We start from the raw sequence: 114,455 nt of genomic DNA on the forward strand, positions 1-114,455 counted from the left end.
GACGACTTCCACGCCCAGCACAAGGACGACTGAGCGAGCGGCGCGGCCGGGCAAGGCCGCGCCGGGCCCGCATCTGGAGACGGCCTGCCGCGCGGCAGGCCGTCGCATTTCGTCACGCCAGCGCCCCTCGGCGAGCCCCGCCCGATCGGCGCCGAGGCCCGCCGGGCCGGGCCGCCGAGGCGGCGCGCGAGGGCCGCGCCAGTCGCCGCGCAAGGCGTTTCCGGCGGACGAAACGGCTGGCCGTTTGGTGTATGCTCAGGCGATTCCGTTCCACGCCGCCAACATGAAATCCTCCCGCTCCCACAAGTCCCGCAAGCCTGACCAGGCCGCCGCCCCGAGCGCGCCGCGCGTATCGCTGTTCGACGCCCGCGGCAAGGTCAAGTCGGTCGAGACGCAAGGCCTGCGCATCGATTTTCCCGATGGCCGCGCGCTGATGTTCGACCTGTCGGGCGCCTCGGGCGAAGCCTCGATCGCGATCGTCGCGCAGCATGCCGATGCCGGCCAGCGCGTCACCCTGACCCTGCGCCCGGAGCACTACGACAGCCTGACGCTGTCGGTCGGCGCCGAGCCCTCGCCCGAGGTCGGCACCGCGCCGGCCGCCGAGCCGGCCGCCGGCTCCGACGCGGAGCCCGCCGGCGAGCCCGAGCTCGAGCTGGTGGTGCAATACGGCGACGAGATCGCCGCCTCGCAGCGCAAGAAGCTGCCCAAGCCCAAGCTGATCGCCGAATGGCTGTCCACCGCGCTGTTCTCCGATGCGCAACTGACGGTGCGCTTCGTCGGCGAGAAGGAAGGTCGCGAGCTGAACGGCGGCTATCGCAAGAAGGACTACCCCACCAACGTGCTGACCTTCGCCTACGACCAGGCGCCCGACGGCACCACCATCGGCGATCTCGTTCTGTGCTGCCCGGTGGTCGAGAAGGAGGCCGGCGAGCAGGACAAGTCGCTGGTGGCCCACTACGCGCACCTGCTGGTGCACGGCGCGCTGCACGCGCAGGGGTATGATCACGAGCGCGGCGAGGAAGACGCCGCCGAGATGGAGGCGCTCGAGATCGACATCCTCGCCAAGCTCGGTTTCCCGAACCCCTATCTGTAAGGCCCGGGTCCGTCGCGTCATCCGTTCCTTCCCCGATCAACCCGAGCCGCCTGCGGCCGCCAGGATTCCGTGAGCACCCCGATTCCCGCCTCCAACGCCTACCCGCCCCCGATCGGCAGCGGCCGGCTGCTCAGCGAGGACGAACTCGCCAGCTCGCTGGACGCGAGCCTCGCCGACTGGGATCGCCGCGCCGATCTCTGGCTGTTCGGTTATGGCTCGCTGATCTGGAACCCGGGGCTGCCGACCGTCGAGAAGGTCCATGGCCGCGTGCACGGCTACCATCGCGGGCTCTACCTGTGGTCGCGCGTGAACCGCGGCACGCCGGAACGGCCGGGCCTGGTGCTGGCGCTCGATCGCGGCGGCTCCTGCAGCGGCGTGGCGTTCCGGATCGCCGGCTCCAGCGCGATGCCGCATCTCGAAACGCTCTGGAAGCGCGAGATGCCGATGGGTTCGTACCGGCCCGCCTGGCTGCCCTGCACGCTGAGCACCGGCCAGCGCGTGCGGGCGCTGGCCTTCGTGATGCGCCGCGAGGCGCCCACCTATACCGGCAAGCTGTCCGACGAGGTGTTCCGCGCCGTGTTCGGCTCCGCCGAGGGCCGCTACGGCACCACCCTCGACTACGTGACGCGCACCGTCGCCGCGCTGCGCGAGAGCGGGATCCCCGATCGCGCGCTGGAAGCGCTGCTAGCGCGCTGCGCCTGAACCCGACCGGCCGCGCCGCCGCGCCGTTCATTTCGTTCGCGGCGCCCGCGAAGCGCGATTTTTGGCCCGCCTTGGGCCCGCGCCGATTCCGGGTTAGGATGGGCCCAGCGCCGCCGGGCCGGCCGCCGCGTCCGCCATCCGGCCGACACGGCAGCGCCACGCCCTTGGTGTATCCTTCCCAACTCCGTGACAACGCGCCTGCGCACCTGCCGGGCGCACCACCATGAACGATTCGTATCCCAGTCGAAAGTCCACCGACAAACCTCCCGAAAAGCGCTCGCTGCTCGAACGCCTGACCGACTTCATCTCGCCCGAGCCCGAATCGCGCGGCGAGCTGCTCGAAATCCTGCAAGACGCGCACGAGCGCAACCTGATCGACGCCGATTCGCTCTCGATGATCGAGGGCGTGTTCCAGGTTTCCGACCTCTGCGCGCGCGACATCATGGTGCCCCGCGCCCAGATGGACGCGATCAACATCGCCGACAAGCCCGAGGATTTCATCCCCTTCGTGCTCGAGAAGGCCCACTCGCGCTACCCCGTCTACGAAGAGAACCGCGACAACGTGATCGGCGTGCTGCTCGCGAAGGACCTGCTGCGCTTCTACGCCGAAGACGAATTCGATGTGCGCGGCATGCTGCGCCCGGCCGTGTTCATCCCGGAGTCGAAGCGCCTGAACGTGCTGCTGCACGACTTCCGCGTGAACCGCAACCACCTCGCGATCGTGGTGGACGAATACGGCGGCGTGGCCGGCCTGATCACCATCGAGGACGTGCTGGAGCAGATCGTCGGCGACATCGAGGACGAATACGACTTCGACGAGGAAGCCGGCAATATCATCTCGGCGCCGGACGGCCGCTACCGCGTGCGCGCGCTCACCGAGATCACCCAGTTCAACGAGACGTTCGGCACCGATTTCCCCGACGACGAGGTCGATACCATCGGCGGGCTGATCACCCACCATTTCGGCCGGGTCCCGCATCGCGGCGAGAAGCTGCGGCTGGGCAAGCTGATCTTCGAGATCCAGCGCGGCGACGCGCGTCAGATCCACGTGCTGCTGGTGCGCCGCGACCCGCTCGCCGGCCGCCGCGGCGAATCGGCCGGCGACGACTGATCGTCCGGCCTCCCTCAACGCTCCACCCTTCGACCACATGGCCGAATCGTTCCCGACCCGCGCGCGGCGCGGCGCCACCTTCGCCTCGGGCGGCTCCGGCGGCCGCGCGCTGCCCGGCTGGCATTTCCCCGCCGCGCTGCTCGCCGGCGCGGCCAATACCCTCAGCTTCGCCCCCACTCCACACGGCGGCTGGCTCCAGTTGCTGGTGTTCGTCTGGTTCTTCGCCCAGCTCGCGCGCTGCGGCACGCGCTGGCAGGCCACGCTGACCGGCGCCGCCTTCGGCTTCGGCAATTTCCTATCCGGCATCTGGTGGCTGTACATCAGCATGCACGTGTATGGCGAGATGGCCGCCTGGATCGCGGGCGGCGCGCTGGCGCTGTTCTGCCTGTACCTGGCGGTTTATCCGGCGCTGTCCGCGCTGGCCTGGGCGCTGGCTTCGGGCAAGCGCGCCGGGCGCGCGTTCGCGCCGAGCTGGCACGGCGCCTTGGCGTTCGCGAGCGCCTGGGCGATCGGCGAATGGGCGCGCGGCACGGTGTTTACCGGCTTCCCGTGGCTGGCCAGCGGTTATCCGCAGGTGGACGGGCCGTTCGCCGGCTATGCGCCGCTCGTCGGTGTCTATGGAATCGGCTGGGTGCTGGCGCTGTTCGCGGCGCTGGTGGTCAATGCGGTGGTGCGTGCCCGTGAAGGACGTGGCGGTGCGCTCGCGCCGGCCACGCTGGCCGCCGCGCTGGTGGCCGCCGGCCTGCTGCTGCCGCGGGTGCCCTGGACCCAGCCCGAGAACCAGCCGCTGCGGGTGCGCCTGCTGCAGGGCAACGTCAAGCAGGACGTCAAGTTCGAGCAGGCCGGCATCGACGCGGCGATCAAGATGTACACGACGATGATCACCGAGAAGCCGGCCGACCTGGTGGTCACGCCCGAGACGGCGATCGCGGTGATGATCCAGGACATTCCGCTGCCCTTCGCCAAGGCGGTGCGCAGCTTCGTCGACAAGACCGGCACCTCGGTGCTGTTCGGCGCGGTGGGCGACAAGGTGCTGCCCGACGGCAGCCTGACCGACTACACCAACAGCCTGTATGGCGTGACGCCGGGCTCGACCGACATCTATCACTACGACAAGCACCACCTGGTGCCCTTCGGCGAGTTCATCCCCTGGGGCTTCCACTGGTTCGTCAGGCTGATGAAGATGCCGCTGGGCGATTTCGCGCGCGGCGCGCCGGTGCAGGCACCGTTCCTGGTGCACAACCAGCCGGTGATGGCCGACATCTGCTACGAGGACATCTTCGGCGAGGAGATCGCCGCCACGGTGCGCGACAACACGCCTTCGCCGGGCATCCTGGTCAATGTCACCAACCTCGCCTGGTTCGGCGACACCATCGCGCTCGACCAGCATCTGCAGATCGCGCGCATGCGCTCGCTCGAAACCGGCCGGCCGATGCTGCGCGCCACCAATACCGGCATGACCGCCGCGATCGACGCGCACGGCCGCGTGATCGGTCGCCTCAAGCCCTTCACGCTGGGCTCGCTCGACGTGACCGTCGAGGGCACCCAGGGCATCACGCCCTTCGTCGCCAGCGGCAATGCGATCGTGCTCGCGCTCGCCCTGGTGCTGCTCGGCTTCGCGCTGCTGGCCGGCCCGCGCCTGCGCCGGCGCGGCTGAGCGCGGGATCGATCGGCGCCGCTCGCGCGGCGCCGGTTCGCTTACCGGTCCTGATTCGCTGATCGGCCCGGCCCCGGCCTCCTCGTCTCCCCTCGCCTTCCCTCGTCTCCCCTCGCTTTCCTGCCCGCCCCGGTGCGCGCAGTGCGCCTTACCAGGCGCCGCCCGCGCCGGCCAAGGCTCGCAGGTCCCGCGCGACCGCCTCGAGCACCGGCGTCCATTGCATGAAGGCCGCTTGACGGTACAGCGTCGCCGAGGGATAGAGCGGGCTGTCGCGGCGCTCGTGTTGCCAGACCCAATGCGGATTGACGTCGAGCAGCACCCAGCTCGCCTGGCCCAGCGCGCCGCTCAGATGGGCGATCGAGGTGCAGACCGTGATCACCAGGTCCAGCGCACCGAGATAGGCGGCGGTGTCGTCGAAGCTGCGCCATTCGGCCGAATGATCGACGATCGGCAGGCCGGCGGCGCGCGCGGCCTCGACCTCGGCACCGAGCCCCGGCTGCAGCGAATGGAAGCTCACGCCCTCGATGCCGGCGAAGGCCGCCGCGTAGCGATCGAGGCCCACGCGCCGGAACGGATTGCGCTGATGGCCGGCGCTGCCGGTCCAGGCCAGCCCGACCCGCAGGCGCTCGCCGGGCCGCGCCTCGGCCGCGAAGCGCGCACGCCAGGCGTCGCACGCGGCCGCGTCGGCGCGCAGGTAGGGCACGCTCGCGCCGCTGGCCGCGTCGGGCAGGCCGAGCTGCCAGGGCACGCTGCCGATCGGCAGTTGGTAGTCGGCGGCGGGCAGGCGATCGAGCGAGACGTCGCTCGAATAGAGATCGACATGCGCGCCGAGGCTGCGCGACAGCAGCTCACCCATTTGCGGGAAGGAATTCCAGGCCAGCCGGCCGCCCTCGCGGTGCACGTGCTCGGCCAGCAGCGGAATCGCGCGGCAAAACTGCAGCAGGTCGCCCATGCCCTGCTCGCCCCACACCAGCAAGGTCTTGCCGGCCAGCGGCTCGCCGCGCCAGCGCGGCGCGTTCAGCGCGGGATGGCCGCCGCGCAGCTCGCTCGAGCCCTGCCAGCGCGCCTCGTGGCCAAGCCAGCCGTCGGCGAAGTTGCCGCGCGCGAGTTCGATGATGGCCAGGTTGAAACGGAACGAGGCGTCGTCGGGCGACAGCGCCAGCGCGCGGCGCGCGCAGCGCTCCGCCTCGTCCCAGCGCTGCGCCTCCTTGTAGGCGCAGGAGGCATTGTTCTGCGCCAGCGCGCTGTCGGGGGCCAGCGCCAGCGCGCGCTCGGCCGCCGCGATCGAGCGCGCCAGATCGTAGCGGGCCCGGTAGGCGACCACCAGGTTGATCCAGGCCTGCTCGTCGCGCGCATTGGCGGCCACCGCCTGCTCCAGCAGCGCCAGTTCCTCGGCCGGGTCGCCGCCCGAGATCCGCACCGCGATCGCCAGGTTGTTGCGCAGCGAAGGCCAATCGGGCGCGAGTTCCAGCGCGCGCCGATACGGCGCGATCGCCTCGGCATGGCGGCCGCCCATCTGCAACGCGTAACCGCAGTTGAAGGCGAGCGCCGCCACCTCGGGCTCGACGCGCCACAGGCAGCTCGCGAATTCAGCCGCGTCGCCGTAGCGCTGGTGTTCGAGCAGGGTCACGGTGAGCCGCGCGAGCGCCTCGTAGTCGAGCGAATGCAGCCGCGAGGCCGCGTCGAGCCATGTCGCGCGCGCCTCGGCGCGGCCGGCCTCGCCGGCGGCGGCGGCCTCGCGCAGGAATTCGAGCAGCGGCGGGTAGAAGGGGAACTGCGGGTCGACGGGCGTTCTGAACATGAGCGGCGGCGGTCCGTGGGTCGGCTGGGCGGATGCGGCATCTTACCGTGCGCCTCGCGATTCGCACGCCGCGCGGGCGGTACGTGCAGGCGTGGCAGGTACCGCGCATGTGGCGCTCGATACGGGCCACGACGAAGAGCGGCGCCCTCTCCCGGGCGCGCGGCCGCTGCCTCTCGACGCCACCGCGAAGCCGGCGCGCGACGCGTCGAACGCGCCATCGAATCCACCGCCGCCGGCCCGCAATCGGCGCGCCCGCCACCGCGCGCGGGCGTTCCGGCCGCAGTGTCGCGCCGATCCGGTAAAATTACGCGTTTTACGCCCAGCCAAGCCGCGCGCCGGACTGGCGCGCCGGTCGAGCCCGCTCGCGCCAGCGCCCGATTCGCAGCCCGCAGCGCCCACGAAGGCCCCTCATGCTCACGTTTCAGCAAATCATCCTGACGCTCCAGTCCTACTGGGACAAGCAGGGCTGTGCCCTGCTCCAGCCGATCGACATGGAAGTCGGCGCAGGCACCTCGCACGTCCACACCTTCCTGCGCGCGATCGGCCCCGAGCCGTGGCGCGCGGCCTACGTGCAGCCCTCGCGCCGCCCGAAGGACGGCCGGTACGGCGAGAACCCGAACCGCCTGCAGCACTACTACCAGTACCAGGTGGTGATGAAGCCGGCGCCGGAGAACATCCTCGACCTGTACCTCGGCTCGCTGGAAGCACTCGGCTTCGACCTCAAGCAGAACGACGTGCGCTTCGTCGAGGACGATTGGGAAAACCCGACGCTGGGCGCCTGGGGCCTGGGCTGGGAAGTCTGGCTCAACGGCATGGAAGTCACCCAGTTCACCTACTTCCAGCAGGCCGGCGGCCTGGACTGCAAGCCGGTGCTGGGCGAGATCACCTACGGGCTGGAACGGCTGGCGATGTACCTGCAGAAGGTCGAGAACGTCTACGACCTGGTCTGGACCGAATGGGAGGAACTGGGCCCGAACGGCCCGGAGATCCGCCGCCTCAGCTACGGCGACGTCTACCACCAGAACGAGGTCGAGCAGTCGACCTACAACTTCGAGCACGCCAACGTCGAGCTGCTGTTCGGCTTCTTCAACAGCTACGAGTCGGAAGCGAAGCGCATGATCGAGGCGAAGCTCGCCCTGCCCGCCTACGAACTGGTGCTGAAGGCCGGCCACACCTTCAACCTGCTCGATGCGCGCGGCGCGATCTCGGTCACCGAGCGCGCGGCCTACATCGGCCGGATTCGCGCGCTGTCGCGCCTGGTCGCGCAGTCCTACTACGAATCGCGCGAGGCGCTCGGCTTCCCGATGATCGGCAACCCGGTGCGCGGCGTGCCGGGCCTCACCACCGACGCGCAGGACGCGGCCCAGCCCGGCTGGGTGCCGCCCCTCAAGGCCGAACGCAAGATCGATCAGGACTGACGAGATTCCCCCCATCATGACGCACACCCATACCGCTCCCCTGCTGGTCGAACTGCTGACCGAGGAACTGCCGCCCAAGGCGCTCGCGCGTCTCGGCGACGCCTTCGCCGAAGGCCTGGCCCAGCGCCTCGCCGCGCGCGACCTGATCGACGGCGAAGCCGTGTTCGAACGCTTCGCCACGCCGCGCCGCCTGGCGGTGCTGATCCTCAACGTGCGCGCCGTCGCGCCGGAGCGCCAGGTCCGCGAGAAAGTGCTGCCGGTGTCGGTCGCGCTCGACGCGAACGGCAACCCGACGCCGCCGCTGGCCAAGAAGCTGGCCGCGCTCGGCCGCCCCGAGCTGGGCATCGCCGATCTCGAGCGCGCCCAGGACGGCAAGGCCGAGGCCTTCTTCCTGAACTACTCGGCGCCGGGCGTCACGCTCGCCGACGGCCTGCAGACCGCGCTCAAGGAAACGCTCGACAAGCTGCCGATTCCCAAGGTGATGACCTACCAGCGCCCCGACGGCAGCGACGTGCAGTTCGTGCGCCCGGTGCATCGCCTCACGGTGCTGCACGACACGGACGTGGTGCCGGTCTCCGCGTTCGGCATCGATGCCGGCGACACCACGCTCGGCCACCGCTTCCTGTCGAGCGGCGCGGTCGCGATCGGCTCGGCCGCCGGCTACGCCGAGACGCTGCGCGAACGCGGCCGCGTGATCGCGCATTTCGTCGACCGCAAGGAACAGATCCGCACCGCGCTGGCCGAGCAGGCCGGCGGCGACACGGTGGTGATGCCCGAGGCCCTGCTCGACGAGGTCGCCTCGCTGGTCGAATGGCCGGTGGTCTATGCCTGCCGCTTCGAGGACGAGTTCCTGCAGGTGCCGCAGGAATGCCTGATCCTGACCATGCAGACCAACCAGAAGTACTTCGCGCTGACCGACGCGGCCGGCAAGCTGCGCTCGCGCTTCCTGATCGTCTCGAACATCGAGACGGCCACGCCGGTGGAGATCGTCGAGGGCAACGAGCGCGTGGTGCGCCCGCGCCTGGCCGATGCCAAGTTCTTCTTCGAGACCGACAAGAAGACGCGCCTGGCCGATCGCGTGCCGCGCCTGGCCAACGTGGTCTATCACAACAAGCTGGGCTCGCAGCTCGCGCGCGTCGAGCGCATCGAGGCGATCGCGGCCGGCATCGCGCCGGCGATCGGCGCCGACCCGGCGCTGGCGCAACGCGCCGCGCGCCTGGCCAAGGCCGACCTGCTGACCGACATGGTCGGCGAGTTCCCCGAGCTGCAGGGCACCATGGGCACCTACTACGCGCGCCACGACGGCGAGCCGGAAGAGGTGGCCGTTGCCTGCACCGAGCACTACCAGCCGCGCTTCTCGGGCGACACGCTGCCCGAGGCCGCCGTCAGCACCGCGGTGGCGCTGGCCGACAAGCTCGAGACCCTGGTCGGTATCTGGGGCATCGGCCTCGCGCCGACCGGCGAAAAGGACCCGTTCGCGCTGCGCCGTCACGCGCTGGGCGTGCTGCGCCTGCTGCTCGAGAAGCAGCTGCCGCTCGATATCGTCGAGCTGCTGCGCGCCGCCCAGGCGAGCTTCGCCGGCATCGCCGGGGTGGCCGATTCGACCGACGCGATCTTCGCCTTCTTCCTCGATCGACTGCGCGGCCTGCTGCGCGAGCGCGGCTACAGCGCCGGCGAGATCGACGCGGTGCTGGGCCTCGAGCCGACCCGCATCGACGAGCTGATCGCGCGCCTGGACGCGGTGCGCGAGTTCACGCGCCTGGCCGAAGCCGAGGCGCTGGCGGCCGCCAACAAGCGGATCTCGAACATTCTGAAGAAGTCGGAAGGCGCCGCGCCCGGCGCGATCCAGCCGGCGCTGCTGGCCGAGCCGGCCGAGCAGGCGCTGGCCGCGCAGCTGGCCGAGGTCGCGCCGCGCGTGCAGTCGCAGCTCGCCGCGCGCGACTACACCGGCGCGCTGTCGGCGCTGGCCGCGCTGCGCGCGCCGGTCGACACCTTCTTCAACGACGTGATGGTCAATGCCGAGGATCCGGCGCTGCGTGCCAACCGGCTCGCCTTGCTGTCGGCGCTGCACCAGCAGATGAACTGCGTCGCCGACATCTCGAAGCTGGCCGCCTGAGCGGCCCATCGTCACGCCACGCGCTGCCAGGAGATACGCCATGCCGACGGGTGCCAACCGCAAGCTCGTCGTCCTCGATCGGGACGGCGTCATCAACGTCGATTCGGACGCCTTCATCAAGACGCCCGACGAATGGATCGCGCTGCCCGGCAGCCTCGAGGCGATCGCGCGGCTCAACCACGCGGGCTACCGCGTGGTGGTCGCGACCAACCAGTCGGGGATCGGGCGCGGCCTGTTCGACATGGCCGCGCTCAACGCCATGCACCTGAAGATGCACAAGGCGGCCGCCGCGGTCGGCGCGCGCATCGACGCGGTGTTCTACTGCCCGCACACGGCCAGCGACAACTGCGATTGCCGCAAGCCGAAGCCGGGCATGATGACCATGATCACGCAGCGCTTCGAGATCGAGCCGGACCAGACGCCGATCGTCGGCGACGCGCTGCGCGACCTGCAGGCCGGCGTCGCGGTGGGCTTTCGCCCGCACCTGGTGCTCACCGGCAAGGGCCGCAAGACGCTCGCGGCCGGCAAGCTGCCCGAAGGCACGCGCGTGCACGACGACCTGCGCGCCTTCGCGCTCGATTTTCTGTCCCAGCCACAGGACTGACGCCGCCCTCGCCGCGCGCGCCTTCCGTCAACGCCCGAGCCCACGCCGATGCTTTTCCTCCGTTCGCTGCTGCTACTCGTCTATTTCGTGCTCTACACGGTGCCCTACGCGACCGCCTGCTTCATCGCGTTCCCGTTCATGCGCCCGCATGCGCGCTACTGGATGGCGGCCGGCTGGTGCCGCTCGACGCTCGCCGTGGTCCGCGTGCTCAACGGCATCGACTACCGCATCGAGGGCATGGAGAACCTGCCCGACGGCCCCGCCGTGCTGCTCTCCAAGCACCAGTCGGCCTGGGAGACGCTGGCCTTCCCGGCCCTGATGCCGCGTCCGCTCTGCTACGTGTTCAAGCGCGAGCTGCTCTACGTGCCCTTCTTCGGCTGGGCGCTGGGCCTGCTGCACATGGTCAACATCAATCGCAAGGAAGGGAAGAACGCCTTCGACTCGGTGATCCGCCAGGGCAAGAGCCGCCTCGCCGACGGCGCCTGGGTGATCATGTTCCCCGAGGGCACGCGCACCCCGACCGGGCGCCAGGGCAAGTACAAGACGGGCGGCGCGCGCTTCGCGGTGGGCACCGGCGTGCCGGTGGTGCCGATCGCCCATAACGCGGGCCGCGTCTGGCCGCGCAATTCGTTCAACAAGTATCCGGGTATAGTCACGGTGTCGATCGGCAAGCCGATCGATTCGCGCGGCCTCACGCCGGACGAGCTGAACCTTCGCGTCGAGCAGTGGATCGAAACGGAAATGCGCCGCATCGATCCGGATGCCTACCGCCACGAAAGCGGCGACGCGAACGGCGACGCCCGATCGGCCGGCGCCGCACGACTCTGATCCAAGGTTTCATTCATATTGCGCAACGCCCAACGAAGCGATCTGATGCCCAAGCGTCCCAGGCCACGGCCCGCCGTCGTCGCACTCGATCACCACCAGCTCGATCTGCCGCTGTTCGACGGACCGCTCGCGCCCGCGCCTCCCGCTTCACCCTCGCCCGAGCGCGACCGCTCGCTGCGCAAGCTGACGCTAGACGGGCGCGTGCTCGAATACCGGCTCAAGCGCTCGGCGCGGCGCACCATCGGCTTCGCGATCGACGGCAGCGGCCTGTCGATCACGGCGCCGCGCTGGGTCACGCTCACCGACATCGAGGCGGCGATCGCCGAGAAGCGGCGCTGGATCTTCGCCAAGCTGGCCGAGTGGCAAACCCGCATCGAGCAGCGCGCGCTGCCGCAGATCGACTGGAGGGACGGCGCGCAGATTCCCTATCTCGGCAAGCCGGTGGCGATCACCATCGCCTCGGCCGACGGCACGCTGGCCTATGACGCCGAGCGCGCCGTGCTGGCGCTGGGTCTGCCCGCGCATGCCGACGCCCAGCAGATCAAGGATCGCGTGCAGGGCTGGCTGCAGGGCGAAGCCAAGCGTATCTTCGGCGAGCGCCTGCCGGTTTATGCACAGAAGCTCGGCGTGAGCTACCGTGCCTACGCGCTGTCCTCGGCCTCGACGCGCTGGGGTAGTTGCTCCAGCGACGGCAAGATCCGCCTGAACTGGCGCCTGGTGCACTTCCCGATGTCGATCGTCGACTACGTGGTCGCGCACGAGCTCGCGCACCTGCGCGAGATGAACCACAGCCCCGCGTTCTGGCAGACCGTCGAATCGATCTTTCCCGAATTCCGCGAGGCGCGGCACACGCTCAAGCATCATCCGCCCGAGCTGCTGCCGACGCTCTGAACGCGCCCTGCCCGTTTTCCGGTGCCATGCAAAACGGCGCTCCGCATGAAGCGGAGCGCCGTTTTTTCATGGCCTTTCAAGGCCGGCGGCAGCGGGCGCGAGGCGCCCGCCCGATGGTTCAGTGCTGCGTCTTGCGCTGGATGAACTCGATCTTGTAGCCGTCCGGATCCTCGACGAAGGCGATCACGGTGGTGCCGTGCTTCATCGGGCCGGCCTCGCGCGTGACCTTGCCGCCCTGGGCCTTGATCCGGTCGCAGGCCGCGTAGGCATCGTCGACCTCGATCGCGAGGTGGCCGAAACCGTTGCCGAGTTCGTAGGACGGCGTATCCCAGTTGTGGGTCAGCTCGATCACCGTGCCCGCGCTTTCTTCCTCGTAACCGACGAAGGCGAGCGTGAACTTGCCTTCCGGGTAGTCGTCGCGGCGCAGCAGCTTCATCCCGAGCAGCTCGGTGTAGAACTGGATCGAGCGGTCGAGATCGCCGACGCGCAGCATCGTGTGCAGCATTCGCATGGGGGGACTCCGTGGGGAACAGTCTTCTGGGAACGGTCGAATTTACCAGACGCGGCGAATTTTCGCCGGGCGCAAATCGAACGGCTTACAGGCGCCCTTCGGCCGCGCCCGCCGTCGGCAAGGCTCAGCCGGCCGGGCGCGCGGCCGATACCGCCTGGGCCAGGCCCACGTATTCGTCGACCCCGACATCCTCGGCGCGGCGCGCCAGGTCGAAGCCGAGCGCATCGAAATCGATCGCGTCGCGATAGGCGCCGAGCGTGTTGCGCAGCATCTTGCGGCGCTGCGAGAAGGCGGCCGTGACCACCTCGCCGAGCACCGCGACATCGACCGCGGCCAGCTCGTGCGGCGCGTAGGGAATCATCCGCACGATCGCCGAATCGACCTTCGGCGGCGGCTGAAACGATTCGGGCGGCACGTCGATCAGCTTGTCCATCACGTAGCGGTACTGCAGCATCACCGACAGGCGGCTGAAGGCCTTGCTGCCCGGCTCGGCCACCATTCGCTCGACCACCTCGTTCTGCAGCATGAAGTGCTGGTCGACCACGCGCTCGGCGAAGTCCATCAGGTGGAACAGCAGCGGGCTGGAGATGTTGTAGGGCAGGTTGCCGATGATGCGCAGCGAGGGCTTGTCGCCGGGCAGCGCCAGCGAGCCGAAGTCGAAGGCGAGCGCGTCGCCCGCGTGCAGTTCGAGCCGCTCGCCGAAGCGCTGCTTGAGGCGACCGATCAGGTCGCGGTCGAGCTCGACCGCGTGCAGCGGCGATTCCGACGTGGCCAGGCGCTCGATCACGGGGCCCGTCAACGCGCCGAGGCCCGGCCCGATCTCGACCATGCGCTCGCCGCGCTCGGGGCGAATCGCATTGACGATCGAATCGATCACGCCGAGATCGACGAGAAAATTCTGCCCGAAGCGCTTGCGCGCGAAGTGTCCCTGGTGCTGTCTGCTGTTCGACATCGAATCCGGAAAAACGAAAAAAGGCGGACCGGGAATTCAGTCCGCGCGTGCCTGGAGGCGGTGGCGCGCCATCGCGACGGCGGTATCGAGCGCCGCGATCATGCTGCCGCAATCGGCGCGGCCGGAACCGGCCAGGTCGAGCGCCGTGCCATGGTCGACCGAGGTGCGCACGATCGGCAGGCCGAGCGTGACATTGATGCCCTCGCCGAAGGTGGCGTACTTGAGGACCGGCAGGCCCTGGTCATGGAACATCGCGAGCACGCAGTCGGCCTGCTCGAGATAACGCGGCTGGAACAGCGTGTCGGCCGGATAGGGGCCGCGCGCATCGATGCCGGCCTGCTGCGCGCGCGCCAGCGCCGGCGAGATCACGTCGATTTCCTCGCGGCCCAGGTAGCCGTTCTCGCCCGCGTGCGGATTGAGCCCGGTGACCAGGATGCGCGGCGCGGCAAGGCCGAAATGGCGGCGCAGGTCGCCGTCGATGATGCTCAGCGTCTCGACCAGCCCCTCGATCGAGAGCGCGGCCGACACGTCCTTGAGCGGCAGGTGCGTGGTGGCCAGCGCGACGCGCAGGGGCCGCTCGCCGGTGCCCGCCAGCATCATCACCACGCGCGGCGTGGCGGTGCGCTCGGCCAGGTATTCGGTATGGCCGGTGAAGGGCACGCCGGCGTCGTTGATGGTGCTCTTCTGCAGCGGCGCGGTGACGATCGCGTCGTAGTCGCCCGCCAGCGCGCCGTCGATCGCCGCATCGAGCAGGCCCAGCACGTAAAGACCGTTGGCGGCATCCAGCCGGCCCGCCTGCGAAGGCACCGCGAGCGGCCGATGCGCGAGTCTCACGCGGCCATCGGCGCCGAGCCGTTCGGCATCCACGCCGACCGCCGCCGCGCGCTCGGCGAACAGCGCCGCGTCGCACAACACCTCGAAGCGCGCGTCCGGCCAGCGCTCGCCCGCCTCGGCCAGCGCGCGCGCGCTCAGCTCCGGGCCGACCCCGGCCGGCTCGCCGGTCGTGATCGCGATGCGCAGGGGCTGGGCGGCTCGCATGACGGCGGGGCTCAGGGTTGCGGCTGGCCGATCTTGATCTGCACGTAGGACGAATCGCGCAGCTCGCGCAACCAGTCGGCATAGGCCTGCTCGGCCTTGCGCTGGCCGATCGCCTGGCGGGCGATGTCCATCTGCTTCTGCACCGAGCCTTCCGCGTCGCGGCGGCCCAGCACCTGGATCAGGTGGTAGCCGTATTCGGTGCGCACCGGCTGGCTGATCTGGCCGTCCTGCAGCTGGCTCATGGCGCGCTCGAATTCCGGCACCGTCTCGCCCGGGCTGATCCAGCCGAGATCGCCGCCCTGCGAGGCCGAACCGTCCTGCGAATAGGTGCGCGCGAAGTTGGCGAAATCGCCGCCCGCCTCGATCTGGTTGCGGATGTCGATCAGTTGCTGGCGCGCCTGCGATTCGGACTTGCCCTCGCCCACGCGCAGCAGGATGTGGCGCACGTGGGTCTGCACGATCTTGGGCGAGGCACCCACGGTACCCGAGGCCGGGCGGCGATCGACCAGGCGCACGATCTCGAAGCCGTCCGGCACGCGAATCAGGTTCGGGCTGACCTGGCCGGGGCGCAGTTGCGAAACCGCCTGCACCACGTCGGCCGGCAGCGAGCCCGGCGCCTTGAAGCCGAGATCGCCGCCGGTCTTGGCGTCCTTCGCCTCGGAGGAAGTCCTGGCGAGCTTCTCGAAGTCGGCGCCGGAAGCCAGCGCCTGCTTGAGCAGGCCGTCGGCCTTCTTCTGCGCGATGTCGATCTGGTCCTGCGGCGCGTTCTGCGGCGCGGCCACGAAGATGTGCTCGAGCCGCACGTCCTGCTGCGAACCCGAGTTCGGGCCGCGCTGGCTGGCGATGTAGCTGGCCACCTCGGCGTCGGTCACGGTGATCTTGCTGTCGACTTCCTTCTCGCGCAGGCGCGAGAGGATCAGCTCGTTGCGCGCGTCGCCGGAGAAGGTGCTCCAGGGCACGCCGAGCGCCTCGAGCTGGGCGCGGTACTGGTCGACCGTCATGCCGTTGGCGGCGGCCAGGCGCTGCAGCGTGCTCTGCACGGTGGCGTCGCTGACCTCGATTCCATCGTCCTTGGCCTTCTGCAGCTGGATCCGCTCGACCACCATCTGGTTGAGCACCTGCGAGCGCAGTTCGTCGGGCGGCGGCACCGGCACCTTCTGCTGCTGCAGCCGGCGCGAGATCAGGCCGACCCGCTGGTCGAGCTCGCGTGCCGTGATCACGCCGTTGTTGACGACCGCCACGACCTCGTCGGCCAGCGTCGCGCCGCTCGAACCGAGCGCCTGCGCGGCCGCCGGCGTGACGGACAGCAGCGACATGACGGCCGCGAGGCCCGACACGATTGCTGCGAAGCGAAGGGATTTCTTCATTGCCACAAAGACTCCATTGAAAGCTGGCTGGGCCGGCGCCGCGTCAGGGCGAAAGTTAGTCATAGTTGCTGAATCGGGCCTGCGGCGGCGGGGCCGGCGGCAGCGGCGTGTAGCCGGGGACACCGCCCTTGAAGGCGGCCACCAGGCCATTGTCGATGTTCGACAGTCCCTTCAGGGTCAGCTGCGCCATGAAGCGCGTGGCCGAGCTCTGCTGACCGGAAAGGTTCACGCCGTTGGCGGTGCGCTGCACGCCCACGCCCACTGCCCAGCAGTCGGCATCGTACTGGAAGCCGAGTAGACCGTCGACCACGCGCTTGCCGGCCAGGTCGTAGTTGAAGCGGCCGACCGCGTAGAGGTGCTGGGTCAGCGGCCACTGGCCGGAAACCAGGATCTGGTTGATCGGCTCGTTGACCAGGGTCGAGGAATTGGCCCGCGTGTAGCGATAGGCGACATTGAGCACGCGCCGCTCGCCCGGGCTGTAGCCGAAGCCGATGCTCGACTTCACCAGCTGGTTGTTGTCGGCGTTGTACTGGAAGGCCGTCTCCGACGCGAAGCCGGCGCCGAGCTTGAGCGAGGCGCCGACGATCAGGTCCGAGTGCCGCGCCTGGGTCGGCGCCTGGGTCGGGTCGAGCGTGACGCGCTGGTCGGTGAAGTAGTACTGCTGCGCGATCACGAAGCGCGCGCGCTCGTCGCCGGTGGCGGCGTCCAGGAAACGCGTGGTGAGCGCCGCGGTCAGGCGGTTCTCGTCCGAGATCCGGTCGTTGCCGACGAAGGTATTGGTGGTGAAGATCTCGGCCAGCCCGAAATCCGATTCGGCCGTGTCGAACAGCGGCGCGTCGAGCTGGTTGCGGTACGGCGTGTAGACGTAGTAGAGCCTCGGCTCCAGCGTCTGGATGAAGTCCTGCCCGAACAGGCGCACCGAGCGGTCGAACACCAGCCCGGTGTCGAACGACAGCGTCGGGATCGAGTAGGTGAAGCGCTTCGGCTGGCCCGGGACACCGCCCGTGGTGTTGGTCAGATCGTACGAGGCGAGGTGCAGTTGCGCCTTCGGCACGATGAAGTAGCCGGGACCGTAGACGCCGTACGAGACGTACGGGTTGAACATCACGCGATCGCCTTCGGGCTGGTCCGCCGTGGTGATCTTGAAGCGCGTGTAGTCGGCCTCGGCGCCGAAGTCGAAGCCGCCGACGTTGTACTTCGCGTATTTCACGTTCAACTGCGGCTCGCGGCCGTAAGGCGCGACCGACGGCTGCAGCGTCTGCCAGTGCTGGTAGCGCGTGAGGATCGACCAGGGACCGTTGTTGTAGGTCAGGCCGGCTTCCTGCTGGTACAGCGTCTGGGTGCCGTTGGCGAACTGGTTGGTCGACCCGAGATCGCCCGGGTAGGCCTGGTCCGACACCTTGTTGTAGTAGACGTAGCCGGCCAGGCCGGGAGCCAGCGTCTGCTGGTGCTGCACATAGATCGCATAGCGATTGCGATGCGCGACCCGGTCGTCCGGCAGGAACTCGCCGGTGATGCCGCCCGAGTAGGTCGGCGACAGGTAGCGATACTCGGCCCGCGTGAACACGCCGCGCTTGGAGATGAGCTCCGGCGTCAGCGTCAGGTCGCGGTTCGGCGCGATGTTGAAGTAGTACGGCACCGCCAGTTCGAAACCATTGGTCGAACTCAGCGAGAAGGTCGGCGGCAGGAAGCCGCTGCGCCGCTCGCCCGACAGCGGGAAGGTCAGCCAGGGGCTCGCGAAGATCGGCACGCCCTGGAAGAACAGCGTGCCGTTGCGCGCCACGCCCTCGTCCGCGCCGGTGTCGAACTCGAAGCGGCTGCCCTTGATGTACCAGGCCGGGTTCGCGCACTGGCAGGCCGAGTAGGTCGCATCGGTCATCACCGAGCGCTCGCTGTCGAGCAGCTCCGCCTGTTGCGCGCTGCCCGAACCGCCGGTGGCCGTGAAGCGGTACTTCGGCGTGGCCATCGTGCCCTGGTTCGCCTCGACCTTCAGGTGCGCTTCCGGGCCGTAGAAGGTCGAGCCGTTGCCCGATACCGTGACCTTGCCATAGGCATCGGCCATGTCGGTGTCCTGATCGTAGTGCAGCGCATCGGCCTTGACGACGGTGGTGCCGCGTCGCAACTCCGCCGAGCCCTTGGCGGCCAGGTCCTGATCGGTGGTGCCGCTGGTGTGGTCGGCCAGCACGAAACCGGCCGGCTTCGAGCCGGGACGCAGCGGATGCTCCTCGAGCTGGGGCGCCAGACGCAGGTCCCACGGCGACGCTCCGAGCGGCTGCGGATCCGCGGCCGCGCCCGCGAGCTGCGCCTGGGCGACCGCGGGCACGAAGCCGGGGACGGCGAGCAGGGCGACCGCGAGGCGCCGCTTGCGCATCGCGGGCTCGCGGGATACGAGCGGGAAAATCAGTTTAGGCGGCATCGATATCGGGCGAATCGGCCCCGTCAGGCCCCGGCGTTCGCGCATCGCGGACCACGCGATCGAGCCGTGACGGCGACGGGGCGCACACGAGCCAAGGCGATCGGCGGGGGCAACGAGGGGCCGCAGGCGCGCTGCGAACCCGCGACCGGCGGGGATTGACACGGGACGCGTCAAAAAAGTCGTGGGGTATTATATGGCAAGACGTTCCCCCCTCCCCCGAGTTTCCGTTTCGATGACGCCCCCTTCGCCCGCCCAGTCTCCCGCTCCCGCCGCCGACAGCCGCCTCGATCAACTGCGCGCCTGGCTGGCGACGCACGCGGACCGCCACGCGCTGGCGCTCGACACGCTCGCCCCGGCCTCGGCCGACGCCAGCTTCCGGCGCTATTTCCGGCTCGCGAGCGGCACCGAGCCCGGCGGCACGGCGATCGCGGTGGATGCGCCGCCGCCCGAGAAATGCCGCGAGTTCGTGCAGATCGCCGGGCTGCTCGCGGCCGCCGGCCTGCATGCGCCGCGGGTGCTCGAAGTCGACCTGGAAGCGGGCTTCATGCTGGTTTCCGACCTCGGTACCGCCACCTACATCGGCGCGCTCGACCCGGCCGACACCGCCGCCGCGAAGCCCTTGCTGCGAGCCGCCATCGATGCGCTGGTGCGCTGGCAGCTCAGCTCGCGCGAAGGCGTGCTGCCCGTCTTCGACGAGGCCTTCCTGCGCCGCGAGATGGAGCTGATGCCCGAGTGGTACGTCGGCCGCCACCTGGGCAGGACACTCGACGAGCGCCAGCGCGGCGTGCTCGACCGGACCTTCGCCCTGCTGGTGGCGAATTCGCTGTCGCAGCCCCATGGCTATATGCTGCGTGACTTCATGCCGCGCAACCTGATGATCTGCGAGCCGAATCCCGGCGTGCTGGACTTCCAGGACGCGGTCTGGGGGCCGCTAGCCTACGATGTCGTCTCGCTGCTGCGCGATGCCTTCATCAGTTGGGACGAGGAGTTCGAACTCGACTGCTTCGTCTATTACTGGGAGCAGGCCAGGAAGGCCGGCCTGCCGGTCGACGCCGACTTCGGCGAATTCTACCGCCAGCTCGAATGGACCGGCCTGCAGCGCCATATCAAGGTGCTCGGGCTGTTCCCGCGCATCCACTACCGGGACGGCAAGCCGCGTTACCTCGACGACCTGCCGCGCTTCCTCGCCTACGCGCGCAAGGTGGCGCAGCGCTACCGGCCGCTCGCGCCGTTCGCGAACCTGCTCGACGAGCTCGAGGGACAGTCGTCCGTCGAGGTCGGCTACACGTTCTGAACGCGGAATCGCCTGCCGCCGCGCCCGACAAGCCTTACCTCGCCCTACCCGTCGTTACCCGACCTTATCCGCCCTTGCCCGACATGACCGCCGTGCTCGATACCGCGATGATCTTTGCCGCCGGACGCGGCGAACGGATGCGCCCGCTCACCGACCTGCGGCCCAAACCCCTGCTCGAGGTCGGCGGCAAGCCGCTGATCGTCTGGCAGATCGAAAGGCTGGCGGCGGCCGGCTTCGAGCGCATCGTGATCAACCATGCCTGGCTGGGCGAGCAGATCGAGGCCGCGCTCGGCGACGGTTCGCGCTGGGGCGTGCAGTTGCGCTACTCACCCGAGGGCGAGGCGCTGGAGACGGCCGGCGGCATCGCCCAGGCGCTGCCGCTGCTGGCCGGCGAGGAGGACCACGGCGGCGCCCGCTCGCCGGTGTTCGTGGCGGTCAGCGGCGACGTGTTCTGCGAATTCGACTACGCCTCGCTGCGCGAGCGCGCCGCCGCGATGGCCGCGCAAGCGACACCCGGCATGCACCTGGTGATGGTGCCGAACCCGCCCTTCCATCCCGCCGGCGATTTCGCGCTGGAAGACGACGGGCGGCTCGCGCTCGACGGCGCCGAGGCGCGTTTCACCTTCGGCAATATCGGCCTGTACGACCTGCGCATGTTCACCGACCTGCCGCGCGGCACGCGCCGCGCGCTGACGCCCTACTACCGCGACACGATCGCGGCGGGGCATGCCAGCGGCGAGCTGTACGAGGGCATCTGGGAGAACGTCGGCACGCCGGCCCAGCTCGGCGCGCTCGACGCCAGGCTGCGCGGCCGCCGGTAGGCACCAGCGGCGCCGGGCGCCCCGGCCTGGCGGCCGGCAGTTGGCCGGTGCCCCGCGCGAACGCGGATGCTGCCACCAACCCGCGTCAGGCGTCGTCGATCGCCGGCGGCAAGGATTGCCCCGCGTCGGGCGCCACCTCGGCCGGTGCCTGCGCGGCTGCCTCGCGCTGCTGCTGTTGCAGCGCCCACATCTGCGCATAGTGACCGCCCGCGCGCACCAGCTCCTGGTGCGTGCCGCGTTCGACGATCCGCCCGCGATCCATCACGATGATCTGCGCCGCATGCACGACGGTGGACAGCCGATGCGCGATCACCAGCGTGGTGCGATGCCGGGCGATCTGCTCCAGCTCCTGCTGGATCGCCCGCTCCGAGCGCGAATCGAGCGCCGAGGTGGCCTCGTCGAACACCAGGATCGGCGGATTCTTCAGGATGGTCCGCGCGATCGCGACACGCTGCTTCTCGCCGCCCGACAGCTTCAGCCCGCGCTCGCCGACGGTGGTGTCGTAACCCATCGGCAGGCTCTCGACGAAGGCGTGGATATGGGCCGCGCGCGCGGCCGCGATCACTTCCTCGCGGGTGGCGCTGGGACGGCCGTAGGCGATGTTGTAGTGGATCGAGTCGTTGAACAGCACAGTGTCCTGCGGCACGATGCCGATCGCCGCGCGCAGCGAATCCTGGCTGACATCGCGCAGGTCCTGGCCGTCGATCAGGATCGCGCCGCCACCGTCGCGGTCGAGATCGTAGAAGCGGAACAGCAGGCGCGAGAGCGTCGACTTGCCCGAACCGCTGTGGCCGACCACCGCCGTGGTGGTGCCCGCCTCGATCGTGAAGCTCACGTCGTGCAGGATCTGCCGCGCCGGCTCGTAGGAGAAATCCACGTGCTCGAATCGCACCTGCGCGCCGCGCACCGCCAGCGCCGGCGCGCCGGGCGCATCGGCCACCTCCTGCGGCGCCGACAGCAGCACGAACATGCGGTCCATGTCGGTCAGGCTCTGCTTGAGCTCGCGATAGACGATGCCGAGGAAGTTCAGCGGGATGTAGAGCTGCAGCATGAAGGTGTTGATCAGCACCAGGTCGCCGAGCGTGAGCCGCCCCGCCAGCACGCCCTGGGTGGCACGCCAGAGGATCAGCACCAGGCCCACGCCGATGATGGTCTGCTGTCCGAAATTGAGCAGCGACAGCGAGCGCTGCGAGCGGATCGCGGCCTGCCGGTAGCGCTGCAGGTTCTCGTCGTAGCGGCGCGCCTCCCAGTCCTCGTTGCCGAAGTACTTGACCGTCTCGTAGTTGATCAGCGAATCGATCGCGCGCGAATTGGCGCGCGAGTCGAGCTCGTTCATGGTGCGCCGGAAATGCGTGCGCCACTCGGTGACCTTGATGGTGAACACCACGTAGGCGGCCAGCGCGCCGAGCGTGATCACCGCGTACCAGGCGTCGTACTTGACCACGAAGAAGCCCAGCACCAGCCCGACCTCGATCAGGGTCGGCAGGATGCTGTAGAGCGAGTAGGAGATCAGTTGCTGGATGCCGCGCGTGCCGCGCTCGATATCGCGCGACATGCCGCCGGTCTGCCGCTCGAGATGGAAGCGCAGCGACAGCCCGTGCAGATGACGGAACACCTGCAGCGCGAGCTGGCGCACCGCGCTCTCGGTGACCTTGGCGAACAGCATCTCGCGCAGCTCGGTGAACAGCGAGGTGGACAGCCGCACCAGCGCATAGGCCACCACCAGCAAGCCCAGCCCGCCCGCCAGCACCAGCGGCGCCGACTGCTCGGCGCGACCCAGCGCCTGCAGGTGCTGCACGGAGGAAAGCCCGTCGACGATCCGCTTCATCACGATCGGCACGCCCAGGTTGGCCAGCTTAGCGCCGATCAGGCAGGACAGCGCGAGCAGCACGCGGCCCTTGTAGGTGCTCAGGTAGGGCAGCAGCGAACGGATCGTCTGCCAGTCGTTGCGGGGCCCGGAGGCGGCCGGCGCGGGCTCGGGGGAAGCAGGGAAGCGGCGCATTGGGGGGACGATGCGCATGCCGTCGGCTCGACGCCGGGCACGCACTTTCTCGTACAATTTCAGAATCCTGCATTGTCGCAGAAGCCGGTTCGCGCCGCTGTCCACCGGGCGCGGCGCCCCGGTCCGTCATCGGGCGCCCGCCAGGCGAGCGCCCCAGCCAGTGGAACCCCAGCCATGACCGATTCGTCGCCGCAACTCCCGCAACTGCAGCCCGCGCTGCGCGTGGTCCCGCAACCGTCCGATGCGAACGTGCACGGCGACGTGTTCGGCGGCTGGATCATGTCCCAGGTCGACATCGCCGGCTCGATCCCGGCCAGCCGGCGCGCCAATGGGCGGGTCGCCACCATCGCCGTCAATTCCTTCCTGTTCAAGCAGCCGGTGTTCGTCGGCGACCTGGTCAGCTTCTACGCGAACATCGTCAAGACCGGCAATACCTCGATCACGATCGGCGTCGAGGTCTATGCGCAGCGCATGGGCCTGGCCGGCGAGGTGGTCAAGGTGACCGAGGCGACGCTGACCTATGTCGCCACCGATTCGGAGCGTCGCCCGCGCGCCCTGCCGCCCGTCGCCTGAAGCCGCGGGGTCGCCGGGACCCTCCCGCCGCGGCGCTCAGGCGCCGGCCAGCCCGAATTCGCGCATCGCCGGCACGAAGTCGTGATTGAGCTTGGGCTTGCGCGACAGCTTGGCCAGCACGTATCGCTCGAAACCGCCGAGCGCCGCCCATTGCGCGGGCGACGGCACCGGCAGCGCGGCCAGCGCGCACTGCGCCGCGAGCGCGGCCGGCGGCGCCCCGAGCGACTGCCAGGCGGGCGCCGGCTCCGGCGCGAAGACCTCGGCCTCGCCGCAACCATGGGTGCGCAGCATCTCGGCCAGCGCCCGGTCGAAGCTCGGCTCGCCGGGCGACGGCTCGGGACTTTCCCTGTCGGCAGCCATGTCCGGATCGACCGGGACGTCGGCAGGAAAGCGCGCCAGCAGCTTGCGATCCTCGATCGGCAGCAACTGCCATTGATCGAGCGAGATCCGCAGCCCGCAACGATCCAGGTGGAAGCGCACGATCATCGGGATGTAGGTGAAATCCTCCGACGAATCGATTTCGAAGGCGAACAGCAAGGGGGCGTCGCTGAGGGACATGGCGCGTCTGGAGCAGGTGAGCGGGAGCGGGGGGCCGGCGAAGATCGCCGCGATCCGGTATTGTAGAACCCGTCCGCGCGAGCCCGCTCGCCGGCCCCGCCGAACCCGCAGGAGCCCGCCTTGAATTCCTCCCCCATCGATACCCACGAACCGAGCGGCAGCGTCGAAGTCGCGATCTCGCGACATCGCGGCGGCGAGATCTCCGCCACCGCCGACCAGGTCGGCCAGGAATGGCCGGTCGCGCTGGTGTTCAACGGTATCTCGCACGCGGTGATGATGTGCACGCCGCGCGACCTGGAGGCGTTCGCGGTCGGTTTCGCGATTTCGGAAGGGATCGTCACGCGCGGTGCCGATATCAAGGACATCGAGGTGGTGCTGCATACCGAGGCGGCGATCCCGCACGCGGAAGTGCATCTCGAGGTGGTGCAGCAGGCCTTCGCCGCCCTCAAGGACCGGCGCCGCGCGCTGGCCGGGCGCACCGGCTGCGGCGTATGCGGGATCGAGAGCATCGACCTGCTCGACCTGGCGCCCGAGCGGGTGCCCGTCACCGGTTTCCTCGAACGGCTCGCGCCCGATGCGCTGGCCCAGGCGGCGCGCGCGCTGCCCGCTCACCAGGCGCTGACGCGGCTCACCGGCGGCCTGCACGCCGCCGCCTGGTGCGACGCCAGCGGCACGATCCGGGCCGCGTTCGAGGATGTCGGCCGCCACAACGCATTGGACAAGCTGATCGGCGAGCTGGTGCTCAAGCGAGCCGACCTGACCGACGGCTTCGTGTTCCTGTCGAGCCGCGCGAGCTACGAACTGGTGCGCAAGGCGGCCCGGGTCGGCATTCCGCTGGTGGCGACGATCTCGGCGCCCTCCTCGCTGGCGATCGCGATCGCGAAGGAAGCGGGCCTGCGCCTGGTCAGCTTCTGCCGCGAATCGGGCTACGTCGATTACGGCACGGCCTGAGCCTCGCGCGGCGCCGAGCCGGCACGACCACCGGGCCTGAAGGCCCGGCCGCAGCCTTGTTCAGTCGAACTGACGAAAATCCGGCTTGCGCTTCTCGAAGAAGGCGCTGATCGCCTCGCGCGCTTCCGGCGCGCGCAGCATCTCGCCGAAATGCTTCGCCTCCTCCTCCATGCGCGCGGCCACCTCGATATTGCTGCCGGTGCGCTTCATCAGCGCCTTGGTCACGCGCAGCGACGATGCCGGCAGGGCGGCCAGCTTCTGCGCCTGGGCGAGCGCGAAGGCGTCGAGCTCGGCGGCCGGCAGCACGCGGTTGACGATGCCGATCCGATGCGCCTCCAGCGCGTCGAAGGCCTCGCCGAGCATCAGCTTCTCGGCCGCGACCTGGTGGCCCGTCAGGCGCGCCAGCAAGAGGCTCGAGGCCGCCTCGGGACACAGCCCGAGCTGGGTGAACGGCAGCGACAGCTTGGCCGTGTCGGCCGCGTAGACCAGGTCGCAATGCAGCAGCATGGTCACGCCCACGCCCACCGCGATGCCCGGCACCGCCGCCACGATCGGCTTGGCCGCCGTGCTGATGCGGTTCAGGAACTGGAACACCGGCGCATCGGGCGTGTTCGGCGGGACCTTCATGAAGTCTTCCAGGTCGTTGCCGGCGCTGAAATTGCCCTCGCTGCCGCGGATCAGGATCGCGCGCACGGCGCTGTCCTCCTGGGCCGAGGCGAGCGCGTCGGCCATCGCCTGGTACATCGCCGCGGTGATCGCGTTCTTCTTGGCGGGGCGCGCGATCGTGATCGTCAGGACGCCGTTCGCGACGCCGGTCTGGATATCCATCTCACCGTCTCCTCAACTTCTGGCTCGATAAAAAAAGCGGTGCGCGAGCGAGCTGCCCGCGCACCGCCGTCATCGGGTGCGTGACCCGCTTACAGCCGTTCGATGATGCCGGCGGCGCCCATCCCGGTGCCGACGCACATCGTGACCATCCCGTACTTCAGGTTGCGGCGACGCAGCGCGTGCACCACGGTGGCCGCGCGGATCGCGCCGGTCGCGCCCAGCGGGTGGCCCAGCGCGATCGCGCCGCCCATCGGGTTGACCTTCGAGGGATCGAGGCCGAGATCGCGGATCACGGCCAGCGACTGCGCCGCGAAGGCCTCGTTCAGCTCGATCCAGTCCAGATCGTCCTGCTTGAGGCCGGCGGCCTTCAGCGCGGCGGGGATCGCCTCCTTCGGGCCGATGCCCATGATCTCGGGCGGCACGCCACGCACCGCGAAGCTCACGAAGCGCGCCAACGGCGTGAGGTTGAACTGCTTGAGCACCTTCTCCGAGACCACGATCAGCGCGCCGGCGCCGTCCGAGGTCTGCGAGCTGTTGCCGGCCGTCACCGAGCCCTTGTTGGCGAACACCGTGCGCAGCTTGGCCAGGCCTTCGGGCGAAGTGTCAGCGCGCGGGCCTTCGTCGAGCTTGAGCTCGCGCGTGCGGATCTCGACCTCGCCGGTGGCCAGGTTCGGGAAACGCTCGGTGATCGTGTAGGGCGAGATCTCGTCGTTGAATTCGCCGGCTTCCTGCGCGGCGAAGGCCTTGCGGTGCGATTCCACCGAGAACGCGTCCTGGTCCTCGCGGCTCACCTTCCACTGCTCGGCCACGCGCTCGGCGGTCAGGCCCATGCCGTAGGCGATGCCGACGTCCTCGTTGCGGTCGAAGATATGCGGCGACAGCGAGGGCTTGTTGCCCATCATCGGCACCATGCTCATCGATTCGCAGCCGCCGGCGATCAGCGCGTCCGACTCGCCCACGCGGATGCGGTCCGCCGCCATCGCCAGGGCGGTGATGCCGGAGGCGCAGAAGCGGTTGACCGTGACGCCGCCGACCGTGTTCGGCAGGCCCGCCAGCAGCGCGCCCATGCGCGCCACGTTGAGGCCCTGCTCGGCCTCGGGGATCGCGCAGCCGATGATGGCGTCCTCGATCAGCTTGGTGTCGAGGCCCGGCACCTGCGAGACGGCCGACTTGATCGCGTGGACCAGCAGCTCGTCGGGCCGGGTGTTCTTGAACGCGCCGCGCGGCGCCTTGCCGATCGGCGTGCGGCTGGCGGCGACGATGTATGCGTCTTGCAACTGTTTGCTCATTTGTGGCTCCTGTCGGCCGGCGGCGGCGCGCTCGCGCCCGTGCCGGCCTCATGCAAGGTTGTTCGCGATCCGCTCAGTTGCGCACCGGCTTGCCGGTCTGCAACATGCCCATGATCCGCTCCTGCGTCTTCTGCGTGCCGAGCAGCTCGACGAAGGCGCGGCGCTCCAGCGCGAGCAGCCATTCCTCGTCGACCGTGCTGCCCGCCTCGACGTCGCCGCCGCAGACCGCTTCCGCGATGCGGCTGGCGATGCGGTAGTCGTGCTCGCTGATGAAGCGGCCGTCGCGCATGTTGACCAGCTGCGCCTTGATGGTCGAGATCGCCGAGCGGCCCGCCACCGGGATTTCCTTGGCCTTGAGCGGCGCGCGGTAGCCGGTATCGGCCAGCGCCCGCGCTTCCTTCTTGGCCACGTCGAGCAGCTCGAAGACGTTGAACACGATGGTGTCCGAGGGCTTCACGTAGCCCATCGCGCGCGCATCGTGCGCCGAGGCGGATACCTTGGCCATCGCCGCGCTCTCGAAAGACTTGGTGACGAACTTGAGGATCTCGGTGGTCGCGCCCGCCGCCGTGGCGGCTTCCGCCGCGCGCAGCGCCGCTTCCTTGAGGCCGCCGCCGGCCGGCACCAGGCCCACGCCCACTTCCACCAGGCCGACGTAGCTCTCGACGTGCACCACGCGCTTGGCGCTATGCAGCATCAGCTCGCAGCCGCCGCCCAGGGCGATGCCCGAGACGGCCGCCACCACCGGCACGTTGGCGTACTTCACGCGCAGCATGCCTTCCTGGAACTTCTTGACGAACGGCTCGATGCCCTTGGCGCCGCCCATCATGAAGGCGGGCATGGCTTCCTCGAGGTTCGCGCCGGCCGAGAACGGGCCGCCCGGCGTGCCGAGCTTGAGCGAGGTCGGCTGCCAGATCACCACGCCCTTGTAGTCCTTCTCGGCCAGTTCGATGGCCTGCGTCAGGCCGTCGATCACGCCCGGGCCGATGGTGTTCATCTTGGACTTGAACGAGACGATCACCACGTCGTCCTCGCCCGCGCGCTCGTCCACCCAGGCGCGCACCGAATCGGTCTCGAACAGCGTCTTGCCCCAGGAGAGCGGATCGCGGCCGGCCTCGCCGAGCAGCGGCGCGCGGAACACCTGGCGCTCGTAGACGGGCAGCGAGGAACGCGGCACGTACTTGGCCGCCGACGGCGACCACGAACCTTCGGCCGTGTGCACGCCGCCCTTCTCGGCGACCGTGCCTTCCAGCACCCAGGCGGGCAGCGGCACCTTGGCGAGCGCCTTGCCCGCCGCGATGTCCTCCTGCACCCACTCGGCCACCTGCTTCCAGCCGGCGGCCTGCCAGCCCTCGAACGGGCCTTCGTTCCAGCCGAAGCCCCAGCGGATCGCCAGATCGACGTCGCGCGCGTTGTCGGCGATCGACTCGAGGTGGAAGCCGATGTAGTGGAACACGTCGCGGAACACCGACCACAGGAACTGCGCGTGCGGATGCGAGGTCTCGCGCAGCAGCTTGAGGCGCTCGGCGGGCGGGCGCTTGAGGATGCGCGCCACGGTCTCGTCGGCCTTCGCGCCGCCGTCGACGTAGCTGCCCGACTTCGGATCGAGCACCTTGATCGCCTTGCCTTCCTTCTTGTAGAAGCCGGCGCCGGTCTTCTGGCCGAGCGCGCCCTGCTTCACCAGCTCGGCGAGCACGGGCGGGGTTTCATAGACGGGGAAGAACGGATCGTCGGCGAGGTTGTCCTGCATCGTCTTGATCACGTGGGCCATGGTGTCGAGGCCCACCACGTCGGCGGTGCGGAAGGTCGCCGACTTCGCGCGGCCCAGCCGCACGCCGGTCAGGTCGTCCACTTCGTCGAAGCGCAGGCCGAACTTGGCGGCCTCGGTGATCACCGCGAGGATCGAGAAGATGCCGACGCGGTTGGCGATGAAGTTCGGGGTGTCCTTGGCGCGCACCACGCCCTTGCCGACCACGCTGGTCAGGAACGTCTCGAGCTGGTCGAGGATCTCGGGCCGCGTGTGGGCAGTCGGGATCAGCTCGACGAGGTGCATGTAGCGCGGGGGATTGAAGAAGTGCACGCCACTGAAGCGCGCCTTCAGCTCGTCGGAGAAGCCTTCCGAGAGCGCCGTGATCGACAGGCCCGAGGTGTTCGAGGCGAAGATCGCGCTCGGCCCGAGGTGCGGCGCGACCTTCTTGTAGAGGTCGTGCTTCCAGTCCATGCGCTCGGCGATCGCCTCGATCACCAGGTCGCATTCGGCGAGCTTGGCGAGGTCGTCCTCGTAGTTCGCGGGTTCCAGGTACTTCGCGTCGTCCTTCACGCCGAACGGCGCTGGCGACAGCTTCTTGAGATTCTCGATGGCCTTCAGCGCGATGCCGTTCTTGGGGCCTTCCTTGGCCGGCAGATCGAACAGCAGCACCGGGACGCGCGCGTTGACGAGATGCGCGGCGATCTGCGCGCCCATCACGCCGGCGCCGAGCACGGCGACCTTGCGAATGATGAAATTGCTCACGGGACTCCTCCGGAAAGAACCGCGCGTCGCGCCCGGCAGGCGGGCTTCGGAACGCGCGGCGTGTGAGTGTGCTGGGGCGCCCGGGCCGCCGGCCCGGGCCTCGCGTCAGAACAGCGCTTCGTCGACTTCCATCAGCGTCTTCGAGCCGGCGCGCGCGGCGCGGATGGTGGCCGCCGTTTCCGGCAGCAGGCGCGCGAAGTAGAAGCGCGCGGTGGCCAGCTTCGACTTGTAGAACGGATCGCCCGAGCTTTCCTTGTCGAGCGCCAGGCGCGCCATGCGCGCCCAGAAGTAGGCGAACACCAGGTGGCCGGCGGTGCGCAGGTAAGGCACGGCGGCGGCGCCCACCTCGTCCGGGTTCTGCATCGCCTTCATGCCGATTTCCATGGTCAGCTTCTGCAGCTTCTCGCCGATGTCGGCCAGCGGATTGACGAACTCGGCCATCTCAGGCTTCACGCCCTCGGCCTCGACGAATTCGGCGACGATCGCGCCGAACTTCTTGAGCTTGGCGCCCATGTCGCCGAGCACCTTGCGGCCCAGCAGGTCGAGCGACTGGATCGAGTTGGTGCCCTCGTAGATCATGTTGATCCGCGCGTCGCGCACGTATTGCTCCATGCCCCACTCGGAGATGAAGCCGTGGCCGCCGTAGATCTGCATCGCGTGGTTGGTGCACTCGAAGGCGTTGTCGGTCAGGAAGGCCTTGATGATCGGCGTGAGCAGGGCGACCAGGTCGGCCGATTCCTTGCGCACCGATTCGTCGCCGTGCGAGAGCTCCTTGTCGATCTGCAGCGCCGACCAGTAGGTGAAGGCGCGCGCGCCTTCGGCGTAGGCCTTCTGCGTGAGCAGCATGCGGCGCACGTCCGGGTGCACGATGATCGGGTCGGCCGGCTTTTCCGGCGCCTTCGGGCCCGTCAGCGAGCGCATCTGCAGGCGCTCCTTCGCGTAGGTCAGCGAGTTCTGGTAGGCGACCTCGGTCAACCCCAGGCCCTGCATGCCGACCCCGAGGCGCGCCGCGTTCATCATCACGAACATGGCGTTGAGGCCCTTGTTCGGCTCGCCGACCAGCCAGCCGGTGGCGTTGTCGAGGTTCATCACGCAGGTGGCGTTGCCGTGGATGCCCATCTTGTGCTCGATCGAGCCGCACTTGATGCCGTTGCGCTCGCCCGGTTCGCCCGAGGCGTCGGGGATGAACTTCGGCACGATGAACAGCGAGATGCCCTTGGTGCCTTGCGGCGCATCCGGCAGGCGCGCCAGCACGAGATGGACGATGTTCTTCGCCATGTCGTGTTCGCCGCTGGAGATGAAGATCTTGGTGCCGCTGATGGAATAGGCGCCGCCGGTGATCGGCTCGGCCTTGGTGCGCAGGATGCCGAGGTCGGTGCCGCAATGCGGCTCGGTCAGGCACATGGTGCCGGTCCATTCGCCCGACACGAGTTTCGGCAGGTACTGCTGCTGGAGCTCGGGTGCGCCGTGGGCGTGCAAGCATTCGTAGGCGCCGTGCGAGAGGCCGGGATACATGGTCCAGGCCTGGTTCGCCGAGTTCATCATCTCGTAGAGCGCGTTGTTCACGAAGGCGGGCAGCCCCTGGCCGCCGTAGTCGGGATCGCAGCCCAGTGCCGGCCAGCCGGCATCGATGTACTGCCGGTAGGCTTCCTTGAAGCCGGTCGGCGTCTTGACGACGCCGTCGCCCTCGTACTTGCAGCCTTCGCGGTCGCCCACCTGGTTGAGCGGGAACAGCACCTCGGCGCAGAACTTGCCGGCTTCCTCGAGCACCTGGTTGATGGTGTCGGCATCGAGGTCCGCGTGTTTCGGCATCTGCTTCAGTTCGGCTTCGACATTCAGCAACTCATGCAGCACGAATTGCATGTCGCGCAGCGGGGCAACGTACTGTCCCATGACTCTCTCCAAAGATAGGGCACTTGGCTCGAGCCTCGCGCGGGCGTCAGGGCACCGCTACCGGCTCTCGCTCTGATACGAAACGATCGTCTTTTCCAGCGCGGCCCACGTCAGACGCACGCCATCCGGCAGATGCAGGAAACGGGCGTCATGGTGCAGACCGAGCGTGAAGCTGTACAACTCGAAGAGCATCACGTCCGGATCGGTATCCGGACGCAGATGGCCTTCGTCCTTCGCCTGCGAAATCGCGCGCAGCAGCGCCGCGCGCCAGGCCGTCACGCTCGCGATCAACTGCTCGCGCACCGGGCTGTCCGGCCGGTCGTCGTACTCGACGGCGCCGCTGATGTAGATGCATCCGGTGGTCACTTCCTGGATGCGCTTCTCGATCCAGCGGGCCAACATCGCACGCAGGCGCGGCAGGCCGCGCGGCTCGCGCAGGCTCGGAAAGAACACCTCGCTCTCGAAGCGGCGGTGATACTCGCGAACCACCTCCACCTGCAGGTCCTCGCGCGAACCGAAATGCGCGAACACGCCGCTCTTGCTCATCTGCATGCGCTCGGCCAGCAGGCCGATCGTCAGACCTTCCAGCCCGTCCCGGCTGGCAAGGTCCAAAGCTGCTTCGAGTATCGCGGCACGCGTCTGTTCGCCTTTTCGCATAAGCTTGATGTCTAAACCGTTCACGGGTAATCCAGAAAATCGAACGGCCGTACTATTATTGAGTGCGGCCGTCGTTCGAACAAGGAAATTATTAGATACCGGTGTCTAACCGCCCCGCTATTGTTGTCAGGTTCGGGCGGAACCGGAAGCAGGGCTTGTCCGCCCCCTCGGATGCCGGCCGGGCGGCCTGCGTTCGCGCAACGAACGGGCCCGGCGGCGGCCTTTCATCGGCCTGTCATGATCGCGCGTGCGGCCGGCCGTCAGTCGTAGCCACCCACCGTCAGCAACTTCATCGCGCCGCGGTAGACCGTGTAGGCCAGCCAATTCAGCAGGCGCTCCATCGGCGGGCGGGCCGCGAAACGGGCCGGATCGATCTCCCGGCCATCGGCGAAGGCCGCGTCGATCGCCTCGCGCAGCGCCTGGATCTCGGCGTCGTGCTTGACCAGCACCACGTTCGCCTCGTTGTTGAGCATCAGGCTCAGCGCGTCGAGGTTGGACGAGCCGACCGTCGCCCAGTTGTCGTCGACCACCGCCACCTTGCCGTGCAGCATGGTGCGATCGTACTCGGCGACGCGGACCCCCGCCCTCAGCAGGGCATGATAAAGGAATGGCACGGCGGTATCGAGTGCCACGAATTCCTTGCGACCGATCAGTACCCTCACCTCGATGCCGCGCCTTGCCGCATTGGTCAGCGCCCGGCGCAGCTTGCGGCCCGGCATGAAATACGGATTGGCCAGCACCACTGCCTGGCGCGCGCGGCCGATCGCGGCCAGGTAGGCCTTCTCGATCGCGCGACGGTTCAGCACGTTGTCGCGCGCCACGAAGGCCACGCTCGGCTCGCTGATGTTGCGCAGCGCGCCGGCCTTGATCCAGCGATGGCTGCGCATCCAGCGCCGGAAGCGCGCGGCGAAGGCCTCGCTGGTCACCACTGGCGGCGCGTATTGCGCATAGCGCTTGTGCCCGGTGCGCACGCGGTACCACTGCACCTCGAAGGCGGCGCGGATGTCGGCCACCGCCGGGCCGGCCAGCTCGACGGCGAAGTCCCAGCGCGGATACGGCAGCGTCTCGCCGTTCTGGTCGTAGTCGTCGACGATGTTGATGCCGCCGCAGAACGCGTGGGAATCGTCGACGCAGGCCAGCTTGCGATGCGTGCGCGAGAAGCCGAAGCGGCCGAACAGGTAGCGGTTGTAGACGCGGTGCTCGATGCCGGCCTCGACCCAGGTCTCGAACAGCGGCAGGCGCGCCGTGCCGATGCCGTCGGTGATCACGCGCACGTGCACGCCGCGGGCGGCGGCGCGCAGCAGCGCATCCGAGACCAGGCGGCCGGCAGGGTCGTCGCAGAAGATGTAGGTTTCCAGCAGCACCGATTGCGAGGCGCTGTCGATGCGGCGCACCAGGGCCGGGAAGAATTCGGCGCCGCCGTCGCACAGCGTGACGGTATTGCCCGAGGAAAACGCCAGCCGCGACGAGGACCCGCGTTCCTGCAGGAACAGGTCCCGCAGCTGGGTCAGGCGCAGCCGGCCGCCCGCGCTCATGTCCCGCGTGCCGCCAGACGCGCCGGCAGTTGCAGGATCGCCTCGCTGTTGGAGGGCGAATAGCAGCGCGCGGCGGCCTCGCGATAGGGCAGCCAGACGTAATCGGTATGCTCGCGCGGCGAGAGCGTCACGGCGATGCCGGCCGGCACCTCGAGGCTGAACCAATGCTCGGTGTTGCGCGTGACGCCCGGCGCGTAGCGATGCCGGTATTGCGGGTAGATGCTGTATTCGATCTGGTGGCGCCAGTCGTGGAGCGCGCCCGGCGGCACGCCCTCGCCGCCCACCACGATGCCCGTCTCCTCGCCCACCTCGCGCACGGCGGTGGCGGCCAGCGGCTCGTCGAGCCAGTCCTTGGCGCCGGTCACGGACTGCCAGAAACCCGGCAGGTCGGCGCGCTTGATGATCAGCACGTCGAGCGCGACGGTGTGGATCACGACCAGGACGGATTCGGGGATTTTCGGTGGCTTCGTCATGTCTTGCGGTTCGGCGGCCGGGGCTCGGCGAGCCTGCCGGCCGGCAGCTTCGGAACCGGCAGACTGTACCGCAAAACGAAGGCCGGCGCGTGTCGGGACGGGGCCCGCGGCAATCCGCCGGAACCGCCCGGCGCCGCCGACGAGACGCCGGCGTCAGGCGCGCGGCAGCAGGATCAGCAGCATGGACAGCGTGGCGATCGAGGCCACCGTCGAGAACAGGATGGTGCGCGACGTCACCTGCGGCTCGCGGCGATAGAACTCGGCGAGCATGAAGGGCCCGGTGCCGGTCGGCAGCGCGGCCAGCACCACGGCCATCGCGACCAGCACCGGCGGCAGGCCGAACACGCGCGCCGACAGCCACCAGGTCAGCGCCGGCTGCACCACCAGCTTGATCGCGGTGAGCAGCAGCGCATCGGGCAACACGCCGTGCGCGGGCCGCTTCTCGGCCAGGAACAGGCCGAGGCTGACCAGCGCGCAGGGGCTGGCGGCGCCGCCGAGCAGCTTGAGGAAGGTCTCGACGCTGGCCGGCGGCGCGACATGCGCGGCCGATACCAGCGCGCCGACGATCGGCGAGACGATCAGCGGATTGCGGCCCAGCGAGGCCAGCACCTTCAGCGCCAGCCGGTGCGGCGCGCGCTCGCTCTGCAGGCCGATCTCGATCAGCACGATCGCGAAGCCGAACAGCACGCAGGCCACGATGATGGTGACGATGGTGGTCGGCATCAGCCCGGGCGGGCCGAACACCAGCAGGGCCAGGGGAAAGCCGATGTAGCCGGTGTTCGGGTAGGCGGCCGCGATCGCGTCGACGCTGGCGTCTGCGAGCGGCCGGCCGCGCGCCAGGCGCAGTGCGAGCACCGCGCCGAACACGGCGGCGCAGGCGATCGAGAAGGCGGCGATGAAGCGCGGCTGGTCGAGCTGCGCCCAGGTGGCATGCGCCATCACGTCGAACAGCAGCGCCGGCAGCGCCAGCCAGACCACGAAGCGGTTCAGCTCCGAGGCGGCGCTGGGGCCCAGCAACCCGCGCCGGCGGCAGAGGAAACCCGCCAGGATCAGCGCGAAGATCGGCAGCAGGATGGGCAGCGTGGCGGACACGGCGAGACTCGGCAAGGCAGGAGGAACGGAAAAGCGCCGGCGGCGTGACGGCCGGGCGGGAAAACCGACGAGCCTAACCCGCCCGCTTGATACAATCCAATGCGATTTTTAGTGTCTTCTCATACCTTTTCTGCATCGTGCTCGATATCAAGCCGCTCCGCTATTTCGTCGCGCTGGCCGAAACGGGTCATTTCGGCCGCGCCGCGACGCGCCTGAATCTGTCGCAGCCGCCGCTGTCGCGCCAGATCGCGGCGCTGGAGGCCTCGCTGGGCGTGACCCTGGTCGAGCGCGGCCCGCGCGGCGTGACGCTGACGCCGGCCGGCGAGCGCTTTCGCGACGACGCGAAGGCGATCCTGGCCGCCGTCGAGCGCGCCGCCCACCACGCGCGCGCGGCCGCCTCGGGTGCAGCCGGCAAGCTGACGGTGGGCTTCACGATGTGCGCCGCCTACAGCGTGGTGCCGCGTTACGCGCGCGAATTCGGCGCCGCCTGGCCGGAGGTCGCGCTGCACCTGCGCGAGACGGTCTCGAACGATCTCGCCGAGCAGGTGCTGAACGGCCATATCGACGCGGCGATCCTGTTCCCCGGGCCGCCGCACGAGGGGCTAGAGCAGCGCATCGTGGTCACCGAGCCGCTGTGCGTGGCGCTCTCGCGCGAGCATCCGCGCGCACGGGCCCGCCGGCTGCGGATCGCGGAACTGGCCGGCGAGCCCTTCGTGATGGCGGTCGAATCGGTCGCGCCGACCTTGCGCGCGGCCATCGTCGGCCACTGCCGCCAGGGCGGCTTCGAGCCGAACATCCGGCTCGAGGTGCAGTTGCAGCAGACCGTGCTCGGGCTGGTCGACGAAGGTGTCGGCGTCGCGCTGGTGCCCGAATCGATGCGCCGCGCGCAATGGGCCGACGTGGTGTTCCGCCCGCTGGTCGACGCGCCGACCAGCGAGCAGGCGCTGGTCTGGTCGCCGGCGAATCGCAACCCCTGCCTGGCGCGCTTTCTGGCGATCGCCTGAAGCGTACCGAAGCGCGGCGCCTGCCCTCGCTGTGCCCCTGTGCCCGATCGACGGGCGATAAAAAAACCCTGCCGGCGTTGCCGCCGGCAGGGTTTTTTCATGCGCAGCCTGGCGCGAAGCCTCAGGCCTTCGGCGCTTCCGGCTGGCGCAGGCGGATATGCAGTTCCTTGAGCTGGCGCTCGTCGACCGGGCTCGGCGCCTGCGTGAGCAGATCCTGCGCGCGCTGGGTCTTCGGGAACGCGATCACGTCGCGGATCGAATCGGCGCCGGCCATCATCGTGACGATGCGGTCCAGGCCGAAGGCGATGCCGCCATGCGGGGGCGCGCCGTACTGCAGCGCGTCGAGCAGGAAGCCGAACTTAGCCTGCGCCTCCTCCGGCCCGATCTTCAGCGCGCGGAACACCTTGCTCTGCACGTCTTCCTGGAAGATCCGCACCGAACCGCCGCCGATTTCCCAGCCGTTCAGCACCATGTCGTAGGCCTTGGCCAGGCAGCGGCCCGGGTCGGTTTCGAGGTACTCGAGGTGCTCGTCCTTCGGGCTTGTGAACGGATGGTGCGCGGCCACGTAGCGAACCTCGTCCTCGTCGTACTCGAACATCGGGAAGTCGATCACCCACAGCGGCTTCCAGCCCGACTCGACCAGGCCGTTGGCCTTGCCGAATTCCGAGTGGCCGATCTTCAGGCGCAGCGCGCCGAGGCTGTCGTTGACCACCTTCGCGCGATCCGCCGCGAAGAAGATGATGTCGCCGTCCTGGGCGCCGGTGCGCTCCAGGATCGCCGCGATCGAGGCGTCGTGCAGGTTCTTGACGATCGGGCTCTGCAGGCCGTCGCGGCCCTTCGCCTTCTCGTTGACCTTGATCCAGGCCAGGCCCTTGGCGCCGTAGATGCGCACGAATTCGGTGTAGCCGTCGATATCGCCGCGCGTGAGCTCGCTGCCCTTGGGCACGCGCAGCGCCGCGACACGGCCGTCCTTCGAGTTGGCCGGCGTGCTGAACACCTTGAACTCGACATCCTTCATGGCATCGGTCAGCTCGGTGAATTCGAGCTTGACGCGCAGGTCCGGCTTGTCCGAACCGAAACGCGCCATCGCTTCCGAATACGGCATCACCGGGAAGCTCGCGTCGAGCTCGACGCCGATCGTCTTCTTGAAGACGTGGCGGATCATTTCCTCGAACAGGTCGCGAATCTCCTGTTCGCCGAGGAAGGAGGTCTCGCAGTCGATCTGGGTGAATTCGGGCTGGCGATCGGCGCGCAGGTCCTCGTCGCGGAAGCACTTGGTGATCTGGTAGTAGCGATCGAAGTTCGCCACCATCAGCAACTGCTTGAACAACTGCGGCGACTGCGGCAGCGCGAAGAACTGGCCCGCGTTGACGCGCGAGGGCACCAGGTAGTCGCGCGCGCCTTCCGGCGTGCTCTTGGTGAGCATCGGCGTCTCGATGTCGATGAAGCCCTGCTCGTCGAGATACTTGCGCACCTCGATCGCCACGCGGTAGCGCAGGCGCAGGTTGTTCTGCATGTGCGGGCGGCGCAGGTCGAGCACACGATGCGTGAGGCGCGTGGTTTCGGAGAGGTTGTCGTCGTCGAGCTGGAACGGCGGCGTGACCGACGGGTTCAGCACCGTCAGCTCGTGGCACAGCACCTCGATCTTGCCGCTCTTGAGGCCCGCGTTGATCGTGCCGTCCGGACGGCCGCGCACCAGGCCCTTGACCTGGATGCAGAACTCGTTGCGCACGCCTTCGGCGGTCGCGAACATCTCGGCGCGATCCGGATCGCACACCACCTGCACGAGGCCCTCACGATCGCGCAGGTCGATGAAGATCACACCGCCGTGATCGCGGCGGCGATGCACCCAGCCGCACAGCGACACGGTTTGGCCCAGCAGGTGTTCGGTCACGAGACCGCAGTATTCAGTTCGCATCGACATGATGTTTGCTTTCGTTCGGTTTTTGATCAACGGGGCGCGGCTGGCGCCCGGAAATTACAGCGGCGGCTCGACGGGCGGCCGCGCCGGTGCGGGCACGGGCACCGAGGGCGCGACCACGCCCATCGAGACGATGTACTTCAGCGCGGCGTCGACCGACATGTCGAGCTCGACCACCTCGCTTTTCGGCACCATCAGGAAGAAGCCCGAGGTAGGATTGGGCGTGGTCGGCACGTAGACGCTCACGTACTCTTCCTTCAGGTGGTTGACCACGTCGCCGCCCGGCACGCCGGTCAGAAACGCGATCGTATAGGAACCCCGGCGCGGGTACTCGATCAGCAGCGCCTTGCGGAAGGCATTGCCGCTGCTCGACAGCAGCGTGTCCGAGACCTGCTTGACGCTGGTGTAGATCGGCCCGACCACCGGGATGTGCCGCACCACCGCATTCCACCACGTGACCAGCTTCTGGCCGATGAAATTCTGCGTGGCCAGCCCGACGATGAAGATGAAGGCCAGCGTCAGGACCGCGCCGATGCCGGGCAGGTGGAAGCCCAGCAGCCGCTCGGGTTGCCAGGATTCGGGCAGCAGCAGCAAGGTCTGGTCCATGATGCCGATCACCGAGCCGAGCACCCACAGCGTGATCGCCAGCGGAACGAGGACCAGCAGGCCGGTCAGGAATACCGTTTTGAGGGTCGTCTTCTTCATCATCTGCCGTCAGGTAAGCACGCCGGACCTCGGCACGCACAAGCCGCCGCCCGAACCGGGCGCCGGACGAGTCAGGTATCGCTGGCGGCGGCCGGCGCCGCCGGAGCCGCTGCCGCGGGTGCCGCTGCAGGCGCGGCGGCGGGCTTGGCCGCCTCCGCGCCGGCCGCGGCGTCCCCGCCGGAGGTACTGCCGCCGGCCTCGGCCGGCGTGCCGGTGGCAGCGGCGCTGGTGCCGCCCGACCCGCCCCGGAAGTCGGTCACGTACCAGCCCGAGCCCTTCAACTGGAACCCGGCTGCGGTGACCTGCTTGCGAAAGGCATCCTTGCCGCACTCCGGGCAAACGGACAGCGGCGCGTCGCTCATCTTCTGGAGCACGTCCTTGGCGAAACCGCATGCATCGCAACGATAGGCGTAAATCGGCATGATCTTTTCCCGCGGAAACTAGAAACGTCTTGCAAAACCTTGAATTATATCCGAAAGCCCGCTCAGCTCCCCGAGCGACGGCGCCAGCTCAGCCATAGCTCGCGCCCTTCGAACACCGGCAGCGAATCCATGACCGGGCGCGCTTCCTCCAGCGTGAAATACGGGCCGAGCAAGGCATCGAGCGCATCGCGGTCGATCCCGAACGGCGGTCCCTTGGGCGTCGCGCCGATGAAGAAGCAGCCGGCCAGCAAACCGCCCTCGGGCAGCAGCGCCGCCATGCGCGCCGCGTAGTCGTCCCAGCGCGCGGGCGGCAGCGCGCAGAGGAAGGCGCGCTCGTAGATCCATTGCGGCCGGAACGGCGCCGTGTAGGCGAAGAAGTCGGCCTCCTCCACCAACCCCGCATGCTCGCCCAGTTGCCGGCGAGCGGCGGCCACCGCGCTCGCCGAGAAATCGATCGCCTTCACCGGCCAGCCGGCGCGCGCCAGCCAGAGCGCCTCGTGCGCGCTGCCGCAGCCGGGGATCAGCACCGGGCACGGCGAACGCGCGGCCGCGAAGGCGGCGAACGCATCGGGCACGCGTGCCAGGTCCCAGGGCACGAAGCCGCGTTCGAAACGTTCGTCCCAGAACGCGGCGCTGCCCGGATCGCGGCTCGCGAAGTCGGCTACCGCGCCGGGGGCGATCGATGCGGCCGGCACCTCGGCCGAGGCTGGCGCCGAAGCGCCGGCCTGCTTGCTGGTATCGCTCATCTGCTCTCCCGATTTCACCGCCGGCAGCATCGCCGCGAACACTCACCGCCGATCACGGCCACGCACTGTCGATCGCCGCGCTCAGGCGCCGGCCGCCAGCACCAGCAGCACGCGCGCCACGATCGCGCCGACGCCGACCGCCAGCCCGAACACCAGCAGGGCCTGCAGCAGCCGGTTGGTGCGCTTCTGCTCGGTCAGGATCTGCTGCATCAGCTCGTCGCTGAGCCCGCGCGGCGAATCGTGCCGCTCCGCGAACGCCTGGTGGATCAGGCGCGGCAGTTGCGGCAGCGTCTTGCTCCATTGCGGCGCCTCGACCTTGAAGCGCTCGTACCAGCCGCGCAGGCCGATCTGCTCGGTCATCCAGCGCTCGAGATAGGGCTTGGCGGTCTTCCAGAGATCGAGCTCCGGGTCCAGCGAACGACCCAGGCCCTCGACGTTGAGCATGGTCTTCTGCAGCAGCACCAGTTGCGGCTGGATCTCGACGTTGAAGCGGCGCGAGGTGGAGAACAGGCGCATCAGCACCTGGCCCAGCGAGATGTCCTTCAGCGCGCGGTCGAAATACGGCTCGCAGACCGCGCGGATCGCGCTCTCCAGTTCCTCGACGCGCGTATGCGGCGGCACCCAGCCCGACTCGAGATGCAGGGTGGCGACGCGATGGTAGTCGCGCTTGAAGAAGGCCAGGAAGTTCTGCGCCAGGTAGTTCTTGTCGAAGTCCGAGAGCGCGCCGACGATGCCGAAGTCGAGCGCGATGTAGCGGCCGAAATGGTTCGGGTCCAGGCTCACGAACACGTTGCCCGGGTGCATGTCGGCATGGAAGAAGCCGTCGCGGAACACCTGGGTGAAGAAGATCTCCACGCCTTCGCGCGCCAGCTTGGGGATGTCGACGCCCGCCGCGCGCAAGGTGTCGACCTGGCTGATCGGCACGCCCTTCATGCGCTCCATCACCAGCACCGAGGAGGAACTGTAGTCCCAGAACATCTCCGGCACCAGCAGCAGGTCCAGCCCGGCGAAGTTGCGGCGCAGCTGGCTGCCGTTGGCGGCCTCGCGCATCAGGTCGAGCTCGTCGTGCAGGTACTTGTCGAACTCGGCCACCACCTCGCGCGGCTTGAGGCGCCGGCTGTCGGGCCAGAGCCGCTCGGCCCAGGTGGCGATGTCGCGCAGCAGCGCCATGTCCGAGTCGATCACCGGCAGCATGTTCGGGCGCAGCACCTTGACGGCCACTTCCTTGCCGGCGTGCGCGCCCTCCTTGAGCTTGGCGAAATGCACCTGGGCGATCGAGGCGCTGGCCACCGGCACCGGGTCGAACTCGTCGAACAGCGCGCTGATCGGCGCACCCAGCGATTTCTCGACCAGCGACATGGCCAGCGCCGAATCGAAGGGCGGCACCTGGTCCTGCAGCTTGGTCAGCTCGATCGCGAAATCGGGCGGCAGCACGTCGCGACGCGTCGACAGCATCTGGCCGAACTTCACGAAGATCGGCCCCAGGCTTTCGAGCGCGCGGCGCAGCCGCACCGCCGGCGGATCGGAAAAGCGGCGACCGATGGTGGTGATGCGCAGCAGCAACTTGACGCGGCGATCGTCGATGCGCGACAGCATGACCTCGTCGAGGCCGAAGCGGATCACGGTGTAGACGATTTTGATGAAACGGAAAATGCGCATGCGGTACAGCCCTCAGTGCCCACCGCGCGAGCTGCCGCCCGCCGGTGTGCCGGATCGTTGTTCTAGGCGCTCGATACGCTTCTCGACGCGGGCCAGGGCATCGCGTGCGCGGGCCAGTTCGGCATCGAACTCGCCGAGCGCGGCGCGGCGCACGACCTGCGGGTTCTCATCGAGAAAATATTCGCTCAGCGAGTCGAGCAGATTACGGCTGGTACGACGCGCCTGGTCGCCTGCCGAGCGCACCAGGGTGGCGATGCGATGGGCGGGAGCATCGCCGAGCACGCGCGCGAGATCCTCCTCGGGCTCCCAGCGCAGGTGTTCGGCGAGCTTGGCGAGCTGGGTGGCGAATTCGGCATCGCCCTCCAGCTTGACGTGCTTCATGACGGCGGCCTGCCCCCCCTGCACGAAGGCCGTGACGGCGTCGAACGGCGATTGCCGCGCGCCGCCCAGGGCGATCGAGACGTCGGGCTGCGGCGCCTCGTGAGCCTCGACGGCGGCGAAATAGCCATCGGGCTGCACCAGCAGCAACAGGGTCAGCGGAGGGAATTCGAGCCGGGCGGTTTTCCCGGCGTAGGGAATCAGGCGTTCGCGCGCCCAGGATTCGCGGGCGAGCAGATGGTTGACAGCAGCGGCGACAGACTTGGCGGCAAAGGTCATCGGACTGAGTAAAAAACCCACGCAAGCAGGGTGCCCGCGCGGGTTTCTATTGTAACGTCGGATCGGTCCGGCCCTGTTCCGGCGTGATACCGGGTGCGTCCAGGGCCGGCGTGCCGCCTTCGCTCAGTGCAGGTTGATCTGCTGGATGCCGGCCAGCAGCCAGCCTTCGTTGCCCGACTTGGTGAGGTTCCAGACCTCCTCGAAGGGCTCGGCCGAGGCGCCCGGCGCCTCGCGGATCAGGCCGTGGAAGCGCACGCTCGCCTCGTACTGGTTGCCGCGCTCCTCGACGCCGAGCAGCTCCGCCTCGAGCTGGACCACGTCGGTCTGGTTCTTGTCCGCGCCGCGCGAGGCCAGGTCGACCTTCACCTCGGCGAACATCTCCGGCGTGGTGAACTCGCGGATGTCGGTCATGTTGCCTTCGTCCCAGGCCGCCTGGAGACGGATGAAGTAGACCTTGGCGTTACGCACGAAGGCCTCGCTGTCGAAGCCGGCCGGCACCGACGACGCCGTGCCGGCGGCCGCCAGGCCCGCGCCCGCTGCCGCCGCGCCGCCGCCGAACACGCCGGCCGCCTCGTTGGCATAGCTGCTCGACGAAGCCGGTTGCGACGGCGCCGGGGCATAGGCCTGGTTCTGGCTCGCGTAACCGCCGTTCGAACCGGCGTCGTAGCCGCCGCGGTTCATTGACGAACCCGGCGACGAACCCGCGCCCGCATAAGCCGGTTCGGGCTTGCGATTGCGGTTCATCAGCTTGCGCACGATCCAGATACCGATGAAGGCCAGCAGCGCGATCACGATCACGTTGGCCATCATGCTGGCAAAGGCGCCGCCCAGGCCGAAGTGCGACAGCAGCGCCGCGATGCCGAGGCCGGCCGCCAGGCCGGCGATCGGCCCGAGCCAGCGCGAGCGATTCGGCTGCGCGGCCGGTGCCGGCTGCGCGCCGCGCTGGGCCGGCGACGGCGCCGCCTGCTGCATCGGCTGCTGCTGCGCCGGCGGCGTGGCCTGGCGCTGCTGGACCATCTGCGATTGGCGGCCGACGCTGCGCCCGCCGCCCATCCGCCTGGCTTCGGCGTCGAGCGACGCGAAGGTGCCGGCCGTCAGCAGGCCGACCATGAACAGGGTGCCGATCCGTCGCGCCCACGGCCTCGGCTGCTTGCTGCGGTTGTTGAACGAACGGGAATCAGACATCACCATCTCCAAATTGAAAGACAACTGTATGGAAAGAACCCCTTAATACTTGGTTCCGAGGTGTAACGCTACCACGCCACCTGACAAATTGTAATATTTGACGGCATCGAGGCCAGCGAGTTCCATCATCGTCTTCAGGGTGTCCTGATCCGGGTGCATGCGGATAGATTCGGCCAAATACCGGTAACTGTCGGCATCTTTCGCAAATTTATCCCCGAGCCACGGTAATACTTTGAAAGAATACAAGTCGTAGGCTTTCTTCAGCGGGTCCCACACTTTCGAGAATTCGAGCACCATCACCCGGCCGCCCGGCTTGGTGACCCGGCGCATCTCGGCCAGCGCCGCGTCCTTGCGGGTCATGTTGCGCAGCCCGAAGGCGACCGTCACCACGTCGAAGTAGTTGTCGGGGAACGGGATCTTCTCGGCGTCGCAGAGCAGCGAGGGCGTCACCACGCCCTTGTCGAGCAGGCGGTCGCGCCCCACCCGCAGCATCGACTCGTTGATGTCGGTATGCCAGACCTCGCCGGTCGGGCCGGCGGCCTTGGCGAAGGCCCTGGTCAGGTCGCCGGTGCCGGCGGCGAGGTCGAGCACCTTGTAGCCGGGGCGCACGTTCGCCTGGGCGATCGTGAAGGCCTTCCAGGCCCGGTGCATGCCGGCCGACATCAGGTCGTTCATCAGGTCGTAGTTGCTCGCGACCGAGTGGAACACCCCCGCCACCTTTTTCGCCTTGTCGCCCTCGTCGACAGTCTCGAAACCGAAGTGGGTTTTGCTCATCGCGTGAATCCTCTGGAAATGGCAAGACGGCGCCGGATTGGGGCGCCGTCGGTTCAGTCGGTGGTCAATCAGTGGCAGTGGCCGCGCGGGACGCCCGCCCCGGGCATCGGCGCGTCGCGCTCGACGCCGGCCGCCTGCAATCTGTCGAAATAGTCGCGCCAGAGTGCATCCTGGCGCGTCGCGAGCTCATACAGCAGGTCCCACGAATAGATGCCGGTCGAATGGCCGTCCGAGAAGGTCGGCTGCAAGGCATAGTTGCCGACGCCCTCGAGCGCCGTGATCGACACCTCGCGCTTGCCGGTCTGCAGCGTCTCCTGGCCGGGGCCATGGCCGCGCACCTCGGCGGACGGCGAATAGACGCGCATCAGCTCGAACGGGACGCGATAGCTCTCGCCGTTCGGGTACTGCAGTTCGAGCACGCGCGACACCGCGTGCACCACCACGCCGGATGGAATCGGCGTGGTCGGGGTCAAGCCGCTCATGCATCCCTCTCATTCAGGATCAATTCGATTTCCTCGTGCACCGCATTGTGCAGCAGGCTCGCCTGCGCCGCGCGCAGCCGCAGCAGGGGCTCGGACACCGAGCGCTGGCGCGGCGCCCAGATCGGCTGCGGAAAGTGCGCATCGTTGGAGAAGCGCGGAATCACGTGCCAGTGGACGTGCGGCACCTGGTTGCCGAGGCTCGCGAGATTGACCTTGTCGGGCTGCATCACGCGGCGCACGGCGCGCTCGACCGCCGCCACTACCAGCATCAGGTGCAAGCGGTCGGCCGGCGACAAGTCGGTGAACTCGGCAACGTGCGCCTGCCAGATCACCCGGCAGAAGCCCGGGTAATCGGTTTCGCTGCTCGCCAGCACCACCCGCAGCCGCTCGTCCTTCCAGAGCAGTTCGCCGCCGTCCTCGCGGCAGAATACGCAATCCATCGTCAGTTCCTTGCAGAGGGGAACGCCCCGACTTTACACCAGGACCCGTTCGATCCCGCCGTTGTTGGCGCGGGCCACGTAGTCGGCCATCCAGTTCTCGCCGAGCACGTTGCGCGCGATCTCGACGACGATGTAGTCGGCCTCGATGTTGGCATCCTCGTTGTAGCGCGACAGACCCTGCAGGCAGGACGGGCAACTGGTTAGGATCTTCACCTCGGCCTCGCCCGCGCCGCTGGCGCCATCGCCCGACACCACCGGGATGTTGCGCAGGCGCGCCGCGCCCTTGCGGATCTCCTCCTCCTTGCGGAAGCGGATCTGGGTCGAGATATCCGGCCGCGTGACCGCCAGCGTGCCCGACTCGCCGCAGCAGCGGTCGTTCTTGGCGATCTGGTAGCCGTCCTTCTCCGCGCCCATCAGCTCGTTGACGAGCTTGACCGGGTCCATGGTCTTGATCGGCGTGTGGCAGGGGTCGTGGTACATGTAGCGCGTGCCCGCCACGCCTTCCAGCTTCATGCCCTTCTCGAGCAGGAACTCGTGGATGTCGATGATCCGGCAGCCCGGGAAGATCTTCTCGAATTCGTAGCCGGCGAGCTGGTCGTAGCAGGTGCCGCAGGACACCACCACCGTCTTGATGTCGAGGTAGTTCAGCGTGTTCGCGACGCGATGGAACAGCACGCGGTTGTCGGTGACGATCTGCTCGGCCTTGTCGTACTGGCCCGAGCCGCGCTGCGGATAACCGCAGCACAGGTAGCCCGGCGGCAGCACGGTCTGCACCCCGGCCTCCCACAGCATCGCCTGGGTGGCCAGGCCGACCTGCGAGAACAGCCGCTCCGAGCCGCAACCCGGGAAGTAGAACACCGCTTCCGAATCCACGCTGGTGGTCTTCGGGTTGCGGATGATCGGCACGATCTTGTTGTCCTCGATGTCGAGCAGCGCGCGCGCCGTCTTCTTCGGCAGGTTGCCCGGCATCTTCTTGTTCACGAAGTGGATCACCTGCTCGACCACCGGCGGCTTGCCGGTGGTGGCGGGCGGCCGCGCGGTCTGCTTCTTCGTGACCTTCTTGAGCATGTCGCTGGCCAGGCGCTGGGCCTTGTAGCCGACGCCCATCATCACGCCGCGCGCGGCATTGATGGTCTGCGGATTGGTGGCATTGAGGAAGAACATGCCGGCGGCCTGGCCCGGATTGAACTTCTTCTTGCCCATCTTGCGCAGCAGATTGCGCATGTTCATGGTCACGTCGCCGAAGTCGATCTTCACCGGGCAGGGCGTGGCGCACTTGTGGCAGACCGTGCAGTGGTCGGCCACGTCGTTGAACTCGTCCCAGTGCTTGATCGACACGCCGCGGCGTGTCTGCTCCTCGTACAGGAAGGCCTCCACCAGCAGCGAGGTGGCGAGGATCTTGTTGCGCGGGCTGTAGAGCAGGTTGGCGCGCGGCACGTGGGTCGCGCAGACCGGCTTGCACTTGCCGCAGCGCAGGCAGTCCTTGACCGAATCGGCGATCGCGCCGATGTCGGACTGCTGCATGATCAGCGACTCGTAGCCCATCAGCCCGAAGCTGGGCGTGTAGGCGTTGCGCAGGTCGGCGCCTTCCAGCAGCTTGCCCTTGTTGAAGCGGCCGTTCGGATCGACGCGCTGCTTGTAGGCGCGGAATTCGCGCAGCTCCTCGTCGGTCAGGAACTCCAGCTTGGTGATGCCGATGCCGTGCTCGCCCGAGATCACGCCGTCCAGCGAACGCGCCACCTGCATGATGCGCGCCACCGCGGCATGCGCGTCCTGCAGCATCTCGTAGTTGTCGGAGTTGACCGGCAGGTTGGTGTGGACGTTGCCGTCGCCGGCGTGCATGTGCAGCGCGACGAACACGCGGCCGCGCAGCACGCGCTTGTGGATCGCCTGCGCCTCGTCGAGGATCGGCTTGAAGGCGCCGCCGTTGAAGATGTTGCGCAGCTCGGCGCGCACTTCCTGCTTCCACGACACGCGCACCGTGCGGTCCTGGGTGATGTGGAACACGCTGGCCTCGGGCTGCGCGTCGGCGCGCGCCGCGAAGTTGGCCGCGAGCTTCTCGTAGCCGAGCTGGACCAGGTAGTGCTGGGCCTCGCGCAGCGGCATGTCGAGCCGGTCGCGCAGGAACTCCCAGCGCGCGCGCACCTGCTTGAGCAGTTCCAGCGCGTGCTGCACGCGATCTTCCAGCAGCTCGGCGCTGGGGATCTCGTTGGCGTCGTCGCTCTTGCCGAGCGGCAGCTCGCCGGTGCGGAAGAAGGCCTCCAGCGCATCCAGCAGTTGCAGCTTGTTCTTCAGCGACAGCTCGATGTTGATCCGCTCGATGGCGTCGGTGTACTCGCCCATCCGGTTCAGCGGGATCACCACGTCTTCGTTGATCTTGAAGGCGTTGGTGTGCTTCGCGATCGCCGCGGTGCGGCTGCGATCCAGCCAGAAGCGCTTGCGGGCCTCGGCGCTGACCGCGACGAAACCCTCGCCGCTCTTGCCGTTGGCCATGCGGATCACTTCCGAGGTGGCGGCCGCCACCGCGTCGGCATCGTCGCCGACGATGTCGCCGATCAGCACCATCTTGGGGAAGGCGTTGCGCTTGCTCTTGGTGGCATAGCCGACCGCGCGCAGGTAGCGCTCGTCGAGGTGCTCCAGGCCCGCCAGGATCGCGCCGCCCTGCTTCGAGGTCTCGAACAGGTAGTCCTTGATCTCGACGATGCTCGGGATCGCCTCGCGCGCCTGGCCGAAGAACTCCAGGCAGACGGTGCGCGTGTGCGCCGGCATCTTGTGCAGCACCCAGCGCGCCGAGGTGATCAGCCCATCGCAGCCTTCCTTCTGCACGCCCGGCAGGCCGGCCAGGAACTTGTCGGTGACGTCCTTGCCGAGCCCTTCCTTGCGGAAGCGCTTGCCCTCGATCTCGAGCATCTCGCTCCTGATCAGCTTCTCGCCCGGCGCGTGGGCGCCATCGAACCACTTCAGCTCGAAGCGCGCCACCGCGATGTCGTGGATCTTGCCCTGATTGTGGTCGTGACGCGTGACTTCCAGCCAGTTGCCGTCCGGGTCGACCATCCGCCACCAGGCCAGGTTGTCGAGCGCGGTGCCCCACAGCACGGCCTTCTTGCCGCCCGCGTTCATCGCCACGTTGCCTCCGATGCAGGAGGCGTCCAGCGAGGTCGGGTCGACCGCGAACACGTAGCCGGCGGCCTCGGCCGCCTCCGTCACGCGGCGCGTGACCACGCCCGCGCCCGAGAAGATGGTCGGCACCTTGTGCGCGACGCCCGGCAGTTCAGTCAGCTCGACCGCGCCGAGCTGTTCCAGCTTCTCGGTGTTGATCACGGCCGAGAACGGCGTGAGCGGCACCGCGCCGCCCGTGTAGCCGGTGCCGCCGCCGCGCGGGATCACGGTCAGGCCGAGCTCGAAGCAGGCCTTGATCAGGCCGGCGATCTCGGCCTCGGTATCGGGCGTGAGGATCACGAACGGGTACTCGACGCGCCAGTCGGTGGCGTCGGTGACGTGCGAGACGCGCGCCAGGCCGTCGAAGCGGATATTGTCCTTCTGCGTGCAGCGGCCCAGCGCCTTGGTGGCGCGCCGGCGCAGCTCGGCCATCTGCTCGAATTCGCGGGCGAAGGCGTCCACCGCGCCACGCGCGGCCACCGTCAGCATCGCCACCCGCGAGGCACGCTCGCGGCCCGGCTCGTCGCCGTGCTCGGAAAGGTCGGCCTGGCGGCGCTTGTCGATCTCCGCAAGCCGGTGGCCCAGCGCGTCGATCAGCATCTGGCGGCGCTTCGGGTTGTCGAGCAGGTCGTCCTGCAGGTAGGGATTGCGACGCACCACCCAGATGTCGCCCAGCACCTCGTACAGCATCCGTGCCGATCGGCCGGTGCGGCGCTCGCCGCGCAGCTCGTCGAGCGCGGCCCAGGCTTCCTCGCCGAGCAGGCGAATCACGATTTCGCGGTCGGAGAACGAGGTGTAGTTGTACGGGATTTCACGCAGGCGCGGCGCGAGGTCGGCTGCGACGGCGGCTGCCGCGCCATGCGGATCGAAAACTTGTGGTGCGTTCATGTTCGGACGGTTCGGAGGGCCGGCGGCCGTGCGCATCGAAGGCACGACACCAGCATGCGCGTGGTGCGCGAATCTGGGGAAAATCTTCTGTTACCAGGCGCGCGGCTTGGCGCGGGACCGGCATGCGCATGTACGCGCCACGTCCGGTCGACACGGCCGCCTGGCGGCGTTCGGCGCCCTCAGCACGATCGCGCGCAATGCGCGTGCCGAACCGCCGCGGGACAAGCTGCGCGCGGGGACGGCTTCACGTGGGCGGTCCGAAATTGCCGTTGCATCTTCCGATCCTTGATTCAAATCGGGATTCTAACTCATGATCGGCGCCGGCGTGGACGCCCGGATCCGGCGGGCAGGCCCGTGAAACGCCGCCGGACGGGAATTCCCCGTCCGGCCGGTCGGTCACCGCTCGCGCAGGCCCGCCGGGGCGGGGTTGGCGCTAGAATCGCGGTTTTCCCCGCTTATCTGGCGCGCCGGCCGATACCCGCGCGACCGTCATGGCTGCTCACGACTACCTCAAGAAGATCCTCACCGCGCGCGTCTACGACGTGGCCGTCGAAACCGCGCTGGAACCGGCGCGCAACCTGTCCGCGCGCGTGCGCAACCCGGTGTTCCTCAAGCGCGAGGACAACCAGCCGGTGTTCTCGTTCAAGTTGCGCGGCGCCTACAACCGCATGGCCCACCTCTCGGCCGACGCGCTGGCGCGCGGCGTGATCACCGCCTCGGCCGGCAACCACGCCCAGGGCGTGGCCTTCTCGGCGGCGCGGCTTGGCGTGAAGGCGGTGATCGTGGTGCCGGTCACCACCCCGCAGGTGAAGGTGGACGCGGTGCGCGCCCATGGCGGGCCGACCGTCGAGGTGATCCAGGCCGGCGAATCCTATAGCGATGCCTATGCCCACGCATTGAAGGTGCAGGAACAGCGCGAACTCACCTTCGTCCACCCCTTCGACGATCCCGACGTGATCGCCGGCCAGGGCACCGTGGCGATGGAGGTACTGCGCCAGCACCAGGGCCCGATCCACGCGATCTTCGTGCCGATCGGCGGCGGCGGCCTGGCGGCCGGCGTGGCCGCCTACGTGAAGGCGGTGCGCCCCGAGATCCGCGTGATCGGCGTGCAGACCGACGACTCCTGCGCGATGGCGCAATCGATCGAGGCCGGCGAGCGCGTCACCCTGAGCGAGGTCGGCCTGTTCTCCGACGGCACGGCGGTCAAGCTGGTCGGCGGCGAAACCTTCCGGCTCTGCAGCGAGCTGCTCGACGGCGTGATCACGGTCGATACCGACGCGCTGTGCGCGGCGATCAAGGACGTGTTCCAGGACACGCGCAGCCTGCTCGAGCCGGCCGGCGCGCTGGCCGTGGCCGGCGCCAAGCGTTATGCCGAGCGCGAGGGCATCGAGGGCCAAACGCTGATCGCGATCACCTCGGGCGCCAACATGAATTTCGACCGGATGCGCTTCGTGGCCGAGCGCGCCGAGGTGGGCGAGGCGCGCGAGGCGGTGTTCGCGGTAACCATCCCCGAGGAACGCGGCAGCTTCCGGCGCTTCTGCGAGCTGGTGGGCGAGCGCAACGTGACCGAGTTCAACTACCGGATCGCCGACGAGCGCTCGGCGCACATCTTCGTCGGCGTGCAGATCCGCCGCCGCGACGAATCGGCCGAGATCGCCGCGAATTTCGAGGCGCACGGCTTCCAGACCGTCGACCTGACCGGCGACGAGCTCTCGAAGGACCATATCCGCTACATGGTGGGCGGCCGCTCGCCGCTGTCGCGCGAGGAGCGGCTGTTCCGCTTCGTGTTCCCGGAGCGCCCCGGCGCGCTGATGAAATTCCTGTCCTCGATGGGCCCCGACTGGAACATCAGCTTGTTCCACTACCGCAACCAGGGCGCCGACTACAGCTCGATCCTGGTGGGCCTGCAGGTGCCGGCCGCCGACCACGCCGGCTTCGACGCCTTCCTCGACGCGCTCGGCTACCCGTTCCACGAAGAGACCGCGAACCCGGCCTACCGGCTGTTCCTGGCCTGACCACGGAGACCCGATCGATGACACCCGAACATTCCCCGCTCGGCAAGGCCACCGCCTACACCACCGACTACGACGCGGCCCTGCTGTTCCCGATCCCGCGCGCCGGCGCGCGCGAGCAGATCGGCATCGGCGCCGCCCTGCCCTTCTTCGGCACTGACATCTGGAACGCCTACGAGCTGTCCTGGCTGAACCGGCGCGGCAAGCCGCAGATCGCGGTGGCGACCTTCCTGGTGCCGGCCGATTCGCCGAACATCGTCGAATCGAAGTCCTTCAAGCTGTACCTGGGCTCGTTCGCGCAGACCGCCTTCGACTCGCTCGAGGCCGTGCGCGACGCGCTCAAGCGCGACGTATCCGCGGCCTGCGGCGCGAGCGTGGCCGTGCAACTGGCCTCGCCGGCCGAGTTCCGCAAGCTCAGGCTCGACGAACTCGACGGCATCCCGCTCGACCGCCTCGACCTCGACACCGACATCTACCATCCCGATCCCTCGCTGCTGAGCGCCGCGCACGAGGAATCGCCGGTCGAGGAGACCCTGGTGTCGGACCTGCTGAAGTCGAACTGCCCCGTCACCGGCCAGCCCGACTGGGGCAGCGTGCAGATCCACTACGTCGGCCCGCAGATCGACCAGGCCGGGCTGCTGCGCTACCTGATCTCGTTCCGCAACCACACCGGCTTCCACGAGCAATGCGTCGAGCGCATCTTCGTCGACATCCTGCGCGAATGCCGGCCCGTGAAGCTGGCCGTCTACGCGCGCTACACGCGGCGCGGCGGGCTCGACATCAATCCGTTCCGCACCAACTTCAACCAGCCGATGCCGGACAACGCGCGCACCGCGCGGCAGTGATCCCGCCCGCCGAAGCGCAAGCGCCGGCAGCGGCACCGTAAACGACCGACGCGGCAGCACGAGCCCCCAGGCTCCCGCTGCCGCGTCCCATGTCATCCGGCAGGACCCTCACGGCCCGGCCCGCCCGCTCACTTGACCGGCGGCTTGTAGGCGATGCAGTCCACCTCGACCTTGCAGTCGATCACCATGCTCGACTGCACGCAGGCGCGCGCCGGCGGATGCTCGCCGAAGTACGAGACGAACACCTTGTTGAACGAGGCGAAGTCGCGCGCGTCGTCGAGCCAGACGCCGCAGCGGACCACGTGCTCCAGGCCGTAGCCGGCTTCCTTGAGGATCGCGATCACGTTCTCGATGGTCTGCTTCGATTGCGTGACGATGCCGCCCTCGACCACCTCGCCGTTCACCATCGGCGTCTGGCCCGACACATACAGCCAGCCGTCGGCCTCGACCGCCCGCGCGAACGGCATCACCTGGCCGCCCGTTCCCTTCGCTTCGCCCACTCCGTAACGCTTCATCGCTTTCTCCTTCGGTTTGCTGGTTCGGGCCGCGCCGTCAGCGCGACGCGGCCGGTTCGCGCGGCGCCGCGAAGGCGCCGGCAGTTGCGGTTTCGGCCGGGCTGCGCCCCGCCGCACAATCGATGCTCAGAACGCCACATCCTCGGCGCGGCGCGTGCCGCGCGGCACGAAGCGGCCCGCGCGCGCGCCGGTGCTGGCGCCGTCGCGATAGGACAGCGCGCCGTTGACCCACACCGCGTGGATCCCGCGCGCGGCCTGCTGCGGCTGCTCGAACGAGGCCAGGTCGATCACCGTGGCCGGATCGAACAGCACCAGGTCGGCCTGGTAGCCGACCTGCACCTCGCCGCGCCCGTCGAGGCCCAGGCGCCGCGCCGTCAACGAACTCATCTTGCGCACCGCTTCCTCCAGCGGCAGCAGTTGCTCGTCGCGCGCGTAATGGCCGAGCACGCGCGGGAACGCGCCCCAGAGGCGCGGATGCGGCAGCGGATCGTTGGGCAGGCCGTCCGAGCCGACCATGGTGGCCGGGTGCGAGAGGATCCGGCGCACGTCGTCCTCGGACATGTTGTGATAGACCGCGCCGGCCGGCTGCAGGCGGCGCCCCGCCTCCTGCTCGCTCACGCCCCACTCGGCCGCGATCGCGGCGATCTTCTTGCCGGCCATCTCGGGATGCGGCTCGGACCAGGTGATGGTGATCTCGATATCGCCCGTCACCTGCTTCAGGTCGAGCGTCGAGGAACTGCGGCTGTAGGGGTAGCAATCGCAGCCGACCGGCTGGATGCGCCGCGCGCGCTCCAGCGAATCGAGCACCTCGGCGCTGCGCCCCCAGTTCGACGGGCCGGCGCATTTCAGGTGCGAGATCACCACCGGCACGCGTGCATGGCGGCCGACCCGGTAGGCCTCCTCCATCGCGTCCAGGATCGCGTCGAACTCGGTGCGCATGTGGGTGGTGTAGAGCGCGCCGGCCCTCGCCAGCGGCTCGGCCAGCGCCATCACCTCCTCCACCGGCGCCGCGAACGCGGAACCGTAGGCGAGCCCCGAGCTGAGCCCTAGCGCGCCGTTGTCGAGCGCCTCCTCGAGCTGCGCGCGCATCGCGGCGATCTCCTCGCCGCTGGCGGCGCGGTCGAGCCGGTCCATCTGGTTGTTGCGCAGCGCCGTGTGGCCGACCAGGGCCGCCACGTTGACGGCAGGCTGGGCCGCGCCGAGCGCCTCGACATAGGCCGCGAAGCTCGGGTAGCGAAACGCCTCGCGATCGCCGAGCAGGTTCATCGGATCGGGCGGCTCGCCGCGCAGCGTCACCGGCGAGGCGCTGATCCCGCAGTTGCCGACCACCACCGTGGTCACGCCCTGCGAGATCTTCGGCAGCATCTGCGGCGCGCGGATCACGTGCGTGTCGTCGTGCGTGTGCACGTCGATGAAGCCGGGCGCGAGCACCAGGCCGTCGGCCTCGATCACCGCCTCGGCCAGCCAGTTCGACAGGTTGCCGATGGCGACGATGCGCTCGCCGCGGATCGCGACATCGCGCTGGACGGGCGCGGCGCCCGTGCCATCGATCAGCAGCGCGCCGACGATCAGCGTATCGGCCGCTTCGGGATGGGAATGCATGTCAGTCTCCGATGGGTTGTCGTTCACCGCCGCCGCGGTGCTGGTCGAGCGCGTGCTTCACGCGGCGCAGCGTCTCGCGGCAGGTGTCGCCGAGCCGCAGCGCGACCTCGGTGACCAGCACGTCGAGCGCCATCATCAGCGCGTAGCGCGAGGTCGAGGGCTTGAAGATGAAATCGGTCTCGAAGGCGACCACCGGGATCAGGTCGTCGGCCAGTCGCGCGAGCGGCGAGGCCGGCGCGGTCAGCGCGATCACGCGCGCGCCGTAGCGCTTGGCCAGCGCGCAGCTCTCCAGCAACTCGGGCACGCGCCCCGTCACCGACAGCGCCACCAGCACGCAATCCTCGCCCATGGTGCTGGCCACCATCCGCTGCAAGAGCGCGTCCTGGTAGCTCGCCACCGGGCGGCCGAAGCGCACCAGCCGGAAGCGCAGCTCGTCGGCCAGCGCCGTCGAGCCGCCGCCCTGGCCATAGACGTAGATCATGCGCGCGCCGGCCAGCGCCGCGGCCGGCGCCTCGAACGCGGTCTGCCGCAGCAGCGCGTGGTGCTGCTCGAGCGTGGCGCGCACGTCCTCGTAGACGCGCGAAGCGCTGGCCGCGTCGTCCGGCAAGCCGGCCGCGGGCGCCAGGAAACGCTCGCCGACCGCGGCCGCCTGGGCCAGCCGCAGCTTCAGCTCGCGCACGTCGCGGCAGCCCACCGCCTTGGCGAAGCGCGTCACGGTGGCCACGCTGACCTCGGCCTGCGCGGCGATCTCGCCGATGCTGGCATGGGCGGCCGCGGCCAGGTCGTCGAGGATCCGCGAGGCCACCTTGCGCTCGGCATCGCGCAGCGCCGGCGCGCATTCGGCGATGCGCGACACGATGTCGAAGCCGAGCTGGGCGGTGGCGGGCACCGGCTGGCCCGCCGCGTCGAGCGGCTCGGCGGGGGAAGCGAGATCGGAGGCGGCGGGATTCATCGGATCAATCGTATGGACGGCTCGTGTTAATAAATAACATTACCGGGCGGATGCTACTTTCTGTACTATCCTGCCGTCAACTTCGCTACAAACACGACGAGACGATGGAGCATCCCACGATGAAAGTTACAAACTATCAGGAGGCGGCGATCGAGCCGAGCGGCAAGGGGCTCGGCCGGGTGCCGAGCGCGAGCGTGCCCTTGTCGGACGCGGGCCGCCTGGACTGGAACCTGCTCGACGAGGACGTCAGCCTGCCCGCGGCGGTGCTGTATGCCGACCGGGTCGAGCACAACCTCAAGTGGATGCAGGCCTTCGTCGCCGAATACGGCGTGCAGCTCGCGCCGCACGGCAAGACCACCATGGCGCCGCAGTTGTTCCGCCGCCAGATCGAGACCGGCGCCTGGGGCATCACGCTGGCCACCGCGCACCAGACCCGCGCCGCCTACCAGGGCGGGATCCGCCGCGTGCTGCTGGCCAACCAGTTGGTCGGCAAGCACAACATGGCGATCGTCGCCGAGCTGCTGTCCGATCCCGAATTCGAATTCCTCTGCCTGGTCGACTCGGCCGACAACGTCGAACAGCTCGGCCGCTTCTTCGCCGCCGCCGGGCGCACGCTGCAGGTGCTGCTCGAGCTCGGCGTGCCGGGCGGCCGCACCGGCGTGCGCGATGCCGCGCAGCGCGCCGCCGTGCTGGAGGCCATCGCGCGCCACGCGGACGTGATCAAGCTGGCCGGCATCGAGGTCTACGAAGGGGTGCTGAAGGAAGAGGGCGAGGTGCGCGCCTTTCTCAAGGACACGGTCGCGCTGGCGCGCCAGTTCGCCGCCGAGGGCCGCTTCTCGCGCACGCCGGCAATTTTGTCGGGCGCCGGCTCGGCCTGGTACGACGTGGTCGCCGACGAGTTCTCGCAGGCGCGCGCCGAGGGCGTGATCGAGGTGGTGCTGCGCCCCGGCTGCTACCTGACGCACGACGTCGGCATCTATCGCAAGGCGCAGAACGACATCCTCGCGCGCAACCCGGTCGCCAAGCGCATGGGCGAGGCGCTCAAGCCGGCGCTGCAGCTGTGGGCCTACGTGCAGTCGATCCCCGAGCCCGATCGCGCGATCGTCGCGCTCGGCAAGCGCGATGCGGCCTTCGACGCCGGCTACCCGGAACCCGCCCGGCATTTCCGCCCGGGCAGCGCGGCCGCGCCGCGCGCGGTGACGCCGGCCGACGGCTGGGAGGTGACCGGCATGATGGACCAGCACGCCTACCTGAAGATCGCGCCGGGCGCGGACGTGAAGGTCGGCGACATGGTCGCCTTCGATATCTCGCATCCCTGCCTGACCTTCGACAAGTGGCGGCAGATCCTGGTGGTGGATGGCGACTACCGCGTCACCGAGGTGATCGAGACGTACTTCTGAGGCCGGCGCCCGCCGGACCTTCCCGGCGGCGGCCCGGCGCCTTCGTGTCGCGAGGCTTCGCGGCATGAAGCGGGCCGCCCGCCGCCGTGCATGCACCCTCGCGCACGCCGCGCCGCCGCCTGTCACGACGCGGAACCGGCGCGAGGCGTACACTGCCCGCTCCCGTCTTCAACCCGCGGAGCAGATGATGGCAGCCAAGCAGATCCTCTTCCTGACCGGCGATTTCGCCGAAGACTACGAGACCATGGTGCCGTTCCAGGCACTGCAGGCGGTGGGCCACACCGTGCATGCGGTCTGCCCCGGCAAGCGCGCCGGCGACAAGATCAAGACGGCGATCCACGATTTCGAGGGCGACCAGACCTACACCGAGAAGCCCGGCCACCTGTTCGCGCTGAACGCGAGCTTCGACGAGGTCGACGTGGCACGCTACGACGCGATCGCGATCGCCGGCGGGCGCGCGCCGGAATACCTGCGTCTCGACCCCAAGGTGATCGCGCTGGTGCGCGCCTTCGTCGAGGCCGGCAAGCCGGTCGCGGCGATCTGTCATGCCGCGCAGTTGCTGGCCGCCGCCGACGTGATCCGCGGCAAGAAGATCTCGGCCTACCCGGCCTGCGCGCCCGAGGTCAGGCTGGCCGGCGGCGAATACGCCGATATCCCCGTCGACGCGGCCGTCACCGACGCACCCTTCGTCACCGCGCCGGCCTGGCCCGCGCATCCGGCCTGGCTCGCGCAGTTCCTGGCCCTGCTCGGCACTCGCATCGAGCTGTAAACGCCAAGGCGGCGGCGCGTCTCGCGGCGCCCGCCGCCCATTTCCTCCACCGCCCTCCCGCCGCCCGCCCGGGCGGCTCGCGCTCAGGCCGCCGAACGGTTGCGGTCGATCCCGGCCGGCTCCTCGGCCGGCGCCGCGCCGACCTCGGCGATGCGCGCCTCCAGCAGCGCGAGCGCGCCCGACAGCGCATTGAGCGCCTCGTCGGGCAGCGCCGACATGGTCTCGTCGAGAAACGCGGTACGCCGCGGCATGCAAGCGTCGAAGGCCGCGCGGCCCTCGCCCGTCAGCGTCACGTTGGTGACGCGGTTGTCGCGCGGATCGGGCGCGCGCGCGATCCAGCCGAGCGCCTCCATCGATTTCAGCTGCCGCGTCAGCGCGCCCGGATCGGTGCGCACCAGCTCGACCAGCCGCTTCTGCGAGGCGGTGCCGTTCTCGTTGTGGAGCGCGAGCAGGATCCGCCAGCGCGGCATCGGCTGGCCTACGTGCGACTCGAAGGCGGAAAGGAACGCGCGATAGGTGCGCCCGAATTGTTGAAGGATCGCGACGCGGTCTTGTGCTTCCATGATTCAGAACGACGATGACAATGAAACCCCGGGTCGGAACCCGGGCTGAAGCCCGGCTTGCGGGCCGGCCGCGCCGCTCATTCGGCGACCACGGCGGGCTCGATCTTGCTGCGCAGGCGGATCGGCGGCACGCGCCGGCTCTGCCAGACCGCGATCACCGCCACCAGCGCGCCGATCGCGATGCCGAGATGGATCGCGCCGACCAGCGAGGCGCGCGCCGCCTCCAGCAACTGCGCGCCGGGATGGCCCTGCTGGGTGAGCTCGGCCACCACACGCGCCTGCGCCTCGCGGTCGATCAGGATCTGCGGATCGGACAGGCGCGCGAACCACTGCAGCGCGCGATCGCCGCCCAGCGCCTCGCGCACGCCGCCGGCGTACATCTGGTTGACCAGGGTGCCGGTCAGCGCCGTGCCGATCATACCGCCAACCATGCGCAGCGACTGCAGCAGCGCGGTGGCGATGCCCAGGTGCTCGCGACCGGCGGTCTGCTGGGCGAACACGGTCAGGTTGGGCAGCACGAAGCCCAGGCCGATGCCGCCGGCCACCATCACCGCCAGCAGCACCGCCTGGGGCGTGCCGTGCGAGGACAGCGCGATGCCCGCGCAGGCCAGCGCCAGCAGCGCGAAACCGGTCGGCAGCATCGCATTCGGGCTGGGGATGCGCGTCACGATGCGCCCGTTCAGGATGCTGCCGATGGTGATGAACACCACCAGCGGCGTGATCACCACGCCGGCCGCCTTGGGCGACATGCCGAAGCCGCCCTGGAACAGCAGCGGCGCGAAGAACAGCAGCGAGAACATCGAGAAGCCGGCCAGGATCGCCAGCGAGAACAGCATCGCGAGCGACCGGTTGGCGAACATGTCGGTGGGCAGCAGCGCATGCGGGATGCGCTTTTCCCAGCGCCACAGCGCCAGGCCCGCGAGCACCGCGATCAACAGCAGCAGCGCCGGCCAGCCCAGCAGCCCGCGCTTGGGCAGCCATTCGACGAACAACTGCAGCGCGCCGAGCGCCACCGCGATCAGCAGCGCGCCGGGCCAGTCCAGGCGCATCTTGCCCTCGTGCTTGGCATGGCGCAGGTGCGGCAGGTAGCGGATCACGAAGAACAGCGAGAGCAGCCCGAACGGCAGGTTCACGTAGAACACCGAGCGCCAGCCCCAGAACTGCGTGAGAAAGCCGCCCAGCGAGGGGCCGATCGCGTTGGCGATGCCGAAGGCGGTGCTCATCAGCACCTGCCAGCGCAGGCGCACCACCGAATCGGGGAACAGGTCGGGCACGCAGGCGAAGGCGGTGCCTACCAGCATCCCGCCGCCGATGCCCTGCAGCACCCGCGCGGCCACCAGGAAGCTCATGCTGCCGGCCATCCCGCACAGCGCCGAGGCGGCGGTGAACACCACGATCGAGGCGATCACGAAGGGCTTGCGGCCGTAATAGTCGCCCAGCCGGCCGAAGATCGGCACGGTGATCACCGAGGTCAACAGGTAGGAGGTCGCGACCCAGGCGTAGAGATCGAAGCCGCGCAGCTCGGCCACGATGGTCGGCAAGGCGGTGCCGACCACGGTCTGGTCGAAGGCGACCAGCATCGTGACGAAGGAAATGCCCAGCATTGCCAACAGGGATTCACGAAACGGCAGGACTTGCCCACTCGAATGGTGGGCTCGGGTATGGACGGCCATCTTTTGATCGCGCAACGTTTGACGAGTCAACGATTGCGAGATAGTAGCATGCACGGGTAGGCTACGCCGATGGCGTCTTGCCTGAATCCTGCTCATGGGAGAGATATGGAACCCATTTCAGGCGCCGTCGGCGCCACCCTGTCGCCCGAGGACCTGGACACCTTGCGGCGCGCCAAGCTGGCGCTCGAAAGCCCGTCCCTGACGATGAAGCTGACCAGCGTGGTGGGCGCGCCGATCGAGAAGATGATCGCCAGGCTGCCCGCCTTCGCCACCGACAAGATCAACGACGCCACCGAGATCGCGCTGCGCAAGTGCCTGCATCTGGCGCTGCGCACGCTCGGCAAGTCCGGCGGCGTGGCCAGCGCGGGCGAGACGCCCGACAAGCCCAGCAATTTCCTGCACAAGCTCGCGGTGGCCACCACCGGCGCGGCGGGCGGCGCCTTCGGCCTGTTCGCGCTGCCGGTCGAGCTGCCGGTCACCACCACCCTGATGTTCCGCTCGATCTGCGATATCGCGCGCAGCGAGGGCGAGGACCTGAGCTCGATCGACGCCCAGCTGCAATGCCTGGCCGTGCTCGGCATGGGCGGCGGGTTCGCCAACGCGGGCAGGCAATCAGGCGACGGCGAGGCGGAGCGCGATGCCGATTTCGGCTACTTCGTGCTGCGTGGCGCGCTCGCGCAGGCGGTATCGAAGGCTTCGTCCGAGATCGCCTCGAAGGGGTTCGCCACGCATGGCTCGGCGGCCCTGTTGCGGCTGGTGCAGTCGATCGCCTCGCGCTTCTCGGCGCAGGTGACCGAGCAGATCGCCGCCAAGTCGATCCCGGCGCTCGGCGCGGTGCTCGGCGCCACCGTCAACACGCTGTTCATCGACCACTTCCAGCAGGCCGCGCACGGGCACTTCGCGGTGCGCCGGCTCGAGCGCAAATACGGCACGGCGCCCGTCGAGGCCGCCTATCAGGCGATCGCCACCTGAGCCTCGCGCGGCGGCGCCGCCGCGCCCCGCACGAAGGCCGCGGCATCGTCCAGCGCGCGGCGCGCCTCGGGCATGAAGGGCACCGCCATCTGCCAGACGTGCGGCATGCGCGGCCAGACCTGCAGGTCCACCTCGACGCCGGCCGCGCGGGCCCGCTCGGCGAAACGGCGCGAATCGTCGAGCAGCACCTCGGTGCTGCCGGCCTGGATCAGCAGCGGCGGCAGGCCCGCCGGATCGGCATAGAGTGGTGATAGATAGGGATCGGTCGGGCTCGCGTCGCCGATGTAGAGGCGCGCGGCGCGACCCAGCGCGGCGCCGGCGAACATCGGGTCGGCGCCGTCGTTGCTGCGCAGCGTCTCGCCGGTGGCGGCCAGGTCGGTCCAGGGGGAGAACAGCACCGCGCCGGCCGGCAGCGGCGTGCCGCGATCGCGCAGCGCCACCAGCAGCGCCAGCGCCAGGCCGCCGCCCGCCGAATCGCCGCCGAGCACGATCGTGGCCGGATCGACACCGGCCTCGAGCAGCGCGGCGTAGGCGGCCAGCGCATCCTCGTGGGCAGCCGGGAACGGCGCCTCGGGCGCCAGCCGGTAATCGACCGAGAACGAGCGCGCGCCGGCCTTCGCGGTCAGCGCGAAGACCAGGGGGCGATGCGTGGTGGGAGAACAGAAGTAATAACCGCCGCCGTGGAAGTACAGCAGGGTCGGCGCGGCCCGCCCGTTCACGGGCTCCAGCCATTCGCCGCGCGGCGCGTCGGCCGCGCCGTAGCATTCGCGCAGTTGCCAGCCGGCCGGCACGCGCGTCTGGAACGGGCGCCGGCGCTCGGCCAGCGCGCGCGTGCCCGGCACGTCGATCACGGGCGACAGCGTCTTGGGCCGCACCTGTCGGCGCAGCAACCAGCAAGCCAGTTCGGACTGCCAGCTCATCGAACCTCCTTGGGCAGGGAATCGGCCGTGCGCGGGAACGGCGCCTGCGCCGCGCCCGCGCGACGCGCGGTCAGCTGGCGGGCTCGACCTGCCCGCGAATCTCGCCGGACGGGTGCTCCTTGGTATGGACGTTGAAGTACCACTTGCCCGCCATCAGCTCGGTGACCTGCTGGTCGTTGAGCACCGCCGAGCCCTTGATCGGGCTCGCCAGCGCATCCTTGGCGATCGGCACCTGCACGCCGGCGTTCTGGCCGACCGGAGCCGGGCCGTGGAAGTGCGCGGCGGTCGCCGGGCCGGTCAGGCCGCTGTAGCTGACGGTCCAGACCAGCGTATGGGTCGCCGTGTCGAAGCTCGCGTCGAGCTTGCCCGAGCCCTTGGTGGCTGTCGGCGGGACCTCGCTGGAGGGCTGCAGGTTCGCCGTCAGCTTCGCCGTCTCGGCATGCGCGGCCACCGCCACGAAGGCGCCGAGCAGCACGCCGGTGTTCAGGATACGCAGGATTCGCATGGGATCTCCTTGTCCGTTTTGGAGCGCGCCGACGACGGCCGCGAAGCGGCCGGCCGATCGTCGCTGATGCGATGGTAGACCAACCACCGCCGCCGTGCGCATCGCGCGCCGCGAAGGGGCCCGGACGGCGGCCCGCCGGCCCCGATCGGCACCGCTCGCATTACATCCGTTGCATGACATCCGCCGCATTACATCCGTTTACGCCCGTCATGCGACGCCAGCGCGCAGCGCCCCTCGCAAACGCAGGCAGGGCCGCGCGCGGGCGCGGCTCCAGGGCTTCCGGCGCCGCCGCGCGTTTCTTACCGTCGTAATCCCCGGTCGCCAACCTGCGACGCCGCTTCACGCCAGCGTTTTTACAAAAGCGCCACAATGGCCGCCCGATCGACAAATCGAGGAACAATCCCGTGCCGGTTCGCTCGCCCCCGCCCGCCTTTCCTGTTCCACGGCTGCCACGCGCGACCCTGATCGCGTCCCTGCTCGGCGCGGCAGCCCTCCACACCACGCCGGCCCAGGCGCAGGAATTCGCCCTGTTCGCCGGCCCGCTCTACGGCGCCGGCACGCACACCACCGCCTGGGCACTCGACTACCGCGAGAGCCTCGGCAAGTACGCCGCCGCCAGCTTCACCTGGTACAACGAAGGCCACCTGCCGGGCCATCACCGCGACGGCCAGTCCGTGCAGTTGTGGGGGCAACTGCCGCTCGCCCGGCGCCGCTTCGTGCTGTCCGCGGGCGTGGGCCCCTATCGCTACTTCGATACCGAGGCCGCCGCCGAAGGGCGCGGTTATTCGAACACGCACGGCTGGGGCGTGCTGATGAGCATCCGCGCGGCCTACTACACCTCGCATCGCTGGGTCACGCAGTTGCAGCTCAACCGCGTCCACACCTTCAGCGGCCCCGATACCACCTCGGTGATGTTCGGCATCGGCTACCAGCTCGACGCGCCCGACACGCCGGGCCCGCGCGACTACGCGGCGGGCCGGCTCGACCGCGTGACCCACAACGAGATCACCGGGATGGTCGGCGAGACCATCCTGAACAGCCGCAGCTCGCCCTCCACGCTGGGCGCGAGCCTCGAATACCGGCGCGGGCTGATGAAGTACCTCGACTGGACCGCGACCTATCTCTACGAGGGCTCGAAGCGCGCCACGCGCCGCAACGGCGTGGCCTCCGAACTGTGGGCCACGCGCGCCTTCTTCGACGACAAGCTCACGCTCAGCGCGGGCGCCGGGATGTACATCGCCGTCGACCAGCGCAACATCCGCGGCAACGACATCGGCGACGGCCGCCTGTCGGGCATCGTGTCGATCTCGGCGAGCTACCGGCTCGGCCAGCGCTGGCTCACGCGCGTGACCTGGAACCGCGTGGTGACCCGCTACGACCGCGATACCGACGTGATCCAGGCCGGCCTCGGCTACCGGTTCTGAGCGGCCCGCCCCGCATGGCGCGGGATGGCCGCCGCGGTGCACGATGGAATTTGGCGGCGTTGCGGGATGCCGCCGCGCATGAGACGATCCCCGCCCATGACACCGACCTTCCTCCAGCATGCGCAGGCGCTCGCGCGTGACTCGTACTACGAAGCAACGGCCACCCGCCCGGCCGCCGACGATCCCGTCCTCGACGGCCCGCTCGAAGTCGACGTCTGCGTGATCGGCGCGGGCTTCTCGGGCCTGTCGGTCGCGCTCGACTGCCGCGCGGCCGGCATGAGCGTGGCCGTGCTCGATGCCTACCGCCCCGGCTGGGGCGCCTCGGGCCGCAACGGCGGCCAGGTGATCGGCGGTTTCGCCAAGGATGGCGAGATCGAGCGGCAGCTCGGCAGCGACGGCGCGCGCGCGGCCTGGCAGCTTTCGCTGGCCGGCGTCGAGCTGATCGCCGAGCGCATCGCGCGCCACGGCATCGATTGCGATTTCACGCGCGGCTACCTGACGGTCGCCACCAAGCCGCGCCGCGTGCCGGAGCTGCGCGAATGGATGGACGCCGCGACCCAGCGCTGGGGCCATCCCTCGCTGAGCTGGCTCGATACCGACGCGATCCGCGCGCGCATCGGCTCGCGCCTCTACCTGGCCGGCGTCCACGATCCGCTCTCGGGCCACCTGCATCCGCTCAAGTACTGCCTCGGCCTGGCCGAGGCCGCGCGCCGCGAGGGCGCGCTGCTGTTCGCGCATTCGATGGTCACCGGCGTGGTTCGCGGCGAGCGCCCGCTGGTGCGCACGCGCGGCGGCGAGGTGCGCTGCCGCCACGTCGTGTCCTGCGTCAACGCCGGCCCCGGCGGCTTCCTGCCCGAGCCGATCGAGGCCCGCATCGGCCCGGTGCCCTCCTACATCATCGCCACCGAGCCGCTCGGCGCCGAGCGCGCCGCCGCGCTGATCCCGGGCCGCGAGGCGATCTGCGACAACAATGTCTTTCTGGACTACTACCGGCTCTCGGCCGACCACCGGATGCTGTTCGGCGGGCGCGCGAGCTCGGCGGGCGCTGCCCCGGCCGAACTGACGGCCGCCATCCGCACGCGCATGATCGAGGTGTTCCCGCAACTCGCCGACGCGCGCATCGAGCACGCCTGGGGCGGGTTCGTCGACGTCACGCGCAATCGCGCGCCCGACTTCGGCGCGCTCGACCCCAACTACTTCTACCTGCAGGGCTACAGCGGCCATGGCGTGGCGTTGACGGGCATCGCCGGGCGCGCGGTGGCGCGGGCGATCGCCGGCGAGCGCGACAGCTTCGAGCTGTTCGCGCGGCTGCGGCACCGGCGCTTCCCCGGCGGCCCGGCCTGGCGCCAGCCCGCGCTCGAGCTCGGCATGCTCTACCACCAGTTGCTCGAACGCTTCTGAACCCCCGCCGGGCCCTCGCTCAGAGCGTGCCCATCCCGCCGTCGGCGATGATCTCGCTGCCGACGATGAAGGCCGATTCGCTGGCCGCCAGGTGCAGCACGGTCGAGGCGATCTCGGCCGGCTCGCCGAAACGGCCGAGCGGCACCTGGGCGCGGATCTGCTCGGACGCCGCCGCGAGGCCCACCGCATCGAAGCCGAACTTGTCGTAGAGCGGCGTGGTCACCGGGCCCGGGCTCACCACGTTGACGCGCACGCCACGCGGCAGCAGCTCGGCCGACAGCGTCTTCACCAGCGAGATCAGCGCCGCCTTGCTGGCCGCGTAGATCGACGAGGTCGGCATGCCGATATGCGCGTTGATCGAGCCGTTCAGCACGATCGAGGCGCCGCGGTTCAGCAGCGGCAGCAGCGCCTGGATCTGGAAATAGGCGCCCTTCACGTTGCTGTCGAAGGTCAGGTCCCAGAGCGCCTCGTCGGCGTCCTCGAAGGGCACCAGCTTCGCCACCCCCGCATTGACGAACACCGCGTCGAGCCGCAGCCCCGCCGCGGCGATCGCCTCGGCCAGCTCGCGCGCGGCGGCCGCCGTGCCGGTGGTGTTGCGGATCGCCAGCGCGTCGGCGCCGAGCGAGGCGCGGGCGCTGTCGAGCGTGGCCGCGTCGCGGCCGGTGATGATCACGCGCGCGCCCTCGGCCACGAAAGCCTGGGCGGCCGCGAGGCCGATGCCGCTGTTGCCGCCCGTGACGAGGACGGTCTTGCCGGTGAAACGGTTCATGTCGGTGCTCCTTGGAGAGAAGAAGTCGTTCGACTTCGGTGCAGCCATGATGGACGCTTCAACTTGCCTTGCCGTACCATCCCGTCGATGAACACGTTCGAAGGAGTCGAACATGTTGTCCGACGATGAACTGGCCCTGCTCGACGCGATCCGCGAGACCGGCAGCCTGACGCGTGCCGCCGCCCGCCTGGGCAAGGCGCCGTCGACAGTCTCCCACGCGGCGCGGCAGCTCGAGGCGCGCTTCGATGCGCTGCTGTTCGACCGGCGCCGCTACCGGCTGCAGCTCACGCCGGCCGGCAAGCTGCTGGCCGAGGATGCGGCGCGGCTGATGCAGGACGTGGCGCGGCTCGCCCGGCGCGTGCGCCAGGTCGCCAGCGGCTGGGAGGACCGGCTGTGGATCGTGACCGACGAGGTGATCGAGTTCGCGCTGCTGGCGCCGCTGATCCGCGATTTCGACGGGCTCGACTCGGGCGTGGCGCTGCGCATCACGCACGAGGTGCTGGGCGGCACCTGGGAAGCGCTGCGCGACGGCCGCGCCGACCTGATCGTCGGCGCCACCAACGAGCCGCCGGCGATGGCGAACCTGCGCTGGCTCGAACTGGGCGCGATGGACTGGGTGTTCGCCGTCTCGCCGCGGCACCCGCTCGCCGGCGAGCCGGAGCCGCTCACGCGCGAGGCGATCGCCCGGCATCGCGCCGTGGTGGTGGCCGATTCCTCGCGCGCCACGGCCGGCCGCGCCTATGGCGTGCTCGGCGGCCAGCCTTCGCTGGCGCTGCCCACCATGCAGGCGAAGATCGTCGCGCAGCGCGAGGCGCTCGGCGTGGGCTGGCTGCCGCGCGAGCGGATCGCCTCGCTGCTCGCCAGCGGCGCGCTGCTCGAGAAACGCACCGCCGATCCGCGCGAGCCGAACCTGCTCTACGCGGCCTGGCGCGGCGATCGCGAGGGCCGCGCCCTGCAATGGTGGATCGAGAAACTGAAGGCGCCGCGCCTGGCGCGGCGGCTGGTGCGCGGCACCGATACCTTCGCATGACGGTGCCGGCGAACGGGAAGAAAACGGAAGGACAATGACGAAGCGGCCCGCCGCCCCTCGAGGACGGCGGGCCGCTCGCGCGTTCAGTGCGCGCCGCCCGCATCGGCCGGCGCGTTCGAACGTGCCGGCTTGGTGATCCAGATCAGCGGGATGATCGCGATGAAGATCAGCGCCGAGATGTAGAACACGTCGTTGAGCCCCATCACCGCGGCCTGCCCGTCGACCGACAGGTTGAACAGCGCATGCGCCGTATCGCGCCCGACGTGCAGCAGCGATTGCGTCGAATCGATTGACTGGCTGAAGTCGGGGTTGGTCGCGTTGGCCTGCTCGGTCAGCCGCTCGTGGTGCAGCACCGTGCGGTTGTTCCAGGCATTGCCGATCACCGAGGTGCCCACCGCGCCGCAGAAGGTCCGCCCGAAATTCGAGAGCCCCGCGGCGGCCGGGATCTTCTCGGGCGGCAGGCCCGAGAGGATGATCGCGGTCAGCGGCACGAAGAACATCGCCATCGGGATGCCCTGCAGCAGGGTCGGCAGCACCAGGTCCCAGTTCGACACGTCGGTGTAGAAGCGGGTGCGCATGAAGAACACCGCGGCGAAGCTGATGAAGGCCAGGGTGGCGATATAGCGGGCATCGGTGCGCGGCAGGATGCGCGCCATCAGCGGCGTGAGCAGGATCGCGAACACCCCGAGCGGCGCGGTGGTCAGCCCCGAATCGACGGCGCGGTAGCCGAGATACTCCTGCATCCACTGCGGCAGCAGCACCAGGGTGCCGAAGAACATGCCGTAGGCCACCGACAGCGCGATCGTGCCGCCCGCGAAATTGCGCTGCTTGAACAGGCGGATGTCGACCACCGGGTTCTTCTCGGTCAGCTCCCAGATCACGAAGAAGGCGAAGCCGACCGCCGCGACGATCGCCAGCGCCATGATGAAGGGCGAATTGAACCAGTCGAGGTCCTTGCCCTTGTCGAGCATCACCTGCAGCGAGGCCACCCAGACGATCAGCAGCATCAGCCCGACCGTGTCGATCGGCAGGCGCCGCGTCTGCGATTCGCGCTCGCGGAAGATCGACCAGGTCACCGCGGCCGCGAAGATGCCGACCGGGATGTTGATGTAGAAGATCCAGGACCAGTTGTAGTCGTAGGTGATCCAGCCGCCCAGCGAGGGGCCGGCGATCGGCCCGACCAGGGTCGTCATCGACCACAGCGCGAGCGCGGTCGATGACTTCTGCTTGGGCCAGGCGCCCAGCAGCAGCGCTTGCGAGAGCGGCGCGAGCGGGCCGGCGACGGCCCCTTGCAGGATCCGCGCGGCCAGCAGGGTCGGCAGGTTCGGCGCGATCCCGCACAGCCAGGAGGCCAGCACGAACAGCAGGATCGCGGTGACGAACAGGCGTACCTGGCCGAAGCGCTGGGTGAGCCAGCCGGTGAGCGGGATCGACACGGCGTTGGCCGCCGCGAAGATCGTGATCACCCAGGTGCCCTCGTCGACCGAGACGCCGAGTTCGCCCGAGATGGTCGGGATCGCCACGTTCGCGATCGACGAGTCGAGCACGTTCATGAACATCGCGAGCGACACGGCGACCGTGCCGAGCGCGAGCTTGGCGCCCGTGAGGGGGCGCGGGACGGTGGAGGAATCCATGGCCATGATCCGATGGAAGGCGCGGGCGCCGCCTCAGGCGCGCGGCGCCGTGGCGGGACGCGATACCTGGGCCGCGCGCGCCGGGCCGCCGGCCGCGTTCTGCTCGATGATGCGCGCGATCTCCGCGTCGGCCTCGTCGCCGTACTTGGCGAACACGTCGGTCTGGTAGACGCTGTTCTGCACGCTGCCGAGCTGGCTGCCGCTCTCGTCCTTGATGTCGACGTCGACCTGCATCGACAGGCCGATGCGCAGCGGATGCCGTTCGAGTTCCTGCGGGTCCAGCGCGATGCGCACCGGCAGGCGCTGCACCACCTTGATCCAGTTGCCGGTGGCGTTCTGCGCCGGCAGCAGGGAGAAGGCCGAGCCGGTGCCGGCCGAGAAGCCGATCACCTTGCCGTGGTACTTCACCGAGGAGCCGTAGATATCGGCCGTCACGCTCACCGGCTGGCCGATGCGCATATGGTCGAGCTGCACTTCCTTGAAGTTGGCGTCGACCCAGATCTGGCCGAGCGGCACCACCGACATCAGCGGCGTGCCCGGCGAGACGCGCTGGCCGACCTGCACCGAGCGCTTGGCCACGTAGCCCGTGACCGGCGCCGGCAGCGTGTTGCGCGCGTTGTTGAGGTAGGCGTTGCGCACCGTGGCGGCGGCGGCCAGCACGTCGGGATGGTTGGCCACCGTGGTGTTGGCGGTCAGCGCGACGTTGGCGGCGAGCTGCTGCTTCGCGGCGTCGAGCGAGGCCTGCGCGGCCTTCACGGCGTCGCGCGCATGCGAGATCTCTTCCTGCGAGACGGCGCCGGTCTGCGCCACCGCCAGACGGCGGCGCAGGTCGTCCTGCGCCTTGGACAAATCGGACTCGCGCTGGGCCACCTGGGCGCGATACTGGTCGTCGTCGGCATAGAGGCCGCGCACGCGGCGCACCGTCTGCGCCAGGTTCGCCTCGGCCGATTGCAGCGCGATCGCCGCGTCGGCGGGATCGAGCTTGACCAGCGGCTGGCCGATGCGGATCAACTGCGTGTCGTCGGCGTTCACCGCGATCACGGTGCCGGTGACCTGCGGCGTGATCTGCACCACGTTGCCGTTCACGTAGGCGTCGTCGGTTTCCTCGTGGAAACGCGCGACCAGGAAGTAGTAGAGGCCATAGGCGATCGCCGCGATCACGATCGCGAGGATCAGCAGCGTCATCATGCGCTTGCGCTTGCCGTTCTGCGCGGCGGGTGCCGCGGCTTGCTGTTGGGGTTCGCTCATCGCGAGGTTCTCCGTCGTGGCCCGTGCTTGTCGCAACGGGCCTGATCCACTATCGATTCGAAAAAAATCCGGAAACTCAGCCTGCCTGCGCGCCCGAGGCGGCAGCGGCCGGCGCGGCCGCCGCCTCGCCCGGCACGTCCGCGGTGGCGGGCGCCGCCTTCGGTTTCGCGTCGGGTGCCGCGAGCGGCGTGCCGCTTGCGTCGAAGCCGCCGCCCAGCGCGCTGATCAGGCCGATCTGCAGGTCGCGGCGACGCATCACCAGGTTGGTGACGGTCTGCTCCGCGCCCAGGCGGTTGATGTCGGCGCTGAGCACCTGCAGTTGCGGCGCGAGACCCGCCTTGTAGCGGATCACGGCGAGATCGTAGGCGCGCGTCTGGGCGTCGAGCGCGCGCTGCGCGTCGCCCATCTGCTTGTCCAGCGCGCGGATCGAGGCGACCTGGGTGGCCACGTCGTTGAGCGCGCCGATCAGCGTCTGGTTGTAGTTCGCCACGTCCAGGTCGAAGTCGGCGTAGCGCCCCTTCAGTTGCGCGCGCAAGGCGCCGGCGTCGAAGATCGGCAGGTGCACGGCGGGGCCGAACTGCGCCTGGCGGCTCGCGAACTTCAGGAACTGGCCCCAGCCGAAGGCATCGAAGCCGAAACCGGCGGCGAGGTTCACGTCCGGGAAGAATTCGGCCTTCGCCTCCTTCACGTCGTGCATCGCGCCCTCGACCTGCCAGCGCGCGGCGATCAGGTCGGGGCGGCGCGCCACCAGGTCGGCGGGAATGTTGCCGGGCAGCTCGACCGCGCCGCCGGGCTTGAGCACCGGCGTGGCGATCGCCAGCCCCCGGTCGGGGCCCTTGCCGAGCAGGGCCGCGAGCTGGTAGCGCGTGGTGGTGATCTGCCCGTCCAGTTCCGACAGCGAGGATTCGCTGGTGGCCACGTTGCCGCGCGCGGTCTGGCGCTCGACATTGGTGTCGAGCCCGGCGCCGACGCGGCCCTCGGTGATCCTGCCGACCGTCTCGCGATTGCCGATCTCGCGCTGGGCGATGTCGCGCAGCGCATAGAGCTGGGCCAACTGGTTGTAGGTGCGCGCCACCGATACCGCCAGCGTCACGCGCGCCTGTTGCACCTCGGCCTGGGCGGCCTTCTGCTGCGAGACCGCCGAGCGCAGCCGTTCGCGGTTCTTGCCCCACAGATCGAGTTCCCAGGAGGCGCTGGCCAGCACGTTGTTCTCGCTGTACCAGTTGCCGCCATAGGGCGGCGGATACAGGCCGTTGCCCGAGTAGAGCTCGCGCGTCCAGGAATAGCTCGCGTCGACCTTCGGCATCAGCGCGGCGCGCGAGGACTCGATGTAGGACGAAGCCTTCGCGAGGCGCGCCTGCGCCTGGGCGATGCTCGGGTTGCCCGCGATCGCCTCGTCGATCAGCTTCGGCAACTGCGGATCGCCGAACTGGCTCGCCCAGTCGAGCGTCGGCCAGTGGCCGCCCTCGGCGGGCAGGCTCTGGCTGGTCTCGAGCTGGGTGGCCGGCGTGATCTGCTTGTCGCTGTGGATGCCGATGTAGTTGGCGCAGCCGGCCAGCGCGAAGGCCGCCAGCGCCGCCATCGACGCCGCGCGGATCGCGCGCAGCGAGATCGGAGTGGACTGCGCGATCATCGTGAGACTCCACGGCGCACCATCCTGCCTGTGACGGTATTCATAGGAAAACGACTCCCTGCATTGATGGACTAGACAACTATCAAAAGACAATAAGCGCGCCCGAAACCGCCCCGCGCGCCGAACTCAGCCGCCATTCGCGAGAATCCGCTTCAGCATCCGGACCAGCGCCTCGGCTTCCTCCGCGACCAGCCCGTCGAGGCCCTCGTCGCGCACCGCCTCGAACAGCGCCGGCATGGCCGCCGCGAGCTCGCAGCCCGCCGCGGTGAGCGCCAGCCGCACCACCCGGCGATCCTCCAGCGCGCGCACCCGCTGCAACAGCCCGCGCGACTCGACGCGATCGAGCACGCGCGTGATCGCGCTGGCATCGACGCAGCATTCGCGCGCGAGATCGGCCGCGGTCTCGCAATGGCCGGCCGCCAGCAGGAACAGCACCTTGCCCTGCACGCCCGTCACGCCAAGCTCGGCCAGCGCGCGATGGGTGATCCGCTGCGTCATCCGCGCGTGCGTCTGCGTCAGCAGGTAGCCGAGGCTCGCGCCATGCTCGTCGCTGGGCACCGTCAGCGCCTGCGCGGGCAGGTGCAGCGGCTTGCCGGGCGCGCCGCTCATGCCGGCGCGCCGTCCGGCGCGAACTCGCGTGCCAGCTCGGCCAGCGCCTGGTCGAGCGCCTGCGCGCGCGGCGCGCCGAAGCGGCCCTCGAAGGCGGCCTGCGCGGCATGCCAGTGCCGCATCGCCTCCGCCAGGCGGCACTGGCCGGCCGGCGTCAAGGTGAAACGCTGCCGCCGGCCGCCGCCTTCGTCCTGCGTCTGCAACACCAGCGCCTCGCGCAGCAAGGGCTTGAGCGTGCGCACCAGGGTCGTGCGATCGGTCGAGGTGGCGCGCGCCAGCTCAAGCATGGTCGCGCTGGCCTGCGCGCTCAGGAAACGCAGAATGCTGAATTGCGACGGCGTCACGCCGGCTTGCGACAGATACAACTCGTAGAACCGGGAGACATGACGCGCGGCCTGGCGAATCGCAAAACAGTGGTCCGTATCGGGGGGCTCTCTGTGCATGCGCACAGACTAGAGATGGAGGGCCGGGTCATCAACGCCGCCAGACGCAACCCATTATCACTGTCACGACAAGAATCGACGCGACAAGGATTTTAAGCGTCTGCCGGGAATGCCGAGGCGCAGCCGGCGAAATGAGAATGAAAGGATAAGTCGGCGCGGGCGCGCGCCTGGGCGAGCCGGCTCAGCGCGGCACCGGTGCGTTCGCGCTTTCGAAGAAGCCGACCGTGTGCTCGATGAAGCTGCGCACCTTGGCCGGCAGCAGGGTGCGGGAGCTGTAAGCCAGGCGGATCTCGGCGCCCATGTCGACCAGCGGAAAATCGGGCAGCACCGAGACCAGTTGCCCGCTCTCCAGATATTCCTCGACCACCGAGGTCGGCAGCATGCCGAGCCCGAAGCCCTTCAGAACCAAGCCGAGATTGAAGGGCGCGTTGTTCGACTCGATCTCGTAGCGAAACGGCACCGTGAGCGCTTCCCCGTCGACGCGAAAGCGCATTTCGGGCTTGCGGATCGAGGTCGAGAAGGCCACCACCATGTGGTCGGCGATCTGCGAGGGATGCGTGGGCGTGCCGGCGCGCGCCAGGTACTCGGGCGAACTCACCAGCTCGAACGGGATCATCTCCATCAGCCGCGTGACCACCGTGTCCGAGGTCAGCATGAAGGGCAGCAGCAGGCCGATGTCGTAGCCTTCGGCCACCAGGTCGACGGGGCGCTCGGCCAGCGTCACGTCGATGCTGACCTTCGGATACTTGCGCTTGTAGCTGGCGATCAGCGGCAGCAGGCGATGGGTGGTGGCGGTGGCATGCGAGATCACGCGCAGCACGCCGCTGGGTTCGCGCGCCTGGGTCGAGGCGCCCTCTTCGAGCGCGTCGAGATCCGCGATCACGCGCACGCAGCCTTCGTAGAACTGCTCGGCGGCTTCGGTCAGCGAGATCTGCCGCGTGGTGCGATGGAACAGGCGCACGCCGAGCCGCTTCTCCAGCGATGCGACCGCGCGCGAGACGACCGGCGTGGACAGGCCCAGCATGTCGGCCGCACGCGTGAAGCCTCGGGCTTCGACGACCGAACAGAAGATACGCAAGCTATCGATATATTCCATGACGACTTTTCCGGGTAGCGTGCGCGATTCGACACGGATGGCGCGGGATGGCCGCGCGGCCGCCACATCGCCGTCGGTCGGGTTTCGCTCGTGGCGAAACGCATCGTCGATTGCGGCGACGAGGAACCGTACGAAAAGGAGGGCGGCGGCGGTATTTTATCGTGTCCGATGGGAGCTCGCCGGGCTTGGCGGCACTGCTTCATCGCGCGATCGAGTGTAACGTCGTGAAGACGTGACTCGCGTGCGAATATTGTGAATCGTCTGGCGAATCACGCACGCGCGACGCGGGCCGATCGAGCCGCGGACGATGCGCGGGAGCGGCGCGGAGGATGCGGCAAGAGGCGGCAATGGCCCGGCGGCGGCGCGCGGGCCACGCCGAAGCAGGCGGCCAGGCCGCCTGCCCGAGCGCACTTACTTGGTGGTGTAGCCGCCGTTGATCAGGATCGTCTGCCCCGTGATCCACCAGCCATCGCTGACCAGATGCCGGATGAAGGGCACCACGTCCTCGATGTCGGTCAGGCCCGTCTTCGAGAACGGCGAGAGCGCCGCCGCCGTGCGGTGATAGGCGACCGCGTCGGCACCTTCGGCGGGATAGAAGAACGGCGTATCCATCGGGCCGGGGCCCACCGCCGTGACCGAGATGCCGCGTGCGCCGAACTCCTTGGCCGCCGCGCGCGTGAAGTGCTCGACCGGCGCCTTGGTGCCTGCGTAGGCCGCGTAGAACGGCGTGAAGGCGCCGAGCAGCGAGGTCACCAGGGTGCAGACCTTGCCGTTGTCGCGCACATGCTTGCCCGCTTCGCGCAGGAACAGGAAAGCCGTCTTGGCGTTGACCGCCGCCATCTCGTCGTACTCGGCCTCGCTGATTTCCGTGAATGCTTTCTTCAGCACCTTGCCGACCGTGTTGATCGCGATGTCGGGCTGGCCGATCGCCGCGACGGTATCGGCGAACAGCTTCTCGACCGCCGCGCCGGTGGTCAGGTCGGCCTGGAAGGCGACCGCCTCGGCACCGGCCGCGCGGATCGCGGCGACGGTCTCGTCGGCCGCCGCGCGCGAGCTCGCGCTGTTGTAGTGGATCGCCACCGCCCGCGCGCCCTGTTCGGCCAGGTCGCGCGCGATCAGCCCGCCCAGGTTCTTCGCGCCGCCGGCGATCAGTGCCGTCTTGCCCTTGATTCCGTGATCCGCCATCGCTGTTCTCCTCGTGTCCGCAAGGTTCGGGGTCCGGATCAATACCGGGCGCGCCGCGGGACGCGCCGCGCCGGCCGGACCCAGCCGGACCCGCCAGTATAGGAATGAATCGTGGCGGGATTTGTCGGGAATTTCACGCCGGAATCCGATAACACTGCGGTCGTGGCGCGGCGACGCCGATCTCACCATGCTTGACATTCGTTCGTGCCATTTGCGACTAGCATCGCGCGAAGCGTGGTCGTCCCCCCACGCCGCACGAGGCATACGATGCAGCCAGCTCCTGTCGAACACCATCGATTCCAGAGCGCCGACCCCGACGAAGTCTCGGCATTCATCCGTCAAATCTACGCGGACAACCGCTTCGCCGCGCATCGCGCCGGCGCGCGCGAGATCAGCATCGCCGGGCAGGCCTGGAACGGCATCAGCATCTGCGACGTCGACTACGACATCCCGTTTCGCTTCGATTCCGAACTGGCACGACCGAATTACCTGATCCTGTCCTGCACGCGCGGCGGCGCACGTTATTCGCGCGGGCGCCTTGCCACCGATTGCGCGCCCGGCGACGTGATCCCCATCTCGTCGACCGGCAATTCCACCTGCATCGCGCACGACGACGGGCTCGCGCATCTGTCGGTCCATGTCGATGCCGGGCAGTTGAACCGCTTTGCCGCGCAATGGCTGGGCGAGCCGCTCGACGCCCCCATCCTGTTCGACCTGAAACCGCTGCGTGCCGATGTTGCCGCGCAATGGAACCTCGCCGCCGGCTGCCTACGGCAGATGCTGCTCATGGCGCCTGTGCCCGAGGCCGCCGCGCAGGGAATCGTCGAGCACATGATGAAGATGCTGCTCGAGGGCCAGCCTCACGGACATCGCCAGCGCTTCACCAACCCGCATCCCGCCGACGAGACGCTGGCGCGCAGCGCCATCGACCTGATCCGCGCCGATCCACTGCGCTGGAAGTCGATCACCACCCTCGCCCACGCGCTCGGCTGCGCGACCGGCATGCTCGAACACGCGATCCGTCGCCATGCCGGCAGGACCTCGGCCGAGCTGCTCGTCGAGGCGCGGCTCGACCGGCTGCATCGCGCCCTGCTCTCGGCCGGCGGCGCCCAGGGTTTCGTCGAAACCCTGCGCGAACATGGCTTCGCCATCTCGAACCGCTTCCTGCTGGCCTATGAGCGGCGTTTCGGCGAGGCGCCGAGTTCGACCTGGCGGCGCAATCCCAACCGGCCGCTCGATGCGACACGCGTCGACGCGGGCACGCGCGATCTGTGCGAAGCCAGCATCGATCGCTACATCGATGCCAACCTCTCGCGTCCGATCGGCGTCGGCGATCTCGCGGGGCTGGTCGGGCTCAGCGAATACGACACGATCGAGGCCTTCAAGGCCGCCTTCTCGCGCACGCCGAAGCAATACCTGATCGAGCGGCGGCTGGCGCACGCGCGGGCCATGCTGCGCGACGGCTCGGCGACCATCCTCGCGATCGCGATGGCCTGCGGCTTCGGCACCCAGAGCCACCTGACCGCGACCATGCGCATGCATTTCGGCGAAACGCCGGGCCAGATCCGCAAGCGCGGCACCGGGGCATGATCGAGGGCGGGAATATCGCCTTCGATCTCGCTCGAAAAACAAAAAGAAAATCGCGGAAAAATATCCTGGTTCATTGACGAGAAATCGCCATTCTCAATGGCTCAATAGGAGCCACGTCAACGATCTTCGGGTTTATGAACCAAAGTCAAAATCCCGGATAAATTCATTCCAGCAACAACGCTTTCATATCGCGATCAAAAGCTTGCATCGCGTAATGTTGTTGTGCATATTCCCGAAAGGCGTGCAGGCCGCGTCAAGGCCGTCGATTGACGTCGACACGGCTTCTCACTACGCACTCCTGATCAAAAACACGAATAATTTCCGAGAGAATCCATCATGTCGATCCAATTGTTTTCCAAGCAAGCGAAACACGCCAGATTGGCCCGGATGTTTGCACTGCTGCCGATCTGCGCGGCCGCGCTCACGGCCGGCGTGCAGGAAGCCAGCGCGCACGGCGCGATCGGTACGCCGATCGCGCGTCAGTATCAATGCCGGCTCGAGGGCGGCTACTGGGATCCGGCCGACGGCAGCGGCATCGCGCATACCGATTGTCGCGCCGCCTACCAGAACGGTGGCAACTCGGCCTATCCATTCACGCAGTGGAACGAGTTCTCGGCCAACCCGATCGGCCAGGGCGACGACCTGGAGAAGCTGCAGCAAGCCGTGCCCGACGGCCTGCTCTGCGCGGGCGGCGACAAGAAGAAATCCGGCATCGACGTGCCGGCCGTGGCCTGGCGCAAGACCCGCGTGACGCCGGTGGGCGGCAAGATCGACGTGACCTGGGAAAACACCCAGAGCCACACGCCGTCGGTGATGCGCATCTACCTGAGCAAGCCCGGCTACAACCCGCAACAGCCGCTGCGCTGGGCCGATCTCGACAAGATCTACGACGCGCCGGCACCGGCTCCGCAGCCGGCCAACGGCGGCGGCCACCTGCCCGGCACCGTCACCTCGTTCTACAAGCTGAGCGTGCCGCTGCCGGCCGGACGCACCGGCGACGCCGTGCTGTACAGCTACTGGCAGCGCCGCGATGCGGGCAACGAGGGTTTCTTCAACTGCAGCGACATCACCATCCTGCCGGGGCGCTGAGCCGCGTCGCCGCTCGCCCGTCCCTGGAGCGGCTTCGAAAACGCCAAGCGGGCGGCAGCTGGCCATCGCGCTCGCCGGCCGACAATCCTGATCGGCGGGCAAGCGCTGCACCGCTGCCCGTAACGCCTCGCGCCCGGCAATCCATGCCGATGTCGGGCGCATGTCCCGTCGAACGACACATTCCACCACGACAGACACCGGCTCGCGAGCCGGCAAGCGCCTCACCCTCTCGCGGCTTCACGCCGACAGGACGGCGATCAAGCCTTCGCCGCCTCGAAGGTTGACAACTCAATTTGCCGGCGATCATTATCTCGAAAAATACCGGCGCAAGAGGCGATGCATCGCCCGGACCGGGCATGACTGCACGAGGCATGGTCGTATGGTTCGGCCATGAGGTACGCAGCGGGAATCAGGGCCGTCCCGATCGAGATACGCCTGCTCGACAGGCACGAACGGATCGTCGTCGGCGAGCGGGAAGGTCGCTCGTCCCGGCGCAACCGCTCATGGATTGTGGCGGAAGGTTGTTCGGCATTGCCGTGAAATCGCCTTTCCTATCGAGCCATTGTTCATCCGTGACCAGCACCGTACCGCCTGCCCGCCTCCTGCCGCTGACGACCGCCAGCGAGCCATCCCTCCGGAACTTGAACGCGGGCATCGCTACGGCATCCTCATCATTACCCAAGCCCCACCATACGATCGTCGTCACGCTCCGTAACGGCCCGCCGAGGCCGACGGAGCATTCTCTCCATTTCGCACGAGGACACGATGAACTGGATTCACGACATCCTTCAGAAGTCCCCCGATATCGCGCTGTTCCTGTCGCTGGCGGCCGGCTACTTCATCGGCCAGATCAACTTCGGCAAATTCCAGCTCGGCGGCGTCGGCGGCTCGCTGCTCGCGGCCGTGGTGATCAGCCAGGCCGGCGTGACCATCGACGACGGCGTGAAGACCGTGATGTTCGCGGTCTTCATCTATGCCGTCGGGTATGACTCGGGTCCCGGCTTCTTCAATTCCCTGAATCGCAATTCGCTGCGCGAGATCGCCATGGCGGTGTTCCTGGCCGTCTCCGCGCTGGTCACGGTGATCGTCTGCGCGAAGCTGTTCCACCTGAACAAGGGACTCGCGGCAGGCCTCGCGGGCGGCGCGCTGACCCAGTCGGCCATCATCGGCACGGCCGGCGACGCGATCGCCAGGCTCGGCCTGCCGGCCGACCAGGTCAAGTCGATGCAGGCCGATGTCGCCATCGCCTACGCGGTCACCTATGTGTTCGGCTCGCTCGGCGCCATCATCGTCTGCGTGAACGTGCTGCCGAAGTTCATGGGCCAGGGGCTGCGCGAGGCCGCGCTCGATGCCGAGCAGGCGCTGGCCGGCGGCAGGTCCGCGCCTGCCGCGGGACAGGTCGCCGTGCTGCCGGAACTGATCGGGCGCATGTATCGCGTGCGCGGCGGCGCCGGACGCACCGTGAAGGAGATCGAGGTCGCGCACCAGGACTTCCTGACGATCGAGAAGATCCGGCGTGCCGGCAAGGCCGTCGAGCCGCGCCCCGACGTGATGCTGCGGGCCGACGACGTGGTGCTGCTGGTCGGCCGTCGCGAAGGCATCATCGATGCGGCCGCCACCATCGGCGACGAACTGCCCGGCGGCGACGGCTTCGGCGCGGTGATGCAGACTCGCCAGGCCGTGTTCACGCGCAAGGGCATGAACCACACGACGATCGCGGCGGTACGCGCCAATGTTGATCGCGACCTGCGCCACGGCGTGTTCATCCAGGGCGTGACGCGCGCGGGCCAGCCGCTGCCGATCCTGCCCGAGACCGAGCTGATGCACGGCGACGTGGTGACCTTCTACGGATCGCCGCAGGACACCAGGCGGGCTGCCGACGAAACCGGCTATGAACTGCCCTATACGAACAAGACCGACTTCATCTACATGGGCGTCGGGCTGGTGGTCGGGCTGCTGCTCGGACTGATCGTGGTGAACCTGGCGGGCATACCACTCACGCTGGGCTCCGGCGGCGGCTGCCTGCTCGCCGGCCTGCTGTTCGGCTGGATGCGCGGCAAGCATCCGATGTACGGCGTGATGCACTCGGCCGCCTCGCGGCTGCTGCAGGACTTCGGGCTCGCCGTGTTCGTCGCCGTGGTCGGCCTGAACTCCGGGCTGCAGGCGGTGGCCACGGTCAAGCAGAGCGGCGTGACGATCTTCCTGCTCGGCGTGTTCGTCACCCTGTTCCCCTTGATCCTGACCATGCTGTTCGGCCGCTACGTGCTGCGCTACCGCAACGCGGCGATCCTGGCCGGCGCGCTGAGCGGCTCGCGCAGCGCCAATCCCGCCTTCGGCGGCGTGCTCGACAAGGCCGAGAGCGCCGTGCCGACCGTGCCGTTCGCGATCACCTATGCGATCGCCAACGTGCTGCTGACCCTGCTGGGACCGCTGGTCGTCGGCCTGGTCTGAGCGACGACGCGTCGATTTCCGTTTTCCACTGTGCCGGCGGCAACGGCCACCAGAGGGCGTGCCCAGGCAGTCACCTAGGATGGAGTCCGTATCATGGCGAGACGCAGGAACAAGCAGCACGACCGGGCCAAATTCGCGGCGCTCAGCCCGTTCGAGCTGAAGGACGAACTGATCAAGGCGGCCGGCGGCGCGGCGGTGGCACGCCCAGCCAACGCGACCATGCTCAATGCCGGGCGCGGCAACCCGAACTTCCTCGCCACCATCCCGCGCCATGGCTTCTGGCAGCTCGGCCTGTTCGCGATGCGCGAGGCCGAGCGCTCGTTCGCCTACATGCCGGAAGGCATCGGCGGCTTTCCCAAGCACGAGGGCATCGTCGAGCGCTTCGAGCTGTTCCTGCGCGAGGAAAAGGACAAGCCCGGCATCGGCTTCCTGCGCGGCGCCGTGTCCTACGTGCGCGACCAGCTCGGCCTGTCGGCCGGCGATTTCCTCTACGAGATGTGCGAGGGCATCCTCGGCGCCAACTACCCGGTGCCGGATCGCATGCTGACGCTGTCCGAGCGGATAGTCGGCCAGTACCTGCGCCGCGAGATGATCGGCAAGCATCCCTTCGTCGGCGAGTTCGACGTGTTCGCGGTCGAGGGCGGCACCGCCGCGATGACCTACATCTTCAACACCATGCGCGAGAACCGGCTGATCCAGCCGGGCGACACGATCGCGCTGGGCATGCCGATCTTCACGCCCTACATCGAGATCCCCAAGCTCAACGACTACCAGCTGAACGTCGTCAACCTGAACGCCTCGGTCGAGAGCAACTGGCAGTACTCGAACGAGGAGCTCGACAAGCTGCGCGACCCGAAGGTCAAGGCCTTCTTCCTGGTCAATCCGAGCAACCCGCCCTCGGTGAAGATCAGCGACGAGAGCCTGCGCTATATCGCCGGGATCGTCGAGGAGCGTCCCGACCTGGTGCTGCTGACCGACGACGTCTACGGCACCTTCGCCGACGATTTCGTCTCCCTGTTCGCGCTCGCGCCGAAGAACACCATCCTGGTCTATTCGTACTCCAAGTATTTCGGCGCGACGGGCTGGCGCCTGGGCACCATCGCGACGCATCGCGACAACGTGCTCGACCGCCTGATCGGCGAGCTGCCGAAGGCGGTGAAGCGCGAGCTGCATGCGCGCTACGAGTCGATCACCACCGACCCCGACTCGCTGAAGTTCATCGATCGCCTGGTAGCCGACAGCCGCACCGTGGCGCTCAATCACACGGCCGGCCTCTCGACGCCGCAGCAAGTGCAGATGGTGCTCTTCTCGCTGTTCTCGCTGATGGACACGCCCGATGCCTACAAGAACGCGCTCAAGCGGCTGATCCGCAGCCGCAAGCGCGCGCTCTACGAGGAAGTGGGCATCTCGTTCGAGGACGACGATCCGAACCAGGTCGACTACTACACGATCCTCGATCTGGAATTCCTCGGCGAACGTGCCTTCGGACGCGAGTTCGTCGACTGGTTGTTCGAGAACACCGAGCCTTCGGAGCTGCTGTTCCGGCTGGCCAGCGATGCGCGCGTGGTACTGCTGCCGGGCCGCGGATTCGGCACCGCGCATCCCTCGGGGCGCGTGTCGCTGGCGAACCTCAACGAATCGGATTACCGCAAGATCGGCAAGGCGCTGCGCAAGCTGATCGAGGAATACGTCGAGCGCTTCAATGCCGATACGGGCAGGAAGCTCGATACCGAAACCGTGAAGTAAGCGTCGAATCCCCCTTTCGGCCGCGTGCGGCGACGGACTCGCATCGAGGCCCGAAACCGGCTGAACCCATAAACAAGAAACCCCGCTCAAAGGCGGGGTTCATCTCTTCTACCGCTTCCGTTTAAGGAAACTCAAAAGGGAATATCGTCATCCATCTCGTCGAAGCCGCCACCGCTGGCCGGCTGGCTCGGACGGCTGGAACCGCCACCGCTGCGCGCGCCGCCACCGCCCGAGGCACGGCCACCGCCGCCACCGCCGCGCTCCATGTCGCCGCCGCGGCCGCCGCCGTAACCACCACCGCCACCGCCGGAGCCGCCGCCGTAACCACCGCCGCCGCCACCGTAGCCATCGTCACCACCACCACCGCCGCCACCCGCGCCGCCGCGGCCGCCGAGCATCTGCATCTGGTCGGCGACGATTTCCGTCGAATAACGATCCTGGCCGTCCTGGCCTTGCCACTTGCGCGTGCGCAGGCGCCCTTCGATGTACACCGCCGAGCCCTTCTTCAGGTACTCGTTGACGATCTCGGCCAGCCGGCCGAAGAACGCCACGCGGTGCCACTCGGTCACTTCCTTGAATTCGTTGGTGGCCTTGTCCTTGTAACGATCGGTCGTCGCGAGGCGGATGTTCGCCACCGCGTCGCCGCTCGGCAGGTAGCGCACTTCGGGGTCGGCGCCCAGGTTGCCGACGAGAATGACCTTGTTGACGGATGCCATGTATTTCTCCAAAAGATTCGATGCCGGCCGGGCGGAACCGCCGCGGCGGCCGGCCTGAAACAGCAGCGGCGCGGCGCCCTCAGGCCTTGCGCGGCGGCGGCTTCATGCTGGCGGCGATTATAAGCCACACGGCCACCAGGGCCGAGCACGCATAGAACACCTCGTTGGCGCCGCCCGTCTTGAGCAACCAGCCGCCCACCACGCCGCCCAGCGCCAGGCCGATCGACTGCGTGGTGTTGTAGACGCCGGTGGCCGCGCCCTTGCGCGAACCCGGCGCGAGCTTCGATACCAGCGAGGGCTGCGAGGCCTCGAGGATGTTGAAACCGAGGAAGTAGACGAACAGCACGGCCGCGACGATCACAATCGTATGTGGGGTGGAGCCGAGCAGCAATTGGCCGATCAGGATAGCCGCCACGCCGCCGAGCAGCACCGGCTTCATCTTGCCGCGCTTCTCGGCCACGATGATGGCCGGCACCATCGCCACGAAGGACAATCCCATCACCGGCAGGTACACCTGCCAGTGCGAGGCCACCGGCAGGCCGGCATCCACCAGCAGGCGCGGCACCACCAGGAACAGCGCGGTCTGGGTGGCATGCAGCACCAGCACGCCGAAGTTCAGGCGCAGCAGCTCGACGTTGTGCAGCACCTCCGAGAACGGCGCCTTCACGTGCACCGGCTTCGGCGCGTCGGGCACCACCCACAGCACCACGCCGATCGCCAGCAGCGACAGCACGCCGACGATGGTGAACAGGCCGCTCATGCCCACCCAGTGGAACACGATCGGCGCGCCGACGATCGCCACCGCGAACGATACGCCGATCGAGCCGCCCACCATCGCCATCGCCTTGGTGCGGTTCTGCTCCGAGGTCAGGTCGGCGATGAAGGCCAGCACGGCCGAGGATACAGCCCCCATTCCCTGCACGACGCGCCCGACGATGATCCAGGTGATGTCGTGGGCGAAGGCGGCGATGAAGGCGCCCAGCGCGAACACCAGCAGGCCGAAGGCGATCACGGGCTTGCGGCCGAACCGGTCGGAAGCCCAGCCATAGAAGATATAGAGCAGCGATTGCGTGACGCCGTAGGCGCCCAGCGCGATGCCGACCAGCAGGACGTTGTCGCCGCCGGGGATGGTTTTCGCGTAGACCGAAAATACCGGCATGATCATGAACAGCCCCAGCATGCGCAGCGCGAAGATCGCCGCGAGCGAGGTGGTCGCGCGCAGTTCGGGCGCGCTCATGCGAACGGGGGAAGCTGACGGATTGGACATCGGGGGAAGCTTGTCGGTATTGAGCGGCATCCGCCCGGCTTGCGGGCGGCGGGAATCCAGCCGGCTCCGAGCGCCGCCGCCGGCTCGCCGCGAACGCACCGGCAAGGTGCGTCTCACGTGCCCCGAACCCGCTGCGCCGCAGGCGGAATCGCGGCCTGGGGGGCCTGAAACGACGGTCTCGAAAAGCCGTTATAGTAGCAGGTTTGGTTTCCTCCTCTTTCGCCAGGTTCATGGAACAGATCCGTATCCGTGGGGCTCGCACCCACAACCTGAAGAACGTCAATCTCGACCTGCCGCGCCACAAACTGGTCGTCATTACGGGCCTGTCGGGATCCGGCAAATCCTCGCTCGCGTTCGACACCCTTTATGCAGAAGGGCAGCGGCGCTACGTCGAGAGCCTGTCCGCCTACGCGCGGCAGTTCCTCCAACTGATGGAGAAACCCGACGTCGACCTGATCGAGGGGCTCTCCCCGGCGATCTCGATCGAGCAGAAGGCGACCTCGCACAACCCGCGTTCGACCGTCGGCACCGTGACGGAGATCCACGACTACCTGCGACTTTTGTACGCACGTGTCGGCACGCCCTATTGCCCCGACCACGAGATCCCGCTCGAGGCGCAGAGCGTGTCCCAGATGGTGGACGCGGCGCTGGCGCTGCCGGAGGAAACCAAGCTGATGATCCTCGCCCCGGTGGTCGCGAACCGCAAGGGCGAGCATGCCGAGCTGTTCGAGGAGATGCAGGCGCAGGGTTTCGTGCGCTTCCGGGTACGCTCGGGCGGCGGCACGGCCAACGAGGGCGTGGCGAAGATCTACGAGGTCGAGTCGCTGCCCAAGCTGAAGAAGAACGACAAGCACACCATCGACGTGGTGGTGGACCGCCTGAAAGTGCGCGCCGACATGAAGCAGCGCCTGGCGGAATCGTTCGAGACGGCGCTGCGCCTGGCCGACGGCCGCGCCATCGCGCTCGAGATGGACACCGACCAGGAGCACCTGTTCAGCTCGAAGTTCGCCTGCCCGATCTGCTCCTATTCGCTGCAGGAGCTCGAGCCGCGCCTGTTCTCGTTCAACAACCCGATGGGCGCCTGCCCGGAATGCGACGGCCTGGGCCAGATCACCTTCTTCGATCCGAAGCGGGTGGTGGCTCATCCCTCGCTGTCGCTGGCGGCCGGCGCGGTGAAGGGCTGGGACCGGCGCAACCAGTTCTACTTCCAGATGCTGCAGAGCCTGGCGGCGTTCTACGAGTTCGACATCGACGCGGCCTTCGAGGACCTGCCGGAAAAGGTCCGCAAGATCCTGCTCTATGGCTCGGGCAAGCAGACCATCCCCTTTTCCTACATCAACGAGCGCGGCCGCACCTCGATCCGCGAGCACGTGTTCGAGGGGATCATCCCGAACCTGGAGCGCCGCTACCGCGAGACCGATTCGGCCGCGGTGCGCGAGGAACTGGCCAAGTACCAGAACAACCAGCCCTGCCCGTCCTGCGACGGCACGCGCCTGCGCCGCGAGGCGCGCTTCGTGCGCGTGGGCAGCGGCGAGCAGGCGCGCGCCATCTATGAAGTCAGCGGCTGGCCGCTGCGCGACACGCTCGGCTACTTCGACGGCCTGACGCTGGACGGCGCCAAGCGCGAGATCGCCGACAAGGTGATCCAGGAGATCGTCGCGCGGCTCACCTTCCTCAACAACGTCGGCCTCGACTACCTCTCGCTCGAACGCAGCGCCGAAACCCTGTCGGGCGGCGAGGCGCAGCGCATCCGGCTCGCCTCGCAGATCGGCTCGGGCCTGACCGGCGTGATGTACGTGCTCGACGAGCCCTCGATCGGCCTGCACCAGCGCGACAACGACCGCCTGATCGCCACCCTCAAGCACCTGCGCGACCTCGGCAACTCGGTGATCGTGGTCGAGCACGACGAGGACATGATCCGCACCGCCGACTACGTGGTCGACATGGGCCCCGGCGCCGGCGAGCACGGCGGGGTGGTGATCGCCGAGGGCACGCCCAGGCAGGTGCAGGCCAACAGCGCGTCGCTGACGGGCCAGTACCTGGCCGGCAAGAAGATCATCGAGTACCCGGACGAGCGCATCGCGCCGGACGAGGACCGCATGCTGCGGATCGGCGACGCGCACGGCAACAACCTCAAGCACGTCGACCTGGAACTGCCGGTCGGCCTGCTGACCTGCATCACCGGCGTTTCCGGCTCGGGCAAGTCGACCCTGATCAACGACACGCTCTACCAGGCCGTGGCGCGCCACCTGTATGGTTCCTCGGCGGAGCCCGCGCCCTACGAGTCGCTCGAGGGCCTGGAGCACTTCGACAAGGTGATCAACGTCGATCAATCCCCGATCGGCCGCACGCCGCGCTCGAACCCGGCCACCTACACGGGCCTGTTCACGCCGATCCGCGAGCTGTTCGCGGGCGTGCCGTCCTCCAAGGAGCGCGGCTACGATCCGGGCCGTTTCTCGTTCAACGTCAAGGGCGGGCGCTGCGAGTCCTGCCAGGGCGACGGCATGCTGAAGGTCGAGATGCACTTCCTGCCCGACGTCTACGTGCCTTGCGACGTCTGCCACGGCAAGCGCTACAACCGCGAGACGCTGGAGGTACTGTACAAGGGCAAGAACATCAGCGAAGTGCTCGACATGACGGTCGAGCACGCCTACGAGTTCTTCAGCGCGGTGCCGGTGGTGGCGCGCAAGCTCAAGACCCTGCTCGACGTCGGGCTCGGCTACATCCGCCTGGGCCAGTCCGCCACCACGCTGTCGGGCGGCGAGGCGCAGCGCGTCAAGCTCTCGCTGGAGTTGTCCAAGCGCGATACCGGCCGCACCCTCTACATCCTCGACGAGCCGACCACCGGCCTGCACTTCCACGATATCGCCCTGCTGCTGGAGGTGATCCACCGGCTGCGCGACCAAGGCAACACGGTGGTGATCATCGAGCACAATCTCGACGTGATCAAGACGGCCGACTGGGTCATCGACCTCGGCCCGGAAGGCGGCGCCGGCGGCGGCCAGATCATCGCCCAGGGCACGCCCGAGCAGGTCGCCAAGACCAAGGCCAGCTTCACCGGCCGCTATCTCGCGCCGCTGCTCAAGCGAGACAAGAAGAAGTAAGCTACCTCTGCATCCGCCGCGCGATCCGCTCCAGCCGGGTCGCGCCGGCCGGCCCCGCCGCCGCGTGCGGCGCGTTCCGCCCCCGTCACTTGGTACCCGCACCGGCTTTTTCGGTCACCAATCGTTGCTATACTCGCGCGATGCGGGCGACGCGCGCCTGTCCACGAGCGCACGAACCGATCCGCCGGAAACAGGAAACCTCATGGAGAAGCAAACCGAGACGACACGCGACGCCAACCCGTCGCGCGAGCCTCATCTGCGCAGTGTCAGGCTGACCAGCGATTTCAGCCTGCCCAAGCTGTCGGCGATCGAGATCGGCAGCTACCTCCTCGCCGTCGCCGGCCTGCTCCTGGTGCTCCATCTCCATCTGCTGTCCGGCCTGCTGGCCGGGCTGCTCGTCTACCAGCTGGTCCATGCCATCGCTCCCGCCATCGAGCGCCACATGTCGAGCGGGCGCGCGCGCTGGCTGGCGGTGGTGCTGCTCTCGGTGGTGATCGTGGGCGGCCTGGCCGGGCTCACCGCCGCCGTGATCGACCATGTCGAGCACACCGTGCCGAACCTCCAGGGCCTGATGGGCCAGGTCATGCAGCTGGTCGACCAGGCGCGCGGGCGCGTGCCGGGCTGGGTCGCCAACGTGCTGCCGGTGGATGCCGCGCAGATGAAACTGAAGGCCACCGGGCTGATGTCCAAGCACATGGACCAGCTCCAGCAGGGCGGCAAGAGCGCCGCGCGGATCTTCGGCCATGTGCTGTTCGGGATGATCATCGGCGCGATGATCGCGATCGGCGTCGATCGCAACAAGGCGCGCCGCCCGCTCAGCACGGCGCTGCTGGCGCGCGTCGGGGCCTTCGCGGAAGCGTTCCGCCGCATCGTGTTCGCGCAGATCAAGATCTCGGCGATCAACGCCACCTTCACCGCCATCTACCTGCTCGCGGTGCTGCCGGTGGTGCACGTGAAGATGCCGCTCGCCAAGACCCTGGTGCTGGTGACCTTCATCGTCGGGCTGCTGCCGGTGATCGGCAACCTGATCTCGAACACGCTGATCGTGGCAGTATCGCTGTCGGTGGGCGTGGGCACCGCGATCGCCTCGCTGACCTTCCTGATCCTGATCCACAAGCTCGAGTACTTCCTGAACGCGCGCATCATCGGCGGTCAGATCGAGTCGCGGGCCTGGGAATTGCTGCTCGCCATGCTGGTGATGGAAGCGGCCTTCGGCGTGCCGGGCGTGATCGCCGCGCCGATCTTCTATGCCTACATCAAGCGCGAGCTGGCCACGCTGCGCCTGATCTGAGGGCGGCCATCGCGGCCGCCCACCTCACGCTCAACGGAACACGACCGTCTTCGTGCCGTTCAACAGGATGCGATGCTCGACGTGCCATTTCACGGCACGCGCGAGCGTCACGCATTCGACGTCGCGGCCGATCGCGGTGAGCTGCTCCGGCGTCATGCTGTGGTCCACGCGCTCGACTTCCTGCTCGATGATCGGACCTTCGTCGAGGTCGGTCGTCACGTAGTGCGCGGTCGCGCCGATCAGCTTCACGCCGCGGTCGAAGGCCTGGTAGTAGGGCTTGGCGCCCTTGAAGCTGGGCAGGAACGAGTGATGGATGTTGATCGCGCGGCCGGCCAGCTGCTCGCAGAGCTGCGGCGAGAGGATCTGCATGTAGCGCGCCAGCACCACCAGGTCGGTCGCATGCTCGCCGATCACCTCCAGCACGCGCGCTTCCTGCGCGGCCTTGGCCTCGGCCGAGGCGCCCGCGGCCAGCGGAAAGTGGTGGAAGGGCACGTCGTAGCTGGCCGCCAACTGGTAGAAGTCCTTGTGGTTCGAGACGATCGCGGCGATCTCGATCGGCAGCTGGCCGGTGCGATAGCGGAACAGCAGGTCGTTCAGGCAGTGGCCGATCTTCGAGACCAGGATCACCACGCGCGGCTTCTTCAGCGCGTCGTGCATCTCCCAATGCATCGCGAAACGCTCGGCGAGCGGCGCGAATTCGTTGCGCAGCGTGTCGAGCGTCGACTCGGCGTCGCTGTTGGTGGTCTGGTCGAAATGCACGCGCATGAAGAATTCGCCGGTGCGGCTGTCGCCGAACTGGGCCGAATCGACGATGTTGGTATCGCGTTCGAACAGGAAACCCGAGACGGCATGCACGATGCCGTGCTTGTCGGGGCAGGACAGTTTCAGGATAAAGCTATGGTCGGTCGACATGACCGCACCTCCATCATTCCAATCGATTGAATCCGTTCGGCGCTCGCGCGGCAGGCCGGCGAGCGCCGCTTGAAGCGTTCAGGGCGCCGCGCCCGGCGGCGGCGGCGCGAACAGCGCGTCGATGCCGGGTACCGCGCCGGGCGCCAGGGCGCGATGGCGCAGCAGGCTGTCGAGGATCGCCAGGCTCGCGTCCATGGTGGCCTGGCCGGCCTCGAGCCAGCGGATCACCTCGTCGGCGCCGGCCAGCCGGTGCTCGGCCACTTCGCCGTCCTGGTTGCGCGGCACGAAATCGGCCGGCAGCGGCAGGTCGTAGACGAAGATCTGCTCGGCCTGGGTGCCTTCCGGGATCTCGCAGAGCACGTGCACGGTGCGTCCCGCGATCGCGCGCGCGACCAGCGCGGCCGGGATGCCGGCTTCTTCCCAGCACTCCTTGGCGAGCGTGTCCTCGATGCCGAGGCCCCAGCCGATCCCGCCCGCCACCACGTTGTCGAGCATGCCCGGGTCGGTGGCCTTGCTCTCGCTGCGCCGGCCGATCCACATCCGCAGCGGCTGCGCGGCCGCGTATTCTACGATGCCGTTCAGGTGCACCGCGTAGGTCATGGTGCCGAACAAGCGCGAGGCGGCGCGCTCGATATAGGCCAGCGGCGGCGCGTCGAATTCGTTGCGGATCGCGTAGATCTCGTTGCGCCAGCCCGGAATCCGTCCCTCGGCGGCCAGCGCGCCGGTCACGCTGGCCAGCGCCATGCTGCGCGTATCGGGCGTGTCGAGCGTCTCGGCGAGCATCACGCGCCGCGCATCGATCTCGAACACGTCAGGCCAGCGAGCCAGCGCGGCGACGTCGCCGCGCCGAATCCAGCCGACCTGCTGGCCGGCGATCACGAAGGGCAGATGGGCGCCGGCATCGAAGCGGCGCGCGGCGGCAAGGCAGGGGAAGCGCATCGCCGGCCTCAGTCCTTGAGCGCGATGCGCAGGCCCAGGCCGATGAAGGTCGCGCCCGCCAGCCGGTCCAGCCAGACGCCGGCGCGCGGCCGGCGCTTGAGCCAGGCGCCCAGCACGCCCGCGCCGAGGCCGAAGATCGAGAACACCACGGCCGACTGCAGCATGAACAGCGCGCCGAGCTCCAACATCTGCAGCGAAACCGCCTGGCCGCCGTGCACGTCGACGAACTGCGGCAGGAACACCACGAAGAACAGCGTCACCTTGGGATTCAGCATGTTGCCGATCACGCTCTGGCGGAAGATCGTGGCGAGCGGCTGCGGGGCACGCGTGTCGGCGGTGGCCAGCCCCTGGCTGCGCAGCGCCTTGATGCCGATCCAGATCAGGTAGGCGGCGCCCGCGAACTTCAGGATATGGAAGGCCACCGGCGAGGAGCGCAGCAGCGCGGCCACGCCGAAGGCAGCCAGCGTGGTGTGGAACAGCACCCCGGCCGAAAAGCCGAGCGCGGCCACCAGGCCCGCGGCGCGGCCCTGCGAGATGCCGCGCGCGAGCACCTGGAGGTTGTCGGGACCGGGCGCGACCGTGATCGCGATCGAGGCGGCGAGGAACAGCAGGAAGTTCGGCATGACGAGGGCTCGCTGGAACGAGGGGAAAAAACGCATCGACGACGCATCGGGCGGGCTCGGCACCCTGGCGCGACGCGATCCCGGCAAGCCTGCGGGCCTGCCGGGCGCGGGCTCAGTGGCCCGAGAACTCGGTGACCGTATAAAGCGGCAGGCCGGCGCCGCGCAGCAGCGCCGAGCCGCCCAGCTCCGGCAGGTCGATGATCGCCGCGCCTTCCACCACGGTCGCGCCGAGCCGTTCGAGCAGCTTCTTGCCGGCCATCATGGTGCCGCCGGTGGCGATCAGGTCGTCGACGATGATCACGCGGTCGCCGGGCTTGCAGGCATCCTCGTGGATCTCGACGGTCGCGTTGCCGTATTCGAGCTCGTAGGATTCGGACCGGGTCTTGTAGGGCAGCTTGCCGAGCTTGCGGATCGGCACGAAGCCGATGCCGAGCTCGTAGGCCACGATCGGCGCGATGATGAAGCCGCGCGCGTCGAGCCCCGCCACGTAGTCGAGCTTGGCCTCCACATAGCGCTCGACCAGCAGGTCGACCAGCACGCGCAGCGCCTTCGCGCTCTGCAGGATCGGGGTGATGTCGCGGAACTGCACGCCCGGCTGCGGCCAGTCCGGCACCGTGCGCACATGGCGGCGGACGAACTCGGCGGGATCGGGCGACACGCCCGACGGCTGGTGGCTCATGAACTTCTCCGAAAAAACGGCGCGCGTGGGCCCGCGCGCCGTTCATGACAAGCAAATTGAAAGCCGCGGGTGACGGCCGGCGCGACGATCAGGCGGCGGAACCCTCGCGGCGATGGCGCGACAGCCGTTCCTCGGCCATCGACAGCGCCTCCGGCAAGCCGCGCAGCACCACGATGTCGGCCGCGCGCAGCTTGGTTTCCGGGTCCGGCTCGACGCCACGGATGCCATGGCGGCGGATCGCCGTGACCTCGAGGCCGAGCGCGTAGAGCCCGACTTCCTCGAGGGAGCGGCCGACCGCGTCCGAGCGCGCGTCGACCGGCATCGATTGTAGCCGCACCTGCTCGTGGTCGTCGTCGTCCGCGTCGTCGGCGCCGCGGAAATAGCCGCGCAGCAGGCTGTAGCGCGCGTCGCGCATCTCCTCCACGCGCCGCACCACGCGCCGCATCGGCACGCCCATCAGCACCAGCGTGTGCGAGGCCAGCATCAGGCTGCCCTCGACGATTTCCGGGATTACCTCGGTGGCGCCGGCCGCCAGCAGCTTTTCCAGGTCGGCGTCGTCGACCGTGCGCACGATCGCCGGCAGGCTCGGCTCGAGCTCGTGGACGTTGTGCAGCACGCGCAGCGCCGAAGGCGTGTTCGCGTAGGTGATGGCGACCGCCGCGGCGCGGTGGATACCGGCGGCCAGCAGCGATTCGCGGCGCGCCGCGTCGCCGAACACCACCGATTCGCCGGCCGCGGCCGCGGCCGTCACGCGGTCCGGGTCGAGGTCGAGCGCGACATAGGCGATGCCTTCCTGTTCGAGCATGCGCGCCAGGTTCTGGCCCGCGCGGCCGTAGCCGCAGATGATCACGTGGCCCTGCTGCTTGAGGCTCTGGGTGGCGATGCGCGTCATCTGCAGCGACTGCTGCATCCACTCGGTCGAGGACAGGCGCATCACGATCCGGTCGGCGTTCTGGATCAGGAACGGCGCGGCCAGCATCGACAGCAGCATCGAGGCCAGGATCGCCTGCAGCAGGGTGCTGTCGACCAGGTGGCGGTCGAGGATCAGGTTCAGCATCACGAAGCCGAATTCGCCGGCCTGCGCGAGGCCCAGCCCGGTGCGCATCGCCACGCCCGGCGCGGCGCCGAACAGGCGCGCCAGGCCGGTGATGGTGGCCGCCTTCAGGCCGACCTGGCCGACGAAGAAGCCAATCACCAGGAACGGGTGGGTCCAGATCACGCGCGGGTCCAGCAGCATCCCGGTGGTGACGAAGAACAGGCCGAGCAGCACGTCGCGGAACGGCTTGATGTCCTCCTCCACCTGGTGCCGGTAAGGCGTCTCGGAGATCAGCATGCCGGCGATGAAGGCGCCCAGCGCCAGCGACAGCCCGAAACGATCGGTGATGAAGGCCGCGCCGAGCGTGACCAGCAGCAGGTTGAGCACGAACAGTTCCTGGGAACGGCGTCGCGCCACCACGTTGAACCAGCGCGTCATGAACTTCTGGCCGACGAACAGCAGCAGCGCCAGGGCGATCACGATCTTCACCGCCGCAAGGCCCAGGGTGACCATCAGGTCCTTGGAGGATTCGCCGCCGAAGGCCGAGATCACGATCAGCAGCGGCACCACGGCCAGATCCTGGAACAGCAGCACGCCGAAGATATTGCGCCCGTGCGCGGTCTCGATCTCGAGCCGCTCGGCCAGCATCTTCGAGACGATCGCGGTCGAGGACATCGCCAGCGCGCCGCCCAGCGCGACGCTGCCCTGCCAGGTGATGTGCACCCAGCGCTCGAAGACGAAACCGAGCAGCACCGCCACCGCCAGCGTGACCACCACCTGCATCAGCCCGAGCCCGAACACCAGCCTCTGCATCGCCCGCAGCTTGGCCAGCGAGAACTCCAGGCCGATCGAGAACATCAGGAACACCACGCCGAACTCGGCCAGGTGCTCGGCGCGTTCGAGGTCGCCCGCGAAACCGAGCGCGTGCGGGCCGACCACGATGCCGACGGTCAGGTAGCCGAGCATCGGCGGCAGGTTCAGCGAGCGGAACACGACCACGCCCACCACTGAAGCCAGCAGCAGCAGGAGCGTCATTTCGAGCGGGGAAATCACGTGCAAAAGAGTCCTCGTTCGTCAGGGCGTCGCGGCAGGCGGACGCGGGTGATGCCGCCCCGGGGGCGGCGCGGTGGGCGAGGACATGACTCCGTCGGGAGCGCGGTCCTGGCGCCCGGCGCGGCGAACAAACGCCTTTGCTATACTCCGCGCATGATAGCGAAAATCAATGATGACCGGGCGCTCGCGCTCGCCCGCGACGTGCTCGACATCGAGGCGGACGCCGTACGCGCACTGCGTGACCAGCTCGATGGCGGCTTCGTCGGCGCGGTCGGCCTGCTGCTGAACTGCCGCGGGCGCGTGGTGGTTTCCGGCATCGGCAAGTCCGGCCATATCGCGCGCAAGATCGCCGCGACGCTGGCCAGCACCGGCACCCCCGCCTTCTTCGTGCATCCGGCCGAGGCCAGCCATGGCGACCTGGGCATGGTAACGGCCGATGATGTCTTCATCGCGATCTCCAATTCGGGCGAATCCGAGGAGCTGGTCGCGATCCTGCCGCTGATCAAGCGGCTCGGCGCCAAGCTGATCGCCATGACCGGCCGGCCGCAGTCGAGCCTCGCGCAATTGTCCGATGTTCACCTGTATGCCGGCGTCGAGAAGGAAGCCTGCTCGCTGAATCTCGCGCCGACCGCCAGCACCACCGCCGCGCTCGCGCTGGGCGACGCGCTGGCGGTGGTGGTGCTCGACGCGCGCGGCTTCGGTCCCAACGATTTCGCGCGCTCGCATCCGGGCGGCTCGCTGGGCCGGCGCCTGCTGACCCACGTGCGCGACGTGATGCGCACCGGCGACGAGGTGCCGACCGTGCGCCTCACCGCCACCCTCTCCGACGCGCTGTTCCAGATCACCGCCAAGCGCATGGGCATGACCGTGGTGATCGACGAGCAGGACCGCGTGGCCGGCATCTTCACCGACGGCGACCTGCGCCGCGTGCTCGAGCGCGACGGCGATTTCCGCCGCCTGCCGATCGCCGACGTGATGACGCGCCACCCGCGCAGCATCGCCCCCGATCACCTGGCCGTCGAGGCCGTGGAACTGATGGAACGCTATCGGATCAACCAGATGCTGGTGACCGATGCCGACGGCGTGCTGATCGGCGCGCTCAACATGCACGACCTGTTCTCGAAGAAGGTGATCTGATGTCCGCTGCTCCCGCCACGGCCGCCGAACGCGCGAGCCGCGTCAAGCTGATGATTTTCGATGTCGACGGCGTGCTGACCGACGGCGGCCTGCACTTCACTGCCGCTGGCGACACCATGAAGTCGTTCAACTCCCAGGATGGCCATGGCCTCAAGCTGCTGCGCGAGGCCGGCATCGACACCGCGATCATCACCGGGCGCCGCTCGGAGATCGTCGCGGTGCGCGCCAGGGAACTGAAGATCAGCCATCTCTACCAGGGCGTCGAGCACAAGCTCAGCGCCTTCGCCGAATTGCTGCAAGCCACCGGCCTCAAGTCTGACGAATGCGGCTACATGGGCGACGACTGGCCCGACCTCGGCGTGATGACGCGCTGCGGCTTCGTGGCCGCGCCGGCCAACGCGCATCCCGACGTGATCGCGCGCGCCCACTGGGTGTCCGAGGCACGCGGCGGCCATGGCGCCGCGCGCGAGGTGGTCGACACCATCCTGCGCGCCCAGGGCCGCTACGAGGCCCTGCTGGCCGCCGCGCTCGGAGCCTGACGCATGTTTCCCCGCCTCCACCTGAGCTCGCTGCTGCCGATTCTCGCGCTGGCCGCGCTGGCCGGCGTCACCTACTGGCTGCTGCAGGCCACCCTGCCGCCGCCGGGCGAGGCGGTGGCGCGCCCGAAGACGCATTCGCCCGACTATTTCGCCGACAACTTCTCGGTCACCGAGCTCGACCAGTCGGGCGCGACCCAGTACCGGCTGACGGCCGCCAAGCTGATCCACTACGAGGACGACGAGACCAGCCAGCTCACCCAGCCGGCGATGCGCGCATTCCAGCCCGGCAAGCCGGTGGTCACGGCCACCTCCAAGCGCGGTACCGTCAACGGCGACGTGTCGATCGTCGATCTCTACGACGACGCCAAGATCCTGCGCGCGGCCGGCGCCGGCGATCCGCCGATGGAAGCCGATTCCGAACATTTCCGCGTGCTCGTCAACGACGATGTGATCGAGACCGAAAAGCCGGTTAAACTTCAGCGCGGTTTGTCGATCGCCAATGCGACCAACGGCATGAAGTACAACAATGTCACCCGGGTCATCGACCTGTACGGCAACGTCCGCGGCACGATCGCCGCGTCCGACGTGTCCGGCGGCCCTTCCGGCCAATCCAAGTAACCCAGCTTGCGTGACTGCATGAACGAATCGTTCCCTAGTTTTTCCATCGGCGGCGCGCGGCGCGCTGTCCGCGCCGGGCTTGCCGCGGCCTTCGTCGCGCTTGCGCTGCCCGGCGCCGTGTCGCTCGCGCATGCGGAAAAGGCGGACCAGAACAAGCCGATCAACGTCGAGGCCGACAACCTGACCTATGACGACCTGAAGCAGGTCACGGTCGCGACCGGCAATGTCGTGATCACGAAGGGCACGATCCTGATCAAGGGCGACCGCGTCGAGGTGCGCCAGGATCCGCAGGGCTACCAGTACGCGACCGCCACCATGGCGCCGGGCAGCAAGAAGCACGCCTCGTTCCGCCAGAAGCGCGAGGGCCTCGACGAGTACATCGACGGCGATGCCGAGCGCATCGACTACGACGGCAAGCAGGATCTCACCACGCTCACGCGCAATGCCACGGTGCGCCGCCTGCAGGGTCTCACGACGGTGTCCGACACGGTGCACGGCAGCGTGATCACCTATGACGGCCAGCGCGACTTCTACACCGCCAAGGGCGGCAACGACGTGGCCGCGCCGGGCAATCCGACCGGCCGCGTGCGCGCCATGCTGTCGCCCAAGAACGGCGGCCCGGCCCCGCTCAACGGCGCAAGCGCCACCCTCACGCCGTCGAACTCGATCCAGGAGCCGAACCCGTGAACGCCCTGCCGAACCGCCAGCCCGCCGGCACCACCAGTTCGCTGGTGGTGCGCAACCTGAAGAAGCGCTACGGCTCGCGCACCGTCGTCAAGGACGTTTCCCTCGACGTGAAGAGCGGCGAGGTGGTCGGCCTGCTCGGCCCGAACGGCGCGGGCAAGACCACCTCCTTCTACATGATCGTCGGCCTGGTGCCGCTCGATGCCGGCGACATCTCGCTGAACGGCAGTCCGATCAGCCTGCTGCCGATCCACAAGCGCGCCTCGCTGGGCCTGTCCTACCTGCCGCAGGAAGCCTCGGTGTTCCGCAAGCTGACCGTCGAGGAGAACATCCGCGCCGTGCTCGAGCTGCAGCACGGCGACAACGGCAAGCTGCTCGGCAAGGACGAGATCGCCTCGCGCACCGAGGCCCTGCTCGACGAGCTGCAGATCGGCCACCTGCGCGACAACCCGGCGCTGTCGCTGTCGGGCGGCGAGCGCCGCCGCGTCGAGATCGCCCGCGCGCTGGCCAGCAACCCCAGCTTCATCCTGCTCGACGAGCCCTTCGCCGGCGTCGACCCGATCGCGGTGCTGGAGATCCAGAAGATCGTCAAGTTCCTGAAGCAACGGAACATCGGTGTGCTGATCACCGACCACAACGTGCGCGAGACGCTCGGCATCTGCGACCACGCCTACATCATCAGCGACGGCTCGGTGCTCGCAGCCGGTGCCCCGCAGGACATCATCGAGAACGAAAGCGTCCGCCGCGTCTATCTCGGCGAACATTTCCGCATGTAAGCCGGCGCGGGGCGCCGCGTGCCCGGCGCCGCTCTACCTGCTGCCGCCCCGGGCATCCGCGCCCGGTCGCAAGCTCCGTGCGCCGACCCGGCGACCACGCACGGGCCGGCGCATCGCGCGCTTCGTATCATCCCGCCTCCCGCAACGCGCCGCCTACGTGGCAAACTTCAGGTAACGATTCCTTTTTGCCATGAAAGCCAGCCTCCAACTTCGCCTGTCGCAGCACCTCGCGCTCACGCCCCAGCTCCAGCAGTCGATCCGGCTGCTGCAGCTGTCGACGCTCGAACTGCAGCAGGAAGTCGCGATGGCCGTCGCCCAGAATCCGCTGCTCGAGAACGACGAATGGATCGCGAGCCCGCTGCGGGTGGCCGCCGACGGCTCGCTGATCGCGCAGAGCCCGCCTTCCTCGACGCCCGAGCCGATGCACGGCGGCGGCTCGAACGGCAGCGAAGCCTCGGGCGATCGCGCCGAACGCGACGACTCGCGCAATGGCGACGACTACGACTACAACGCCGACAGCGGCGATTCGGGTCAGTGGAATCTCGACGACTACGGCCGCTCCTCGGGCGCCTCCGACGATGACGACCTCCCGCCGCTGCAGGTGCACGAGGCCTCGACCTCGCTGCGCGAGCATCTGTCCGCGCAATTGCGGGTGACCCAGGCGGGTCCGCGCGACCGCGCGCTGGTGATGTTCCTGATCGAATCGCTCGACGACGACGGTTATCTCGGCGCGGGGCTCGACGAGGTGTTGACCGACCTGCCCGAGGAACTGGAGGTCGATCTCGACGAACTGGGCGCCGCGCTGGCGCTGCTGCACAGCTTCGACCCGGCCGGCGTGGGGGCGCGCTCCGCATCAGAATGCTTGCGCCTGCAATTGTTGCGACTCGATCCGTCCCCCACGCGCACGCTGTCGCTCGACATCGTCTCGCAGCATCTCGAATTGCTGGCCGCGCGCGACTTCACGCGGCTGCGCAAGCAGTTGAAGGCCAACGACGACGAGCTGCGCGAGGCCCATGCACTGATCCGCTCGCTCGAGCCCTTCCCGGGCGCCGCCTACGGCAAGACCGAGGCGGACTACGTGGTGCCCGACATCATGGTCAGGAAGAGCGGCCAGAACTGGCTCGCGGAGCTCAATCCCGAGGTGGTGCCGAAGCTGCGCATCAACCACCTGTACGCCAATATCCTGCGCAACAGCCGGGGCGATCCGGGCGCCGGTTCGCTCAAGCAGCAGCTCCAGGAAGCGCGCTGGCTGATCAAGAATATCCAGCAGCGATTCGAGACCATCCTGCGTGTCGCGCAGGCCATCGTGGAGCGTCAGAAGAACTTTTTTGCGCATGGTGAAATTGCCATGCGCCCCTTGGTTTTGCGGGAAATAGCTGATACGCTGGGCCTACACGAGTCGACTGTCTCCCGTGTGACAACCGGCAAGTACATGCTGACCCCGTTCGGCACTCTTGAATTTAAGTACTTCTTCGGATCGCACGTGTCGACGGATACCGGGGGCGCTGCCTCTTCCACGGCAATCCGCGCCCTCATCAAGCAACTGATAGGAGCCGAAGACCAGAAATCTCCTCTTTCGGACAGCCGAATAGCCGAGCTGCTGGCGGAACAAGGCTTCGTGGTCGCGCGCCGCACCGTTGCGAAGTATCGCGAAGCCCTCAAGATCCCCGCGGTGAATCTGCGCAAGTCTCTGTAGCCCGCTGCTCGCGGCGGGCGTTTTCCGGCCACCGCGCTGTCGAAGGCATAGTCCGCCCCCGGGGCCCGCTCCGCATCGATCCACGGAGACCGCTCCCGCCGGCAGACGCCGCCTGTAGATACGCCGGGGTCACCTGCATGGAGAAGCACTATGAACCTGAAGATCAGTGGACACCATCTCGAAGTGACGCCTGCCATTCGCGAACACGTGATCACCAAGCTCGATAGGGTGCTACGGCATAGCGACCAGGTGATTGATGGCACTGTGATCCTCTCGGTCGACAACCATAAGGAAAAGGACAAGCGGCAGCGTGCGGAAATCAACCTGCACCTGAAGGGCAAGAAAGAGATTTTCGTCGAAAGCATCAATGGCGATCTGTACGCGGCGATCGATCTGCTGATCGACAAGCTCGACCGCCAGGTGGTCAAGCACATGGAACGTCTGCAGACGCACGCGCACGATCCGATCAAGCATCAACCGGCCATCGTCGACCAGGCCGAACAGCCGCCGCAATGAACCCGGCGCCTCGCGCGCCCGCCAAACCGCCCGTTCCGACGGGCGGTTTTTTCGTTCCACGCCGGCATGGCGTGGCGTACGAACCGGGTCGCTCACGCCGCACCATGCGAACGTCCGTGCTCTATAATGTGCGGGTTATTACCGGGTGGCGTCGGCGCTCCGGCTTGACGTGCACACAAGCCTGCCTCGATCGACGCCTCGCATCCTGCCCGACATGGAAACTTCGTCCAACGCCGCGAGGAGACCCCAGGCCACCCCCTTGCCTGCCAACATGAATCGCCTAGCCAAAATCCTGCCACTGGAGAATGTCGTCATCGACCTCTCCGTCACCAGCAAGAAACGCGTGTTCGAACAAGCCGGCCTGATTTTCGAGAATCAGAACGGCATCGCGCGCAGCGTCGTCACCGACAACCTGTTCGCGCGCGAGCGTCTCGGCTCGACAGGTCTCGGCGAAGGCGTCGCCATTCCACATGGCCGCATCAAGGGCCTCAAGCACCCGCTGGCCGGCTTCGTGCGCCTCGCCGAGGCGATCCCCTTCGAAGCCCCGGACGGCCAGCCCGTCTCGCTGCTCATCTTCCTGCTGGTGCCCGAACAGGCCACCCAGCAGCACCTCGAGATCCTGTCCGAAATCGCGCAACTGCTGTCCGACCGCGACGCGCGCGAACGCCTGCATACCGAACCGGATCGCCACGAGTTGCATCGACTCCTCACTCAATGGCAACCTTGAGCTGATTCGGGCGGAAGCTGCCCCACGACGGGCGGCGTCCACCGCCCGGCCTGCCCGCCCGCAGCCGGTCCCGGCGCCGCAGCGCTGACGCCTCGCCGCACCGGCCATTTGGAGTGACGCAGTCCATGGATACGTCCAGCATCAACGCCCAGAGCATCTTCGACGACAACGCAGCCATGCTGAAATTGAGCTGGCTGACGGGGCATGAAGGCTGGGAACGCGGCTTTTCCGCCGAGACGGTTGGCAATGCGACCTCCAGCGCCGACCTGGTCGGCCACCTGAACCTGATCCACCCGAACCGGATCCAGGTGCTCGGCGAGGCCGAGATCGAGTACTACCAGCGCCAGACCGACGAGGATCGCTCGCGTCACATGGCCGAGCTGATCGCCCTCGAACCGCCGTTCCTGGTGGTTGCCGGCGGAGCCGCCGCCCCACCCGAGCTGGTGCTGCGCTGCACGCGCTCGTCCACGCCGCTGTTCACCACGCCGATGTCGGCCGCCGCCGTGATCGACAGCCTGCGCCTGTACATGTCGCGCATCCTCGCGCCGCGCGCCACGCTGCACGGCGTGTTCCTCGACATCCTCGGCATGGGCGTGCTGCTGACCGGCGATTCCGGCCTCGGCAAGAGCGAGCTGGGCCTCGAGCTGATCAGCCGCGGCCACGGCCTGGTGGCCGACGACGCGGTGGACTTCGTGCGACTTGGCCCCGATTTCGTCGAGGGCCGCTGCCCGCCGCTGCTGCAGAACCTGCTCGAGGTACGCGGCCTGGGCCTGCTCGACATCAAGACCATCTTCGGGGAAACCGCGGTGCGCCGGAAGATGAAGCTCAAGCTGATCGTCCAGCTGGTGCGGCGCCCCGACGGAGAATTCCAGCGCCTGCCGCTGGAAAGCCAGACCGTCGACGTGCTGGGCCTGCCGATCAGCAAGGTGACCATCCAGGTGGCGGCCGGCCGCAACCTCGCGGTGCTGGTCGAGGCGGCCGTGCGCAACACGATCCTGCAACTGCGCGGCATCGATACGCTGCGCGACTTCATGGACCGCCAGCGGCTGGCCATGCAGGACCCGGACAGCCAGTTTCCCGGCAAGCTGGTCTAGCGCCGAACCGGCGCGCCTGGCGCGCGCCGTCACACCATGCCACGCCCCGCCCTGTCATACAGGGGCGGTAAGCCGGTGCTATGATGAGCCGTCTGGATTCCAGCCTTCCCATGCGCATCGTCCTCATCACCGGCATCTCCGGCTCCGGCAAGTCCGTCGCGCTCAACGCGCTCGAGGACTCCGGCTATTACTGCGTCGACAATCTCCCGCCACGCGTGCTGCCCGAACTCGTCCGCTATATCGCCGACGAAGGCCAGCGCCGCCTGGCGGTGGCGATCGACGCGCGCTCGAGCGGCTCGCTCGACGAGATGCCCGGCCTGATCCGCGAGCTGTCGCAGCATCACGACGTGCGCGTGCTGTTCCTCAATGCCAGCACCCAGGCGCTGATCCAGCGCTTCTCGGAAACGCGCCGCCGTCACCCGCTGTCGGGCTCGCCCTCGCATGACGCCGATGTCGGCCTGCTGTCCTCGCTGGAGGAGGCGATCGAGCGCGAACGCGAGCTGGTCGCGCCGCTGGCCGGCTTCGGCCACGAGATCGACACCAGCAACCTGCGCGCGAACGTGCTGCGTACCTGGGTGAAGCGCTTCATCGAGCAGCAGAACGACGCCCTGGTGCTGATGTTCGAATCCTTCGGCTTCAAGCGCGGCGTACCGCTCGACGCCGATTTCATGTTCGACGTGCGCGCGCTGCCGAATCCCTATTACGACCGCGAGCTGCGGCCGCTGACCGGGCTCGACCAGCCCGTCATCGCTTTCCTCGATGCACTGCCGATCGTCCACCAGATGATCGACGACATCGAGAGCTTCCTCGTCAAATGGCTGCCGCATTTCCGCGACGACAACCGCAGCTATCTGACGGTCGCGATCGGCTGCACGGGCGGCCAGCATCGCTCGGTGTTCATTGCGGAGACGCTCGCCGCGCGTCTGTCGCAGCAGGCGAACGTGATTGTGCGGCATCGTGACGCACCGGTGGATGCCGAGGCGTCATCGCGGCTCGTCAGCTAAGGCCCGAGCCGCACCTCTCCAGGAGGCTGCGCATGTCCTCGCTTTCGACGCGGCTCGTCGATCTGCCGCTGTTCCCGCTGCACACGGTGCTGTTTCCGGGCGGCCTGCTGCCGCTCAAGGTGTTCGAGGCGCGTTACGTCGACATGGCACGCGCCTGCCTGCGCGAGAAGCTGCCGTTCGGCGTCTGCCTGCTCAAGAGCGGGCCCGAGGTGGCGCAAGACGATGAGGTGGCGGTGCCCGAGACGATCGGCTGCATGGCCGAGATCATCGAATGCGATACCGGCGAATTCGGCATGCTGCTGCTGCGCACGGTCGGCACCCAGCGTTTCGAGCTGCTCTCGCATCGCGTCGAATCGAACGGGCTGCTGGTCGGCATCGCCGAGCCGCTGCCCGAGGACCAGCCGCTCGACGGCGAACTGTCGATCGCACAGTTCGGCGCCTGCGCGGAAGTGCTGGAGCGGATCATCGAGGCGCTGCGCAACGTGAAGTCGGGCGAGTTGCCGTTTCTCGAGCCCTTCCATTTCGACGAGCCGAGCTGGGTCGCGAATCGCCTCGCCGAGGTGCTGCCGCTGGACCTGCGGATGCGGCAGAAATTGATGGAGTTTCCCGACGTGGGCGCGCGCATCGACGCCGTGCATCAGGTGCTCAAGCGTCACGACTGGCTCTGAGGCTGAGGCCCGCGCCAGGCTCGGCCACCCCTTCAAGCTCACGCGGCGCCCTCCGGCGCGCCTCGCCCATCTTCCCTCTTCTCAGATCAGCGGCCCGCTCAGGCTGTCGAGCAGCTTGCGCACGGGCGCCGGCAGGCCATAGGCGTCGAGCCGCGCCAGCGGCACCCATTCCGTATCGGCGCTGGCCGTCACCAGCATGCCGCCCGCCGCCTGCGCCGCGCCGATGTCGGCGATGCGCGGCTCGATCTCCAGCCGGAAATGCGTGAAGACATGCGTGAACGGCGCCAGCGGAATCACCGCCTCGGCGCCGAATTCGCGCACGCGCTGCAGGGCCGCCGCGTCGCCTTCGGCCTCGGGCAGGCTCCAGAGGCCGCCCCAGATGCCGGTGGGCGGGCGCCGCTCCAGCAGCACCGTGTCGCCGTCGCGCAGCACCAGCATCCAGGTGCGCCGCGTCGGCACCGCCTTCTTCGGGCGCGCGGCCGGCAGTTCGCGCTGCCGGCCCGTGGTATTGGCCACGCAGTCGGCCGCGAACGGGCAGCGCTTGCAATCGGGCTTGCCGCGCCCGCACAAGGTCGCGCCAAGATCCATCAGCCCCTGCGTGTAGGCGCTGATGCCGGCATCGTCGGCTTCGCGCGGGAACAGCCGCTCGGCCAGCGCCCACATCCCGTTCTCCACGCGCTTTTCGCCCGGGAACCCCTCCACGCCGAACACGCGTGCCAGCACGCGCTTGACGTTGCCGTCGAGGATCGGCGCGCGCGCGCCGAACGCGAACGAGGCGATCGCCGCCGCGGTCGAGCGGCCGATGCCGGGCAGCTCGGCGAGCGCCTCGGGCGATTCGGGAAAGTGGCCGCCATGCTCGGCCATCACCACCTGCGCGCAGCGATGCAGGTTGCGCGCCCGCGTGTAGTAGCCGAGCCCGGCCCACAGCGCCATCACCTGGTCGGCCGGCGCGGCGGCCAGCGCGGCGACATCGGGGAAATGCTCGAGGAAGCGCTGGTAATAAGGCACCACTGTCGATACCTGGGTCTGCTGCAGCATGATTTCCGACAGCCAGATCCGGTACGGATCGCGCGTGTTCTGCCACGGCAGGTCGTGGCGGCCGTGCTCGCGCTGCCAGGCGATCAGGCGGGTGGCGAAGCTCGCTTCGAGCGGGGTCGCGGGCGCGGCCGGCGCCGCTTGGGTACGTGGGGGTTTCAAGATGTTTTCAACGCTGGCAATTCGGACAGAAATAGGTCGACCGCTGGCCCTGCACGATCTGGCGAATCGGCGTGCCGCATACGCGGCACGGTTCGCCCGCGCGATCATAGACGAAGCAGTCGAGCTGGAAATAGCCGCTTTCGCCGTTGCTGCCGACGAAATCGCGCAAGGTGCTGCCGCCGCGCTCGATCGCGTCGGCCAGCGTGGCGCGCACCGCCTCGGCCAGTCGCTCGTAGCGCGGCAGCGAGACCCGGCCAGCCGCCGTGGTCGGTCGGATGCCGGCGCGGAACAGGCTTTCCGATGCATAGATGTTGCCGACCCCGACCACGATGTCGCCGGCCAGCAGCGCCTGCTTCACCGAAACGGTGCGTCCGCGCGTGCGCCGGTACAGCAGCGCGGCCGTGAAGGCCGGCGAGAACGGCTCCACGCCGAGGCTGGTGAGCAGGTGGTGCTCGTGGATGTCGCCCTGCTCGCGCGGGTGCCAGAGTACCGCGCCGAAGCGGCGCGGGTCGCGAAAGCGCAGCACGCAGGCGTCGAAGATCCAGTCGATATGGTCGTGCTTGCCGGCCTGGGGCGCGACGCCGCCCAGCAGCACGCGCAAGGTGCCCGTCATGCCGAGATGGACGATGAACCAGCCGGCGTCGAGCTCGAACAGCAGGTACTTGCCGCGCCGCTCGACGCGCAGCACCTCGCGCGACTCGAGCGCCGCCGCGAAATTCTCGGGGACGGGCCAGCGCAGCATCGCGGTGCGCACGTCGACGCGCCTGACGCGGTGCCCGGCGACGAAGGGTTCGATTCCGCGACGTGTAACCTCGACTTCCGGCAACTCTGGCATGGTTTTGTGGTCTGTGGGTGGCTAGGGGCGATGGTGCGCGTATTGTAGCGAGCGCGTTACAATCGTCCGAAACCTCGAACGGATTTCCATGACCTTGTCCTCGACGCTGTCTTCGAAGCGCCCCGCCGCCCACGCGCGCCGTGCGTTCGCCTTCCCGGTCCGCCGCGCACTCGGCGCCGCGCTGCTCGCCGCATGGACGTTCGGCGCCATGCCCGTTCACGCCCAGACGCCCGCCTCCGGCGCCGCCGTCACCGCGCCGGCCGGCGCGGCCGACGACGATGCACTGACGCAGAGCGCCTTCTCCCCGGCCTTCCCCGACGAAAAGAAGGACCTGCCCGGCGTGCCGCTGAGCGCGCAGATCGTCTATCAGGTACTGGCGGCCGAGGTCGCGCTGCAACGCGGCCAACCCGCGCCCGCCTTCCAGACCTATCTCGCCCTGGCGCGCGATACCAAGGATCCGCGGATGGCGCAGCGCGCCACCGAAATCGCGCTGGCCGCGCAAAGCCCGGCCGACGCGCTGGCCGCCGCGAACCTGTGGCGCGAATACGCACCCGATTCGAATCGCGCGGCCCAGGTCGATGCGGCCCTGCTGGTGCTGGCCGGCAAGCCACTCGACGCCGAGCCGCTGCTGGGCCGCGAGCTGGCCCGCACCACCGGCGACAACCGCGGCGACGCGATCCTGGCCCTGCAGGCCCTGATCGCGCGCGGCCCGAACCGCGTGGACGGCCTGACGGTGCTGCAGCACCTGCTCAAGGACGACCTGATCCGCCCCGAGGCGCGCCTGGCGATCGCCCGCCAGCAGCTCGCCGTGGACGACAAGCCGGCCGCCGTCACCTCGCTGAAGCAGGCGCTGGAACTGAAGCCCGACTACCTGCCGGCCGCCCTGATGCTCTCGCAGATGGGCCCCGACGAGCGCGCGATCGGCGTGGCCTCGTTCGAGAAATACGTGCAGCAGAACCCCAAGGCGCGCGAAGGGCGCCTGGCGCTGGCCCAGCTCTACCTCGCCGACAATCGTCTCGACGACGCGCAGAAGCAGTTCGAGACCATGCACCGCAACGATCCGAAGGAACCGGCGCCGCTGATGGCGCTGGCCCTGATCAAGATCCAGCAGAAGCAGCTCGACGACGCCTCCAAGTACCTGAAGCAGTACATCGACGCGGCGCAGAAGCTGCCCGATGCCGATGTCGGCCAGGCCTACGTCTACCTCGCGCAGATCTCGGTCGAGCAGAACAACGACGCGCAGGCCTCGCAGTGGCTCGACAAGATCGACCCGGCCAGCCCGCACTACATTCCGGCGCAGGTCACGCGCGCGCAGATCCTCGCCAAGCAGGGCAAGGTCGACGACGCGCGCAAGGTGCTGGCGGGCCTGCAGGTCAACGATCCGCGCGACGCGGCCGTGATCGCGCGCACCGACGCCTCGCTGCTGTTCTCGGCCAAGCGCTACCGCGAGGCGGCCGACCGGCTCGCCCAGGCCGTCGACGCCTTCCCCGACGATCCCGACCTGCGCTACGACTACGCGATGGCCTCGGAGAAGATCGGCCAGTACACCACCATGGAGCAGCAGTTGCGCGTGCTGATGCGCGCCCAGCCCAACGATCCGCAAGCCTACAACGCGCTCGGCTATTCGCTGGCGGACCGCAACCAGCGCCTGCCCGAGGCGAACGAGCTGATCGAGAAGGCCAGCGCGCTGGCGCCCAAGGATGCCTTCATCATGGACAGCCTCGGCTGGGTCAAGTACCGGATGGGCGACAACGCGGCGGCCGAGAAGATCCTCTCGCGCGCCTACAGCCTGCAGCCGAACGCCGAGATCGGTGCGCACCTCGGCGAGGTGCTCTGGAAGAGCGGTCAGCAGGACAAGGCACGCGATGCCTGGCGCGCCGCGCAGAAGCTCGAGCCCGACAACGACACGCTGGTCAACACGCTCAAGCGCTTCGAGGTACAGGGCCTGTGAGCGTCGCGATCCGATCGATGGACCGGTGCGCCGCGCTCGCCCCTTTCGCATCCCTTGCCCGCCTCGGCCTGCTCACGCTCGCCGCGGGCGCCCTGCTCGCCGGCTGCGCGACGCAACGCGCGCCGGCGCCTGCCGCCGGCACCGCGACGCCGGGCGCCGACGTCATCACCACCCAGGCCGCGCACGCCTACACGGGCCGCTTCGCGGTCCGCTACGACGACCGCCTCGGCAAGCCGCAGAACGTCTACGGCAATTTCGCCTGGCAGGAAACCGGCAATGCCATCACGCTCGAGTTGCGCAGCCCGCTCGGCCAGACGCTGGCCATCGTGCGCTCCTCGCCGCTAAACGCCTCGCTCGAGATGCCGGGCCGCGCGCCACGCAGCGCCACCGACGTGGGCCAGCTGATGCGCGACGCGCTCGGCTTCGCGCTGCCGCTCGACGGGCTGCGCTACTGGATGCTGCCGCAGCCTTCGCCGTCCACGCCGGCCGACGTGGTGCGCGAGAGCGGCACGCAGATCAAGCAGATCCGCCAGGACGGCTGGACCATCGACTACCTCGCCTACGCCGACGCGCCCGTCACCGGCGTCAAGCGACTGAACCTGACACGCGAGGATCCGCCGCTCGACATCAAGCTCGTGCTCGACCGCTGATCCCGCCTTTTTGCCAAGAAGTCCCCAAGCATGACCGACACATCCCGCTCGCTGCGCGACTGCCTCGCCCCGGCGAAACTCAACCTGTTCCTGCACATCACGGGCCGCCGCCCGGATGGTTATCACTCGCTGCAGACCGTGTTCCAGTTGCTCGACTGGGGCGACCGGCTGCACTACACGCTGCGCGAGGACGGTGCGGTCCACCGCCTCACCGAGGTGGCGGGCGTGCCCGAGGAACAGGACCTGGTGGTGCGCGCCGCGCGCCTGCTGCAGGCTCACACGGGCACCACGCTCGGCGTCGACATCGAGATCGACAAGGTGCTGCCGATGGGCGCGGGCCTGGGCGGCGGCAGCTCCGACGCGGCCACCACCCTGCTCGCCCTGAACCGCCTCTGGAAACTCGACCTGCCGCGCACTGAACTTCAGGCGCTGGCCGTGAAACTAGGCGCCGACGTGCCCTTCTTCGTGTTCGGAAAAAATGCGTTCGCGGAGGGTATCGGAGAGGCACTGGAGCAGGTAGAATTGCCGGCTCGCTGGTTCCTGGTTGTGACGCCTCGGGTTCACGTACCGACCGCTGAAATTTTTTCAGATAAGTCGTTGACAAGAGATTCGAGACCCATCACAATTACGGACTTTCTTGCACAGCAAAGCAGCAAGGGTTGGCCAGACAGCTTCGGCCAAAACGACATGCAGGCGGTTGTGACAAAGAAGTACGCGGAAGTTGCAAAGGTGGTCAAAGCGTTGTATGATTTGACCCCTTCGCGGATGACCGGCTCTGGAGCTAGTGTCTTCGCAGCGTTCGGTAGCAAGCAGGAGGCTCAGGCAGCACAAGCCACCTTGCCGGCAGGCTGGAACAGCGCTGTTACCGGAAGCCTGGGTGAACATCCACTCTTCGCTTTCGCGTCATAAGTTTTGCTGCATCGGATGTCCTACACTTCCGGTGAAGCTCGAAGTTGAGTGTAGGGGAGTCGCCAAGTTGGTCAAGGCACCGGATTTTGATTCCGGCATGCGAGGGTTCGAGTCCTTCCTCCCCTGCCAAAGTTTCCTCAGTTATTCCCGCCCCCAGCCCGAAGCAGGTTCATGATGAGCAGCCATGACGGCCTGATGGTTTTCACTGGCAACGCGAACCCCGCGCTTGCGCAGAAAGTCGTCGACAATCTCGGTATTCCGCTTGGCAAGGCCATGGTCAGCCGTTTCTCCGACGGCGAAATCCAGGTCGAAATCCAGGAAAACGTGCGCGGCAAGGACTGTTTCGTCCTGCAGTCCACCTGCGCACCGACGAACGACAACCTGATGGAACTGATGATCATGGTCGATGCGCTCAAGCGCGCATCCGCCGGCCGGATCACCGCCGCCATCCCCTACTTCGGCTATGCGCGCCAGGATCGCCGCCCGCGTTCGGCGCGCGTCGCGATCTCCGCGAAGATCGTCGCGAACATGCTGGAAATCGCCGGCGTCGAGCGGATCATCACGATGGATCTGCATGCCGACCAGATCCAGGGCTTCTTCGACATCCCGGTCGACAACATCTACGCCACGCCGATCCTGCTGGGCGACCTGCGCAAGCAGAACCACCCGGACCTGCTGGTGGTGTCGCCGGACGTCGGCGGCGTGGTGCGCGCCCGGGCACTGGCCAAGCAACTGAACTGCGATCTCGCGATCATCGACAAGCGTCGCCCGAAGGCGAACGTCGCCGAGGTGATGAACATCATCGGTGAGGTCGAAGGCCGCACCTGCGTGATCATGGACGACATGGTCGATACCGCCGGCACGCTCTGCAAGGCCGCGCAAGTGCTCAAGCAGCGCGGCGCCAAGCGCGTGTTCGCCTACGCGACGCACCCGGTGCTGTCGGGCGGCGCGGCAGCGCGGATCGACGCCTCGGAACTCGACGAACTGGTCGTGACCGACACCATCCCGCTGAGCGCCGAGTCGCTCGGCTGCGCCAAGATCCGCGCGCTGTCGAGCGCCGATCTGCTCGCCGAAACCTTCGCGCGCATCCGCCGGGGCGATTCGGTGATGTCGCTGTTCGCCGAGTCCTGATCCCGGCGATCACACGAATTCGGTAGTCCGCGAAAAGCGAAGCCTGAACGCTTCGCTTTTTGCACAAACGGCCCGGAAGGACGAAACCCGGGCCGGCTTCTTGGGGCCGCAAGGCCTCGCTCAACTGCCTGGTCGCGGGCAGCAATGGAGAATCTCATGAAAGTCGTCGCTTTCGAGCGCACACTGCAAGGTACGGGTGCGAGCCGCCGCCTGCGCAACGCTGGCAAGACCACGGGTATCGTCTACGGTGGCGAAGCTGCCCCGCAAATGATCGAACTCGATCACAACGCCCTGTGGCACGCCCTGAAGAAGGAAGCCTTCCACTCGTCGATCCTCGACCTCGAAGTGGCCGGCAAGTCGCAAAACGTGCTGCTGCGTGACGTGCAATACCATCCGTTCCGCCAGCTCGTGCTGCACGTGGACTTCCAGCGCGTCGATGCATCGAAGAAGCTGCACACCAAGGTGCCGGTCCACTTCCTGAACGCCGAAGTCAGCCCGGCCGTGAAGCTGTCGAGCGCCGTCGTCTCGCACGTGGTCGTGGAACTCGACATCGAGTGCCTGCCGGCCGCCCTGCCGGAATTCCTGGAAGTCGACCTGTCGAAGCTGGAAGCCGGTCAATCGGTCCACGCCAAGGACATCGTGCTGCCGAACGGCGTCTCGCTGGTCGCGCACGTCGACGCCGAAAACCCGGTGATCGCGACCGCGACGATCCCGGCCGGCGCCGTGTCGGACGAAGCTGCTGCAGGCGAAGGCGAAACGCCGGCTGCCTAAGCTGTCCAGCACATTCGCACCGTCGCGGGATGGACGGTCGAAGCAACCCGCCGCGGCTCGCCCGGCGGGTTTTTTCATTCTTGCGGCCTCAACATCATGATCAAACTGATCGTCGGGCTCGGCAATCCGGGCGCCGAATACACGGCGACGCGCCACAACGCCGGCTTCTGGCTGGTCGACCTGCTCGCGCGCGAAGCCGGCGCGACGCTGCGCGACGAGCGACGCTTCCACGGCCATTACGCCAAGGCACGGCTGTATGGTGAGGAGGTGCACCTGCTCGAGCCGCAGACCTACATGAACCGCTCCGGCCAATCGGTGGTCGCGGTGGCGCAGTTCTTCAAGATCCTGCCCGACGAGATCCTGGTCGCGCACGACGAGCTCGACCTGCCGCCCGGCTCGGTCAAGCTCAAGCTCGGCGGCGGCAGCGGCGGCCACAACGGCCTGAAGGACATCTCGGCGCATCTATCCTCGCAGCAATACTGGCGGTTGCGAATCGGCATCGGCCATCCGCGCGAGCTGATCCCTGAGGGCGCGCGTGCCGGCGCCAAGCCCGACGTGGCGAACTTCGTGCTGAAGCCGCCGCGCCGCGAGGAACAGGAGGTGATCGACGCCTCGATCGAGCGCTCGCTCGCCGTGATGCCGATCTTCGTGAAGGGTGAAACCGAACGCGCGGTGATGCAGCTGCATCGCAACGGCGCCTGAGCGGCGCGAACCCGTTCGCCCTTTCCATGCCCGCAGCGACGCGCCCGGCGCGCGCCGCCTGCGTTAAGCTGCACGTTTTCAGTCAGGAGCCCGTGGTGAGCCGTTATTGGAGCAAGATCGTTCAGCAGCTCGTCCCCTATGTGCCGGGCGAACAGCCGGCGCTGGCGAACCCCGTCAAGCTGAACACCAACGAGAACCCGTATCCGCCCTCGCCGCGCGTGGTCGCGGCGATCGCGCGGGAGCTCGGCGAGGCCGGCGAATCGCTGCGCCGCTATCCCGACCCGCTCGCGCGCGGCCTGCGCGAGACCGTCGCCGCGCATCACGGCCTGAGCCCGGACCAGGTATTCGTCGGCAACGGCTCCGACGAGGTGCTCGCCCATACCTTCCAGGCCCTGCTCCAGCACGAGCGGCCGATCCGCTTCCCCGACATCACCTACAGCTTCTACCCGACCTACGCGCGCCTGTACGGCGTCGAATACGAGGCGGTACCGCTCGCCGAGGACTTCTCGCTCCGCGTCGAGGACTATCTCGGCGGCAACGGCGGCGTGCTGTTCCCGAATCCGAACGCGCCCACCGGCCGCGCCCTGCCGCTCGCCGACGTGGAGCGGATCGTGGCGGGCAATCCCGACACGGTGGTGGTGGTCGACGAGGCCTATGTCGATTTCGGCGCCGAATCGGCGATCTCGCTGATCGCCCGCCATCCGAACCTGCTGGTGGTGCACACCACCTCGAAGGCACGTTCGCTGGCCGGCATGCGGGTGGGTTTCGCCTTTGGCGACGCGCAACTGATCGAGGCGCTGAACCGCGTCAAGGACAGCTTCAACTCCTATCCGCTCGACCGGCTCGCCCAGGTCGCCGCCCAGGCCGCCTACGAGGATCGCGACTACTTCGAGGCCGGCTGCGCGCGCGTGATCGAGAGCCGTGCGCGCCTGGACGCCGCGCTGACGAGCCTCGGCTTCGAGATCGTGCCCTCGGCCGCGAACTTCGTGTTCGCGCGCCATCCCGGCCACGACGCGGGCCAGCTCGCCGCCGCGCTGAAGGCGCGCGAGATCTTCGTTCGGCACTTCAAGCTGCCGCGCATCGACCAGTACCTGCGGATCACGATCGGCACCGACGCGGAATGCGAGGCGCTGGTGGCCGCGCTGCGCGAACTGCTGAGCTGAGGAGGCCGCGCGGGCCTGCTCGCCGAGTTGCGGCGGCCCGCTATGGACCACCAAACGAAAACAGGCCGATGGGCAAACGCCCATCGGCCTGTTTCATGTCGGCTCGCGCCAATCGTCGAGCGAGCCTGACGTGCGCCGGCGCCGGCTCAAGACGAGGTGCCGCCTTCGTCGCCCGAGGCGATCAGCAGGTGGTACTTCGCCATCAACTGGTCCTGCGTCTCCGCGTGCTGCGGATCGCGCGGAATGCATTCGACGGGGCAGACCTGCTGGCACTGCGGTTCGTCGAAGTGGCCGACACATTCGGTGCACTTGTTCGGATCGATCACGTAAATGTCCGGACCCATCGAAATCGCGCCGTTCGGGCACTCGGGCTCGCACACGTCGCAATTGATGCACTCGTCGGTAATCATCAAAGCCATGCTGGTCTCACTTCCGCCGGCCTCGCGCCGGCACATGCTGCTGGGCCGGCGGCGAAGCCTCGCGCCTCACGCGGCCGGCTGCTGGCCCATCGCGGCCACCTTCTCGGTCAGCCACTTCTCGACCGAGGGGAATACGAACTTGCTGACATCGCCGCCCAGCTGGGCGATCTCGCGCACGATGGTGCCCGAGATGAACTGGTACTGGTCGGACGGCGTCATGAACATGGTCTCGACGTCGGGCAACAGATAGCGGTTCATGCCGGCCATCTGGAACTCGTACTCGAAATCGGAGACGGCGCGCAGCCCCCTGACGATCACGCGCGCGTTGTTGGCGCGCACGAAGTCCTTCAGCAAGCCGGTGAAGCCCATCACTTTCACGTTCGGATAATGGCCGAGCACCTCGTTCGCGATCTTCAGGCGCTCCTCGAGCGAGAAGAACGGCTTTTTCGCCCGGCTGTCGGCCACGCCGACGACCAGCGTATCAAAAATGCTCGAGGCGCGTCGCACGAGATCCTCGTGCCCGCGCGTCAGCGGATCGAACGTACCCGGGTACACGGCGACTACCATGTCGCTCCTCCTGTGAACTTGCAATTGGGGCAGCAGCAATACGGTTCGCGCGCCGCCGCCGTGATGGGCGCACGTCGCGGATCACGCGCGGCGCCTCGTTGGAAACGCGCATTATTCATCATTTTCGCGTTGCAGCAAATGATAGTGGACCGCGCCGGCCTTGCCCTCGCGCGTCACCACCCAGCCGGCCAGCGCCTCGTGCCCGGCGGGATCGAGCGGCTCGCCCGATTCCACGTACAGGTCGCCGCCCGGCGCGACCAGTCGAGCCGCGAGCGTCAGGGCGCGCGCGAACAGTTCCGCATCGCCGAAGGGCGGATCGAGGAACACCACCTCGAACGAAGCCGGCGCCAGGCCCGCCGCGAGCCGCAGCGCGTCGGCCTCGGCCACTTCCACGTTGCGCGCCGACAGCTTCTCGCGAATCGCGCGCAATTGCCCGGCAGCGCGCGCATTGCGCTCCACCATCACCACGCTGGCCGCGCCGCGCGAGGCAGCCTCGAAACCGAGCGCGCCGGTGCCGGCGAACAGGTCGAGGCAGCGCCGGCCGTCGAGATCCTGGCCGAGCCAGTTGAACAGCGTCTCGCGCACGCGATCGGGCGTAGGACGCAGGCCGTCGAGGTCGAGTACCGGCAGCGGCGTGCGTTTCCACGCGCCGCCGATGATGCGCACCGAGTGCGGCTTGCCGCGGGCGGCGCTGGCGGACGGGCGGGCGGAGGGCGAACGGGGCATACGAAATCGACTGGAACAGGTGATCGGGACGGGCTCGGGGCCCGGAACAGGCGCACGTTACCACAGCCGGCGACGGGCCTCGCCGCGCTCGACACGACGCGCGGCATGATGCGCCTGATAAAATCACGTGTTTTGGGTCGCCGGCCGAGCCGCTGCGTTCCCGCCCCTCTTCCCCCAAGCCAGCAGACCATGTTCAGCTTCTTCAAACGATTGATCGGCTCGAAGGCCGACGGCGCGCCGACCGACGACCCGGACGCGCCGACGGACCGGCAGGACGACGCCGAGGCCCCCGCGGCCGAAGCGGCCCGGCCCGTCGAGCGGGTCGCCGCGCCTGCCCCGGCCCCGGCGGTTCCGGTCGAGCCGGCCGCGCCCGCGCAAGTCGCCCCTGCTCTCCCCGCCGCCACCGCGGACGAAGACGAAGCGCAGGCCGTCACGGCCGTCGAGATCGTGCCGCCGCCCGCGCCGGAGCCGGCCGCCAAGAAATCCTGGATCGCGCGCCTGCGCTCGGGCCTGTCGAAGACCAGTTCCAGCCTGACCAGCGTGTTCGTCAGCACCAAGATCGACGAGGATCTCTACGAGGAGCTCGAGACCGCGCTGCTGATGTCCGACGCCGGCGTCGACGCCACCGAGTACCTGCTCGGCGCGCTGCGCGAGAAGGTCAAGGCCGAGCGGCTGACCGATCCGCAGCAGGTCAAGGCGGCCCTGCGCGGCCTGCTGATCGCGCTGCTCGCGCCGCTCGAGAAGTCACTGATGCTGGGTCGCGCGCAGCCGCTGGTGATGATGATCGCGGGCGTCAACGGCGCCGGCAAGACCACCAGCATCGGCAAGCTGGCCAAGCATCTGCAGAGCTTCGACCAGTCGGTGCTGCTGGCCGCCGGGGACACCTTCCGCGCCGCCGCGCGCGAGCAGCTCGCGATCTGGGGCGAGCGCAACAACGTGACGGTGGTGCAGCAGGAAAGCGGCGATCCGGCCGCGGTGATCTTCGACGCGGTGGGCGCGGCGCGCGCGCGCAAGATCAACGTGGTGATGGCCGATACGGCGGGCCGCCTGCCCACCCAGCTGCACCTGATGGAGGAGCTGCGCAAGGTCAAGCGCGTGATCGGCAAGGCACAGGCCGACGCGCCGCACGAGGTGCTGCTGGTGATCGACGCCAACACCGGTCAGAACGCGCTCGCCCAGGTAAAGGCCTTCGACGACGCGCTGGGCCTCACCGGCCTGATCGTCACCAAGCTCGACGGCACCGCGAAGGGCGGCATC

101 protein-coding genes, 1 tRNA gene and 1 pseudogene (2 of these 103 only partly in view) are annotated in these 114,455 nt (G+C 68.5%); 49 read left to right on the forward strand and 54 right to left on the reverse strand.

Annotated features, from left to right (window positions below; translation table 11 throughout):
* From FB600_RS03600 to lnt, 5 genes are all read left to right on the forward strand, one after another.
* Nucleotides 1-33: the 3' end of a PhoH family protein gene (locus FB600_RS03600; RefSeq protein WP_145756274.1), read on the forward strand. The gene continues 1,032 nt to the left of window position 1, outside the view; 33 of the gene's 1,065 nt are visible here — the last part of the coding sequence; its start codon lies off the left edge, out of view; the stop codon is at nt 31-33.
* A gap of 250 nt (nt 34-283) precedes the next feature.
* Nucleotides 284-1,093, forward strand: a complete 810-nt coding sequence (gene ybeY / locus FB600_RS03605; protein WP_036033285.1) for an rRNA maturation RNase YbeY — start codon at nt 284-286, stop codon at nt 1,091-1,093.
* 69 nt (nt 1,094-1,162) lie between these two features.
* Entirely contained in the window at nt 1,163-1,795 is a 633-nt protein-coding gene (locus FB600_RS03610; protein ID WP_013699327.1) for a gamma-glutamylcyclotransferase, read from the forward strand.
* Between the two features lie 223 nt (nt 1,796-2,018).
* A complete protein-coding gene (locus tag FB600_RS03615; protein WP_013699328.1) occupies nt 2,019-2,906 on the forward strand; it encodes an HlyC/CorC family transporter in 888 nt (295 codons plus the stop codon).
* Nucleotides 2,907-2,943: 37 nt separating this feature from the next.
* A complete protein-coding gene (lnt, locus tag FB600_RS03620) occupies nt 2,944-4,563 on the forward strand; it encodes an apolipoprotein N-acyltransferase (protein WP_096750220.1) in 1,620 nt (539 codons plus the stop codon).
* Between the two features lie 148 nt (nt 4,564-4,711).
* On the opposite strand, the gene FB600_RS03625 is transcribed toward lnt, so the two are convergent.
* Entirely contained in the window at nt 4,712-6,364 is a 1,653-nt protein-coding gene (locus FB600_RS03625) for a tetratricopeptide repeat protein (RefSeq protein WP_096750219.1), read from the reverse strand.
* 410 nt (nt 6,365-6,774) lie between these two features.
* Between FB600_RS03625 and glyQ the strand changes: the two genes are divergently transcribed.
* The 5 genes from glyQ to FB600_RS03650 are packed head-to-tail and all read left to right on the forward strand — an operon-like array spanning nt 6,775 to nt 12,221.
* Nucleotides 6,775-7,782: a glycine--tRNA ligase subunit alpha gene (glyQ, locus tag FB600_RS03630; protein WP_017921059.1), complete on the forward strand. Its 1,008-nt coding sequence runs from the start codon at nt 6,775-6,777 to the stop codon at nt 7,780-7,782.
* A gap of 16 nt (nt 7,783-7,798) precedes the next feature.
* Nucleotides 7,799-9,898 (forward strand): glycine--tRNA ligase subunit beta, encoded by a 2,100-nt coding sequence (glyS, locus tag FB600_RS03635; protein WP_096750218.1) that lies wholly within the window; start codon nt 7,799-7,801, stop codon nt 9,896-9,898.
* A 40-nt stretch (nt 9,899-9,938) separates the two neighbouring features.
* Complete coding sequence (gene gmhB / locus FB600_RS03640; protein ID WP_013699333.1) at nt 9,939-10,502, forward strand: D-glycero-beta-D-manno-heptose 1,7-bisphosphate 7-phosphatase; 564 nt, start codon at nt 9,939-9,941, stop codon at nt 10,500-10,502.
* Between the two features lie 48 nt (nt 10,503-10,550).
* The gene (locus FB600_RS03645) at nt 10,551-11,330 is read left to right on the forward strand and encodes a lysophospholipid acyltransferase family protein (protein ID WP_047836972.1); all 780 of its coding nucleotides are present in this window, start codon (nt 10,551-10,553) and stop codon (nt 11,328-11,330) included.
* A gap of 45 nt (nt 11,331-11,375) precedes the next feature.
* Nucleotides 11,376-12,221 (forward strand): M48 family metallopeptidase, encoded by an 846-nt coding sequence (locus FB600_RS03650; RefSeq protein WP_096750719.1) that lies wholly within the window; start codon nt 11,376-11,378, stop codon nt 12,219-12,221.
* Between the two features lie 118 nt (nt 12,222-12,339).
* On the opposite strand, the gene gloA is transcribed toward FB600_RS03650, so the two are convergent.
* The 5 genes from gloA to FB600_RS03675 all read right to left on the reverse strand — a co-directional run bounded on the left by gloA (nt 12,340) and on the right by FB600_RS03675 (nt 18,505).
* Nucleotides 12,340-12,732, reverse strand: a complete 393-nt coding sequence (gloA, locus tag FB600_RS03655; RefSeq protein ID WP_013699336.1) for a lactoylglutathione lyase — start codon at nt 12,730-12,732, stop codon at nt 12,340-12,342.
* A gap of 124 nt (nt 12,733-12,856) precedes the next feature.
* Entirely contained in the window at nt 12,857-13,684 is an 828-nt protein-coding gene (gene rsmA, locus FB600_RS03660; protein ID WP_098181582.1) for a 16S rRNA (adenine(1518)-N(6)/adenine(1519)-N(6))-dimethyltransferase RsmA, read from the reverse strand.
* 36 nt (nt 13,685-13,720) lie between these two features.
* Nucleotides 13,721-14,722, reverse strand: a complete 1,002-nt coding sequence (pdxA, locus tag FB600_RS03665; RefSeq protein ID WP_096750217.1) for a 4-hydroxythreonine-4-phosphate dehydrogenase PdxA — start codon at nt 14,720-14,722, stop codon at nt 13,721-13,723.
* A gap of 11 nt (nt 14,723-14,733) precedes the next feature.
* Complete coding sequence (locus tag FB600_RS03670) at nt 14,734-16,089, reverse strand: peptidylprolyl isomerase (RefSeq protein WP_096750216.1); 1,356 nt, start codon at nt 16,087-16,089, stop codon at nt 14,734-14,736.
* A gap of 55 nt (nt 16,090-16,144) precedes the next feature.
* Nucleotides 16,145-18,505 (reverse strand): LPS-assembly protein LptD, encoded by a 2,361-nt coding sequence (locus tag FB600_RS03675; RefSeq protein WP_036033283.1) that lies wholly within the window; start codon nt 18,503-18,505, stop codon nt 16,145-16,147.
* A gap of 232 nt (nt 18,506-18,737) precedes the next feature.
* Here FB600_RS03675 and FB600_RS03680 point away from each other — a divergent pair, with 232 nt between their 5' ends.
* Together FB600_RS03680 and murU are read left to right on the forward strand one after the other, a co-directional pair.
* Nucleotides 18,738-19,799: an aminoglycoside phosphotransferase family protein gene (locus FB600_RS03680; RefSeq protein ID WP_096750215.1), complete on the forward strand. Its 1,062-nt coding sequence runs from the start codon at nt 18,738-18,740 to the stop codon at nt 19,797-19,799.
* Nucleotides 19,800-19,882: 83 nt separating this feature from the next.
* Nucleotides 19,883-20,620: an N-acetylmuramate alpha-1-phosphate uridylyltransferase MurU gene (murU, locus tag FB600_RS03685; protein WP_098181581.1), complete on the forward strand. Its 738-nt coding sequence runs from the start codon at nt 19,883-19,885 to the stop codon at nt 20,618-20,620.
* Between the two features lie 85 nt (nt 20,621-20,705).
* Here murU and FB600_RS03690 read toward each other — a convergent pair whose 3' ends face one another.
* Complete coding sequence (locus FB600_RS03690) at nt 20,706-22,622, reverse strand: ABCB family ABC transporter ATP-binding protein/permease (RefSeq protein ID WP_096750213.1); 1,917 nt, start codon at nt 22,620-22,622, stop codon at nt 20,706-20,708.
* Nucleotides 22,623-22,796: 174 nt separating this feature from the next.
* Here FB600_RS03690 and FB600_RS03695 point away from each other — a divergent pair, with 174 nt between their 5' ends.
* Entirely contained in the window at nt 22,797-23,195 is a 399-nt protein-coding gene (locus FB600_RS03695) for an acyl-CoA thioesterase (protein WP_036049241.1), read from the forward strand.
* A 36-nt stretch (nt 23,196-23,231) separates the two neighbouring features.
* Here the strand turns inward: FB600_RS03695 and FB600_RS03700 are convergent, their stop codons facing one another.
* Nucleotides 23,232-23,753, reverse strand: a complete 522-nt coding sequence (locus FB600_RS03700; RefSeq protein ID WP_096750212.1) for a nitrate reductase associated protein — start codon at nt 23,751-23,753, stop codon at nt 23,232-23,234.
* Nucleotides 23,754-23,873: 120 nt separating this feature from the next.
* Between FB600_RS03700 and fdhD the strand changes: the two genes are divergently transcribed.
* Nucleotides 23,874-24,704 (forward strand): formate dehydrogenase accessory sulfurtransferase FdhD, encoded by an 831-nt coding sequence (gene fdhD, locus FB600_RS03705; RefSeq protein WP_098181580.1) that lies wholly within the window; start codon nt 23,874-23,876, stop codon nt 24,702-24,704.
* A gap of 60 nt (nt 24,705-24,764) precedes the next feature.
* Here fdhD and FB600_RS03710 read toward each other — a convergent pair whose 3' ends face one another.
* The 8 genes from FB600_RS03710 to FB600_RS03745 form a co-directional block, all read right to left on the reverse strand.
* The gene (locus tag FB600_RS03710) at nt 24,765-25,532 is read right to left on the reverse strand and encodes an enoyl-CoA hydratase (RefSeq protein ID WP_098153605.1); all 768 of its coding nucleotides are present in this window, start codon (nt 25,530-25,532) and stop codon (nt 24,765-24,767) included.
* Between the two features lie 89 nt (nt 25,533-25,621).
* Nucleotides 25,622-26,821 carry an acetyl-CoA C-acyltransferase gene (locus FB600_RS03715; protein ID WP_013699348.1) on the reverse strand — a complete coding sequence of 400 codons (1,200 nt, stop codon included), beginning with the start codon at nt 26,819-26,821 and terminating at the stop codon, nt 25,622-25,624.
* 73 nt (nt 26,822-26,894) lie between these two features.
* Complete coding sequence (locus tag FB600_RS03720; RefSeq protein ID WP_145756275.1) at nt 26,895-29,330, reverse strand: 3-hydroxyacyl-CoA dehydrogenase/enoyl-CoA hydratase family protein; 2,436 nt, start codon at nt 29,328-29,330, stop codon at nt 26,895-26,897.
* Between the two features lie 105 nt (nt 29,331-29,435).
* On the reverse strand, nt 29,436-31,223 hold the full coding sequence (locus FB600_RS03725; protein ID WP_047836984.1) for an acyl-CoA dehydrogenase C-terminal domain-containing protein: 1,788 nt from the start codon (nt 31,221-31,223) through the stop codon (nt 29,436-29,438).
* A gap of 57 nt (nt 31,224-31,280) precedes the next feature.
* Nucleotides 31,281-31,880 carry a TetR/AcrR family transcriptional regulator gene (locus FB600_RS03730; protein WP_013699351.1) on the reverse strand — a complete coding sequence of 200 codons (600 nt, stop codon included), beginning with the start codon at nt 31,878-31,880 and terminating at the stop codon, nt 31,281-31,283.
* Between the two features lie 260 nt (nt 31,881-32,140).
* A complete protein-coding gene (gene clsB, locus FB600_RS03735; RefSeq protein ID WP_096750208.1) occupies nt 32,141-33,415 on the reverse strand; it encodes a cardiolipin synthase ClsB in 1,275 nt (424 codons plus the stop codon).
* Nucleotides 33,412-33,888, reverse strand: a complete 477-nt coding sequence (nudB, locus tag FB600_RS03740) for a dihydroneopterin triphosphate diphosphatase (protein WP_145756276.1) — start codon at nt 33,886-33,888, stop codon at nt 33,412-33,414. The genes clsB and nudB overlap by 4 nt, the downstream gene beginning before the upstream one ends.
* A gap of 153 nt (nt 33,889-34,041) precedes the next feature.
* Nucleotides 34,042-34,980 carry an AEC family transporter gene (locus FB600_RS03745; protein WP_017919283.1) on the reverse strand — a complete coding sequence of 313 codons (939 nt, stop codon included), beginning with the start codon at nt 34,978-34,980 and terminating at the stop codon, nt 34,042-34,044.
* 137 nt (nt 34,981-35,117) lie between these two features.
* On the opposite strand from FB600_RS03745, the gene FB600_RS03750 reads away from it, so the two are divergent.
* Entirely contained in the window at nt 35,118-35,984 is an 867-nt protein-coding gene (locus FB600_RS03750; RefSeq protein WP_145756277.1) for a LysR family transcriptional regulator, read from the forward strand.
* Between the two features lie 121 nt (nt 35,985-36,105).
* On the opposite strand, the gene aspS is transcribed toward FB600_RS03750, so the two are convergent.
* The 11 genes from aspS to FB600_RS03805 all read right to left on the reverse strand — a co-directional run bounded on the left by aspS (nt 36,106) and on the right by FB600_RS03805 (nt 49,022).
* A complete protein-coding gene (aspS, locus tag FB600_RS03755; RefSeq protein ID WP_013699356.1) occupies nt 36,106-37,908 on the reverse strand; it encodes an aspartate--tRNA ligase in 1,803 nt (600 codons plus the stop codon).
* Between the two features lie 54 nt (nt 37,909-37,962).
* Nucleotides 37,963-38,613: a DUF502 domain-containing protein gene (locus FB600_RS03760; RefSeq protein ID WP_017919281.1), complete on the reverse strand. Its 651-nt coding sequence runs from the start codon at nt 38,611-38,613 to the stop codon at nt 37,963-37,965.
* 68 nt (nt 38,614-38,681) lie between these two features.
* A complete protein-coding gene (locus tag FB600_RS03765; protein ID WP_047836989.1) occupies nt 38,682-39,032 on the reverse strand; it encodes an FmdB family zinc ribbon protein in 351 nt (116 codons plus the stop codon).
* A gap of 62 nt (nt 39,033-39,094) precedes the next feature.
* A complete protein-coding gene (locus FB600_RS03770; RefSeq protein ID WP_096750718.1) occupies nt 39,095-39,778 on the reverse strand; it encodes a thiopurine S-methyltransferase in 684 nt (227 codons plus the stop codon).
* Between the two features lie 81 nt (nt 39,779-39,859).
* Nucleotides 39,860-41,437 carry a ubiquinone biosynthesis regulatory protein kinase UbiB gene (gene ubiB / locus FB600_RS03775; RefSeq protein ID WP_013699360.1) on the reverse strand — a complete coding sequence of 526 codons (1,578 nt, stop codon included), beginning with the start codon at nt 41,435-41,437 and terminating at the stop codon, nt 39,860-39,862.
* Nucleotides 41,438-41,449: 12 nt separating this feature from the next.
* Nucleotides 41,450-42,094 carry an SCP2 domain-containing protein gene (locus FB600_RS03780; protein ID WP_025096871.1) on the reverse strand — a complete coding sequence of 215 codons (645 nt, stop codon included), beginning with the start codon at nt 42,092-42,094 and terminating at the stop codon, nt 41,450-41,452.
* Nucleotides 42,095-42,217: 123 nt separating this feature from the next.
* Nucleotides 42,218-43,279, reverse strand: a complete 1,062-nt coding sequence (locus tag FB600_RS03785; protein WP_036052996.1) for a Tim44 domain-containing protein — start codon at nt 43,277-43,279, stop codon at nt 42,218-42,220.
* A gap of 42 nt (nt 43,280-43,321) precedes the next feature.
* On the reverse strand, nt 43,322-44,053 hold the full coding sequence (gene ubiE / locus FB600_RS03790; RefSeq protein WP_025096869.1) for a bifunctional demethylmenaquinone methyltransferase/2-methoxy-6-polyprenyl-1,4-benzoquinol methylase UbiE: 732 nt from the start codon (nt 44,051-44,053) through the stop codon (nt 43,322-43,324).
* A 68-nt stretch (nt 44,054-44,121) separates the two neighbouring features.
* Nucleotides 44,122-44,535: a gamma-butyrobetaine hydroxylase-like domain-containing protein gene (locus FB600_RS03795; protein ID WP_096750205.1), complete on the reverse strand. Its 414-nt coding sequence runs from the start codon at nt 44,533-44,535 to the stop codon at nt 44,122-44,124.
* Nucleotides 44,532-44,975 carry an HIT family protein gene (locus FB600_RS03800; RefSeq protein WP_096750204.1) on the reverse strand — a complete coding sequence of 148 codons (444 nt, stop codon included), beginning with the start codon at nt 44,973-44,975 and terminating at the stop codon, nt 44,532-44,534. The genes FB600_RS03795 and FB600_RS03800 overlap by 4 nt, the downstream gene beginning before the upstream one ends.
* A 33-nt stretch (nt 44,976-45,008) precedes the next feature.
* Entirely contained in the window at nt 45,009-49,022 is a 4,014-nt protein-coding gene (locus FB600_RS03805; RefSeq protein WP_186021385.1) for a DUF3683 domain-containing protein, read from the reverse strand.
* A gap of 491 nt (nt 49,023-49,513) precedes the next feature.
* Here FB600_RS03805 and ilvA point away from each other — a divergent pair, with 491 nt between their 5' ends.
* Both ilvA and queF read left to right on the forward strand, forming a co-directional pair.
* Nucleotides 49,514-51,037 carry a threonine ammonia-lyase, biosynthetic gene (gene ilvA, locus FB600_RS03815; protein ID WP_145756278.1) on the forward strand — a complete coding sequence of 508 codons (1,524 nt, stop codon included), beginning with the start codon at nt 49,514-49,516 and terminating at the stop codon, nt 51,035-51,037.
* Between the two features lie 17 nt (nt 51,038-51,054).
* Nucleotides 51,055-51,879, forward strand: a complete 825-nt coding sequence (queF, locus tag FB600_RS03820; RefSeq protein WP_025101712.1) for an NADPH-dependent 7-cyano-7-deazaguanine reductase QueF — start codon at nt 51,055-51,057, stop codon at nt 51,877-51,879.
* A 128-nt stretch (nt 51,880-52,007) separates the two neighbouring features.
* Here queF and FB600_RS03825 read toward each other — a convergent pair whose 3' ends face one another.
* From FB600_RS03825 to FB600_RS03835, 3 genes are all read right to left on the reverse strand, one after another.
* Nucleotides 52,008-52,394 carry a RidA family protein gene (locus FB600_RS03825; RefSeq protein WP_006477830.1) on the reverse strand — a complete coding sequence of 129 codons (387 nt, stop codon included), beginning with the start codon at nt 52,392-52,394 and terminating at the stop codon, nt 52,008-52,010.
* A gap of 126 nt (nt 52,395-52,520) precedes the next feature.
* A complete protein-coding gene (locus FB600_RS03830; RefSeq protein ID WP_096750200.1) occupies nt 52,521-53,996 on the reverse strand; it encodes an N-acyl-D-amino-acid deacylase family protein in 1,476 nt (491 codons plus the stop codon).
* Nucleotide 53,997: 1 nt separating this feature from the next.
* Complete coding sequence (locus FB600_RS03835) at nt 53,998-54,948, reverse strand: MurR/RpiR family transcriptional regulator (RefSeq protein WP_201758704.1); 951 nt, start codon at nt 54,946-54,948, stop codon at nt 53,998-54,000.
* A 119-nt stretch (nt 54,949-55,067) separates the two neighbouring features.
* Between FB600_RS03835 and FB600_RS03840 the strand changes: the two genes are divergently transcribed.
* Nucleotides 55,068-56,348: an amino acid deaminase gene (locus FB600_RS03840; RefSeq protein WP_096750717.1), complete on the forward strand. Its 1,281-nt coding sequence runs from the start codon at nt 55,068-55,070 to the stop codon at nt 56,346-56,348.
* Nucleotides 56,349-56,535: 187 nt separating this feature from the next.
* Nucleotides 56,536-57,117, forward strand: coding sequence for a DJ-1/PfpI family protein (locus FB600_RS03845; protein ID WP_013699372.1), 582 nt, complete (start codon nt 56,536-56,538; stop codon nt 57,115-57,117).
* 83 nt (nt 57,118-57,200) lie between these two features.
* On the opposite strand, the gene FB600_RS03850 is transcribed toward FB600_RS03845, so the two are convergent.
* Together FB600_RS03850 and FB600_RS03855 are read right to left on the reverse strand one after the other, a co-directional pair.
* Nucleotides 57,201-57,680 (reverse strand): MarR family winged helix-turn-helix transcriptional regulator, encoded by a 480-nt coding sequence (locus FB600_RS03850; RefSeq protein ID WP_025101716.1) that lies wholly within the window; start codon nt 57,678-57,680, stop codon nt 57,201-57,203.
* Between the two features lie 77 nt (nt 57,681-57,757).
* Nucleotides 57,758-59,353: an MFS transporter gene (locus FB600_RS03855; RefSeq protein WP_060002614.1), complete on the reverse strand. Its 1,596-nt coding sequence runs from the start codon at nt 59,351-59,353 to the stop codon at nt 57,758-57,760.
* 105 nt (nt 59,354-59,458) lie between these two features.
* On the opposite strand from FB600_RS03855, the gene FB600_RS03860 reads away from it, so the two are divergent.
* Nucleotides 59,459-60,325 (forward strand): EcsC family protein, encoded by an 867-nt coding sequence (locus FB600_RS03860; protein WP_096750199.1) that lies wholly within the window; start codon nt 59,459-59,461, stop codon nt 60,323-60,325.
* Here the strand turns inward: FB600_RS03860 and FB600_RS03865 are convergent.
* A complete protein-coding gene (locus tag FB600_RS03865) occupies nt 60,307-61,245 on the reverse strand; it encodes an alpha/beta hydrolase (protein WP_098153600.1) in 939 nt (312 codons plus the stop codon). The genes FB600_RS03860 and FB600_RS03865 overlap by 19 nt on opposite strands.
* 70 nt (nt 61,246-61,315) lie before the next feature.
* Nucleotides 61,316-61,750, reverse strand: coding sequence for a CHRD domain-containing protein (locus FB600_RS03870; protein WP_013699377.1), 435 nt, complete (start codon nt 61,748-61,750; stop codon nt 61,316-61,318).
* A gap of 404 nt (nt 61,751-62,154) precedes the next feature.
* Between FB600_RS03870 and FB600_RS03875 the strand changes: the two genes are divergently transcribed.
* Together FB600_RS03875 and FB600_RS03880 are read left to right on the forward strand one after the other, a co-directional pair.
* Nucleotides 62,155-63,174, forward strand: a complete 1,020-nt coding sequence (locus FB600_RS03875; protein ID WP_098153599.1) for a hypothetical protein — start codon at nt 62,155-62,157, stop codon at nt 63,172-63,174.
* Between the two features lie 96 nt (nt 63,175-63,270).
* Nucleotides 63,271-64,575 carry an NAD(P)/FAD-dependent oxidoreductase gene (locus FB600_RS03880; RefSeq protein ID WP_047836999.1) on the forward strand — a complete coding sequence of 435 codons (1,305 nt, stop codon included), beginning with the start codon at nt 63,271-63,273 and terminating at the stop codon, nt 64,573-64,575.
* Between the two features lie 19 nt (nt 64,576-64,594).
* Here FB600_RS03880 and FB600_RS03885 read toward each other — a convergent pair whose 3' ends face one another.
* A complete protein-coding gene (locus tag FB600_RS03885) occupies nt 64,595-65,344 on the reverse strand; it encodes an SDR family oxidoreductase (protein WP_145756279.1) in 750 nt (249 codons plus the stop codon).
* Between the two features lie 112 nt (nt 65,345-65,456).
* Between FB600_RS03885 and FB600_RS03890 the strand changes: the two genes are divergently transcribed.
* Complete coding sequence (locus tag FB600_RS03890) at nt 65,457-66,374, forward strand: LysR family transcriptional regulator (RefSeq protein ID WP_145756280.1); 918 nt, start codon at nt 65,457-65,459, stop codon at nt 66,372-66,374.
* 83 nt (nt 66,375-66,457) lie between these two features.
* On the opposite strand, the gene FB600_RS03895 is transcribed toward FB600_RS03890, so the two are convergent.
* The 7 genes from FB600_RS03895 to FB600_RS03925 form a co-directional block, all read right to left on the reverse strand.
* The gene (locus tag FB600_RS03895) at nt 66,458-68,008 is read right to left on the reverse strand and encodes a DHA2 family efflux MFS transporter permease subunit (protein WP_098181574.1); all 1,551 of its coding nucleotides are present in this window, start codon (nt 68,006-68,008) and stop codon (nt 66,458-66,460) included.
* Nucleotides 68,009-68,041: 33 nt separating this feature from the next.
* Complete coding sequence (locus tag FB600_RS03900; protein ID WP_047837002.1) at nt 68,042-69,256, reverse strand: HlyD family secretion protein; 1,215 nt, start codon at nt 69,254-69,256, stop codon at nt 68,042-68,044.
* A 76-nt stretch (nt 69,257-69,332) separates the two neighbouring features.
* Complete coding sequence (locus FB600_RS03905; protein ID WP_124076538.1) at nt 69,333-70,889, reverse strand: efflux transporter outer membrane subunit; 1,557 nt, start codon at nt 70,887-70,889, stop codon at nt 69,333-69,335.
* 126 nt (nt 70,890-71,015) lie between these two features.
* Complete coding sequence (locus FB600_RS03910; RefSeq protein ID WP_096750193.1) at nt 71,016-71,498, reverse strand: MarR family winged helix-turn-helix transcriptional regulator; 483 nt, start codon at nt 71,496-71,498, stop codon at nt 71,016-71,018.
* Nucleotides 71,495-71,941: a MarR family winged helix-turn-helix transcriptional regulator gene (locus FB600_RS03915; RefSeq protein ID WP_098181572.1), complete on the reverse strand. Its 447-nt coding sequence runs from the start codon at nt 71,939-71,941 to the stop codon at nt 71,495-71,497. Before FB600_RS03915 ends, FB600_RS03910 begins: the two co-directional genes overlap by 4 nt.
* A gap of 181 nt (nt 71,942-72,122) precedes the next feature.
* A complete protein-coding gene (locus FB600_RS03920) occupies nt 72,123-73,037 on the reverse strand; it encodes a LysR family transcriptional regulator (RefSeq protein WP_096750191.1) in 915 nt (304 codons plus the stop codon).
* 411 nt (nt 73,038-73,448) lie between these two features.
* Nucleotides 73,449-74,222, reverse strand: coding sequence for an SDR family oxidoreductase (locus tag FB600_RS03925; RefSeq protein ID WP_145756281.1), 774 nt, complete (start codon nt 74,220-74,222; stop codon nt 73,449-73,451).
* A 267-nt stretch (nt 74,223-74,489) separates the two neighbouring features.
* Here FB600_RS03925 and FB600_RS03930 point away from each other — a divergent pair, with 267 nt between their 5' ends.
* From FB600_RS03930 to FB600_RS03945, 4 genes and pseudogenes are all read left to right on the forward strand, one after another.
* The gene (locus tag FB600_RS03930; RefSeq protein ID WP_145756282.1) at nt 74,490-75,812 is read left to right on the forward strand and encodes an AraC family transcriptional regulator; all 1,323 of its coding nucleotides are present in this window, start codon (nt 74,490-74,492) and stop codon (nt 75,810-75,812) included.
* 393 nt (nt 75,813-76,205) lie between these two features.
* A pseudogene (locus FB600_RS03935) lies at nt 76,206-76,886 on the forward strand (lytic polysaccharide monooxygenase); the annotation flags it as partial.
* A gap of 780 nt (nt 76,887-77,666) precedes the next feature.
* Complete coding sequence (aspT, locus tag FB600_RS03940) at nt 77,667-79,352, forward strand: aspartate-alanine antiporter (protein ID WP_098181569.1); 1,686 nt, start codon at nt 77,667-77,669, stop codon at nt 79,350-79,352.
* Between the two features lie 93 nt (nt 79,353-79,445).
* Nucleotides 79,446-81,098, forward strand: coding sequence for a bifunctional aspartate transaminase/aspartate 4-decarboxylase (locus FB600_RS03945; protein WP_145756283.1), 1,653 nt, complete (start codon nt 79,446-79,448; stop codon nt 81,096-81,098).
* A gap of 131 nt (nt 81,099-81,229) precedes the next feature.
* Here the strand turns inward: FB600_RS03945 and FB600_RS03950 are convergent, their stop codons facing one another.
* Both FB600_RS03950 and FB600_RS03955 read right to left on the reverse strand, forming a co-directional pair.
* A complete protein-coding gene (locus FB600_RS03950; protein WP_096750185.1) occupies nt 81,230-81,814 on the reverse strand; it encodes a single-stranded DNA-binding protein in 585 nt (194 codons plus the stop codon).
* Nucleotides 81,815-81,893: 79 nt separating this feature from the next.
* Complete coding sequence (locus FB600_RS03955; RefSeq protein ID WP_025096987.1) at nt 81,894-83,081, reverse strand: MFS transporter; 1,188 nt, start codon at nt 83,079-83,081, stop codon at nt 81,894-81,896.
* Between the two features lie 230 nt (nt 83,082-83,311).
* Between FB600_RS03955 and uvrA the strand changes: the two genes are divergently transcribed.
* Entirely contained in the window at nt 83,312-86,185 is a 2,874-nt protein-coding gene (gene uvrA / locus FB600_RS03960) for an excinuclease ABC subunit UvrA (RefSeq protein ID WP_013699395.1), read from the forward strand.
* A gap of 202 nt (nt 86,186-86,387) precedes the next feature.
* Entirely contained in the window at nt 86,388-87,476 is a 1,089-nt protein-coding gene (locus tag FB600_RS03965; RefSeq protein ID WP_017918290.1) for an AI-2E family transporter, read from the forward strand.
* A 30-nt stretch (nt 87,477-87,506) separates the two neighbouring features.
* Here FB600_RS03965 and purU read toward each other — a convergent pair whose 3' ends face one another.
* From purU to FB600_RS03990, 5 genes are all read right to left on the reverse strand, one after another.
* Nucleotides 87,507-88,388 (reverse strand): formyltetrahydrofolate deformylase, encoded by an 882-nt coding sequence (purU, locus tag FB600_RS03970; RefSeq protein ID WP_013699397.1) that lies wholly within the window; start codon nt 88,386-88,388, stop codon nt 87,507-87,509.
* 78 nt (nt 88,389-88,466) lie between these two features.
* Complete coding sequence (locus FB600_RS03975; protein ID WP_145756284.1) at nt 88,467-89,327, reverse strand: NUDIX hydrolase; 861 nt, start codon at nt 89,325-89,327, stop codon at nt 88,467-88,469.
* A gap of 8 nt (nt 89,328-89,335) precedes the next feature.
* A complete protein-coding gene (locus tag FB600_RS03980; protein WP_096750183.1) occupies nt 89,336-89,950 on the reverse strand; it encodes a LysE family translocator in 615 nt (204 codons plus the stop codon).
* Nucleotides 89,951-90,062: 112 nt separating this feature from the next.
* The gene (locus tag FB600_RS03985; protein ID WP_096750182.1) at nt 90,063-90,629 is read right to left on the reverse strand and encodes an adenine phosphoribosyltransferase; all 567 of its coding nucleotides are present in this window, start codon (nt 90,627-90,629) and stop codon (nt 90,063-90,065) included.
* A gap of 88 nt (nt 90,630-90,717) precedes the next feature.
* Nucleotides 90,718-92,718, reverse strand: a complete 2,001-nt coding sequence (locus tag FB600_RS03990; protein WP_013699401.1) for a monovalent cation:proton antiporter family protein — start codon at nt 92,716-92,718, stop codon at nt 90,718-90,720.
* 153 nt (nt 92,719-92,871) lie between these two features.
* On the opposite strand from FB600_RS03990, the gene kdsD reads away from it, so the two are divergent.
* The 11 genes from kdsD (at nt 92,872) to FB600_RS04045 (ending at nt 102,177) form a co-directional block, all read left to right on the forward strand.
* Nucleotides 92,872-93,855, forward strand: coding sequence for an arabinose 5-phosphate isomerase KdsD (gene kdsD / locus FB600_RS03995; protein WP_025096995.1), 984 nt, complete (start codon nt 92,872-92,874; stop codon nt 93,853-93,855).
* Entirely contained in the window at nt 93,855-94,394 is a 540-nt protein-coding gene (locus tag FB600_RS04000; protein ID WP_098153593.1) for a KdsC family phosphatase, read from the forward strand. Before kdsD ends, FB600_RS04000 begins: the two co-directional genes overlap by 1 nt.
* Before the next feature lie 3 nt (nt 94,395-94,397).
* Entirely contained in the window at nt 94,398-95,012 is a 615-nt protein-coding gene (lptC, locus tag FB600_RS04005) for an LPS export ABC transporter periplasmic protein LptC (protein ID WP_017918294.1), read from the forward strand.
* A gap of 18 nt (nt 95,013-95,030) precedes the next feature.
* Nucleotides 95,031-95,699 carry a lipopolysaccharide transport periplasmic protein LptA gene (gene lptA, locus FB600_RS04010; protein WP_013699405.1) on the forward strand — a complete coding sequence of 223 codons (669 nt, stop codon included), beginning with the start codon at nt 95,031-95,033 and terminating at the stop codon, nt 95,697-95,699.
* Nucleotides 95,696-96,472, forward strand: coding sequence for an LPS export ABC transporter ATP-binding protein (lptB, locus tag FB600_RS04015; RefSeq protein ID WP_013699406.1), 777 nt, complete (start codon nt 95,696-95,698; stop codon nt 96,470-96,472). The genes lptA and lptB overlap by 4 nt, the downstream gene beginning before the upstream one ends.
* Before the next feature lie 190 nt (nt 96,473-96,662).
* Nucleotides 96,663-98,168, forward strand: a complete 1,506-nt coding sequence (locus tag FB600_RS04020; RefSeq protein ID WP_013699407.1) for an RNA polymerase factor sigma-54 — start codon at nt 96,663-96,665, stop codon at nt 98,166-98,168.
* Between the two features lie 150 nt (nt 98,169-98,318).
* Complete coding sequence (gene hpf, locus FB600_RS04025; protein ID WP_013699408.1) at nt 98,319-98,684, forward strand: ribosome hibernation-promoting factor, HPF/YfiA family; 366 nt, start codon at nt 98,319-98,321, stop codon at nt 98,682-98,684.
* A gap of 214 nt (nt 98,685-98,898) precedes the next feature.
* Nucleotides 98,899-99,411 carry a PTS sugar transporter subunit IIA gene (locus tag FB600_RS04030; RefSeq protein WP_096750181.1) on the forward strand — a complete coding sequence of 171 codons (513 nt, stop codon included), beginning with the start codon at nt 98,899-98,901 and terminating at the stop codon, nt 99,409-99,411.
* Nucleotides 99,412-99,536: 125 nt separating this feature from the next.
* A complete protein-coding gene (hprK, locus tag FB600_RS04035; protein WP_013699410.1) occupies nt 99,537-100,505 on the forward strand; it encodes an HPr(Ser) kinase/phosphatase in 969 nt (322 codons plus the stop codon).
* 110 nt (nt 100,506-100,615) lie between these two features.
* Nucleotides 100,616-101,509 (forward strand): RNase adapter RapZ, encoded by an 894-nt coding sequence (gene rapZ, locus FB600_RS04040; protein WP_013699411.1) that lies wholly within the window; start codon nt 100,616-100,618, stop codon nt 101,507-101,509.
* 32 nt (nt 101,510-101,541) lie between these two features.
* Nucleotides 101,542-102,177 carry an LON peptidase substrate-binding domain-containing protein gene (locus FB600_RS04045; RefSeq protein ID WP_013699412.1) on the forward strand — a complete coding sequence of 212 codons (636 nt, stop codon included), beginning with the start codon at nt 101,542-101,544 and terminating at the stop codon, nt 102,175-102,177.
* A gap of 81 nt (nt 102,178-102,258) precedes the next feature.
* On the opposite strand, the gene mutY is transcribed toward FB600_RS04045, so the two are convergent.
* Both mutY and mutM read right to left on the reverse strand, forming a co-directional pair.
* On the reverse strand, nt 102,259-103,374 hold the full coding sequence (gene mutY / locus FB600_RS04050) for an A/G-specific adenine glycosylase (RefSeq protein ID WP_145756285.1): 1,116 nt from the start codon (nt 103,372-103,374) through the stop codon (nt 102,259-102,261).
* A gap of 7 nt (nt 103,375-103,381) precedes the next feature.
* Complete coding sequence (gene mutM / locus FB600_RS04055; RefSeq protein WP_145756286.1) at nt 103,382-104,209, reverse strand: bifunctional DNA-formamidopyrimidine glycosylase/DNA-(apurinic or apyrimidinic site) lyase; 828 nt, start codon at nt 104,207-104,209, stop codon at nt 103,382-103,384.
* Nucleotides 104,210-104,297: 88 nt separating this feature from the next.
* Here mutM and FB600_RS04060 point away from each other — a divergent pair, with 88 nt between their 5' ends.
* From FB600_RS04060 to hisC, 8 genes are all read left to right on the forward strand, one after another.
* Complete coding sequence (locus FB600_RS04060; protein ID WP_096750179.1) at nt 104,298-106,160, forward strand: tetratricopeptide repeat protein; 1,863 nt, start codon at nt 104,298-104,300, stop codon at nt 106,158-106,160.
* 17 nt (nt 106,161-106,177) lie between these two features.
* Nucleotides 106,178-106,810, forward strand: coding sequence for a lipoprotein insertase outer membrane protein LolB (lolB, locus tag FB600_RS04065; protein WP_175427766.1), 633 nt, complete (start codon nt 106,178-106,180; stop codon nt 106,808-106,810).
* A 30-nt stretch (nt 106,811-106,840) separates the two neighbouring features.
* Nucleotides 106,841-107,719 carry a 4-(cytidine 5'-diphospho)-2-C-methyl-D-erythritol kinase gene (gene ispE / locus FB600_RS04070; protein ID WP_145756287.1) on the forward strand — a complete coding sequence of 293 codons (879 nt, stop codon included), beginning with the start codon at nt 106,841-106,843 and terminating at the stop codon, nt 107,717-107,719.
* Between the two features lie 52 nt (nt 107,720-107,771).
* A tRNA-Gln gene (locus tag FB600_RS04075) sits at nt 107,772-107,848 on the forward strand.
* A 45-nt stretch (nt 107,849-107,893) separates the two neighbouring features.
* Nucleotides 107,894-108,850 (forward strand): ribose-phosphate pyrophosphokinase, encoded by a 957-nt coding sequence (locus FB600_RS04080; protein WP_025097008.1) that lies wholly within the window; start codon nt 107,894-107,896, stop codon nt 108,848-108,850.
* 156 nt (nt 108,851-109,006) lie between these two features.
* On the forward strand, nt 109,007-109,621 hold the full coding sequence (locus FB600_RS04085; RefSeq protein ID WP_013699419.1) for a 50S ribosomal protein L25/general stress protein Ctc: 615 nt from the start codon (nt 109,007-109,009) through the stop codon (nt 109,619-109,621).
* Between the two features lie 96 nt (nt 109,622-109,717).
* Complete coding sequence (gene pth / locus FB600_RS04090; RefSeq protein ID WP_096750176.1) at nt 109,718-110,323, forward strand: aminoacyl-tRNA hydrolase; 606 nt, start codon at nt 109,718-109,720, stop codon at nt 110,321-110,323.
* 95 nt (nt 110,324-110,418) lie between these two features.
* Nucleotides 110,419-111,486: a histidinol-phosphate transaminase gene (gene hisC / locus FB600_RS04095; RefSeq protein WP_096750715.1), complete on the forward strand. Its 1,068-nt coding sequence runs from the start codon at nt 110,419-110,421 to the stop codon at nt 111,484-111,486.
* A 146-nt stretch (nt 111,487-111,632) separates the two neighbouring features.
* On the opposite strand, the gene FB600_RS04100 is transcribed toward hisC, so the two are convergent.
* The 3 genes from FB600_RS04100 to rsmD form a co-directional block, all read right to left on the reverse strand.
* Nucleotides 111,633-111,905 (reverse strand): YfhL family 4Fe-4S dicluster ferredoxin, encoded by a 273-nt coding sequence (locus FB600_RS04100; protein WP_096750714.1) that lies wholly within the window; start codon nt 111,903-111,905, stop codon nt 111,633-111,635.
* A 66-nt stretch (nt 111,906-111,971) separates the two neighbouring features.
* Nucleotides 111,972-112,472 carry a pantetheine-phosphate adenylyltransferase gene (coaD, locus tag FB600_RS04105; RefSeq protein WP_013699423.1) on the reverse strand — a complete coding sequence of 167 codons (501 nt, stop codon included), beginning with the start codon at nt 112,470-112,472 and terminating at the stop codon, nt 111,972-111,974.
* A 111-nt stretch (nt 112,473-112,583) separates the two neighbouring features.
* A complete protein-coding gene (gene rsmD, locus FB600_RS04110; protein WP_096750175.1) occupies nt 112,584-113,198 on the reverse strand; it encodes a 16S rRNA (guanine(966)-N(2))-methyltransferase RsmD in 615 nt (204 codons plus the stop codon).
* A gap of 189 nt (nt 113,199-113,387) precedes the next feature.
* On the opposite strand from rsmD, the gene ftsY reads away from it, so the two are divergent.
* Nucleotides 113,388-114,455: the 5' portion of a signal recognition particle-docking protein FtsY gene (gene ftsY / locus FB600_RS04115; RefSeq protein WP_096750174.1), read on the forward strand. It continues 117 nt past the right edge of the window; 1,068 of the gene's 1,185 nt are visible here — the first part of the coding sequence; its start codon is at nt 113,388-113,390; its stop codon lies beyond the right edge, outside the window.

This window comes from Burkholderia sp. SJZ089, assembly GCF_007828315.1.
GTDB classification, from domain to species: domain Bacteria; phylum Pseudomonadota; class Gammaproteobacteria; order Burkholderiales; family Burkholderiaceae; genus Burkholderia; species Burkholderia gladioli.

Coding starts and splice junctions, on each gene's coding strand:
- ybeY (WP_036033285.1), top strand. CDS start 284: ATGAAATCCTCCCGCTCCCACAAGTCCCGCAAGCCTGACCAGGCCGCC.
- nudB (WP_145756276.1), bottom strand. CDS start 33,888: ATGACGAAGCCACCGAAAATCCCCGAATCCGTCCTGGTCGTGATCCAC.
- FB600_RS03950 (WP_096750185.1), bottom strand. CDS start 81,814: ATGGCATCCGTCAACAAGGTCATTCTCGTCGGCAACCTGGGCGCCGAC.
- lolB (WP_175427766.1), top strand. CDS start 106,178: ATGGACCGGTGCGCCGCGCTCGCCCCTTTCGCATCCCTTGCCCGCCTC.
- FB600_RS03670 (WP_096750216.1), bottom strand. CDS start 16,089: ATGAAGAAATCCCTTCGCTTCGCAGCAATCGTGTCGGGCCTCGCGGCC.
- ilvA (WP_145756278.1), top strand. CDS start 49,514: ATGGCTGCTCACGACTACCTCAAGAAGATCCTCACCGCGCGCGTCTAC.
- gloA (WP_013699336.1), bottom strand. CDS start 12,732: ATGCGAATGCTGCACACGATGCTGCGCGTCGGCGATCTCGACCGCTCG.
- FB600_RS04060 (WP_096750179.1), top strand. CDS start 104,298: ATGACCTTGTCCTCGACGCTGTCTTCGAAGCGCCCCGCCGCCCACGCG.
- FB600_RS03800 (WP_096750204.1), bottom strand. CDS start 44,975: ATGGATTGCGTATTCTGCCGCGAGGACGGCGGCGAACTGCTCTGGAAG.
- mutM (WP_145756286.1), bottom strand. CDS start 104,209: ATGCCAGAGTTGCCGGAAGTCGAGGTTACACGTCGCGGAATCGAACCC.
- pdxA (WP_096750217.1), bottom strand. CDS start 14,722: ATGCGAGCCGCCCAGCCCCTGCGCATCGCGATCACGACCGGCGAGCCG.
- FB600_RS03780 (WP_025096871.1), bottom strand. CDS start 42,094: ATGACCTTTGCCGCCAAGTCTGTCGCCGCTGCTGTCAACCATCTGCTC.
- FB600_RS03730 (WP_013699351.1), bottom strand. CDS start 31,880: ATGCGAAAAGGCGAACAGACGCGTGCCGCGATACTCGAAGCAGCTTTG.
- glyQ (WP_017921059.1), top strand. CDS start 6,775: ATGCTCACGTTTCAGCAAATCATCCTGACGCTCCAGTCCTACTGGGAC.
- hpf (WP_013699408.1), top strand. CDS start 98,319: ATGAACCTGAAGATCAGTGGACACCATCTCGAAGTGACGCCTGCCATT.
- FB600_RS04085 (WP_013699419.1), top strand. CDS start 109,007: ATGAAAGTCGTCGCTTTCGAGCGCACACTGCAAGGTACGGGTGCGAGC.
- FB600_RS03650 (WP_096750719.1), top strand. CDS start 11,376: ATGCCCAAGCGTCCCAGGCCACGGCCCGCCGTCGTCGCACTCGATCAC.
- FB600_RS03945 (WP_145756283.1), top strand. CDS start 79,446: ATGGCGAGACGCAGGAACAAGCAGCACGACCGGGCCAAATTCGCGGCG.
- kdsD (WP_025096995.1), top strand. CDS start 92,872: ATGATAGCGAAAATCAATGATGACCGGGCGCTCGCGCTCGCCCGCGAC.
- FB600_RS03850 (WP_025101716.1), bottom strand. CDS start 57,680: ATGGAAGCACAAGACCGCGTCGCGATCCTTCAACAATTCGGGCGCACC.
- gmhB (WP_013699333.1), top strand. CDS start 9,939: ATGCCGACGGGTGCCAACCGCAAGCTCGTCGTCCTCGATCGGGACGGC.
- FB600_RS03845 (WP_013699372.1), top strand. CDS start 56,536: ATGGCAGCCAAGCAGATCCTCTTCCTGACCGGCGATTTCGCCGAAGAC.
- FB600_RS03870 (WP_013699377.1), bottom strand. CDS start 61,750: ATGCGAATCCTGCGTATCCTGAACACCGGCGTGCTGCTCGGCGCCTTC.
- aspS (WP_013699356.1), bottom strand. CDS start 37,908: ATGTCGATGCGAACTGAATACTGCGGTCTCGTGACCGAACACCTGCTG.
- FB600_RS03805 (WP_186021385.1), bottom strand. CDS start 49,022: ATGAACGCACCACAAGTTTTCGATCCGCATGGCGCGGCAGCCGCCGTC.
- clsB (WP_096750208.1), bottom strand. CDS start 33,415: ATGAGCGCGGGCGGCCGGCTGCGCCTGACCCAGCTGCGGGACCTGTTC.
- FB600_RS03925 (WP_145756281.1), bottom strand. CDS start 74,222: ATGGCGGATCACGGAATCAAGGGCAAGACGGCACTGATCGCCGGCGGC.
- murU (WP_098181581.1), top strand. CDS start 19,883: ATGACCGCCGTGCTCGATACCGCGATGATCTTTGCCGCCGGACGCGGC.
- lptC (WP_017918294.1), top strand. CDS start 94,398: ATGTTTCCCCGCCTCCACCTGAGCTCGCTGCTGCCGATTCTCGCGCTG.
- FB600_RS03885 (WP_145756279.1), bottom strand. CDS start 65,344: ATGAACCGTTTCACCGGCAAGACCGTCCTCGTCACGGGCGGCAACAGC.
- FB600_RS03890 (WP_145756280.1), top strand. CDS start 65,457: ATGTTGTCCGACGATGAACTGGCCCTGCTCGACGCGATCCGCGAGACC.
- FB600_RS04000 (WP_098153593.1), top strand. CDS start 93,855: ATGTCCGCTGCTCCCGCCACGGCCGCCGAACGCGCGAGCCGCGTCAAG.
- FB600_RS03980 (WP_096750183.1), bottom strand. CDS start 89,950: ATGCCGAACTTCCTGCTGTTCCTCGCCGCCTCGATCGCGATCACGGTC.
- FB600_RS03645 (WP_047836972.1), top strand. CDS start 10,551: ATGCTTTTCCTCCGTTCGCTGCTGCTACTCGTCTATTTCGTGCTCTAC.
- ispE (WP_145756287.1), top strand. CDS start 106,841: ATGACCGACACATCCCGCTCGCTGCGCGACTGCCTCGCCCCGGCGAAA.
- hprK (WP_013699410.1), top strand. CDS start 99,537: ATGGATACGTCCAGCATCAACGCCCAGAGCATCTTCGACGACAACGCA.
- rapZ (WP_013699411.1), top strand. CDS start 100,616: ATGCGCATCGTCCTCATCACCGGCATCTCCGGCTCCGGCAAGTCCGTC.
- coaD (WP_013699423.1), bottom strand. CDS start 112,472: ATGGTAGTCGCCGTGTACCCGGGTACGTTCGATCCGCTGACGCGCGGG.
- FB600_RS03615 (WP_013699328.1), top strand. CDS start 2,019: ATGAACGATTCGTATCCCAGTCGAAAGTCCACCGACAAACCTCCCGAA.
- uvrA (WP_013699395.1), top strand. CDS start 83,312: ATGGAACAGATCCGTATCCGTGGGGCTCGCACCCACAACCTGAAGAAC.
- rsmD (WP_096750175.1), bottom strand. CDS start 113,198: ATGCCCCGTTCGCCCTCCGCCCGCCCGTCCGCCAGCGCCGCCCGCGGC.
- FB600_RS03905 (WP_124076538.1), bottom strand. CDS start 70,889: ATGATCGCGCAGTCCACTCCGATCTCGCTGCGCGCGATCCGCGCGGCG.
- FB600_RS04080 (WP_025097008.1), top strand. CDS start 107,894: ATGAGCAGCCATGACGGCCTGATGGTTTTCACTGGCAACGCGAACCCC.
- FB600_RS03760 (WP_017919281.1), bottom strand. CDS start 38,613: ATGATGAAGAAGACGACCCTCAAAACGGTATTCCTGACCGGCCTGCTG.
- FB600_RS03965 (WP_017918290.1), top strand. CDS start 86,388: ATGGAGAAGCAAACCGAGACGACACGCGACGCCAACCCGTCGCGCGAG.
- FB600_RS03695 (WP_036049241.1), top strand. CDS start 22,797: ATGACCGATTCGTCGCCGCAACTCCCGCAACTGCAGCCCGCGCTGCGC.
- FB600_RS03700 (WP_096750212.1), bottom strand. CDS start 23,753: ATGTCCCTCAGCGACGCCCCCTTGCTGTTCGCCTTCGAAATCGATTCG.
- FB600_RS03855 (WP_060002614.1), bottom strand. CDS start 59,353: ATGGCCGTCCATACCCGAGCCCACCATTCGAGTGGGCAAGTCCTGCCG.
- FB600_RS03765 (WP_047836989.1), bottom strand. CDS start 39,032: ATGCCGATTTACGCCTATCGTTGCGATGCATGCGGTTTCGCCAAGGAC.
- FB600_RS03975 (WP_145756284.1), bottom strand. CDS start 89,327: ATGCGCTTCCCCTGCCTTGCCGCCGCGCGCCGCTTCGATGCCGGCGCC.
- FB600_RS03930 (WP_145756282.1), top strand. CDS start 74,490: ATGCAGCCAGCTCCTGTCGAACACCATCGATTCCAGAGCGCCGACCCC.
- ubiE (WP_025096869.1), bottom strand. CDS start 44,053: ATGAGCAAAACCCACTTCGGTTTCGAGACTGTCGACGAGGGCGACAAG.
- FB600_RS03910 (WP_096750193.1), bottom strand. CDS start 71,498: ATGAGCGGCGCGCCCGGCAAGCCGCTGCACCTGCCCGCGCAGGCGCTG.
- FB600_RS03985 (WP_096750182.1), bottom strand. CDS start 90,629: ATGAGCCACCAGCCGTCGGGCGTGTCGCCCGATCCCGCCGAGTTCGTC.
- FB600_RS03840 (WP_096750717.1), top strand. CDS start 55,068: ATGAAAGTTACAAACTATCAGGAGGCGGCGATCGAGCCGAGCGGCAAG.
- FB600_RS04045 (WP_013699412.1), top strand. CDS start 101,542: ATGTCCTCGCTTTCGACGCGGCTCGTCGATCTGCCGCTGTTCCCGCTG.
- FB600_RS03770 (WP_096750718.1), bottom strand. CDS start 39,778: ATGAGCGATACCAGCAAGCAGGCCGGCGCTTCGGCGCCAGCCTCGGCC.
- FB600_RS03785 (WP_036052996.1), bottom strand. CDS start 43,279: ATGTCTGATTCCCGTTCGTTCAACAACCGCAGCAAGCAGCCGAGGCCG.
- FB600_RS03915 (WP_098181572.1), bottom strand. CDS start 71,941: ATGCACAGAGAGCCCCCCGATACGGACCACTGTTTTGCGATTCGCCAG.
- queF (WP_025101712.1), top strand. CDS start 51,055: ATGACACCCGAACATTCCCCGCTCGGCAAGGCCACCGCCTACACCACC.
- FB600_RS03675 (WP_036033283.1), bottom strand. CDS start 18,505: ATGCCGCCTAAACTGATTTTCCCGCTCGTATCCCGCGAGCCCGCGATG.
- purU (WP_013699397.1), bottom strand. CDS start 88,388: ATGTCGACCGACCATAGCTTTATCCTGAAACTGTCCTGCCCCGACAAG.
- rsmA (WP_098181582.1), bottom strand. CDS start 13,684: ATGTCGAACAGCAGACAGCACCAGGGACACTTCGCGCGCAAGCGCTTC.
- FB600_RS03830 (WP_096750200.1), bottom strand. CDS start 53,996: ATGCATTCCCATCCCGAAGCGGCCGATACGCTGATCGTCGGCGCGCTG.
- FB600_RS03625 (WP_096750219.1), bottom strand. CDS start 6,364: ATGTTCAGAACGCCCGTCGACCCGCAGTTCCCCTTCTACCCGCCGCTG.
- FB600_RS04030 (WP_096750181.1), top strand. CDS start 98,899: ATGGAAACTTCGTCCAACGCCGCGAGGAGACCCCAGGCCACCCCCTTG.
- pth (WP_096750176.1), top strand. CDS start 109,718: ATGATCAAACTGATCGTCGGGCTCGGCAATCCGGGCGCCGAATACACG.
- FB600_RS03920 (WP_096750191.1), bottom strand. CDS start 73,037: ATGGAATATATCGATAGCTTGCGTATCTTCTGTTCGGTCGTCGAAGCC.
- FB600_RS03795 (WP_096750205.1), bottom strand. CDS start 44,535: ATGAGCGGCTTGACCCCGACCACGCCGATTCCATCCGGCGTGGTGGTG.
- FB600_RS03865 (WP_098153600.1), bottom strand. CDS start 61,245: ATGAGCTGGCAGTCCGAACTGGCTTGCTGGTTGCTGCGCCGACAGGTG.
- FB600_RS03710 (WP_098153605.1), bottom strand. CDS start 25,532: ATGGATATCCAGACCGGCGTCGCGAACGGCGTCCTGACGATCACGATC.
- FB600_RS04100 (WP_096750714.1), bottom strand. CDS start 111,905: ATGGCTTTGATGATTACCGACGAGTGCATCAATTGCGACGTGTGCGAG.
- lnt (WP_096750220.1), top strand. CDS start 2,944: ATGGCCGAATCGTTCCCGACCCGCGCGCGGCGCGGCGCCACCTTCGCC.
- FB600_RS03680 (WP_096750215.1), top strand. CDS start 18,738: ATGACGCCCCCTTCGCCCGCCCAGTCTCCCGCTCCCGCCGCCGACAGC.
- FB600_RS03690 (WP_096750213.1), bottom strand. CDS start 22,622: ATGCGCCGCTTCCCTGCTTCCCCCGAGCCCGCGCCGGCCGCCTCCGGG.
- lptA (WP_013699405.1), top strand. CDS start 95,031: ATGAACGAATCGTTCCCTAGTTTTTCCATCGGCGGCGCGCGGCGCGCT.
- FB600_RS03725 (WP_047836984.1), bottom strand. CDS start 31,223: ATGGGACAGTACGTTGCCCCGCTGCGCGACATGCAATTCGTGCTGCAT.
- aspT (WP_098181569.1), top strand. CDS start 77,667: ATGAACTGGATTCACGACATCCTTCAGAAGTCCCCCGATATCGCGCTG.
- FB600_RS03825 (WP_006477830.1), bottom strand. CDS start 52,394: ATGAAGCGTTACGGAGTGGGCGAAGCGAAGGGAACGGGCGGCCAGGTG.
- ubiB (WP_013699360.1), bottom strand. CDS start 41,437: ATGCGCATTTTCCGTTTCATCAAAATCGTCTACACCGTGATCCGCTTC.
- glyS (WP_096750218.1), top strand. CDS start 7,799: ATGACGCACACCCATACCGCTCCCCTGCTGGTCGAACTGCTGACCGAG.
- FB600_RS03895 (WP_098181574.1), bottom strand. CDS start 68,008: ATGGATTCCTCCACCGTCCCGCGCCCCCTCACGGGCGCCAAGCTCGCG.
- FB600_RS03860 (WP_096750199.1), top strand. CDS start 59,459: ATGGAACCCATTTCAGGCGCCGTCGGCGCCACCCTGTCGCCCGAGGAC.
- FB600_RS03835 (WP_201758704.1), bottom strand. CDS start 54,948: ATGAATCCCGCCGCCTCCGATCTCGCTTCCCCCGCCGAGCCGCTCGAC.
- FB600_RS03955 (WP_025096987.1), bottom strand. CDS start 83,081: ATGTCCAATCCGTCAGCTTCCCCCGTTCGCATGAGCGCGCCCGAACTG.
- FB600_RS03715 (WP_013699348.1), bottom strand. CDS start 26,821: ATGAGCAAACAGTTGCAAGACGCATACATCGTCGCCGCCAGCCGCACG.
- FB600_RS03880 (WP_047836999.1), top strand. CDS start 63,271: ATGACACCGACCTTCCTCCAGCATGCGCAGGCGCTCGCGCGTGACTCG.
- FB600_RS04020 (WP_013699407.1), top strand. CDS start 96,663: ATGAAAGCCAGCCTCCAACTTCGCCTGTCGCAGCACCTCGCGCTCACG.
- FB600_RS03900 (WP_047837002.1), bottom strand. CDS start 69,256: ATGAGCGAACCCCAACAGCAAGCCGCGGCACCCGCCGCGCAGAACGGC.